This window comes from Thalassoroseus pseudoceratinae, from assembly GCF_011634775.1.
GTDB classification, from domain to species: domain Bacteria; phylum Planctomycetota; class Planctomycetia; order Planctomycetales; family Planctomycetaceae; genus Thalassoroseus; species Thalassoroseus pseudoceratinae.
Genome location: NZ_JAALXT010000004.1, coordinates 57,672 through 173,014 on the forward strand (window position 1 = coordinate 57,672; position 115,343 = coordinate 173,014).

Below are 115,343 nucleotides of genomic sequence, written 5' to 3' on the forward strand. Positions count from 1 at the left end.
TTCTACATGGGCAAATGGATCAGCGGTTTGATCTACCTTTGCACCGGGGGCTTGTTCTTCGTCGGTTGGCTGTATGACCTGTGGACGATCAACGAACAAATCGACCGCATCAACCGATTCGAATAACGCTGAACAAAATCCGGCCCCGAACAAAACCCCTCAGGTTTTTGACCTGAGGGGTTTTTACATGCCGATCGTTCGTCCGAACGTCACGACTTCGATTTCTTTTTCTTCTTGGTCGCTGTCTTCTTAGCCTTTGCGGGCGTTTTCTTCGTCGATTTCTGATCGGTGGACTTTTTGAAAATCCGATCCCAACCTTCGGCGAACTCATCCGAAGAACCGGTGTGTACAGTGTAGCCAGTCATTGCGTTCACTCCTCAGCCAAAACAACATTCACACTAATTCGATGTCAGCCCAAGTCGACGCCGAATACTCTGCCAGGGCTGAATGTACGTGAGAAATGGCAGACCATCGACGGTGGGATCGGGGCGTGCAGTGACACCGTCGACTGCGGGACCACGACGAACGAGCGATTCTAACGCCGCTTGTTCGTGGATGCGGTCAAATGGTTGCAGTCGGCTCACTTCGTTCAAAATGACAGCCACCGCAGACGCGATCGCGTATCCGCCCCAATTGCTGACACCCGTTACGATAGTCCAATCGGTAGAAATTCGACAAGGGATGCACGGCGGTGAAGCGGGTGGCAACCGTCGAATGAGATCCGTCCACGCTACCGCACCGAAACCGATTTCATTTCCGCCGTCCCCGACACCGATTGTGGTCGGTCGTTGATCGCCTTGGGTGACGTGCTCGAATAGCTGATGCAACGGCGGCGTCCATTCGTCGATGACATCGCCCAACATATTGTGACACCGATTCCAAGCGGTTTTCGGTACAAGTTCCGCGAATCGCTGACGATCCTCATCGTCCCGACTCACTGACTCAAACGTGTGAGCGGGTCCACTGCGTTCGATGGAAATCAGATGCGTCCATTCTGGTGTCGTGGCGGTGTCATCGAATTGCAAATTCCCATGGGAATTCGTGTCGAACATGCGAACGATGTCCCGCGGAAGACCATACGCTTCCGCCGCCACACGAACCGCGTCGGCACAGAACGGATCGGTAATCAAATCCACCTTCCGACCGAGATCCCGAAAAAACCGAGCAAGAATCGCTGCCCCCAGCGGGCCATCCGTTTCTGCAGCAGGCGGGTTCGCACGCGGGACGAAATACCCAGTGACGATCCCGATGGACGTGCCATTCGCCGCCAACTCCTCGGCAGCGGATGCCAAATGTCCTAAACACAGCGGGGGAAACTCTTCCTCGGACGCAATCAAACCGCGACGGGCGGGATCAGTCCGCACGAAGCGTTCGATGTCAGAGATGATCTCGGAGCCGGTCATACGGTGGATCGCCCAAGGTTTGAGAGTTCGAAATTCCCACCCGAAAGAATAATTCCGACCTTCTTGCCAGCAATGCCTTGCGGGTTTTCCATGAGACAAGCCAACGGCACGGCGGCGGAAGGTTCCACGACAATCTTCATCCGCTCCATGATCAACTGCTGAGCGTCGCGAATGGTCGATTCTTCGGCCAAGCGAATCTCTTCGACGGATTCACGAATAATCGGAAAAGTCAGTGCTCCAATTCCCGTGAGCAAACCATCCGCGATACTCCGTTGACCGGTTGTCGGCTGTCTGACGCCGGATTTCAGGCTTTCGAGAGCATCGTTGACGACTCGCGGTTCACCGGCCCAAACTCGTATTCGCTGCTCTTGCGATCGAGCCACGATCGCCGTTCCTGCCAGCAATCCGCCACCACCAACCGGGGTCATCAGAAGATCGAGGTCCGGGCAATCCTGCACGAATTCCAACGCTGCGGTTCCTTGACCGGCGATAATCCGAGGGTCGTCGTATGGATGGATCAGTGTCGCACCGGTTTCATTCTGAATGCGTTGACAGGTCGACTCGCGTGCGGACTGCGTTGGTTCACAGAACGTGATCTGACCACCGTAGTGCTCGACCGCGGCGATTTTAACTCGCGGTGCGTTGGACGGCATAACAATGTACGCCGGCACATCACACAGACCTGCCGCCCAAGCCAATGCGGCAGCGTGATTGCCCGACGAATGCGTCACCACGCCGCGTTTCGCATCACTCTCGTTCAGTGAGCGGACGGCATTAGTTGCCCCTCGGGCTTTGAACGCACCGGTTTTCTGGAAGTTCTCACACTTGAACACGATGTCCGCATCCAAACGCTGACTGATCTGCGTACACGTCAAAATCGGCGTGCGATGGACCCAGCGTTCGATTCGGGTGTGAGCTTCAATGATGTCTGCGACGTGTTGCAACCGATTTTCCAAGACCGAAAATTGCACAAAATTGAGACGCTATTGTTTTTCAAATCATCAATATCCTATGATATTACTATCCACGCCACCGAACCACCATTCTAGGCGTGCCCCACACGCGTTTTGTTCGACCGTGAACGGCGTTTCCAGTGAGCAGTTGATTTCTTCTTATCTCGGCACATAGCTCGCTGGGTCGCACGGGTCGGATGTCATTTCTCATTTTTCCGAGGAGAGTCCCATGATACGTTCACACGGGTCCCGGCAACGATTGCGTGGTTTCACGCTGATCGAGTTGCTTGTCGTCATCGCAATCATTGCGATTTTGATTGCACTCTTGCTTCCCGCCGTGCAGCAAGCTCGCGAAGCTGCTCGTCGCACAGAATGCAAGAACAAGCTAAAACAACTCGGCATCGCGATGCATAATCACCACGATGTTTACCGCGAATTCCCCCGGAACTACACGCAAGTTGGCGGGAATGCCTGGGAAGCACTGAGCTTGAACTACTACCTGCTGCCGTTCCTGGAACAGAACAACCTGTACGAGCAAGGTGAAGCGAACAAGACATGGGGCTTCATCCATGGCACGGTCATGAAGACGGATCTTGCCGCATTCCATTGTCCCTCCGCACCAGAACCCGGCGACCAGACCAGCACGTGGGGCGGACCGGGAACGAACTACGCCTGGTGTACAGGAAGCTCGTCACAAACCGTGTGGGCTGGAAACGCTTTCAACGGTGCAGTCGCGTACCAACACGACCGCAAACTGTCTGATATCACCGATGGAACGTCAAACACGTTGCTCGCATCAGAGATTCTCTCGGGATCGTCCTCCAGCGGTTCCAGTGGTATCTACCCATACGACGTTTTCTACACGAACAACGGTCTCTTCAATTCTATCGCCGATAAGAACTTCCCAACGCAAGCGGAACTCACGGCGATCGGGCAAGCCGCTCAGGACAGCCCATCCGGTGTTCGTCACAACAACGGCACAATGTGGGGCTGGTATGCGGCGGCTCAATCGACATTCACAGCGGCTGCACCTCCGAACTGGCAATACCCGACGGCTGGTGGCGACTGCTGTCCAGGTGGTGCACACGACTGGGGCACGGGAATCATTCCGCCGCGAAGTCTTCACCCGGGTGGTGTCAACGCGGTTTTGGCCGACGGTTCCGTCCGGTTCATCACCGACAACATCACACTGCTGACTTGGCAGCTTCTCGGCAACCGCCAAGACGGCGAAGTTCTCGGAGAATACTAAGCTCCAGGACGGCTAACTCCGCTGAAGACCCCTCAAGCCGCTAGTTCCGACTGGCGGCTCTTTCCATACCATTGCTCGGCTCACCCGAGCCAAGTCCCCACCCACATTGTTGTCAATTAAGAGAGTCTTGCCATGCGTTTGTTTTGTTTCGCGATGACCGTATTTTCGCTGTCGTTTCTCCCCGGATGTGGTGGAGGCGTGCAGGAAAAGGAAATTGAAGTCAAAGCCTCCAACGATCCACTGAACGAACCGCGTGCCATCCTAAAGCGTTACGCGGAAGGGCAGCCGTTCGGTAGCGAAATCACCAGTTTCCCGGATCACGTCGCCAACGTGCGTGAAATCGACCCGGAACGAGCGGACATCCTGGAGAAAGGAATCGCCGATCTCCAAGCCGCCCCCGCCGGAAAACGCAAAGCGATTGCCAAGGAACTGCTGGGAAAACTGGCCCCGAGCATGGGCATCCCCTCGGATGATTCCGATGGAAAAGGAACCGAAGAGGCTTCGGAAACCGAGTAAAGTAAAACCCGAGTCAATTGACACACCGACGCCAACTCAATGGCGTCGGTGTTTTCTTTCGCTTATGGTTTTTGGATCAATTCTGCGAGTTGATCGATGAACTTCGGAATCTCTTCCCGCGGATTCTGTTCTTCAAATTCCAGCACGACGTAGCCTCGATAACCCGCATCCTTCAAAATGCTGATGATGCGAGGCAGGTCGGCCGGCTGCTTGCCACCACCGTTCGGGGCGACCATGACCTTGATCTGAGCGTTGACAGCCAACGGAGCAATCTTGGCGAGATCGCGGTAGGGGTCGTCGGTGCGGAAGTTGCCGCTATCGAAGTTGACGCCAAACCACGGCGACTCGTCGACTTGCTCGATGATGCTTAACATTTGCTTGGGTGTGGCGGTGATACCCCCGTGGTTTTCCAACGCAAGCAGCACCCCCTTTTCAGCGGCGTATTCCAGGGACTCATTGATCCCTGCTGCACACCGCTTGATCGCTTCCGCTTCGTTGTCGCCCTTCGGCGTTTTCCCAGCGAAAATACGAATCACGGGCGCCCCCATCGCAGCGGCGTAGTCGATCCATTGCCGAGTCATGGCAAGTTGCTTCTGACGGGCTTCACCATCGGGAAGGGCAAAGTCATTGCCGATCGCCGTGCCGGAGATATCCAATCCCTGCCGAAACGTCCGATTTTTGAGCATCATCAGATACTCATTTGTGACTTTCGATGGGAAGTAGTAGCTGGTCAATTCCGTGCCATCGAGCCCGAGTTCCGCACAGAAATCGATGAAATCACTCAGCGTCATTTGTGGATCGCTGCCACCTTTGCGGAGTTGGCGATTGAACGAATACGCCGCGAGCGACAACTTCATATGCGAACCGCTGGCCGATTTCGGTTCCTTTGCGGACGCGGTTTGGGGGGCCAATGCCGCCACCGCACCGGCTCCAGCGAGAGCGGACAGGAAATGACGACGATCGACGGAAATTCGAGAATCAGCAGAATTCATATGGGGTTCCGAACACAAAGTGGCAGGGTGGTGTCTGTAGAAACAATTCGCTTACCATTTTCCGATCGTACGTCAGAATTGCAAACCCGTCGCACGCCACTACACTGAGCGTTGTGATCTTGCGCCAAACGTGGATTGCCCGGAATGAAACTCAAGGGCCGCTCACGACGCCTTCAAACCTAACCCACATCGACACTCATGCCTCGCTACGATGCCAACCGGATCGAACCCAAATGGCAAGCCTTTTGGGATCAAAACGCCACCTTCCAATTGCCGGACGAGATCCCCGAAGGCGAAAAGAAATATGTCCTCGATATGTTTCCGTACCCGTCGGGTGACGGTTTGCACGTGGGGCACCCCGAAGGCTACACCGCGACGGATATCGTGTGCCGTCACGCCCGGATGAAGGGTCAGAACGTATTGCACACGATGGGTTGGGACTCGTTCGGTTTACCGGCCGAACAGCACGCCATCAAGACGGGCACACACCCCCGAGTCACGACAAACAAAAACATCGACAACTTCCGCCGCCAACTCAAAAGTTTGGGATTCAGTTACGATTGGTCGCGGGAATTCGCCACCACCGATCCCGACTATTACCGTTGGACCCAGTGGATTTTCCTGCAACTCTTCGACACTTGGTACGATCCCGAGCACGAATGGACCGGGCCCGACAGCAAACAACGCATCGGCAAAGGTCGACCAATTGCCGAGTTGCCGATTCCGAATGACGTGCAATCGGAAGGCGAGTCTGCGGTCCGGAAGTACCAGGATGCGCACCGATTGGCGTATCAACACGAAGCCCCGGTGAATTGGTGTCCGGCTCTTGGGACGGTGCTCGCGAATGAGGAAGTCACGGCGGAAGGGCGAAGCGAACGCGGCGATCATCCGGTGGAACGCCGTCAACTTCGACAATGGATGCTCCGCATCACCGCATACGCCGAGCGATTGTCCGAAGAACTCGAAGACTTGGATTGGCCCGATTCGGTCAAGGCTTTGCAACGGAACTGGATTGGCAAAAGTTTGGGGGCGGAGGTCGATTTCTACATCGGCTCGCAGACGGAAGACGGCTTCACAGCCTGGAAGCAACAACGCGAGCAAACCGGCTTTCCGAAATCGCCCGACACCGACGTGCTTCGGGTCTACACCACCCGACCGGATACGCTCTACGGTGCCACATACATGGTGCTCGCACCGGAGCACCCCGCGGTCGATCGGTTGACCTCGAAAGACCAGCAAACCGCCGTCGAGGAATATCGGCGGATGGCCGGTTTGAAAAGCGACCTCGACCGGACCGATTTAGCCAAGGAAAAAACCGGCGTCTTCACCGGCAGCTACGCGACGAATCCGGTCAACGGCCAACAAATTCCAATTTGGATCGCGGATTACGTTCTTGTCAGTTACGGCACCGGAGCCATCATGGCGGTGCCGGCTCACGATGAACGCGACTTCGAATTCGCCAAGGCGTTCGACTTGCCGATTCTTCAGGTGGTCGCCTCGACCAGCGATACGGATTCCACAATCGCTGACGACAAACAGCTGTTGGATACGTTGACGATGAACGAAGCCGCCGAGGGTTCCGTGCATGTCCCCGGTTTGGAATTGGACGAAGCATTCACGGAAACCGGGTACGCGATCAACTCCGGTACCTACGACGGCATGGCGACGGAAGATTTCAAACCGAAGATTGCCGCCGACTTGCAAGAAAAAGGACTCGGCAAAGAAGCCGTGAATTATCGGTTGCGGGATTGGTTGTTCAGCCGTCAACGGTATTGGGGCGAACCGTTTCCGATCTGGCATGAACTCGACGCTGACGGCACCCCGACCGGAATGGTGCGGGCCGTCGAAGATGCGGAGTTGCCAGTCGTGTTGCCAGAGATGGAGGACTTCCAACCCACCGGCACGCCCGATCCGCTTTTGTCCAAAGCTCCTGAAGAATGGCTCTACCAAACCGCTGATGACGGCGTGAAGCTCAAACGCGAAACCAACAGCATGCCGCAATGGGCCGGTTCATGTTGGTACTACTTGCGGTTCGCTGACCCGAAAAACTCCGAGCGGTTCATCGATCCCGCGAAAGAGAACTACTGGTTGCCGGTCGATCTCTACATCGGTGGTGCCGAACACGCGGTGTTGCACTTGTTGTACTCGCGGTTCTGGCACAAAGTCTTGTTTGATCGTGGCGAAGTCACCACGCCAGAGCCGTTTCAGAAGCTCGTCAATCAAGGCATGATTCTCGGCGCTCCTGAGTTGAGCGGTTTTCAAGACACCGACGGCAACTGGGTTTCGAGCAAGAAAGTTCGCGAGAACACCAACGAGGAACTCGACGCCACACACGTGATAGCCGACACCGGCGAACCTGCCACTGCGGTCAAACTCGAAGCCGAACAAGTTGAGAAAAAGGGCGAGAACTTCGTATTGGCGGACGATCCGAAAATCGTCGTCGATAGTCGAGCCTACAAGATGTCGAAATCGCGTGGGAACGTGATCAATCCTGATGACATTGTTTCGCAGTACGGTGCGGACTCGTTGCGGCTTTACGAGATGTTCATGGGGCCGCTCGAACAGAACAAACCCTGGAGCATGTCCGGCGTGGACGGCGTGTACCGCTTTCTCGGTCGAGCGTGGCGGATGATCGTCGACGAACGAGCCGACGAGGTGAAACTCAACGCCTCCGTGCAGGACATCCCGCCGAACGAAGATCAGGAACGAATCCTTCACAAGACCATCCAAGCCGTCGGCGAGGATATCGAGCGGTTGTCGTTCAACACAGCGATCAGTCGGATGATGGAATTCACCAACGCCGTCACCGCAATGGACCAGCGACCGCGAGCCATCTTGGAACCGTTCGTGTTGTTGCTCGCCCCGTTCGCGCCACACTTGGCCGAAGAACTTTGGGAGTTGTTCGGGCACGAGACTTCATTGGCGTACGAACCCTGGCCAGAGTTCGACGAATCGAAAATCCGCGAAGACACCGTCGAAGTCCCCGTGCAGATCAACGGCAAAGTCAAAGCCAAAATCCAAGTCCCCAACGGTGCCGACAAAACCACTCTCGAAACCACCGCCACCCAAGACGAAACCGTTCAAAGTTTCCTCGACGGCAAACAAATCATCAAAATAATCGTCGTGCCGGGACGACTTGTGAACTTCGTCGTGAAGGGGTAATACCGTATCTGGGGCAGTGCCTGGTGGAGCCCAATATAGTCTGCATAAGAACCTTATACTTTGCGCAAATCACGGGTCGCGGTAGGAAAAACACCATGTCAGATTACTGGATTCGAACTGAATTGGGTGTTCATGCTGGATTTACAGTAGAGTGGCACGGCCCATACGACAATCAACAACGAGCTGTTTCTGTAGCTAAAGAATTATCCGACCCTTGGGATGCGACGGAAATTGTCGCGGAAGTAGTTCTCGGTGCCCCGGGCTCCGAAGGTACTCGATTGGCTGAATTCTATCGTGGCACGAAGTATCTTCCAGGCGAAAGTCCATGGTACGACTGCCGACCACCGGCTACCGTCGATATTCCTTTGAGCCCGAAGGGGAAATAACATTGATGTGCAGTAGTCGTAGGTCAAGAAGCGCCCAACGCAATTCATTTCGATTCCGCCAACAGTGTCAGGTACGGCCTGACCTACTCGCTGACCTTCCATAGATTGAGACCCACGTGGCTATCGAACTTCGTAACCCTCATAGTGTGCAGGCAGCTTTGGAGAGGCGGCCGAATGCTGTGATGGAGATTCGTCTACACTCTCGGCAGCCGGGAACCGCTTGGGAATCGGTCGCCGAGACGGCGAAAGCGGCCCGTGTGCCCGTGCGACGCGGGCAACGTCCGGAGCAATCCGGACGACGGCAGCCGAAAGGGGATCAGTCCGAACGCATTGGAGCCGGCAGCGCGACGGTGAAGGAACTTGATCCGGTTGAGTTGGACGAAATCTTTGCGAACGGAGCCGAACGAGCGAACGGTCGGGGCGTATGGTTGGCGTTGGATCAGGTTCAAGACCCACGAAACCTCGGAGCGATTTTCCGATCGGCGGCGTTCTTTGGATTGGAAGGGTTGATCTTTACTCGTCACAAATCGGCCCCGCTGACCGGTGTGGCCTACGATGCTGCATCGGGAGGAATCGAACACGTCCCGTACGCCAATCCGCCGAGTCTCACCCGCACGATGCAACTTGCCAAAGACAACGGCTTGTGGATTCTCGGTGCATCGGAACATGCGGAGCAGGACATTTCCGAAGTCGATCGCGAACGCCCCTGGCTACTGATCGTCGGTAATGAGCAGCAGGGCTTACGACGGCTCACGCAGAAAAACTGCGACACCATGTGTCGTCTCTCGCCGCGTGGCCCGGTGCAATCCCTGAACGTTTCCGTCGCGACGGCCGTCTTGCTCGCCGGGCTGACCCGTTGATTGACGCGCGATAGCCCCTATGCCACACTGTCAAAAACCGTACAAGTGAATTTATCAACTTCCGTCAAGGTGTTGCCGATGGTTTCCCACCGCCGAATCGACATTCCCGCGTTGGCCGGGATGGTTCTTGCTCTTGCGACTCTTTCGAACGCCTCCGCCGAGAATTGGCCGTCATGGCGGGGACCGAGTCACAATGGAATCTCCGGTGAGACGAATCTTCCGATCGAATTCGGCCCGGACAAGAACGTCGCGTGGAAACTCCCACTCCCCGGACAAGCTGGAGCGACCCCGTGCATCTGGGGTAAGGACATTTTCGTCACATCAGTCGACGATGACGATTTTCTCCTGATGTGCATCAGCACGGATGGCACAGAGAAGTGGCGTCGCGTGATCGGTAATGGAAACCAACGGGTCCGCGGTGACGAAGGAAACTACGCCTCGCCGTCTCCGTCCACTGACGGAAAACACGTGTGGGTGATGTTCGGCCAGGGCGATTTGGCCTGCTTCGACTTCGCTGGAAATGAAGTGTGGGCGTTCAACCTCCAAGACCGTTACGGCAAGTTCCAAATTCAGTTCGGAATGGCCTCGACACCAGTGCTCCACAAGGGACGGTTGTACCTGCAATTGATCCACGGTGAAGGTCGGCCGAATACGCAAGAAGCTCGCGTCGTTGCCCTCGACGCTTCGACCGGCAAAGAAATTTGGCAGACCGGTCGTGTCACTGGTGCTTCTCAAGAGAACGAACACTCCTATGCATCACCGACGTTGTACGACGACGGAAAAGAAACCTATTTGGTGACTCACGGCGGTGATTACGCCATCGCGTTCAATCTCGAAGACGGCAAAGAAATCTGGCGGCTTGCCGGTTTGAACCCTCGTGATGATCCCAATCGCCGCTACCATCCGACCTTGCGATTCGTGGCGTCTCCCGTCGCGAACGAAGGAATGGTTGTGGTGCCAACAGCGAAAAATGGCCCAGTGGTTGCAGTCAAAGGCTCGGCTCGCGGATTGGTCGATGCCGACTCCTCCGATCACCTGTGGACGCGACCGCAAAACACGCCTGACGTGCCATCCCCGCTGATCAAAGACGGACTCGTTTATCTTTGCCGAGAGAACGGAAACCTGCTTGTTCTCGACGCCAAGACCGGCAAGGAAATGGACGAAAACCGAACGACACGTGATCGACACCGTGCGTCACCAGTTTGGGCTGACGGCAAAATTTACCTCACGGCACGCGGCGGAATCATTACCGTGGTCAAAGAGGGTGCGGAATTTGAAGTTCTCTCGCAGAACGATCTTGGAGAGGAGATTTCGGCATCACCGGCTATCTCCGACGGCACCATTTATCTCCGCACGTTCAAATCCCTGTGGGCGATTCGGCAGAAGTAACTTTCTGGGAAAGTCTTGAGTTCAGCATGACCGATTCGATGACGTTACGCGATTTGCAGAATCTCATCGAGACGATGTATTCCGCGAAGGATGTTCAGCGGGGGACCGCGGGAACATTCATGTGGTTGATGGAAGAAATTGGTGAACTCGCCGCAGCATTGCGAGAGGGCACGCCCGAGGAACTCGCCGCCGAGTTCGCGGACGTGCTCGCGTGGCTGGCCACCATCGCCAACGTAGCCGACATCGACCTAACCCAAGCCGTTCATGACAAATACGGTGGCGGTTGTCCGGGTTGCCAGGCGATGGTCTGCGTGTGCAACGTCAAACCTTAGGGGAATCATGGAAACCTTGTTGCAGACCCTGGTGGATTCCGTGCGAGGTGGTTCGCCGTGTGCGTATACCGCCCTCGTGGAAACACGGGGATCGACCCCGCAAAAAGCGGGAGCCACCATGCTCGTGTTTCCTGATGGTTCGCAAACCGGCACGCTCGGCGGCGGTTGCGTCGAAGCCGAGGTCAAACAGCGAGCGTTGCGGTTGCTGGACCATGGCGATCGCGAAATCCTCACGTTCAATCTCGACAGCGATTATGGATGGGATGACGGTTTGATCTGCGGCGGCCGAATGCGGATGCTGGTCGATCCGATCCGCCCCGGTGATGACCTCAGTTACTTCGATCGTCAATTGGAAGTCATCCGGGAAGGTCGCGGTTCGACGGAAGTCATCATCTTCAAGACTGAAAACGAAGACTCCACCGGTGATCGGTTTTTGCTTGATGCTGAAGGCGAGATCATTGCCTCACGAAGCACTCAAGAAATGCCAGCGGAAGCCAAAACCAACCTGCGATCGTTGGCCGACCGTCCAAGACCATACGTCGCGAAGGGCGTGTGCTATTTGCCCCGGTTGGATCGGTGTCGGTTGTTGATTGTCGGAGCAGGGCACGTTGGGCAAGAAGTTGCCAAACTCGCGGCGGCGGCAGACTTTGATGTGTGGGTTGTCGATGACCGTGAACAGTACTGCAATTTGGAACGATTCCCGCAAGCGAAGCGGTTGATTGTCGCTGACATTGACACAGCGCTCTCAGGGTTGGAAATCGATCCCGACACCTATGCAATCATCGTGACTCGCGGCCACAATCACGACGAAGAAGCCCTTTACCATCTCGCTGAGACTTCAGCCCGGTACGTGGGTCTGATCGGTTCGCACCGCAAGATCAAACTGATCTTCGAAGACCTCCTTGCCGAGAATATCTCTGCGAATGCACTCGAACGTGTGCACGCTCCGTTGGGTTTGGATATCGGTTCGCAAACCGTGCCGGAAATCGCGGTCAGCATCGTGGCCGAACTCATCGCCCACCGTAATCTCGGCGGCATTCCCGACAAGTACACCCGCAACAGTTTGCTGCATGAACTCCACGGACGAGGCCGAAAAGACCAAGGGAGCGTACCGGAATCATCCTAATTTCGGTGCACAATTCAAGCTATTGTCGTGAGTGGTCGTGTCACTGAATAACTTGGCATCCGGGCACTTTGTTTTGAAGTTCCTCGATGGCCTTCTTCGTCACAGTTGTATTGTGAAGCGTGAGTTTTTCCAAGCTGGTCAGGCCCGCCAACTTTACAACTCCCGCATCGGTGATGTTCGTCGCTGAGAGTTCCAGTTCCTTCAGATTCTCGATTTCCAACAAGGCATCAACCCCGGCGTCCGTGATAGGCGCTCCGTGCAGACCGAGAAATTGCAGATCGCTGAGAACCGTAAGGTTCTTCAAATCCTCGTCGGTGATATCTTGACCATTGAGATCAATGCGTTGGATTTCCGTGGCGCCATCGTCGATGTCGGAGAGCGATTTGACTGCCAACGATTTCCCAGCGACGGTCACGCTGCCGCCACGGGCCACGACCCACCCCATCACCGCGGCCGATCGGGTGGATGACGAACCGCAGCCCACACACGATCCAATCGCGACCAGGACCACCAAGACTCGAATGAATTTCATCGAGCGAGCTTTCTATACTTCAAGAAATGAATCAACGGATCACACCGGCAATACAAACGGCCGGGATATGATCTAAGTTATCGTCCGCATGAACGGGCGGCAAATCGGAACCAATTTCATGTTTCGACATCCTACAGAAATTCCCCCCGACCAGTTGCAGTCTGAATGCGATGTCAAACGTCTCAAACGCGGCGGTCCCGGTGGACAACATCGGAACAAGGTGGAAACGGCGGTCGTGTTACATCATCGTCCAACTGGTGTCTCTGCGGAAGCCAATGAACGCCGGTCCCAATCGCAGAACTTACAGGCCGCGTTGTTTCGACTCCGTATCGCTCTCGCACTTCAAGTGCGTCGGGAGTGGAACACTCCCAGCGAGTTATGGACGACTCGTGTTCGCTCAAAGAAAATTCAAGTCCGCAACACTCACGACGATTTTCCGGCGTTGCTCGCGGAGGCTCTCGATGCGTTTGAGGCAGGGGAGTGGAATGCGGCCGAGGTTGCCGATTCGCTCGAAACGACCACGTCGCAACTTGTGAAATTTTTGAAACTCGAACCTGACGCATTCGGATTGCTGAATCAAAAACGAGTGGCAAGTGGTCTCAAGCCGTTGAAGTGATGGTCGGAAAACGGATCGACGAGCTTATTTCTTGTTCGCGTCCGGCAAGCGTTTCCAGGTCTTCTTGGTTTTCTTGCGTTTGTCATCGAAGAAGATCGCTCGTTTGCTCGTCACCTCGATAATTTTTTGATCACGAACTTTACCTTTGAGTTTCGTGACCAATTCGAAGGCGGCTTGCGGTTTGCCACGAATCGATTGAAACACACACCGGCCATCTTTGACTTCCCATTTGATATCCACGAGAAGTTCGTCATCGACCAGGAGCGAGTAGACCGTGGAAAATTCCACGTACATCGTGCCTCTGCCTTCGGGTTTGAGCGTGAGTGTGATGTCGCCGTAGGATTCGGGTCGCTTCCATCGCCCGATGAGTGCTCGGACATAATCCGCATCGCTGGGCGTTTTCGTTCGGATCGTCGAACCGGTTTGCAGTCGTGCGGCTGCCTCTGTTTCCGTGAATGGTTCTGAGACCGGATTTGTGCCTGCGCCGGAAAGAAACATTGCCGCTGTCACGAGCAGAGTCAATGCGACAAGCCCAACGAACCAGCGAAGCCCTCGCGACGTTCCCGGTGGAGCGGCAATTTCGGCATCTGTCGTATTCGTATCCATCATAGTCCGTCTCCTACGAAAACCCGAATCTCCAATTCACACCAGTTTCATTACCGACCGACACCTCGACTGGACCCCGCCTTGCGAATTGGTTGTGCGTGGAATTTAAAGTGGGTTTCGCCAATCGCCTCCACCAATTCGGCTTTCAACTCCGAAGTGCAACCGACACGGAACGAATCCGGCGTTTGCAGAACGTAACGCAATCGCTGGCCGGGATTGGCATCGTCGGGCATCTCCGCAAGCAGCACCACTTCCGAAGTCCCCGGATGCCGACTGATCACGTCCCGCACGCGGATCATGTCCTGTTCGTCGTGCAATCCGTGCTGGAATTTCACGGCCAATTTGTCGGTGAATGTTTTCTCGACTTCCTCCATCGTCAGCATTTGATCGACGATGACATTCGGTTCTCGGCTGCGTTGATCGACGCGACCTTTGACGAAGCGGATCGCATCGGTCTCGACGAGATGCCCCATGCGAGCAAATTCTTCCGGCCACATAATGCACCGCACGACTCCGCCGGCATCCTCGAAATCGAAGTTCACATACCGTTGGTTCCCATTTCGGCTGGGCTTCTTCGTTTGTGCTTTTTTGATGGCTGACACCATCCCCGCCAACAACACTTCCGCTTTCTCTGGCAGTTCTTTGAGTTCGGCCGCCGTGTGCGTCGAAAACCGACTCAGCCTGTCGGCGTGTTCGGTCAACGGATGTGATGTCAGATAGAACCCGAGAACCTCTCGTTCGTACGCAAGTTTCTGACTGTTTGTCCAATCGGCAGCGTCGGGAAGGCTAATCTCGGTTTCCTCGGCTTCATCGTCATCCCCACCAAACAAGCTTTTCTGGCCACGCGCTTGGTCTCGTTGCTTCGCCGAGGCCGCTTGCACAGCCCGATCGACCGCTTGCAAGTGTTGCTCACGATTCGGTCCGAAACTGTCCAGGGCACCGGCTTTGATCAAAATTTCCAAAGCCGATTTGGTAAGAACTTTCGGATCGACCCGTTCCGTCAAATCGTAAATGTTCAGAAACGGACCGTTCGCCTCGCGTTCGGCCACCAACTGCTGCACCGCCGCGTCACCGACCCCTTTGATCGCTCCGAGACCAAAGCCAATTTTGTCATCGACGACAGCAAATTCCACGTCCGACGTATTCACATCCGGCGGGAGTACTTCGATCTTCATCCGCCGGCAATCATCGGTTTGCTCGGAGATGCGGTTGGAATCTTCCATGCCACACGAAAGAAGTGCCGCCATGAATTCCGCCGGATAGTGAGCCTTCAAATACGCGGTTTGATAGGCCACGGCACCGTAAGCCGTACTGTGCGATTTGTTGAACCCGTAACCGGCGAACTTTTCGATGAGTTCAAACAACTCGATCGCGGTGGCTTCGGGAATTCCATTTTCGCGAGCACCTTGGACGTATTGCTCGCGGAAGTCGGCGATGATTTTCAGTTTCTTCTTACTGATCGCCTTAATACACCGATAGGAAGCCGGAAGTTCGATGTTCCCCACACGGTTGAGAATCCGCATGACTTGCTCTTGATAGACCATCACTCCGTTGGTCTCGGCAAGCACTTCATCCACGACCGGGTGGATCTTTCGGGGCTCCTGTCGACCATGCTTCACGTTGACATATTCCATGACCATCCCGCCCTCGAGCGGGCCAGGTCGGTACAACGCACTGGTGGCGATGATGTCTTCGAAGCGGTCGGGCTTCATCTTCGTGAGCAAATCCCGCATCCCGCCGGATTCCAACTGGAAGATGCCTTTCGTTTCACCCCGTTGGAGTAGGGCAAACGTCTTCGGATCGTCCAATGGAAGTTCAAGCGGATCGATCTTCTTGCCGCGATACCGTTCGACGTTTTTGACGGCTTTGTCGAGGATCGTCAGGTTCCGCAGACCGAGAAAGTCCATCTTGAGCAGACCGACCATCTCGACGGTCGGCCCGTCCCACTGCGTGATGATGTCTTCTTTGCCGGTAATGCGTTGCAGCGGAATAAAGTTGGAAATGGGGTCATCCGCGACCACCACACCCGCCGCGTGTGTCCCGGCACTTCGGGCCAAGCCTTCCAATCGATACGCAATGTCGATGAGTTCCGTCACCTGCGGATCGCTGTTGTAAGCGTCTTGCAAGTCTTGCGACTCTTCGACGGCAGTTTTAAGCTTGATGTTCAGCGTGTCGGGCACCATCTTGGCAATTTCGTTGACCCGAGGCAGCGGCACACCAAGCGCACGCCCCACGTCCCGCACAACCATCTTCGCTTTCAGCGTACCGAACGTGCCGATCTGGGCGACGTTTTCGATACCGTATTTCTCTTTGGTGTAGTCGATCACAAGTTGTCGTCGATCCCGACAGAAGTCGATATCGATATCCGGCGGTTCGCTCCGGGATGGATCGAGAAACCGCTCGAACAGCAGGTCGTACTTCAGCGGACACACGTGCGAGAAACCGAGCACATAGGCCACGATCGCACCGCACGCCGAACCCCGCGCCTGACAAGGGATACCCTGTTCGACGGCAAAGCGGGCAAAGTCCCACACGATCAAGAAATAACTCGAGTACCCCATCTGATCGATGACGCCGAGTTCGTAGTCCAGCCGCTCCCGGTGGGCCTCCGTAATGCCGTCCTCACCGTAACGCCAGAGCATTCCTTCTTCGCAAAGTTCGCGGAGGTACTGCTTATCGGTTTTTTGCTCTGGCGGACGGAAAACAGGGTAGTGCTTCTCGGTGAGATCGAGTTGCAAATCGATCCGGTCGGCAATCTCCTGTGACCGAGCGACGGCGTCTTCCAGTCCCCCGAATGCCTCGTACATTTGTTCGGGAGAACGCACGAAGAATTGATCGTTGTCCATCCGCATCCGTTTGGCATCGCTGCGGACGGCACGCGTGTTGACGCAAAGCAAAATATCGTGAGCTTTGGCGTCGTCTTGGCAGAGATAGTGCGAATCATTCGTCGCGACCAACGGGATCCCGACCTGTTGCGCGAGATCGACCGTGCCGTCTTGGCAAAGCTTTTGAATCTCCAAGCCGGCATTCTGAATTTCGAGGTAAAACCGATCGCCGAAGACTTTGTCGAACCAATGGATCAGGTTCTTCGCCTTGTCCTTTTCCTCCGCCAAAATGTAACGAGACAGTTCGCTCGATGCGCACCCCGAGAGACAAATCACTCCCTCGTTGTGGGCTTCCAGCAATTCCTTGTCGATTCGAGGTTTGTAGTAGAACCCCTCCGTGTAGGCGATAGACGCCATCCGAATGAGGTTCCGAAAACCCGTCTTGTTCATCGCCAATAGCGTCAGGTGATGACTGGCTTCCTTCATTCGCGATGCGCTACGGTCCGTCCGATGCCCGGGAGCCACATACGCTTCATAACCGACAATCGGATTGACATCGTTCGCTCGACACGTCGTGTAGAATTCCATCGCCCCGTACAAATTCCCGTGATCGGTAATTGCACAGGCATTCATCCCCATGTCTTTGGTGGCTTGGACCAAGTCGGGAATTTTGTTCGCACCGTCGAGCAAGCTGTAGTGCGTATGACAGTGAAGATGGGCAAACGGGCGATTTTCAGACATCAATATCCCTGGGTCTGAGTGAAGCGAATCACCTGTATTCTACCAATCGGCAGACTCGGTCGGAATGTCGAATCCGTCCCCTTCTCAGGGATCGAAAACCGCCGATTGGAAAACATTCTGAAAATTTGTATTTTTCGAGAATTCTCGGGAATAATCTTTTCGCTTGGGACTCTTACCTGTGCACTGGCCCTTTGATTGGAGCCAGCATAGCCATGTCGGCTGTGCGGAAAATCTGTGGAATTCTCTTGAGGGAACTCGCAATGAAGAAGTTTGCTGCTTGGATGATGATGCTCGCACTGACCGTTTTCTCCGTCGGCTGCGGTGGCGGCGAAGAGCCAGCTGAAACTCCTGCCGAAACTCCAGCTGCTGAAGGTGAAGAAACCCCAGCTGCTGAAGGTGAAGAAACTCCAGCCGCTGAAGGCGAAGAAACCCCAGCCGCTGAAGAAACCCCAGCCGCTGAAGAAGCTCCAGAAGAGTAATGACCAATCAACCTTGATTGGCACCAAGAACATCGAAAACGCCGCCGGGAGTTCACCTCTCGTGCGGCGTTTTCTTATTGACGAATACAGAGTGAAGCCTCCTATTTACCGGCGATGAACTTCGCTTGCGCTTTGGAATCGGTTGCCGGTTGTAATTCCAAACGTACTGGCTTTTTGCGATGCTCGGTCAGTACGGCGACGGTGAGCCAATGACGACCGGTCTTCAACGGCACGGTCATCGATTCGGCGGGTTCCAAAGGTTTTGAATCGAGCCAAATTCGTAGACCGTTTGGTGAGTTCAATCGCAAGACGACTTCACCTTCAGTAGTGACGTCCAGCTCCGTCCGGGCGAATGCGACGACCGGTTCACCGGAACGTGGGCCGCGAAGCTGGTTCATCACCGGCAGATCCGCAATCGGCAAGTCGCCATTCACGCGGCTGTAGACCGGCTTCCACGCAAATGCGTCTGGGTTGTTGGCGGCGGCATCGTAGCTGGTGCGGCGGAGTTGATGTTTCGCCTCGGTCGTCGCTTGCATGACTTCCCATCGTCGAGCCACGGGAGTTTGTGAAACACTACTGCTCCCCGCTTTCCCAAGCCCTGAGAGAAACGCGATTAGATCGACAAACTCAGTCTGAGTCAGTTTCTCCGTCAAACCAGCCGGCATCAACGACTTGCCGACTTTCTGCTGGAGAATCGAAGCCAGCGGAATGGAAATGAGCTGGTCCTTCGCATCTCGCAACAGCAATTCCGTGTCCGTTTGTCGAACTTTAACCCCCGTCAGGATTTGACCTTCATCCGTCGCCACGACGAGCGAGTGATAGTTTTCTTTGATCTTCTTGTTTGGATCGAGCAGCGATTCCACGATGTAATCCGGTTGTGCGCTGCCACCGAGACTGATCAAATCCGGTCCGACTTTCCCGCCCGCACCGGCGATCGCGTGGCATGTCATGCACGCCAAACTCTCCCGACGGAACACCGTTTCCCCCCGGGTCGCATCACCGGCATCGGTTACACGTGTCAAAAGTGTCTGCATTTCATCCGCCGAAAGTTGCTTCGGACCGCTGGTAATGCCACCCGCTTTTGCCAACTGTTCGGTCAACTTCGCATGAGGCGTGGCTGTGGAATCAATGGTTCGCAGCCCGATGCGTGCGACATCGGCCGGTAACTTGTGTTGGTCGAGAGCCGCCGTCAACGCTGCGGGACCGTTCTTTCGTTCAAGGAAAGCCACAAACAATGCAGCGGTTGCTTCCGGTGTCGGAGCAGATTGCAACAACCCGACGGCTGCGGTCGCCGCTTTCTGCGGTGCGGTTTTTGTCAGAGCAATCACCCCTTGGCGACGCACCGGCCAAGACCGATCGGATTGCACGAGTTTCATCAGAACGTCGTTTGCATTCCCGAGAGCCGTCAGTGCGGACAAACTCGCGGTGCGCAACTCGGCGTCGGTATCATCCGCCAATGCTAACAGACGTAGCTCATCCCGAGCTGACGACAGCTTCCATGCAGCCACACAATTGACGATGGCCAATTTTGTCTTTGCATCCGAGTCGTTCAACCATTTCACGGCCGCCGAGAGATCACCCGACGGTTTGACCTTTCGCTCCCGTGCCGCCCGCGCCAACAACGTTAAAAGTTCCTGACGACGTGTTTCGGTCGTCGATTCCTCACGAACGGCATCCCAAACGACATTCAAATCGTTTGGTTGCCCAAGTTCTGCAAGCACGTTCAACACCGTCTCCCGTTGGGCGTCTGAAACATCGCCTTGGTTCAGCAATTTCGTCAGAGACGACACCGCCGCCGGGTTCCGAATCGCACGCAATGCGAAGGCCAAATCATCGGCCTTCCCGTCGAAGTTAAACTCGCCCGCTTGAAGTTTCGGGAGCCAACCGTCGGCAGTCTCACGGCACGTCAGCCAGAGGGCATAGTCGAGCCATTGGTCCATCGAATTGGAACGAGCCGCAAGTGCCGACTGCACCGCCTGCGTTTGGTCCGACCATTTCGCGAATGCCCGCGCGGCTTCCAGTCGAACGTGTGAATCGGTATCGCTCGCCAGCTTCGCGAGATGCTGCGGGATCTGTTGATCGAGTTCAATCCAATCGCCTGCAATCCGAGCCGCCGCCGCTCGCACGCCAGATGTTTTTGCTTGCATCAGAGAGACAAGTAGCGGCACATCAATCACACCGCACGTTTGCCCGGTCCAGATCGCTTCTAGCCGATGCCGATCATATTCCGGATTAGACGCATCGAGATTAGAAACGAAGGCTTTCAGGTTGGACGTGATATCGACCTGTCGTTCCCGCAACGCTAACTTCGCGTGTCGGCGATGCCACGGTTGATCGGACTTCAAAAAACTCAGCACATCATCGACCGAGAGTTTTGCAAAGTCCGGCCGTTCGGTGGTGGGGCGTCCCTTGTACGTGATTCGCCAAATTCGACCGTGGGTTTGATCGCGACGCGAATCACGGAAATCGACTTCGCCGTGCTGAATGATGGGGTTATACCAGTCGGCAATGTAAATCGCTCCATCCGGCCCAAGCCGTACGTCGACCGGTCGGAAGGCAGTATGCGAACTGCGAATGAGATCGGGCATCTGCTGCGACGCGAAACCCGAGCCATCGTTACTAACTTTAAATCGGCACACACGATGACCACGGAAGTCGTGCGTAATTAAGTCGCCCTGCCAATCGTCCGGTAGATGCGAACCGCCGACGACCTCCAAACCACAGTATTTCGGACTTCCCGGATTGAGCCCCGGAAGAATTCGTGGCACACCGACGGCCGTCGCATATGCCGCTCCCGGAACCACGTAATTGATGCCCTGACCACCGGCCCCATCAGTCACGAAAGAGTTCCCCAGCGAATCAAACTCATGCCCCCAGGCGTTGATCCAACCCCGAGCGAAGACGTCGAGTTCCATCGTCTCCGGACGAAACTTCCAAATACCGCCGCCGTTCAAGCGTTTCACACCGTATGGGGTTTCGATGTGGCTGTGAATGTAGATCGACTGATTGACATACAAGCAACCATCCGGCCCCCAGCGGAATGTGTGCAGAATATGGTGCGTGTCCTCAGTGCCAAAGCCGGACAAAACCACTCGCCGATCATCCGCCTTTCCATCGCCATCGGTGTCTCGAAGATGCAGAAGCTCGGTGCTGTTGGCCACAAATGCACCACCGTGACCGGGAGCCACGCCGGTCGGAATCAGCAAACCGTCGGCGAACACCGTGGTTTTGTCGCTCACGCCGTCGCCATCGGCATCTTCAAGAATCAGAATCTTGTCATTGGCTTCTTGGCCCGGTTTGATGTGCGGATAGACTTCCGATGTCGCAAGCCACAACCGTCCGCGATCGTCGAAATTCATCTGGATCGGTTTCGCGATGGCGGGATCGGCGGCGAAGAGGTTCACTTCGAACCCCTCCGGTAGCACGAACGATTTCCGTTCAATTTCCGGATCGGTCGGGGGAATGACTTTCAAATCCCGCTGACCCCAAACAGCTGCGGAGGGCAAACAGCACAGAAGCGCAAAAATCATGTAACGCATTGGGAGGGCAGTCCTGTCGATCAGGCAATGCCTGACATATGGCATGGGGAACAAATTGCAATATCGCTTCTCAGGCACGGCCTGAACTACGAATGATGACCTATCGTGCCTTCCGGAAGCAATTCCGTCAAACGTCGCAGGTGATCTGGTATCGGACTGGAAGCATTTCGATCAATCAGCTTCGCTTGGAATCCTGCTTCGCGTGCAGGCACCACGTCTGTTTCCCAGGTGTCGCCGACCATCAAGATGTCTGCAGGAGCCACGCCGCACGCGTTCGCCAACTCCCTGTAAAATTGGGAACTGGGTTTCTTCCACCCAATGATCGAAGACACCACCCGCACGGAAATCGGCTGTAATGCCGGAATTTGCTCGCACAGCGTGAGCAGTCGATGATCGAAGTTGGAAGCAACGGCCAGCTTCACACCCCGATCAGCCAAGGCTTCAAGAGTCGGGGCGACATCATCGTAAACCCGCCAACACTGCGGTTCCGCAAACGCATCGTACAAATCGCGGTAGCAGTCGATAGAGGAATGAATATCGTCGAGCACCTCCCGCATCACGCGTTGCCAATAGGCAAACTCGCGATCCTCGTCGGTCTGCAATTCATCATCGGTCGACGGCTGAGAAAACGCACGCGCGAAGCGTTTCTGAACATCCGCGAGAGAATATCTCGATCCGAAACGTCGCCCGATTTGCCAGTAAATCTCGGCAACCGAAGGCGTAGGCGTAATCAACGTGCCGACCGCATCGAAGGCGATCCAGGATGGAAGTTCTTGATTCATACCGAATTGTAGTCGCGACGAGCGACATCGGCACGGGGTGGAACGATTGTTTTCCAGATCGTCTCGGCAGAGGTCTCACCTCGATGAATCACGTCCGGCACTCCAACCCCGTGAAACGCATTGCCGGCCAGAGCCAGTCCACGATGGTTACGGACACGGTCTTCGATGTGGCGAACCCGCTCGAGATGCCCCAAATGATATTGCGGCATCGCTCGATTCCAACGGGCGACGTGCACGAAATCCGGTTCGCCACAGACACCGAAAATCTCGGCCAACTCCTGTTGAACAACGTCGGTGATTTCCTCATCGGTCGCGTCAAGTTCCTCGGGTTGCATCGCGCCGCCGACAAAAGTCCGCAACTGAATACACCCATCGGGAGCGCGACCGGGAAACTTACGGCTGGTCATGGACACCGCCAGTATCCGTCGCTTCTCGATAGCTGGTACAACCATCCCGAACGCATCCATCGGGTGCTGAATATCCGCCAGCCGATGTCCGCTGACGACAATCGCCGTGGAAGCGTATTCAATTTCGCTCAACAACCCCGCTAACTCCGAATCGGTGTCGTCCAGCAAGCCCGCCGCTCGCCACGCTGGCAATGCCATGACGACGGCATCAAATTCCACATCGTCCGCATCCGAAAACCCCAAGATCCATCGGGAATCTTCTCGCTGTCTCACACTCGTGACAGGTTTCCCCAACTGGCAATCGGCCAACTCCTGTACACGCTCGGCCAACGCATTGACCAGAACCGAAATCCCCTCATCCGGCGTCGCGAACAGACCGTAACGGGCCCCGCTGGAACGTTCCGTTGGTTGGTTTCGCTGTTGTTTCCGGCTTGCGAGAATCAAACTCCGATGGTCGCGTTCCATGTCCAGAAACCGCGACAGCGTTGCTCGCAGACTGAGTTTCTCCGGGTCGGATGTGTAAATCCCACCGACCAACGGTTGCACAAGTCGCTCCAACGCTTCGTTTCCGAATCGACGACGCACGAAATCGGCGAGGCTTTCATCATCATCGCCCCCTTCGCTTGACCGACGACGGGGCACGATGGTCTCCAAACCCATGCGAATTTTCCCAGTCCAGGAAAACAAAGGGCTCCGAAGCACCGGCCATACTTTGGCAGGCGTCATTAACATGAACCCGTCTGGCACTGGCACCGGGCGGCCGCGATGTAACACCAACGACCGCCGATAAGTTTCGTCCGTAGAGATCAGTCGGTCGGCAATCCCCAACCGCTTGCAGAGATCAACCGCCCATGGCTTGTTCGTGATGAACGAATCCGCGCCGGTTTCAACACGGTACCCGCCGATGTTCACGGTTCCCAAGACTCCGCCGAACCGATCGTTGGCGTCGAAGAGCGTGATTTCACAGGGCGTGTCATGTTCTTGACGCAGTTCACCAAGTCGGTTCGCCGCCGCCAAACCACTGAAACCGCCTCCAATCACGGCAATTCGTCGCGGTCGCTCGTTGCCACTCACCGCCTACCGTGCTCCCATCTCATGAACCATCTTGACGAGAGCTTTGACATGGTCGGGATTCATATCCGGCATCACACCATGCCCGAGATTGAAGATATGCCCCGGTCGTCCATCAGTGGCGTCAAGCACGGCTTTCGTTCGCTGACGAATCGAATCCAGATCGGCAAACAGCACCACAGGATCAAGATTGCCTTGCACAGCAACATCGTGCCCGACCGTTTTCCAACCCTCACGCAGATCGACTCGCCAATCTAAGCCAATCACGTCACCACCGGACTCCCGCAGCAATGGCAGAAGCGCCGGATTGCCGGTCAGGAAGTTGATGACGTACGCATCGTCCGGTAACGCCTCGATAACCGATCGCGTGTGTGGCAACACATACTCACGGTAATCGTCGGGCGACAAGCAACCAGCCCAGCTATCGAATAACTGCACCAACTGACAACCCGTCTCGAGTTGCTTGCGAAGGTGCTTCACCACACTGCGAGACAACCGACCGAGAAACTCGTGCCACGCACCAGGGTCGCGGTACATCAGGGATTTCGTGTGAATATAGTTCTTCGAACCGGCTCCCTCGATGGCGTACGAAGCCAACGTGAACGGCGAACCACAGAACCCGATCAACGGAATATCCGCTGGCAAATCTTGCCGCACGAGTTTGACCGTCTCGAAGACGTAACTCATGGCGTCGATGTCTTCGACTTCCCGAATACGATCCAAATCCTTGCCGGTTCGCAGCGGGTTTCCGATCTGTGGGCCAGGTTGGTAATCGAGTTCAAAGCCCATTGGTTCCAGAATCGTGGGCAAATCCGCAAAGAGAATGGCCGCATCGACTCCCAGAATCCGTTGAGCATCCAGCGTGACTTGGGCCGCCAAATCCGGTCGTTTGCAGAACTCAAGGAATGTGTGGCCGCTACGAACCGCCTGATACTCAGGCAAATAGCGACCGGCTTGCCGCATAATCCAAATCGGCGTGGTATCGGTTGGTTCCCGCCGAACGGTTTTGAGAAAGCGACTATTCTGCAATTCGGGCGTCATCACCGGGTTAAATCTCCGCAAATAACCATTCATTTTTCCTCGAAGTTGTCTCATCATAGCAAGGCGTCCAGAGAACTCCTACGATGGCGAGAGATTGCATTCGCTTGCTGGATCGCAATTCCGCGATCGATTCGATATAAAGCGCCCGACAATTCCGAAGACCACCTTGCCGCGACTGGCCACTTTTCACATTGAATCTCGGTGAAAACAGCATTCGTGGTGTCACGGTCTGTGGTCCAAAGTGTTCTTACCCGAAGAGATTGAAATGAAGGCGGTTGCCGTTCGACCTGGACAGCCCGATAGTGTCCACCTTGCCGAATTGCCGAAACCGAAAGTCGAAGACATCCCCGACGGGCGTGGAGTCTTAGTCCGCGTGTTAAAGGTCGGCGTCGACGCCACGGACCGGGAAATCAACGAAGCATTATATGGCACCGCACCCCCGGGAAGTGATTTTCTCGTTCTCGGCCATGAGTGTTTCGGTGTCGTCGAGGAAGTCGGACCGGCCGTAAAACACGTCAAGCCAGGCGATTACGTCGCTTGCACCGTTCGTCGCCCCGGCGGTTCGATCTACGACAAAATCGGCCGCTCCGATATCACGAGCGAAGCCACCTACTACGAACGCGGCATCTGCCTGCTTCACGGGTTCCTAACGGAATACTTCGTAGACGACCTGGAATTCATTGTCCGCATGCCGGTCGGCTTGAAACATCTACACGTCTTGGCGGAGCCGATGAGTGTGGCCGCGAAAGCGGTCGAACAAGCGTACGAGGCCCAAAAACGCCTGCAAGTCTGGAGTCCCAAGCGTGCATTCGTTCTCGGTGCGGGTCAGATCGGCTTGCTGACCACCTTGATTCTTCGACTGCGAAACTTGGAAGTCTACACGCTCGCAAGAACAAAACCGCCAACGTTGAAAGCGGACATCGTCGAGGAGTTGGGAGCGGAGTACATCAGTCTCCGGGACAAATCTCTGAGTGAGTTGGCTGATGAAGTTGGCCAAGCCGATATCATCGTCGAAGCGACCGGCAACTCTCAAGTGGCGTTTGAATCGATGAACGTCCTGGGGCAGAACGGCGTTCTCGTTTGGACAAGCATCACCGGTGGGCGAAGCAGTCACGAAATCCATTCCGACAAGATCAATCTCGATTGGGTTCTTGGTAATAAACTTCTGCTCGGCACGGTCAACGGGAACTATCGCCACTTCGAACTTGGTATCGCCGATCTCGCATTGGGCGAAGTGACGTATCCCGGTGTGATCGAAAAAATCTTGACCAATCCCGTCGATGGTCTCGAAAACTACGCCGAAATGATGCGGTTGCTCGTGGAAGACAAATCCGCCCTGAAGGTCTACGTGAACGTTGCAGACGAGTAAGCCAACGCGTTTTAGCTCATGCTCGATGCAATGGCTTCGGCGGTCAGACGCCCCGAGGCCATTGCCCCATTGATCGAACCATTCTCACAGTGATCGCCACACACATACACGCCACACTCCAAACGTCGCGTTCGGCTTGCTGGCTCCAGCGACGCAGGGGATTGATCGGGTAACGCCGCGGGAATTTCATACGTCCGAAGATGCCGCCACTGATCAACCGAATCTCCAAACCAAGACTTGAGTTGCTGTCGCACTTCAGACTCTAGGGTTTCTCGATTCGCCTCCAAGACAGAGACCGAAATCAGATGTTGCCCTTCAGGTGCATACCCGCTGGAAACTTGGCTCATCACGGCGACATTGTTGACCGGCCCTTGTGACTCACCATTCAATATCAGAATCGGTTCGGCAACCGGACTTTGATCGCATGCAAAATACAGACCGGTGACGGAACGGGGTGGCTTCGGTTTCGGAATTTCCGAACATAGCAGACTCGCAGTGAGCCCATCAGTCGCGACCACCACCGCACGGCCATCGAGTATTTCACCACTCTCAAGCGTAACCCGAGTCTGAGTGACTGATTGAACTCGAGTATTCAACCGGAGAGATTCTGTCGGGAGTCCAACTGCGAGTTGATCCGGTATGGCTTGCATCCCGTGTGCGGGCACCGCTGTGTCGCCTTGACTAAACATACGAAACACAAAGTGCAGCATCCGACTTGTTGTTTCCAGATCGCGGTCTAAAAAGACACCGCCGAGAAACGGTCGAAAAAACTGATCAATCATTCCCGACGTGAAATGATAGTCTTCACGAAGTACATCGGCCGTTGTTTTATTCTTACCCGTTAGAACATCGACGAGCCGGCCCCGACTAGCAACCGAACGAACCCTTGCTACTCGCAACTTGTCGACCAGATTTCCAACACTAGAAAAGGCTGTCTGTAGCAGTTGCGTCGGTTCCCGCCAAGGGTCAACAAATCGGCAGAACCGACCACCATGATAGATTGTGGCCCCTGGCAGGAATGCTTTGAGATCAAGACGACTATAGTCAAGAAATCGTTGCGTTTCCGGATACGCGGTCAGCAGAACCTGAAAACCGCGATCCAGCAAAAACCCTTCGACCTCATCCGTACGAACTCGACCACCCACAGCATCAGCGGCTTCTAGCAATACGAATGACTGACTAAGACGAAACAATTCCGTTGCACAAGTCAGTCCTGCTAGTCCTGCACCGACGATGATCACCGGTTTTTGATTCGAGTCCATAAGTCAACCCGCCTCACTATTGACTGCTATTCTCGAGACTCAGTTTTCAATCGCCCCCAGCCGAGTTTCTTGTCTAACATTCGGGGCCAATCCCAGTGATCGCTTGCGTTATCAATGATCACAACTGCCGAATTTCCAGCTGCCATCCCGACGACTTGCGGCACGTCTAGATACTTGAGAACGTTTAACAGATCCGGACCATCCTGGTGGCTCGGTGGAAGCTCTTGAAGTGTTACTTGCACCACATCGGGAACATATAAACTCGCATAAAGTGCTGTGATTGCCGCATCTTCGCGGCCAGTCATATGAAGTTTCGCATCTGAAAGACCGGACAACGACCGGACTGCTGCGACTGCACGAATTGCGTCCCAGACCTGCATCCCTGCAAGAGTTTGTCCTAGCAATGCGAATCGGCGGCGAATGTGAGTTCGTTTCACCGGAGTGCTTCCCCATGCTGTCGGACCAACACCACGTGGCGGGAAGAACACGATCGCTCTCTCGGCAAGTGACCCCGATTGCATCAGTTTCTCAGCGGATGACTTCAACATCTCACCAAGACGTTCCCAGCTCGACTCCCCAAAAACCACGAATTCAAGTTGTGTGATATTTTCGAGCTTGGTCGAGTTTGAACGCACGAGATAAAACGGCAAACGGATGTTGTCTTGACTAGTGAATTGGTATTCGTCAATCACAAAAGGATTGGTTGCCTCAACTTGAATACGAGGGGTCTTCTGTTTCTCGACGTCGAGACTAGCATCGTCCTGATACTCGTCGTTCGGCCAACCACGAAAAACCTTCTCATTCAACTGAGTGAACCAACCGTCTTTGAGTTGCTGCCATTCATTTTCATCCATAGGAATCGAAGGCTTTGGGGCGGCTGGAACAAAACTTTCGTGAATTGTTGTCACACGTTCGTCGTCTGGCAAACCGGTTTTTGGAAAAACTTTCAGTTCTTCTGGTTCGAAGAACTTGGTTGCAGTCGTCGAAATGAGGGGGTCTTCGCCTTTTAGGTACTTATTGAACCAGTGAAACGCATGCACACGGAGTTCTTGGGTATCAAGATGCGGCCCTTCTGTAATCTGCAGACCAATTTTCTTTTCCGCTCCTAGTAGGCGATAGATTCGACGAGTTTTATTGTAGACATCAACAACGCCATCCAGCGGAAAGATCGGATCTTTGTCGGTATTGGATATTAGTAATGCTCGCGGCGCGACGAGTGCGGCGACAAGAGGAAAATCCCAGCGATAAGTATTCACCATATACATGCAATCGCAGTGTCCTTCGATACAACCATCAGGACGCCCGGCACCACCCATGATATGGTTATGAAGGCTGGTAATGCCGGCGACTGGAACAGCCGCTTTGACGCGTTCATCAAGCGCCGCGACCCACCACGAATACGCACCACCACCAGAACGGCCGGTAACGCCAATACGATCTGCATCGACTTCCGGACGACTCACCAAATAGTCGATTGCTCGCATTCCATTCCAAGCTTCAACTCCCGCCGGTGTATACCCTCGGGAATGCCACCACCACATGCCTTCGCGGTACGTGCCGTGATGCAGTCCTTCGATTTCCCCGAGTTGAATCGTGTCGATCGTCAGACATACGTAACCATTGCGAGCAAACCACGCACCATGATGTTGGTAGTGGGCTTTGTTGCCGTAACTGACACCGTTCTTCTTGATGCGTCCGTGACCACAGACATACAGAATCGCCGGCAACTTGGAATCCGCTGATGCATCATTTGGGAGATAAAGATTACCAGTGACGTACAAACCCGGCATGGATTGAAAATGTACGTTTTCAACGCGGAACTCATCTTCTTCGCTGCCACCGGTAATTTTCGCTTCGAGCGGTGTTCGCTGCGGCCAGGGATCAAGCCCTAACATCTCACGAAGTTGTCGATGATACTCGGGACGTTTTTCGATCCAATCCGACTTGGACTGCACATCGGCTAAAGCCCGCTCTGTGAGCTTTGCCGTCTCGCTTCGGAAGTACTCCCGCACCATGCGGTCGCCGTCGGTTTTCTCCGGTTCAGCGGATTGCAAGGCAGACAGCCCGCCCAAGAAGATGGAAACGAAAACAAACATTCGAGAACGATACATGTCGGCTGCGGTCCTGCTTTGATAAGAAACATCGACGCTCACACGGTGTCTGCCATTGTGCGTCGTTGCCCGAAAATTTGCAAAGGCTCACAGCGATCCTTCAGAACTCGTCTCGTGTCTACAGAGACAATACACCAACGATTTGCTAAATTGATCCGACACCTCATTCCACTTCGACTCACGAACGTGCTATGGAATTCGACCACGATCTCTTAGACGCCCTTACCGAATTCGGCACGGTTCTATCAGTGCGGTTTGCCGACCGACCAACGCCGTTGGCGTTCAAACGTGACGATGTGATCGAAACGCTGCAACAGCACCTGGGTCAAGCGTCGCACAACTCATTCGTGCTCGTTGGACCGTCAGGATGTGGCAAAACTGCGATCCTTCACGAGTTGTTTCGGCGAATCGCCCGACGCGACGAGCAACCTTGGATCGTGTTGGAAACCTCCACATCGCAATTGATGGCCGGAACGTCCTACATCGGTGAATGGCAAACGCGAGTTGATGGCCTCATCCGAGCCGCGGAACGTTCACGGAATGTCTTGGTCTATCTCACCGACCTCCACTTACTCCCGCAGGCGGGACGACACTCGAAATCCGATGAGAACATGGGCGGCTTCTTCGCGCAAGCGATGGAGCAGGGCACACTCACGGTGATCGGGGAAGCCACACCGGAGAACTACCGGCGCGGCGTGGAACAACTCCCATCGTTCCACAAGTTGTTTGGTGTTTTCCGGCTGGAGGAAACTGAGAGCCAGGAAACCGCCGAAATTCTCACAGCATATGCAAACGCTCGACGCGACGAGTTCGCGTTGGACTCCGGCGTTCAATTGGTCTTTCCAGATCAAACGTTGTTGAACGTCCAAGAATTTGGCCGATTGTACTTCCCGGGATTCGCCAGCCCGGGGGGAGCGATCAAACTTCTCGACCAACTGATTAGCCGAAAGACCCGAGACAACTCGGCGACCAACGATGCCAATGCCGATTATGCGTCAGCGGCCTCGGTTTCCGATCGCATCGAATTCCAACCCGAGGATGTCGTGCGGACGTTGGAAACGAGCACGGGCATTCCTAGCCGACTTCTCGACGACACCCAACCGCTGCGGGTTTCCGAAACGCGAAAGTTTTTCGAGTCCCGCGTGATCGGGCAATCCGCTGCGGTCGATGCCGTCCTCGATCTCATCACATTGATCAAAGCGGGGCTGACAAACCCGTCCAAACCGCAGGGCGTCTTGTTTTTTGTCGGTCCGACGGGCGTGGGGAAGACCGAACTGGCGAAAGCACTTGCCGAGTTTATTTTCGGGTCCGCCGATCGGTTGTTGCGGTTCGACATGAGCGAATTCAAAGATTATCACTCCTTCGAAAAGCTCATCGGCAACGCAAATGCCCGCAACGATTCGCTGCTGCAACAGGGAAATTTGTTGTCACGGGTCCGGCAGCAACCGTTCTCCGTCATTCTGCTCGACGAAATCGAGAAGGCCCACGCGAACATTTTCGATGTGCTACTCCAAGTCTTCGATGCCGGCCGTCTCACCGATTCACTGGGACAAACGACGAACTTCACGCAGACCATTATTATTATGACCAGCAATCTCGGCAGTGATTTGCACGAGACCACGTTTGGATTTCAAGCCGATGCGGAATCCGCCCCGCCATCGGGACCACCGGCGGCGATGGAAGAATTCTTCCGGCCGGAGTTCATCAATCGCATTGACCGCATCATTTCGTTTAAGCCGCTCGAACGGGAGCACGCCCGCATCCTGGCACAACGGGAGCTTGGCCAGGTCTTGCTCCGAAGTGGCATCACGCGACGAGAATTGCGAGTGGATGTCGACCCGGGGGTGATCGACATTCTAGTCCGTGACGGTTTCAGTCCCGTTTTCGGGGCACGTCCGCTCAAGCGTGCCGTCGAAACTCTCGCGTTGCTGCCAATTGCTCGACAGATCGTGCAGATGACCGGTGATCATCGGCAAGCGCTACTCCGGTTGATTCCCAATGGACGCAACATTTCGGCACGGGTTGTCGAGGATCGGCAAACGCGTCGACAAGAAACGCTCGTCCGGGGCGTGCCAGTCGTTGACCCGATTGTCGGTACGAAGTCCAAGCTCAAACCAAAACAAATTGCGGAGCGAATCACTCAACTGACAGACGCCATCACCAGCCTCGAACAACAATGCCGAGACAAGAAGCTTGAAGAACAGAAAACCGAGTTGCTGCACCTCACGACTCAGAAAGATTTCTGGGACGTCCCGTCATTTGCCCGCGAAACTCTGGGAGAGATTTACCGGATCGAGCGGCTGCTCGAAGCCGTCGGACGTGTCCGGACACGACTCGATTCGCTGGAATCCCGTTATGAGGCCGCCCGCAATCGTCAGGATGCCGACGAATTCTCAGCCGTCGCCGAACGCGCTGCGGAAGTTCAACTTCATGCAGACTTGGTGAAATACAGCTTGGAGTGCCGAGGAAAATTTGACCGCGGTGATGCGTTTGTGCAAGTCTCTGCCGTAGCCGAAGACGCCCCTCAGGATCTTGCTCATCGACTCTGCGAGATGTACGCCAATTGGGCAACACTGAAAGGGTTTGGCGTAAAAACAGTTCACGAGGAGCTATCAAAGACTGGTGCCACGGCGGATGTCGTGTTGCTCATCGAGGGTGTCGCTGCGTTTGGCATCCTGCGTGGCGAAGATGGGATGCATGAGTTCGTCTTCGGTCGCACTTCGGACGAAGCGAAGCAATCGTTTTTTGTGCGAGTGCGGGTACTTCCGCTGGTCGATTCGGACGACGACCGCGTGCCCGCCGGCGAGATCAGCGTGAACTCGCAACGTAGTCGCGGGACGGGTCTACGTTGCAACCGTTACCGCTCCCGAACGCAAGCCAAGCACCAAGCCTCCGCATTGACCGTTTCCGCCCAGAATGATCTGCAACCGGACGAAGCCCGACCGTTGGTCGAAGACTGGTTGCAATCGGAACTCTATCGACAAAGGTCGCTTGCGTCGGTGTCGTCGGTTCACAGGTCTGAAACGGCGATCCGAAAATATACGATTCGGCCGCAACCCCACGCACGAGACAATCGGACGGGCGTCACGTCACAAAATTTGTCGTCGGTCTGGAAAGGTGAGATCGACGAGTTTTTGTACGCCGCGCTCATCTCAAGCACAGAAACAACAGACGTCCTGGGAAGCTAATTCGCGTTGGAGTCGATAGGTTCGATCTTCGCCGTCTCACGTTCCTTCTCGACCATTTCCTGCCACAGTTCTTGCGAGAGAGCGTTCAAGACGAGCGGCCGCGCGTCCTCCAAACTAATCTCACCGGGCTTCCGATCAGTGACTTGAACCAGATGCCAACCGAACGGACTACGAATCGGCTCGCTGATGGCATCGCCCTCCAAAGCGAACGCCGCCTTCGATACGTTCGCTGGCAATCCACCTCGCCAACCGAACCAGCCAACATCGCCGCCATTCTCTTTCGAAGCCGCATCCGAAAACTGCTCGACCGCAGTTTTGAACCCTAACACGCCGGCGACGATGCGAAATCGGATCTCACTGAGTTCCTCCTTCGCCGCTGCAGCCTCCTCGTCAGTTGCCGAGCGGGGCATTTTGCGAAAGATCTGACGTGCACGGAGTCTCGTTCCATCGAATTGCGATTGATGATCACGATAGTATTTGCGAATCCGCTCCGGTTGCACGATCGTCCCGAGATACGTCTGCCACATCAACGGCAACGCTAGTTCGTTTCGTAGTCGGTCATCGTCCATGCCGATGCGTTTCAAGACCGCTTGGGGGTCCTCTCCGTTCTCTTTGAGCGACTGTTTCAGTCGCGCAATTCGTCGATCAATTTCTTTGGCATCCACCTCGACTCCGCGAGACTTCAACAACGAACGCATCAGTTGCCGTTCCACTAAGATGTCCAGCAATCGCTCACGCACCAATTCCCGTCGTTCCTTCGGAACACGACGAGACAACGCCAGGAAATCCAGATCCGTTTGTGTGATCGGTTCCCCATTCACACGAACGAGAACGTCCTCGGCCCGCAGAAACGGTGTCAGTAAGAGCAACGCTAAAAGTATCGGCAACGTCAATTGAACTCGCATGGTGTTCGGCACCATCAATCCTTTTCTCTTTGGTTCCGTTGATTCTTCCGTGTCCGTCAGTCTGCAGGTCGCAAGTAGATGTCCCCCGTGATTTCCCCTGCGACGGAATCATAATGTTCAAAATAATTTGGGGAAGGAAAATACTCCTGGATTCGACGAAACGCTTCCAAGGGATCGTCTTCTTCGGCGATCTTGAGAACGACATCCGGTATCGGTTGCTCTTCATCGGCTTCGTCATCCCAAAACGCTTCCTCCGCCAATTCGAGTAGCGTGGAGGAGGGCGTTAACTCGTGCACAATGACCATTCGCTCTTCGATTCGCTCATATTCCAATGCGGAGAGTTGTGATTGCTTGAGATACTGCTTCCGCAAGAAATCCTCGAACTGAGCCGCTCGCATCTCTCGTCGCGACTCCATCGTGGCTTGGACGAGATCGTTGTTCCCTTGCGCTTCCGTCAAAGGGGAATTCATCACCCGACGAACTTCTTGAGGTGTGTCCCCACGCTTCGCCCGCCAGAGCATGTCCTTGCGATACGCCGCTTCAAAGCGTTCGCGGAAGTTAATGGGATCGTAAGGCTGAACCGGTTGGCTTCCGACCTCGTCCAGCAATCGCGAATACGCAACCGAGGGATCGGTTCCAGCATCCAAACGCACCACCTGCGACCAGGGCGGGAAGTCGACCAGAGCATACTGATTGTCTGTAACCGTGACAGAATCGTCGTTTTCGAACTTCGCCACGAGATCGTAAAACACACCAACGGGTTCCATGACATAGACGACCGCCGCTGCTCCCGACTCCGGATGTGTCAACGCACGCATCCAGACCGCCGTGGGCTGCATGTGAAAGTCGCCAACCCGCTCGAATCCGAGTGATTCCACATCACTCGTCCAACCTTCAATCACCGATTGATATTGTGGCGACGGCGAAGACTGGGTGCGTTCCAATTCGACTTCCAGCGGTTCCATACCGCCGCCCATCATTGCAAATTGGTCGCCAAACTTTTTGATTTCGTCACCGAGTTCCCCCACCCAACGCTTAATCCGCCATCGCAGGTACGCCACGGTGAGAATCACGACCAACATGAGGCCGAACACGACCGCCGCGACCAATTTCAGAAAATCCAAGAACAATTGATGCCCCTTTGGCTAGACCAAGTCGAGTTTTGATGTCGCGACTGGCTCTGTGTTCTCGCGGGATGTGAACACTCTCGCATGTGACACATCATCGAACCTCGCAACTGGAACACAGTGGAAATGCAGCATACCCGAGTCCGATTCACATTTCACTCGTGGCAGTTGTTTCGCCCGCCACCGACTAAAAGGAAACCAAATCCGCGTATCCAGTGTTGACCCTCGGTAGCACACCCTGTCGATTGTCGCCACCACTTTTCCAAGCCGCAGCGTCAAGATAACATACAGACGTTTGTCGCTTTCCACGCACCACCTCCCTGAGCGAACTGATGCCGCGAATTTCCTTGGAAGATACCGAACTCAACGTCCTCGACCAGGGGCATGGCCCGACTGTGCTGCTCGTTCATGGATTCCCAGTAGACCACCGGATGTGGCGGAAACAGACGGCCACGCTCTCGCAAACACATCGCGTGATTGCCCCCGACCTACGCGGTTTTGGTGAATCGCCCGCAACAACTGGCGTCATTTCCATGACACAATTCGCGGACGACCTTGCCGACTTACTTGAACAAATGGAAGTCGCCGAGCCGATCGTCTTCTGCGGACTATCGATGGGCGGTTACATCGCATGGCAATTCGCCCATCATTACCCGGAAAAGTTGCGAGGTTTGATCCTTTGTGACACTAAAGCCACCGCGGACTCCGAAGCCGCCGTCGCCACCCGTCACGATGTTGCTGAAAAAGTCATCGCCGATGGCCCTGAGTTTCTATCAAAATCGATGCCATCAAAGATCTTTTCCAACCACTCGCGTGCGGAACACCCCGAACTGGTGGAGTTCGTCCAGCAGATGATTCGGGATGCCTCACCCAATGGGATCGCGGCGGCTTCGTGGGGGATGTCACTTCGTCCTGACATGACCGAACTCCTACCGACTATTAGCGTCGCGACTTTGGTCGTCGTTGGTGAAGACGATGAACTGACGTCGCCATCCGAAATGCAAACGATTGCAGAATCGATCCCCAACGGCAAAGCGGTCGTGGTGCCTCAAGCTGGCCATATGGCACCACTTGAGCAACCCGCGATCGTTAACGATGCCATTATCAATTTCTTGCAATCTCTATAGTCTCCTAAACTCTAGAATCACCAGGGCAAATTCCATGGGAAAGAAGCATTCCCCACTGTTTCTCGAGATTGTCAACGATGCCAAAACACGCGTCCAAGAATGCAACGTCGATGACGTCAAACAAAGACTCGACGCAGGTGTAACATTTCACCTGATTGATGTCCGTGAGGAAAGCGAATATGCCAACGGCCATCTGCCGGGTGCGATTCATCTAGGCAAGGGTGTTATCGAGCGTGATATCGAAAAGAACATTCCTGACACCGACGCCCCACTAGTCCTCTATTGTGGAGGTGGCTTCCGTTCTGCACTCGCTGCCGACGCACTTCAAAAAATGGGCTATAGCAGCGTTATCAGTATGGACGGCGGTTGGAGCGGTTGGAAGAACGCGGGTTACCCTACCGAAGGTTAAAAACGAGCATTCACAGTTTAGCCGAATACATCTGCCACTAAATTTCTAATACACCCGACAACCAGCAAAACAGAAAGAATAGTCCATGCACGAACCCTATCAATTCGCTCTCGCGATCTTAGTCACTTTTGGCTGCAACAGCTTGTGGCAATCGAATCTCCAAGCAGAAAGTGGTCAGGGGACAACACTCATTCAAGATGACTTCAACCGTGACGAGAAAGACCCTACCAAAGAACAAGTGGGAAATGGCTGGGGAACGAATAGCCGGACCCGCGCGAAGGGTCACAAGCAAGTTGATCTCGTTGACGGCGCGATGCACATCAAACGTGCCGAAGTGGCTGACCATGGAGTTTCCGTTACACATGAAGCCGCCTTCAAAGATGCTATTATCAAGCTCCGATTTAAACTAGGCCCCAAAGACAACTTGGGCATCAATATTGCCGACATGAAAGAAAAGTCCGTTCATGCCGGCCACATCTGTATGGCGAAAATTCATCCGGGGCGTTTAGAACTTGTTGACCTCAAAACCGGCCGAATGAACGAAGCAGTAAGAACACGACGGCTCGCTGCCGAATCGACTCCACAAGACAAAGAGCTACTCAAGAAGACGGTCAAGTTCTCGAAGCTCAAGTTCTCCAAAGATGAATGGCATCAACTTCAAGTCCAAATCATTGGCGATGAAATCACTGTTATGATTGATGACAAGAAAGTTGGGGCATTCCAATCGCCAGGAATCGGGCACGCCACCAAGAGTCGATTACGCCTAGCTGTCGGACGGGAAGCGTGGGTCGATGATGTGGAAGTCATCAAGTTGAAGTAAGACCGCCCGGTGTGGATGCCACGAATGAAGGTCTGACAGACAACCTTTTCAGCCCCTAGTTCTTTGTACCGTCATGCTCACTTCTTCCCCTTTGGGAGAACAGTCGTCACAGCGATTTGTTGACCATCCGGTGAGTAAGCCATATCGGTGAACTGACCACCTTTCACTTGCCCGGATAGGCGTTTCGGCTCACCAGGATTGACCGCGTCAATAGCATGCAGTTGCCAACGCTTGCCTTCATCAGGATTGCGTATCGTCACTAGAATTGTCTTCGAGTCGGGACTCCATGCTAACGCGGGAAGCGTTTCACCATCGTAGACAGTCTTCAATCCGTGCTTCGCCCCACGAGCATCGACAACTGCGACTTCCGTTCCACCGTTCTTTCGAGTTCCCCGAAACACGATCTGTTGACTGTCTCCAGACCACGCAAAGTTCCAGTAGAAATGACGATAAGGATTCTCGTCATCGGAAAACAAACGCTGATAAGTCCCTTCGACCAAACTATAGACTACAATATTTCCACCATCTTCGTAGGTGGTATAAGCGATTCGTGTGCCGTCCGGTGACCAATCGGCTCCCCAGCCTTTGTCGTCGATCAAAGACAACAGTTCCTCAGGACCTTCGCTGCTCATCACCCAGACACCACGTTCCTTATACCGAGAAAAGGCGATTCGATGTCCGGCCGGTGAGAAGCTCGGCATTGCCCCGTCTCCTAGTATGCGGGCATTGCTGCCATCGGCATCAACAACGGCAATCACAGCTTGATTCCCCGACTGCCCCCCTTTCGAATCCCATGTGTCAAAGGCAATGCGAGTTCCGTCGTCGCACCAATCTGGAGAACCTTGGGTAGAGAACCCATCTTGGCTGACTAAGGGTTTCAATTCCGAACCATCATGGTTACCAATATAGAGTCGAGCCGCGTATTGGTCCTCGGTTTTTTCCTGATCGTCTGCATCAGCTGAAAACAATGAAGGACTTAAACAAAACGATGCGAACGCAAGCACACATGCAAATATTGAAAGTACGATGGAATTGCCTCGACGACGACGAAACGAGAATGTCTTCATAGCGATACCTGTTGGCTAGAATGACGACCGGAGAACGGCGTTTCAGTTCGAGGCAACTATTGAGAGGCACCTCACTAGACATAAACTACCGAACACGCTGCTTGTTTGCCACTTAGAATCGAGAACACCGAACTGCTTCAACGAGATACCGTTCATTCATGTGCACTCCGACCTTATCAATGCCGTACCATATTGGTTGTCCCGTTTGGGCCAACTCGCGTTGGAATGGCACATTGTATAGCCGGTCTGCGACGCGGGACGACTATTTGCCACAGTATTCGAGTGTTTTTAACACCGTTGAAGTCAATAGCACTTTCTATGGACTACCGGCACAAGCCACCGCGTTGCGATGGGCTGAATCCGTCGCACTGGGTTTTCGATTTGCGACGAAGTTCCCCAAAGACATCACTCACGAACGCCGACTCAGCACCACCAAGGCTGAAACGTCGATGTTTATCGAGCTGCTCGAAACATTTCGTCAATACGATTGTCTCGGCCCGTCATTCTTGCAACTTCCACCGACTTTTTCCGGCAGCGAGTTTCCTAAGTTGCAACGGTTCATCGAGGAATGGCCAGCGGAGTTTCCGTTGGCCGTCGAAGTCCGACACCGAGATTACTTTGATGACGGCCCGATCGAAAATGGATTCGAGAAACTTCTCCGTGAGCGACAGTTTGACCGAGTCTTGCTCGATAGCCGACCTCTGTACTCCGCACCGGCAACGGATGAAAGTGAAGCCAGGTCACAAACCCGAAAACCCAATGTCCCATTCCGAACAAGTGTGACGGGTTCAATTCCATTTGTACGTTTCATCGGCCGTAATCAGCTAGAGCGTGTCCAACCTTGGGTCGCGGAATGGGCTCCCGTTGTCGCGGATTGGATTGAAAGCGGACTGACGCCCTACATCTTTCTGCACACTCCCGATGACTTTTTCGCGCCGGAGTTGGCTCGCCGATTCCATCAGGAATTGAGCAAATATCTGCCAACATTGCCGGACCTCGCAAGTTGGCCCGGTGAGCGTGATGACGAAGCCGGATTCAAGCAAAAGCGATTGTTTTGAACGACGGAGAAGGTTGGGTCCGTTGGGTCAGCTGCGTATAATGTTTTGCTTCTCGCCCCGTGCCTTTTCCCTCGTGTTGACCTATGGCCCGTCCCAAGTTGCGTTTGCCTGTAATCCAGAATTGGAGTTGTCACAACTGTAGCGGTTGTTGTCGGCAACACCTCATCGAGATCACGGAGGAAGAAAAAACGCGGATCGAGAAGCAGAATTGGACTGCGGAAGACGGCATCCCGGCGGATCGTCCGGTTGTCGTACGACACGGTCGCGGATGGCGACTCAATCATGCGGCTGATGGTGGCTGCATTTTTTTGAATGACGAGGGTCTATGCCGGATTCATGCCAAGTTTGGCGAACCAGCAAAACCATTGGCGTGCCGAGTTTATCCGTATGCGTTGCACCCTTCGGGTCAGGAAGTCACGGTGAGCTTGCGATTCAGTTGCCCATCCGTTGTGGAAAACAAGGGCACACCGCTGGCAGACAATGCCAAAGAGATCGGCCGAATCGCGAAGGCTGTCACGGAAGGCAAGAAGCTCAAGACAGATTCGCCGGAGATTTCCCCCGGGCAAACTGTGGATTGGGCAGATCTACTGCAACTGACCGAAACGCTCGATCGAATCTTCGCGGATCCCGCCGTCCCCTTCGATGTTCAGCTCCATCGGGCGTTGTTTTGGGCGAACTTGATTGGTGAAATGACGTTCGAATCCGTCCGTGGTGTTCGGCTCGCGGAATTATTGGGCATTATTGCCGAAGAAGCGGCGATCCAGATTTCTTCTTCACCGGAGCCGGAACAACCCAGTCGCAGTGGGCGGATGTTGTTTCGCATGTTGGTCGCACAGTACGCGCGGCGAGATACCGCTAGCGATTTGGACGCGGGATGGAAAGGACGGTTCCGTCTGCTGCGGGCAGCGGTGAAGTATGCTCGTGGCCGAGGCACTGTTCCGGTCCTACATGAAAAGTTCTCCGGCGTGCCATTTGATGCGATGGAGCAGGAATTCGGTCCTCCTCCCAGTGACACGGACGAACTATTTACACGGTATTTTCGCGTAAAAATTCAAGGACTCCACTTTTGCGGGTCTGCATATTACCACGTTCCGTTTGTGGAGGGCTTTCATAGTTTGGCGTTGATGGTGCCGGTCGTTTTGTGGCTCGCACGAGCGTTAGCTGTTGGAGCAGGGCGGTCGGAACTGATTCGCGAAGACATTGTGACCGCATTGACGGTTGCGGACCATCACCACGGATACTCACCGGCACTCGGGAGTCGAGCGGCTCGAAGTCGCACGCGGACGCTGGCCAAAGCTGGCGACATTCCACGGCTCATCAGTTGGTACCGGCGGTAAATGAAGAAAGCCCGCCAATGTTGTGGCGGGCTTCTTCGCATGTTCTGCAATCACTCATCGAGTGCTTCGATTGGTGATTAGTGTGGTCGCACGGTGTAGCCAGCTTGTTGAACTCGCTGGGCTTGAACCTGCATGGCACGTTGGCGTTGTTGAGCTTGCATTTGCATCGCTTGCTGCCGTTGCCGAGCCTGCATTTGAACCATTTGATTATAGTTCTTTTGGTAGGCGTTCGTTTGCCGAGGCGGAACCGAAGTCCACGGTTGGCCGTTCGTCGCGGCGGGCGGTGCCAGGTTCTGCGGATCAGGAACCAAGTTCGGTCCTTGGGGGTAGTATCCGCCGCTGGTCAACGGTGCAATTTCTTGCGGAACATAAGTCGGCGGAGCCACTGGAGTGGCGGTCATCGGAGCCGGAATGGCCCCTTCCGTGATACCGGGAACCGCACAATTCGGGGCGACGGGAGTCGCACAGGTCGGTTGTGGAGGACACTGCGGAGCCGGACACATTTCCGGTCCGGTGGATGTGCACGTGGTGACATCCATCGTGGTTTTCGTCGTCTTCGTGACCGGAATGTAACAAACGTACTGTTCCGGCACGACTTGCTCACAAACGCGAGGCACGGTCTCGGTGTATTTGTAGGGAACCGTCCGTTGTTTCATTTCTTGGCGATACGTGGTTTTCGCGTACTGCCGAGTGACGGGTTTCGGCACCCAAACCATTTGGTAATGGCCCTCGTCCCGAGTGACGTTGTAGACTTTGGTTTCGGGGATGGTTTCGCACCATTGTTCGACACGCGAGCCGACTTTGGTGACTTGATGATGGCTGACGACCTGTTCCTTGCGGTACCGGGTTTTCACCACGGGATGCAATGTCGTTTGTGTGCAGGTTCCGCCATCGACTTTTTGAGTCTGGCACTGTGTTCCGCACGCGGCTGGCACTTGGGCATGAGTGGTGGCACCACTGAGAGCGGAGAGACTCCAAGCAAACGCGACACTCAACGCTCCACGACGCAATCCGTACGACATCGAGCAACTCCTTCCTGGGATGGTCGGCGGGGCAGCCAACACATCGGGGCTTCCGGGGGATATTGAGATCATGACTTGAAGCTTCGCCTTGGATTGGACGAACCAACAACGATCTCGCACTATCGGTATCGGAAGAGTTGCTCCAACCTCTTGAATCGATTCGACCGAAAAACTCAACTTTTTCGGAAATGTGGCAACAAACCACCCAGACCACCTAATCGGCGTCTTTAAACGAAAGACGCTGGCGAGCTGCACGAAGCAATTCGTCGTAATTGCTTAACCAGGGTTCGAGCAACTGCTTTTCCAGCAAACACTGGAGATTCCACAACGATTGCTCCTCCCCAGGATGCTAAATCGTCAGTGTCTCGTCAGTTTGGATCCGCGTCAGGAACTCAAATAAAACGAGTGCTTCGTCGGATAAAAGTTCAATTCGGATCGCATTTTTCATCAGATTGAACTCAAGAATCTCAAAGCAAACTGCGGGTCAGCACTTCTTGAGCTTTCTCGAAGTACGGTTGCCAAGTGATTTCGGGTTGGCCGTACTTCAGACAGTCACGGACTTTCGCCAGAGTGTTTCGGGCCATGTGCGGGCATCGGTTACAAGCACAGGTTTCGCCGGTGGATGTCATGATCCCAGGTACCGGAACGAATTCATGGTGTGGAGCCGCTAACTGCAATGGGTGAATCATGTTAGCTTCGGTCGCGACGAGGAATTTCGTCGGTTTTTCGATCGAAGCGACGTATTTCCGCATCTTTTCGGTGCCACCAATGAAATCGCTGACTTCCAAAATCGAATGCGGACACTCTGGGTGAGAGATCACGATGGACTCGGGATTGTTTCGTTTGGCCCGCAGCAGGTCTTGCACGCTGAAAATTTCGTGCACCATGCACGCACCGGGCCACAGAATCATCTTCCGCCCGCTGACTTCCTCCAAATAACGTCCCAGGTGTTGATCCGGAACAAACAGGATTTCTTTGTCCTCGGGGAGTTTCTCGATGATTTCCCGTGCGTTGCCGCTGGTGACGATCCAGTCGGTCAGCGATTTCACCGCCGCCGAGGTATTAATGTACGCAACCGTGAGGAAATCGCGCCCTTCATCACGCAGTTTCTGTTGATAAGCGGCTAGTTTGTCCGCAGGGCAACTTTCCGCAAGTGAACACCCTGCCAAGAGATCCGGCACGAGAACTCGCTTTTCCGGGTTCAAAATCTTCGCGGACTCCCCCATGAAGTGTACGCCTGCGAACACAATCGTCGAAGTCGTCACTTTTGTGGCGTCGCGAGCGAGTTGCAAACTGTCGCCGTTGAAATCGGCGATGTCCTGGATCTCCCCATCAACATAGTAGTGAGCCAGAATCGACGCGTCTTTTTCCGCCTTCAGACGATCGATTTCGTCCATCAAGTCGAGCGGATCTTCATAGGGAGCGTCGGCAGATGAAATTGTGGGTAAGACAGAGGACATGATTTGAGTCTTGGGATCCTTAAACAAACATTCAATAAGTTGTTGCACCATTGTACGTGCGCAGACGCCAATGGAAAACGTTGGAATGAGTAGTAACTGATAGAGAAGCAGAAACTGTTGGTCGACACGCTGCTTTTCAACTTAATCAACGAATGCTGCTGCGTTTTGGTTCACGGGAATCTTTACAGTTGGTCATAAGAGCCGCTTTCCGAGCGACATGCTGGGGATGACAAACAAAAAAATCCCCCGACCGTGCGGGCGGTCGGGGGATTCGGATTACTGGGCCGAAGTGGCGTTTGGGTTACCGTCGTTGTTGGTAGTTGACGGGTAGGGTTTGTTGTTGACGGTCTTTTGCGGAGGCCAACTCCTGCACATCTCGGCCAGAAGCCACTTGCATGGCAGCTTCCAACTCGCGGTCGTAGTTGCTGGCCATGTTGCCGTCACGGTAGGAGGATTTCTGCACTGTGATGTCCGGCGTGACACCGGCTCCAGCCATCTCACGACCACTGGGAGCGTAAAACTTGGCGGTGGTCAGTTTCAGATTGCCAGCGACACTTTGGAGAGGGAAGTGCGTTTGCACGGTGCCTTTTCCGTAGCTTTGCTGTCCGACGACCAAACCTCGTTTATTGTCCTGAATGGCGGCTGCGAAGATTTCACTTGCCGAAGCCGAGTCACCATCAACCAGCACAACCAGCGGGACTTTCCAAGTTTGAGCGTAGGTAGCGGATTCTTGCATTTCGTCTTGTTGAGTTCGGCCGTGGGTCGAGACAATCACTCCGCTGGGCAGGAACTTGTTGCTAATTTCGATCGCCGTTGTCAGCAAACCACCGGGGTTGCCACGCAGGTCGAAGATCAGGCTTTGCATTCCTTGACGGTGCAGTTGCCACAAGGCTTCATCAACTTCTTGACTGGAACTTTGAGCAAACTTGTCGAGTTTGATGTACCCGGTTTTGTTCTCCTTCATTTCCACTTCACTGACGCTGTAGACTCGCACGTTTTGGCGGGTCACGGTGATCGGCGAGAGTTGTTGACCGTTGCGAACAATCGTCATGCTGAGTGAACTTCCGAGCGGTCCCCCGATCATGTCGACAGCGTAGTTCATGTTCTGACCAGCCAACCGACGACCGTTGATCGCCACAACGATGTCACCTTTTTGCACTCCGGCCTGTTGAGCCGGTCCACCTCGCAGAGGTCGGACGATTTCAATGCCGTCGGCGTGCGGTTTCACTTCGATGCCGATACCGACGATGTTGTCTTCCAGGCCAGTGGCTGCGGTTTTGCGATTTTGGAACTCATCCGGCAAGCTCGCAGAGCGGGGGTCTTCCGGAAGGAAAGTTGAGTACTTGTCCAAAGATTCGGTCGAGCCATACACAAACTCCAAGATCGTTGTGGTTGTCGGGATGCCAACTTGTTGTTGAGCCATGCTTGCGATTTGCCAAACCACTTGGCTAGCGGAGTTGCGGTCGTTGACAGCACGTCCGTTGATGTACTGGTTCATGCTGGCTTGGAAACTCTGGATTTGATTCGAAGATGGTTGCAATCGGTTTGCCGAAGTGAACGTTTGGTTTCGCAATCCTTCCATCAGGTTGCTGGCACCGCGTTGCAAGCGAACTTGGTAAGAAACTGGCTCACGGTGGCGGCTGTCGATCAGGTTGGACGCTTCTTGGAACAAGTTCATCGCTTGTTGCGGGCTGACCGCTTGCACGAATCGTTGCACCACTGGGTCGCCGTAGCGAGCCGTCAACTTCAGTTGAATCTTTTCACTTTCGGACAGTTGGTCTTCCGGTCGAACAACAGGAGCGGTCGGTTGATACGTCGGTCCTTCATTCCGCGGGGGAATCGGTGACCAGTCTTGTGGCAATCGGTCTTCGAATCGGCCTGGTTCCGTTCGGCTGAGGTAATCGTCGTAGCGACCGTTGTCACGATCTCGTTGCGGAGGTCGGCGTTCTTCTCCTCGATCGCGTCGTACCGGAGCCCGGTCATCGTATCGTGGAGTTTGTTCCCGACGGTTAGGCGTCCGACGGTCCAGTCGCGGACCTTGTTCCGAACGATCTCGGCTATAGGTGTCTTCATATCGACGGTCGTTGTCATAGCGACGGTCATCTTCGTATCGTCGATCGTCCAGTCGAAGGTGGCGATCGAAGTTGTCACTGATTGAGGAACCAAAGTCCCGACGATTCATTTCGTCATGCGTGAGGTCAAACCGATCGGTCGGAACCCGACGCGTTTGGTAATCTCGGTAATCCGAGCGGTAATCGTCGTACCGTGGCGAATCATCCGAGCCCAGCAACTCCCGCAGCCGTTGATTCAACGAATCGTAGTTTGGCGTTGCAGATGAATTGCTGATGAACGTGGTACCCGCTTGCGGCGGGTAAATCGTGCGATACGGTGACGAGGATTCGTAGCTCGTCGGGCGGTATCGGTCATCGGTTTCGTAGGTGGTGTTGTACTGCGTGTTGCGATATGTCGGTGTCTTGCAGAACCCGTTCGTATTGTTGGCGAAGTCGTCGCCGAACAGGTTGGTTGTCGATAGTGTCGCCACGATCATTGCCAAGCCCAGTCCCAACCGAGCCATTCCAGATCGCACGCCATTTGCCCCGCAAGATTGTTTTGTGAATTCAGCCATCGAACAAAGTCCTTTCGCGAAGACGGCGAGAAACCCAAGCCGGCTGCCTCTCCCTGCAGCGTGTTGGCCCGTTTCCTCGGGTCCGCGAATCAAGCCATCCCTTTCAGCCTCGCGATCCTGCGAGCTTTGCCTGTTTGTTCTGAGTCAGGCGGATGGCGGAAATGGAAAAATCAGAAGGTTAGAGTTCAAAAATTCCAAGCATCTCATCACGGTCACGTGAGCGTCTTATGCCACGTGCGGGTATTGATCTGAGCAAACCGACAGCGAAGCGGCGTTGGTATCGCGAGTCGTAACCGCGTTGGCGTTTGGCGTCGCGACTGGTTCGGCTTCATCGCAGAGTTCCGCTCGCAGGACGCGAACGTTCGACGGAGCTTCAATACCAATTTTGACGGTGCTTTTGCCGGTGCGAATCACTTTGATAACAATATCGTCGCCAACTTGAATCATTTCGGACGTCTTGCGAGTAAGAACGAGCATTGGGATTCCCTTCACTTGCTGTGTTAGTTGTTGAAAAGTGTTATCCAGAAGATTCGAAGGGGCCAACTTTGTGAGTTTGTTAAGTTTCTGTTGGCCGTTCGACTCAGGATGATTGGCACTAATGCAGGCGGTGTGCCAAAGCGATTCTTGCGGGTCAATAGGAATCCGATATTTCACGTAAGTCATTGATATGCCTCGACTAGAAAATTTCATTCGCATTTGGGCTTGACGGGAAAGATTGCAAACGATCGCAGAACCTACAAGAAATTCTCTGCAATCCTGCAATGCTTCGCGCCGCAATTGATGCGGTTCCGACACCCCTATATGGCGGCGTGTCGTCTTGATCTGACAGACACCGACAGCGAACGCCAGAAATTCCACTTTTTTTCAAGCGACTGTCGGAAAAGTCCTCCAGCCTGGACATATTCCTGCCGAAGGGAATGCAACTTCTGCATTACTTCGCATCCCAAGTCGATTTCGTTCGACCTTCCCCTGGAAATGAAGCTAAGAGGAGCTCAGCAATGAACGTGACAATGAAACTCGCCGCGATCGCCACGACCGTGATTCTGGGAACCAACGCGACCGGCTCCGCTGCCGACCGTTACACCAACCAAAAGACGGCGTTTGGCTGTCTTACACCGGTCTACCGAGCCGCACGATACTGCCCACCGACATCGATCAACTACCACGTGAACTATCAGCAACCCGCACCGGTTGTGTATCCACCGCGACAGTGTGCTCCGGTTCGGCCGTGTCCTCCGCCACCGTGCAATCAATGCAACACTTACCCTGGCGGCGTCAATCGGTACCCGACGTACAACTATGGTCCGGTGAATTACGGTACTCCCGCGCCTTACCAACCGAATCCGTACCCGTATGCACCGTACGGGCAAAACAACAACGCACCTCAGAACAAGTCGAACGTGCGAGGAATCGCGGACCGAACCGATCCTTACAATCGCCAGTCAGTCACCACGGCACGACCAAGTGAGAACGCCAATCCACGTCTTCGTTAGCACGTAGTACGGGCTCGCTTGTCCGCAGTGGAGGGGAAGAAGCTGTTGTTTCCGGACCTCCACGCGACAGACCCCATTCCGGCCACGAGTTAACGGCTCAAGATCGCATCGAAGCGACCCACAAGATGGGTCGCTTCTTTTTTGGGTATGAACGAGAGGAACAGTGTCGCCAACAGTGAAGGTGAGTGGCGGTGAAGTGTCGCGTTCAGGAACTGAGATCGTCCAGCAAAATCAGAACGCCCACGCGACATCGAAACGAATCGTGTTTTAGTGCATCAAGCCAATGAGGATGAAACTTCCGAGAGAGAGAATCGCAATCAAGGCGGCATCGTATTCCAGTAGCCAGAGTCGTCGTTCGGCCTGGAACAGTAAGCCAAGCAACGCCACGGATGTGATAATGATAATCGCGGCGCAGGTAATGGCATGATAGCTGCCGATCGACGAGAACAACGGACCATGATAGAAACCGTCAACGAAAATCAGAATCACGATATTGAACGAGTTGCTTCCGAAGATATTGCCGACCGCCAAGTCGAATGCTCCGATTCGTAGTGCGGCGCGAGTTGTGGTGATCTCGGGAAGCGATGTCACACCCGCAAGCAGAATCGTTCCTACAATACTTGAGCCCAGTCCGGTTTGTTTTACGATCTCGTCAGCGGTGTGCGTCAGATACCACGCGGCAACAAACACGACTCCTGTCAGGGCCAAATAACCGAGCAAAGCTGGCACGAGTTTCATTTGCGGCGGTTGATTCGCCAGCGGATCATCAGACTCCGCAGGCTGAGCATTCGCAAGCTGGTACCGTTGATCGTAGAAGATCATGCGAGCACATCCCATGTACGCCAGGCCTAGCATGACCGAGCCAAGACCGATCGGCCCCAATTCGATCGACTCTGGCAACTGAATGAAAAGCAGGACAATGCCCGTCAGCAGAATGACACTCGCGGCGGATAACCCGTGAGCGGCGGCCTCGTGGGAAAACAACTTCCCGCCAGAGCGGTAAACCAGGTCGAGAACAGCCAACAGAAACAGGTTGAAAACGCAACTCCCGAGCAAATCGCCGACGGCAAGATCCGGAGCGTCAATCATCGCGGCACTGCAACCCACCACGAGTTCCGGCAGACTCGTGGCAATGCCCATGAGTAACATGCCGGCCAATGTACGTCCGAGACCGAGTCGATCACCGAGCGCATCGGCAAACTTCGCTAGGAATGTTCCCGCGACGATAATCGTCAACGATTGCAACAAAAATTCCGCAACCAGTGTCGTCATGGCATCCGTTCTTTACCCTGAGTCTGCATCAATCGACCGACGTCTTCGTATTGGATTCACTTAGCCGTTTTGTTGCAATCCACTAGAGTTTCGGATCCGCAATTTGCTGACCGGCTTTGCCGAATCCCCAGCGGATCAACGATTTCACGCGTCCGCCGAAACCGCGTCTACGGAAATCGACGAAGGCGGTTCGTCGCACGCTGACTTCAGTGAACCACGCGGCAAGCTCGTCCGTCATCTTCTCCTGCGTGAAAGATTCGTGATGTCCGAACTGATGAAACTGAAAACCGCATTGGGGACACACGCATTCGCGAAGTCGCAGGTCTTCGCGGTAGGGTACCGTTCCGAGGAACCGACCGCCGGGCCGTAGAATTCGGGCAATCTCGGCGACGCCGCGTTGTCGTTGATCGGCGGTGAGATGTTCGAGCACTTCGCTCGCCACGATGAAATCGAAACATTCGTCGGCAAAGGGCATCTGCTCGATGCGACCGGCGACGGCTCGAATGCCTTCATTCGCGACCCGTTGCAGGGCTTCGGCATCGGGATCAAGTGAAACAATTTCCCAGCCGAGACGTTTTGCTTCCCTCTCGAAATAGCCGTTGCCGAGACCGATATTCAACACCGTTGGATGATTCGACTTCGCCAGTCGATCGACTTGGCGGAGCAAATATCGCAATCGAGGCACCGCCGGTTCGAAACTCTCCGGACGCACATTTTGAGCGTGCGACCAAATGCGGCTTTGGTCAAACGCTGAGGTCTCGGGGCTTTCAGCCATACGGTGCGTTCATTCCTATTCATCGACTCGTGATCAACGTAAAACAAGCGATCGGCAGCGGATGTTTTGTCTCCGTTGCCGACCGCTGTGCTATGGATCACGTTTCTTCGTAGCAACTTCGTGTAGCATCGCAGCACTCTTCGAGGTCGCACACGCCGCGATCCGGGCCGAACATGGTTTGCGTATGGGCACACCAGAAGTATCCATCGCCGGCGGCTTCTTCACCCGGCGGCAAACCGTGGTTGATATACATGCCCTTTGAGAGCAAATGCCGACAGCGGGTGCCGGTTTGGATCACGGGCAGTTTGGGGTCGTTTGGTTTCGCCATCGGTTAGACCTCCCTTCGGTTTTCAGGCCGTGCGGATTCGGCAGCCGCCAAAATCGCACGTTTGACCGCCGTGCGAGCAACTCGGACTTTGTAGCGGTTTTCACTCAGTGGAGTCGCCGCAGCAATTGCAGCTTCGCCAGCGGATTCCGCGGTGGCTTCGGTCACGGGTCGTCCGATGATCGCCGCAGCCGCTTCGCGAGATTCCCACGGGGTCGGCGCGACATGCCCCATCACCACGCGAGCATTTCGCACAACTCCATCAACGACATTAAGCATCGCCGATGCCGCTGCTAACGGCCAGTCGAGACCTTCGAGTTCGAGGACTTCATAGCTCGCACTCAATAATCGACTCGCACTGGGCAACCGGATGTGCGTCAACAATTGGCCCGGTTTCAACAACGTGACGCCTTGCCGATCCGTCTTTGGAGTTCGGTAAAACGAATCCAAATCAATCCACTGTTCATGATGTGGCTTCGGTCCGATGACTCGCACCTTCGCGCCCCACGCCATCATCGCTGGTGCGAATCGAGACGCGGAAACAAACTTGGCCGGGCCACGGTTGCCGAGAATCGCATGATAGCGATTGTCACCACCAGCCACGACGGACTTACCGTCTTCAAGCCCAAGCAAGCCGTTTCCGTTGCGGAAGTACCAGCAGTTCGGCATGTGACACAGATCGCCGCCGATCGTGCCCATCTGCCGAATCTGAATCGACCGCACGCCACGGATGACGTCTTGCAACGACTGATATCCCGCGAGAAGCGGTTCGGATTGCATTTCATCGAGCGTGACGAGCGAACCGATTTGCACGCCATCGTCATCGGCCGTGACGGAATGCAAACTGTCGACGTGCTTGATGTCGACGACTCGCTGCGGAGCGACCAGTTCGGCTTTCATCAAGTTCAGCAGATCGGTTCCACCAGCGAGGACGGCGGTGTTGCCATCGTGTTCGCCGAGCAATTCGACGGCTTCCGCTTCGGTTTCGGGCCGAGCATATTCGAAGTTTCTCATGCGGCACCTCCCTTCGGTGATGAGGTGATAAAATCTGAGGTGATCATATGGAGTCTCATCATGCGTTCGCTCCTTCCAACGCATCGAGGACGCGTTTCGGAGTCATTGGTAGCACTGGCACCCGCACACCGATGGCATTCGCGACGGCATTCGAGATGGCGGCTCCCGGCGAAATCACCGGTGGTTCGCCCAAGCCGATCACGCCACGTTCGTAGATGTCGTCGGGCTGATGGATTTCGACGACAAGTTCGCCGATATCACCCAACCGAGGCAGCTTGTAGTTTTCAAAGTCGGCATTGATGAACCGACCGGATTTCGGATCCATGATCCGTTCTTCGGTCAGAGCGTAGGCAATGCCCATGATCATGCCGCCTTCGATCTGGCTGCGGGCGGCCTTCTCATTGATGATCATGCCGCAATCTTGGACGGCGACGAACTTCTCGACTTTGACTTTGCCGGTCTCGGTGTCGACGGAAACTTCCGCCATCTGCACGCCGCCGACTCCGTCGTCCGTCAATTCTTTCACCGGACCTTTGCCAGTAACTTCCAGGCCCATTGGACCGGTCAGCCGAGCGGCATCTTTCCAAGAACAAACGACTTTGTCGCCCGAGACGATCTTGCCATCGACAGCTTCGAGGGTTTCCGGATCGGCATCGTATTTCTTCGCAACCTTGTCGAAGATTTGCCAGAGTGCTTCGAGAGCCGCTTGCCGATTCGGACCGGAGACGCCCCCAATCGTGGTGCTCCCACCGGACGGCCCGGAACGCGGATACTTACTCGAACCGATGTTGACCTTCACCATGTCCAACGGAATGCCGAAGGTTTCCGCAAGAACAATGCCGATTGCCGTCCGAGTTCCCGTGCCGATGTCCTGCGACCCGGCGGTCGATTCGACGGTGCCATCGGGATTGACCTTCACCAAACAACTCGCTGCATGTGGTCTTCCGCCCCATTGGTGAATCGCGACACCCAAACCACGTTTGACGCCGTTCTTCGATTCGCCTTTGCCATGCGGATGCCACTTGTCCTTCCAGTCGATCAACTCCGCTGCTTTGTCCAGTTCAGCCTTGTAGACTTCCGGTCGCGGCGTTTTGTCGAGGTTTTTCAGGATGACATCAAGCGTGTCCATACCGAGCTTGGCGGCGAGGTCGTCGATGGCAGTGCAGGTCATCGCACAGAGTTGCGGATGGTTCGGTGCTCGCCAAGCCCGCGTGGGACCGCTGTTCGTCTTCAGTCCCACCGCCTTGCGGTTCCGGTTGTCGAAATCAAACACATAGGGCATCTGGTTAACATCGACGGTACCGCCACGCATCCCATTGGTGCCCCAATGCTCGCTGTCCCAAGCGACGATTTTCCCGTCGGCATCGGCGGCAATTTTCACTTTGCCGAAGCAGCTTGGACGAGTCCCGGCGATCTTGAGTTCCGTGGCACGATCGAGCATCAACCGCACGGGGCGGTCGGCCTCTTTCGCCATCTTCGCACAAGCGACACCCCACTCGTCGGCTTGGAACTTGGAACCGAAACCACCACCGATGTAATCGCAGATGATTTCCACACTCGATGCATCAATCCCCAACGGACCGGCGAATTGGCCCGCTGTTCCGGAGACGTTCTGCGTCGAAAGATGCACTTTCAAGCCGTTGCCGTTTTGGTCCCACTCACAGTGCGAACCATGCGGTTCCATGCAACTGTGCGTGATGGTGCTCACGCCGTAGTAACCCTCGTGAACGGCTTTCGCATCCTTGAAGGCGACTTCGACATCTCCTTTGGTCGACTCTCGCGGTTTGTTGGTGCGTTCGAGTTCCTCGGCTTGTTCGAGGTTGTCTTCGTCCACAAAATGATCGAGAACTTCATATTCGACTTTGATCGCTCGAAGGGCGTCGTCGGCCAATTCCGGACGTTCCGCAGCAACCGCTGCCACGAGTGATCCGTCCCAGAGAAGTTCGTCGCCTTCACTAACGAATTCATGAACGGCATGCACGCCGGGACTTTTCTTCGCCGGGGCGGTGTCGAGTTTCACGATCTTCGCATGACCGTGCTTGCAGGTCAGCACCTTGGCGAACAGCGTGCCCTTGGTGTTGATGTCGGCGGAGTATTTTGCCGTCCCGCTGGCTTTCGGTTGGCCATCGATGCGGGCGACTTCAGTGCCAATGATCTGGTTTTTATCGCGTTGTTTCCAACTGACTTTGCGGTTCTTGTCCGGTGCGTCAGGCATTAGGCACCTCCTGTCAGTTCGAGAGCACACTTCATGATACCGTCATAGGTTCCGCAACGGCAGATGTTCCCACCAAGACCTTCGCGAATTTCCTCGTCGCTGGCTTTCGGGTTCTTGTCGACAAAGGCACGCATCGCCATCACAAACCCCGGCGTGCAGAAACCGCATTGTTGGGCATCGTGCTTGACGAAACTCGCGACGACCGGATCAATGTTGCCATCCGCGACAAGTGATTCGACCGTGCGAATCTTTTGGCCTTCGCATTCAATCGCCAATCGACTACCAGCGAGGACGGCTTTGCCATCGATGATGACCGTATCCGCACCGGCGGCATCGCGTTCGTCGACGTCTTTACAACCGGTGAGACTCAGATCGTTCCGCAGGGCATCGAGCAGCGTCACCCGTGGTTCGATTTCGAGCGTGTGATCTTCACCGTTGACGTTTAACGTCACTTTCTGCGGCTCGGCAGAACGGACGTTCGATTTCACGTCCTGAGCAGTGACGGTTTCGGTCGCCGTAACCAAGGCGGTCGCAGCAGCGGCCGCACCGGACCCTTTCAGAAAGTCACGGCGATTGAAACCGCTAGTGGTTGGGGAACCTTCCGGTGGTCCGGAGCGTGTACGTTCTTCACGATCTCGCATCGACTCTGTCCTCCCTCAAAGGTAGCGAACGAGAGTCCCACAGCGCTTCCGAAGCGACGCAGGCCTCTCGGAAACCGTATCCACGCCGGATCCTACCCGCGACTACAGACGACAGCAATCAACTAGGCCATATTTGCCCACCGAATCCGTCTTCCCTCACTTGCCGAAGTCGATTAGGCTCCGCGTCTGTGCGGACTCTCCTCACCGAAATGTCTTCGGAGTTGATGACATGAATGTCGCCAGCAACCCAGTTGTCACACCAATCGAGGGACCGAGTCTCGCGGACGCAGCCCAACCGTCGCGACTGCTTCAGATTTGGTATCGCACACCGGATTGGTTGTTTCGTGTGCTGGGTGGTCTATTCTGCTTGGGATGCGTGGCGTACCGATTGCCCGCGTACTTTCGAGACTTCTGGGGAATGGGGCCGTACTACGTCTTCGCTGACGGCAGCCGTTTGCAGTTACCTTGGACTCGCGTGTTGATCGATAGCACGATGTTGCTGCTCGGTTTCTCGTACTGCTTTCGATTGCCGGCCAAGTCGCAAGTCAGTCGATTTCGCGATGTGGCGATCGCATTGCTCGGTGGTTTCTGGCCGATGCTACCATTCGCGTTCGGAGCGGCGTTGATGGCTCTGAATCCCTCCTGGGCATACCAGTTCCAAGCGGCACTCTGGCCAAGCGTGGTTACGTTGGAATCGGTCGTGCTTGGTGCGAGTCTCATCATCATTGGCAACGCGATTGATGTTAGCAGTTATTGGTATCTGTTCCGGTCGTTCAGCATTGTTCCGGAAGCCCGCGAACTGATCACCAAAGGACCATACCGGTTGGTCCGACACCCGGTCTATCTGGGTCAGTTGATTGCTCAAGCCGGTGTGTGGTTAGTCTTTGCCCGACTCAGCCCGTTGACACTCAGCTTTTTCTTGGTCTTCATTGGTATTCAACTTTATCGAGCAAAGCTCGAAGACCAAGTTCTGCACAATGCCTTTGGCGACGACTATCAGAGCTGGAAGACTCGCACGTTCTGGTTCACAAAATAAAAAAGCCCACTGGTTCCTTCCAGCGGGCTCACCGTTCTCCGGCGATTGAAAATTGCATCCATGCAAAGTGCATCATGGTCGCGTTTGAACCATGTTGGATTCAATTTCCACAGTTCGATTTTTTTAGTGGCTAGAGAACCTGCATGAGAAACCTATAGTTCCCGCGTGAGAATTGCGAAGTCAAAGAGTCGGGCGAGTTGTGCTCTAGGTCGGCGATGCGGAAGAAGTCGAACCAGATCGGCCGACCGCAAGATAGATGATCGCCCCGATGATTTGCGTCGCCACAATGACGATGACCCAGACAATTCGTGAGGTATCGTCCAAACGCGGGTTCTTGATTGCATCCACGAGTGCCCAAATCCAAATGGCAATCGATGCAATAATCAGAGCCACCCATACTAGAAACAACCCGCCAGCAACGACGACGCCTTCACCCTCTGCCAAAAGTAGTAGATGGTCCATTTCTCAAGCCTCATCAAGAGTTTAGTTGATTGGCTCGACAGTAATGCAACCCTCATGCCAATTTTCTGACGAACGGCTGCGTTGATCGTTTTTGGACCACAGAGCACCCGAAGTTCTAGCTTGGCAGTTCCTGCAATAATGCGTTGAACTTGTCGAAGTATTGCTGAATCTTGTCGGACGATGCCCCGGATTGATAGGCGGCTTCCAACTCTTTCGCGGTGTCAGCGATGGCTTGGTAAGTCTCGGCAGTTTCCCCAGAGGCGTTTTCCGCATAGGCATCGAGCGATTCTCTCATCACAGCGAGTTCCTGAGCCGCCGTTCGCGGTGAACGCTGTGCGGACTCCATAAAAGCGTTAATCTGTTGCCGAACTTGTTTGGCCTGTTCATCGGCGGCAGGCGGCGGAGCAGATTCACCGCAACCAACCGCAAGCAAACACAACATGCCTAGCAAGCAACTCCAGTTGAGAGTCAATCGATAGTTCTTCATCTGTGAAAATTCCTCATGTATGAACGCGAAAACGAAAAGACCTCAAGACAAACCGAAGTCCGTCTTGAGGCAAGCAACTTTAAAAGCATTGACGGGCAGGGGACTAGATTCTAGTCGAGGCTAACCACGGTCCCGTCTTGGATGCCAAGAATGCCGAGGTAGGTGTTCTCATCGATAGATTCAGAGAAGAACCGAACGCCACCGTCAGCCATACAGGCTTGAACGCCACCACTGTGATAGCTTCGCGCAGCGACACCACTATTAGCCGCGGCATCGGGGTTACTACGACGATTGAAATTTCCGTCGCTAGTGTTGTTCCAAGAGTAGTGAGAGGCATCTACCGCTTTCCGTGTATTTGGTGTCAACACGGGATCGGATGTCCCACCGGGATACGCACGACCACTGAACGTTGCACCCGTCGACCATCCCCATGCACCGCGATCATCACCCGTACTGTTGACAGCGACAATCTCACTCAACAACACAGTGTTCGATGTTCCATCACCGATGTCGGCAAATCGGGCACCATACTGACCGACGACACTAAAACAGCCCCGTTGATTGTCGTTGAAGTCATCCCGTTCCAGCATGCTACCGGCTCCCACGCATGCGGCGTAGTTACCTTTGGCAAAGCCGTTGTCGTCCTGCGTCAACAACGATGTGACCTCGGGGTGGCTCGGGCATTTCATCGCTTCGAGATCGGCCCGTAATGGAGCGTTGGCGTTGTCATTGTTGTTTCGGGCGGTCGTGGAAAAGTCGTACGTATCGTGCAAGTTGCCTTGTTCGATGAACGGAAGAATCATCACAACCCATGTCGCTCCCCAGTTGGCGTCACGACCACTTTCCGGAGCCGCTCCGGTTCCCATATAGATCGCACCAGGAGCGAAAGAGCGGTGCGTGTCCGCATAGTTGTGAAGCGCGATTCCGAGCTGCTTCAGATTGTTTTTGCATTGCGTGCGTCGCGCGGCTTCGCGAGCCTGCTGAACAGCCGGCAGCAGCAATGCGATTAAAATGGCAATAATCGCGATTACCACCAAGAGCTCAATTAGGGTGAAACCCTTTCGTGGTTGCATCAAACGTTTCGGCATCGAACAGCTTTCATAAAAAATGGCATTGGATAAGGACGCAACCGGATTTCAAGTCGTCGTGGTCCTGGTGTGGGCTCCCCAATTGACACTTGAACTTGGCCATCACACTTTCAGCGTGAAACAGCTCGGTTTTGCGTCGCATATGGGAGGAACGAAATTTGAGTCAAAACTTCAACAAGAAAAATAGAAAATCGTGTCAAAACGGTATCAATACCGTGGTTCACTAATCGCAAACTCACTGTCTTCACCGCATTCGAACACCCGCTATCGCCGTCCGGAATCTCTCCTTCACGAAGGAAAACGGATCGGCAGTGTCGAAACTGGTATCAAAGGTTAGTTCGCAAGTGACGAATGTCCCTTACGAATGTTGATGTCGAGGAGTTTATTCCGAGGAAAAGGCATCCACATCCCTGTTCGCAACCAGAATCCTCTTCGCTCCGTCTTCCGAAAGGAAAGTCTTGCAAGGTGGGATCTCAAAATTGGTTGGGTTTTGTATCGTAACGGTACTCACCGATATTCTTCAAGCAACCGACCTCATTTTTCCAGACTGGCGACACCGCGTTTGAACTGGTTTAATTCGATGCAGAGCTTACTCTCGACACCCCCTGGATAAAGATGGGCAGCAGCGATGACCGATTTCTTTGAACGCAGCTTGATCGTTCACGAACAGCTCCGGGGCAAACTTCGTGTGATGGGCACGATGCCGGTCGAGAGTCGTGACGACTTGTCGTTGGCGTACACGCCGGGTGTCGCTCGTCCTTGCGAGGCCATTGCCGAAAATCCGAATCGTGCCCGAGACCTGACGATCAAGCACAACTCCGTCGCCGTGGTCAGCGATGGGTCCGCTGTGCTGGGTTTGGGGAACATCGGGCCACACGCCGCCATCCCGGTGATGGAAGGCAAAGCGTTGTTATTCCGAGAATTCGCCGGAGTCGACGCGTGGCCGATCTGTCTCGATACTCAAGATGCAGATGAAATCATCACCACGGTCCGGCGAATCGCACCGGTTTTCGGCGGTATCAATCTGGAAGACATCTCGGCCCCTCGCTGTTTCTACATCGAAGATGCGCTTCAAGACCTGGGAATCCCCGTGTTTCACGACGATCAGCATGGAACGGCGATCGTGCTATTGGCGGCCTTGATCAACGCCGCTCGGGTACTGGATCGGGATTTCACGAAACTGCGGGTCGTCGTCAACGGAGCCGGTGCCGCCGGAACCGCGATTGCTCGACTGCTGCGATGTGCCGGGCAAGCGGAAGACGTTTGCGTGGGCGTGGAAGATGTGGTCGTTTGCGATTCCAAAGGTGCGATTCACCGAGACCGGACCGACTTGGCCGAATACAAACGTGGATTGCTGCCGTATACGAATCGATCCAATCGACAAGGCAGTTTGCATGACGTACTCGAAAACGCGGACGTGTTCATCGGTGTGAGCAAAGGCGGACTGCTGCAAAGTGAAGACATCACCCGCATGGCGAAAAACCCGATCGTGCTGGCGATGGCCAATCCGATTCCCGAAATCATGCCAGACGAAGCCCACCGTGGCGGCGCGGCCGTCGTCGGCACGGGACGTAGCGATTTCCCCAACCAAATCAATAACGTATTGGTTTTTCCGGGAATCTTTCGGGGAGCATTGGACGCCGGTGCCGCGGTGATCTCCGATGAAATGAAAACCGCCGCCGCAAATGCCCTGGCCGCAGCAACGCTGAATCCAACTCCCGAACGTGTGCTGCCCGATCCACTCGATAAAAGCGTCGCGCCGCAAATCGCCGCTGCGGTCGCGCGGGCCGCTCGTGCAGAATTCGGGTGAGCACCAGACAACTTACCCCTTCACGCGATAGCCGATCTTCTGTAACTCCGCCCGCACTCTATCGAGGTGCCGCCCCTGGATTTCCAAGACGGCGTCTTTCAAGGTTCCCCCAGCTCCACAAACGGATTTCAATCGAGTGAGCAGGGCGGGGAGATCGTTGCCTTCCTCAGGCATGCCGGTCACAACCGTGACAACTTTCCCCTTTTTGCGTTTCTCGATCGCCAGCCGAGCGGTTTGCTTCTCGGGCGGAATGACCAACGGTGGCGGCGGCGGACACGTGCACTCCTCTTCCAATTCACCACATTCCTCGCAACGCGGTGGTCGATCCAACGGAGTGCCTTCGAACAGTCGCATGATTTTCCAATCGGTAAACGAACAACCTATTTCCGGAAGGAGATAGTGTTTGGTAGAATGATGCACCATCAATCGACGTTACACACACCGACATCCGGACTTGCCACGAAAATAGATTTCCATGAGCACAGCCGCAAGCGAGACCGCCACGAAACCGGAACTCAAAATCGTCGAGGATGCTACCTGCACGTTTTGCGGATGCGTTTGCGATGACATGGTGTTGACTGTCGAAGACGACAAGATCACCAAGGCCAAGAACGCCTGCGTTCTGGGAAAAGCGTGGTTCTTCAATCATCACATCGAAGACCGCCCTGAAGCAACCATCGACGGACGCCCCGCCAGCTACGAAGAAGCTTTCGATCGGGCCGCCGAAGTTCTGCTCAACGCGAATTACCCTGTCACCTATGGTCTTTCCGACACCACTTGCGAAGCTCAACGCGTCGCCGTCGCAATTTCCGACTGGATTGGGAGCTGTGTGGACACGACGACTTCCGTTTGTCATGGACCATCCGGAATGGCGTTCCAGGGGGTCGGCGAAGTGACGTGTTCGCTCGGCGAGATCAAACACCGGGCTGACTTTTTGATCTTCTGGGGCGGGAATCCGGCAGAAAGTCATCCCCGGCACTTCACCCGCTACAGTTTGATGCCCAAAGGGGAATTCGTCCCGAACGGCCGTAAAGATCGAACGGCTGTGCTAATCGACGTTCGCAAGACGAAAAGCGCGAAAGCCGCCGACATCTTCTTGCAGATCAAACCGCGTTCCGACTTTGAACTTGCATGGGCGATGCGTGGAATTGCCAAAGGTGTGCCGATCGACCCGTCCGTCGAAAAGAAGACCGGTGTATCGCTTGAGCAACTCACGGACGTGGTCGAGCAGATGAAGGAAGCCAACTTCGGCGCGATTTTGTTCGGTATGGGCGTGACCATGACGCGGGGCAAACACATCAACAGCGAAGCGGTACTGGCACTCGCTCGGGACATGAATCAATACGGTCACCGCTGGGTCGCCAAACCGATGCGTGGACACGGCAACGTCACCGGCGCCGACAATGTCGTGTCGTGGTCGACCGGATATCCCTTTGGTGTCAATCTTGGTCGTGGTTTCCCGCGGTTTAATCCTGGCGAGTTCACCACTAGTGATCTTCTCGCAAGAGGCGAAGCCGACGCGGCTCTCATCATCGCATCCGACCCCATGTCAAACTTTAGCCAGCCAGCCCGCAATCACTTGGCCAGCATTCCGAGCGTTGTGCTTGACCCGAAACTCAGTGAGACCGCGAAAGTCGCCACCGTTGCGTTTACAACCGCCACCTACGGCATCAACACGCCTGGCACCGTTTATCGCATGGACGACATTCCCATCCCGCTACGTCCAGCGTTTAAGTCGCCTTACAAAAGCGATTACGAAGTCTTGAAGGCCATCGAAACTCGAATCCGGGCGAAACAGTTAGAACATCGATCAACCTAGTTATTCGAAACTGCATTGGGCATGCCTAGTGTGGCATCAAAGACCGCCTGAACGAGCGTCTTGCGACTCACTGGTTTTGTCAGGTACTGGTCACACCCTGCGTCTAGACAGAGTTCTTTATCGCCGACCATTGCATGAGCCGTCAGTGCGATAATCCAGCCAGGATATCCTTCTTCACGAACGGCACGTGTTGCATCATATCCGCTTAGGATCGGCATCTGCATGTCCATCAAGACACAGCCATACGAGTTCGACTGATTCCAAGCCTTGAGGATGGCCTCTTTAGCTGCCAAACCATTCTCAACAACCTCGACAATTGCACCGGCTTTCTTAAGAATAAATGTCAGTAGCCTTTGGTTGTCTAGGCCATCCTCAGCCAATAGAACTCTCACGCCATCAATTCGAATATCTGCCCCCGCAGGCTTGGTTGAATCAGCATGCTGTTCTTGAATTGGATTGGGTTTGGTATCGTCAACAATCTGTGGTTTAATGGTTAGTCGAAATTGAGTTCCTTCGCCGAGTTCCGTGCGAACAACTTGCAGTCCGCCTCCCAACAGTTCTGCAAAGTGTTTGCTGAGTGTCAGCCCAAGTCCCGTTCCACCGTAACGTCGCGTAGTCGAAGTGTCGGCCTGCGAAAACGGCTGAAACAAGCGTTTCACCTGATCGGCACTCATTCCGATTCCAGTATCAATAACATCAAAACTCAATGTTGGTTCATTGTTGTCATCCTGATAAGTCGTGATGAGTTCGACCTGACCGGACTCTGTAAACTTAATGGCATTGCCGACTAGGTTGATCAAGATCTGCCGCAACCGAGTCGGATCTGTGCGAATCATCGCGGGGATTTGACCATTAAACCTTGAGTGAACTTCAACTCGATCTTCCTTGTCCCTCACATCAACCAGTGACAAAGTCTCCGCAACAATACTCGACGGGTTACAATCAACAAGTTCAACACTCATTTTCCCTGATTCGATCTTTGATAGATCAAGGATATCATTGATGACTGACAGTAAATGCTGACCATTGCGTCGGATTGTTTCAATCTCGGAGGAATCGTCATCATCGGCGATGCGTTCGGAAATCGTCTCCGTAAAACCGAGAATTGCAGTCATCGGTGTTCTGATTTCGTGACTCATATTCGCCAAGAAATCGCTCTTGGCTGTAGTGGCCGCCGTCGCCTCCGATGCCATTAGCTCCGCGCGGGCTTTTTCCTCTGACAACCTTGCATTAAGCATGTCCAACTCGATTTTTGAAGCCTCAGCGGCTTTCAATAACTGACGCGTTTCAGACGCCTGGTTTTTGAAGGCTTCGGCGGCGTTTGCGAGACGACCGAGCTCATCGTTTCGACCGGTTCCTGGCACACTTTGAACCGATTCACCAGTCGTCAGCTTGTCGAACGTTGTGGCAATCGCATTGAGTGGCGGCGCGATGCTTCGACCAATCACCCAAGCCGCAATAATTCCGAGAATGATCGTGAGCGCGGAGAAGAAGTTGCTCCACAATTGATAGCTTTCGGTGTTTCGGATCAGCTCTTGGTGAATGACATTCAGACGACTCGCCTGACGCTCGCGAATCTCCGATGCGAGTCGTCGAAACTCAGAGAGTTCACCGGCCAGCACCACGTTCACGAGGTGAAGATAACCACGTGTCGACTGAACCATTTGAATCGTTGTCGAATCATAGCTTGTGACAATTTGCTTCAACTGCGTTAGTTGCTGATTCGCGGCATCAGGATTCTTCGATTGAAATTCGTCGATCAACTTGATGGCATCGTCAAGTTGCCTCTGTGCATTCCGAAAATGGCTAGAGTCAGGGGCAATAATAAATCGTAAGTTTTCAATCTCTGCAGTCCGAAACGCCGCCTCGATTTTTGCAAGCTGTTCAGAAGCCGGATACGACGAATCGAAACGAGTTGTAGAGATCTTTTTGATTGTCTCAGCGAAGCGAGCCTCGTACGAGCGGAGTTCCTCATTTACGATTTTTCGACGCTTGGCCCGATCTGAAATCACAGCATCGAAAATTTCCTGATGGGATGCTAGATGGGCATGCATCCGATCCAGTGATTCCGCATCACTCTCGCCATCAAGCAAGCTGGCTTGTTTCAGGAGGTGGCCGAGCTCATCTTGAATTTGCCGAACGCGAACTTCCGGGCCACCGTAGCCCGTAAAAGCGAATAAAAGAACATTCCGCTGCAATGCACTCACATGGCGATCGATCTGATCGAACTGATCGACATCATGACGAAGTAGATAAGATGTCTCTAACGCGAGTTTTGCGGAGGTCAAACCTTGATGACAAAGGACTGCAATCGATATATGCAATAACAGAACGACCGAAAACCCAATTGAGATTTTGGCCTTCACGCTGAAATAGCAATGATTGAATGGAGCCCATCGAGCCATTAGGACCGCCTTTTATCGACTGCACGCAGTCGGACCACCCCCATGACAAACGGAATATTGTCGGGAGAAATCCTTATCACCATCCGGTTATTGTCATCCAGTTAGCAATTCGTACCAACGAACAAGACTGTATTCGTAAGAATCCATGACAGTATTCCAGACGGCGACATTACCAAAACGCTCTTGGTACGAACCGCCACTGCGAACACTTCCTGTTTTGACGGCCACATTGCCGTCCGCTCCCGGCAGATTCGTTCTTGCGGGTTTGCCTTCGTACCAGAACTCCCATTCCGACGGTGACATGTAACCGCGTGAGCGTTCCGGGACGGAGATGTAATAACCCTGTCGAGCCATGTACGCGCCCGCCCATCCGTCGAGCCACCAATTCATATAGGCATAAGCAGAATCCAGTGCCGGCCCCTCAGTTTCTGATGACAAGCACAGAACGCCATGCCAACCCCGATATCCTTCTTTCGGAGCCGCATAATTCACAGGAATCCCGAGCCCGTTCAATGTGGAAACCGCGGGCGAGAACATACTCTCAATGGTCACTCGGCCACTTTTCATGAACGCAACCGATTGTGGAACACTGCTCCAGAGACCGTTGAAATGCCCTCGATATTTGAATTCCAAGAGAATCTGGAATAGGTCGTCAATTTCCTGACGTGAAAGATTGCCGATATCGTTGAATTTCACGAGTCCTTTGGCTTGGGCAGCGAGGGCGGCATCGAAAATCCCGATTGCCGGTTCGTTGACAAGACCGACTTTCCCTTGATGCTTCTCATCGAGTAGCCACCCCCAAGACTCCGATTCGTAGGGCACCCCCGGTGGGATTACGCGGGTGTTGTAACCGAACGAATCGACGTTGTGGACATACGGAACAAAACTTATTTGTTTCGTCGGATTTGCACCGAGTGTTCCATCTTTCTGCACGTAGAGAATTTTGTGCGGAGCGTCGCCGGCACCGATCTTCATTCCCGAAAAGAGTTGCCCGGTTTTTGCCAGCGAGTTGATCTCATCCCATCGGTGGATTCGGTCGACATCAATGGGCTGAATGGCATCGGCTTGCCATAGAACATTGATACTATTCGACCACTGCTCATAGACATCGAAACTCTCCGGCCGCGTCGATGCTTTCTGAAGAACTCTCGCGCTCCCTCGCGGCTCAAACTGGATTGAGATCCCGAGTTCTTTCTCCGCGCGTCGGCGAATGTCATCCTGAAGTGTGACCCCGGTCCCTAGCACACGAAGAGGTCTCTTGGATGCCTCTTGGGAGATCGCCTGCGGTGCGACATAGAGAGCGGAAGAGATGGCGGACAGGTTTGCAAGAAACTGACGTCTGGAAACGTTCATGAAGCCGCGCCGCCGTTATCTGTGGCACAATGCAAACACAGTTCATTCACCGACTAGCAGTGAGCGTACAATTTGTATCGGTGATCGTTCGGCCAACCGTTGAGAAAGAGCCGCAATTACGAGTGAAACTGCAAAGCAGACTCTGGGTCGCATGACGTTATTAAGATGGGTTATCTCTAGTGATTAGATCGATTTTCCACCCTGTGACTAGAATGACACATCGAATAGCAAGATTGGTCAATGAGTTACACATCCGTGGAAATTGCGTGAAGACAATTTTCCCTCAGTATCCCATCAATCACTCGACACCGTTTCGGTTTCCCGTGCAGAATGCGGCTGCGGTGGCTGAAAGGTTGTGTCCAGCGTGACCAGTTCAGGAGAGTTGCTTTCCCCTGCGACGACTGGTTGGGGCGGCGGTGGGTTCTTCTCGGGCTTGGCACCAAATACGGTCAACTTAGCTGTTGTGAAGAAGCCCTTGAGCGAATTGAACGTCTCCGTGACGGCGGTCGGTTCATACCCGCAGTGAACCATGCAGTCGGTACAACTTGGGTTACCGCTAGACTTGCCGTAACTGTCCCAATCGGTCGTATCCAAGAGTTCTTGGTAGCTGCTGGCATAGCCTTCTTGAAGCAGATAACACGGTTTTTGCCAACCGAAGAGGTTGTACGCCGGCATGCCCCAAGGCGTGCATTCCAAGTCGTATCGGCCTTTGAGAAATTCCAAGAACAACGGCGAGAGATTGAACTTCCACCGGCGATCGATCTTTGTGAACACTCGTCGGAACAGGCCGACCGTTTCGGCTTGGTGCAGGAAGTGTTCTTGATCGGGAGCTTTGTCGTACGGATAACCAGGGGAGAGCATCATGCCTTCGACACCCAGTTCGGTGAGGATATCGAAGGTCTCTCGCACTTTCTCTGGTTCAGCCGTGTTGAAGAGCGTGGTGTTGGTCGTGACTCGGAAGCCCTGATCCAAGGCCGTTTTGATCGCGGCAATTGCGACATCATAGACGCCGTCTCGACAGACGGCGGCATCATGTTCTTCCTTCGGTCCGTCGAGATGCACCGAGAAGGAAAGGTACTTGGTTGGTTTGAACCGATGCAAATGCTTTTCCAACAGGATCGCATTGGTACATAGGTAGATATACTTTTTGCGGGCGACCAGACCTTCCACGATCTTGTCGATATCTGGATGCAACAACGGTTCGCCACCGGGAATGGAGACGATCGGTGCGCCACATTCGTCGACCGCGTTCAAGCATTCTTCAACGCTGAGATGTTTGCGAAGAATGTCCACCGGATGTTGGATCTTCCCGCATCCCGCGCAGGCCAAATTGCATCGGAACAATGGTTCTAACATCAAAACGATCGGGTACCGTTTGACGCGTCGAAACTTCTTGCCGAGCACGTATTTCGCCACGGTCCACATCTGCGAGACGGGAACGCCCATGGGTTTCTCCAGGTCAGTCAATCATTGAGTGATCTGCGGATTATGCAACCTTCACTTCGCACTCTATAACACACACCGCTCAGTGTGTCACCCCCAGCGGTGCGAACAGCGTCGGTTGCCAGGGCGATCAAGGCTTGAGTGTGGAAGCGGCTTGGAAGCGTTCTTCACCGGTCTTACTCGGTTCGCTCCAGCACGTATAACGCACTTTCCGCTCGCAAGTTGGCGGCCCAGGCATGACGGACGGCCCGGCGACGGATGATCGGAATCTCCTTATCGATCCGAAACTTGACAACGTTGGCCAAATCACGGAAGTCCGTCATCGACATGACATGCAAGTTCGGCGTGTTGTACCACTCATAGGGCAGTTCTGATGTCACCGGGGCTCGTCCTCGTGAGAGGGCTTGCCAACGCACCCGCCAATGAGCGAAGTTCGGCACCACAACCAATGTCCAACGAGCAATGCGGTACATTTCCTCAAGCACGGCCTTCGGTTGCCGCACTTGCTGCAAAGTTTGGCTCAGAACGGCCACATCGAAACTCTGGCTGGGAATATCGTCGAGGCCTCGGTCCAAGTCGGCACGAATCACAGCCACGCCACGCGAAATTGCCGCTTCGATCGACTCTTGGTCCAATTCGACGCCTTGCACACTGCAACCGTGTTCATCTCGCAGCATTGCCAACAAACGCCCGTCTCCGCATCCCAGGTCGACAACACGACTACCAGGGCGAATCTGATCCCGAATCAGTTTATCGTTCAACCCAAGCATCGGGTCTGGCATGCAATAGCGTTGTGAGGACATCTGGTTAACGATCGGAGTTCAAAAACGACTGGTAAGTCTGGTCGAGAAATGGTTGAACCAAGCGTTCGAGTGGTTCATTTTCGATGAGGAAAGCATCGTGCCCATAGGGGCTGCTCAACTCGATGAAGCTCACATGCCGACGAGCCTTGAGCAATGCCGATACCAACTCGCGGCTTTGGTCGGTTGGAAACAACCAATCGGTTGTGTAGCTGACGACGAGAAACCGGGCATCAGTATTTCCCAGGGCCGCTTCAAGCGAACCGTGTCGGTCCGCGAGATTGAAATAGTCCATCGCCTTAGTCAGATACAAATAGCTATTGGCGTCGAACCGCTCTACGAACCGTTCACCCTGGTAGTGCAGATAGCTTTCGATTTGGAATTCGGTTTCTTTGCCAAGATCGTAAGCCAGTTTGTCGCTGTGTTGCAGCCGCCGGCCAAATTTCATTTCGATGGATGCTTCGGACAGATACGTAATGTGGGCTAGCATTCTCGCGACAGCCAACCCGTATCTTGGACCTTCTTCCGGCGTGTATCGTCCGCTATGGAACTCCGGATCGGAGACAATCGCCCGTCGCCCAACCGTGTTGAATGCAATCCCCTGAGCCGACAAATGGGCCGCTGACGCCAACACAACCGCTGCATTCAAGCGATCCGGATACCGAGCCGCCCATTCAAGAACTTGCATGCCTCCGAGACTGCCACCAACCACGGCGAGCAATCGATCGATCCCCAAATGTGTGACCAACGCCGCGTGGACATCGACGATATCCTCAATCGTGATCACCGGGAAATCGCTGCTGTACCGTTCGCCCGTTTCGGGATTGAGACAGCCGGGCCCGGTCGTCCCCATGCATCCGCCAAGAACATTCGCACAGATCACGAAATACCGGTCGGTGTCCAACATCTTGCCGGGACCGATGAACGCGTCCCACCAGCCGGGTTTGCGATCTTCTCCCGAATGCCACCCCGCTGCGTGGGCGTCTCCAGTGAGAGCATGGCAAACAAAAACGGCATTGTTGCGGTCGGAATTCAAACTTCCGTAAGTCTCATAGGCCACAGTAATTGGGCCTAGTTCTCGACCGCTAGCCAGCCGAAGTTTTTCGGAGGACTCGAACAGCGTTACGGTTTGCGTCTCGACCATACCGACGGAATCCGGTGGTAATTCGAACACCGGTTGCTCATCCGTTGGTTTGGGAATCGATTCTGTTGACATAATTTCCCAAGTATAAGCTGGCCCGCGGCATTTTTCGAGTGAACGCCTCTAGTGAGAAATGCCGGATTGGGCTAAAACGCCTCCCAAACTCAACATTACGGAGTCGCGATTCGTCGTTTGCGTTTGAATGACGGGTCAAAACGAGATCGGTTGAGTCACGATTGCTGAATTGAAACGTGTCCGATGTTGTTCGGCCGGATTATGGTTCTTGGTCGGCGTGATCGTTGCGAGCCTTTGCAATGCTCGCTCGACTTCATCCCGACGGAAAAGTGAATTGCTTGAGGACGATGGCATGAACTTTCATCAATGGGCGAGTCGAATGACGGCCGGCATGGTTGTTGGTGGGTTGGCAACTCTTTGCGGTTGTGGAAACCCTCCGATCTTCGACTTCGGAAAAGCCAATGCCGAAGCTGCGGCGGCGGAATTGGACAAACATCGCACTCAGTTCCGTAGCGAAGGCGATTCAGATTCCCTTCGTTGGTTGTTCGCAAACCAACTTGCGACCGGAATGTCGCTGGACCAAGTCAGCGAAATTCTCGGCAAACCCGGAGAGCAGGTTCACGGCGATACATACATCAAAGCCAAAGTCTCCGGGGTCCGCCGCACTGATGAAACTTACCGCTGGGGTCCGGATAACAAGGGCCAAGTCTACTACCTCTTCTTCCGTGACGAGAAATTGACCGCATTCAATCCCGACGACTATCGGAAAATGGATTTCGATTAAGGCCAGTCGCAATTCGCCAGAGACGTTCCAACGCTGCGACGTACTAGCTCACCACACGGAATTCCCTCACCCGCGAAACCTGCGTTAAATTGTCGGTTGAGTCTGCTCATGGGCTAGACGAAGTTGTCCACAGGCGGCGTCGATGTCGGCTCCTTTGCGTTTGCGGACGGTCACGTTGACGCCACCTTGTTGGAGCGTTTGAACGAACTCATCGGTGCGGGGCGTGGATGGGTCGCTGAACGGTAATCCGTCGACGAGATTCATGGGAATCAAGTTGACGTGTGCGTTCCGCATCTTCAAAAGACTCGCCAACTCGCGAGCGTGGGCAGGGTGGTCGTTCACGTTGCCGAGCAGAACGTATTCATAAGTGACACGCCGCCCGGTCCGCTCAAAGTACTCGTCGGCCGCTTCGAGAATCGCGTCGACACCGATGTTCGCGTTGACCGGGACAATCTCGGTGCGAAGTTTGTCATTCGGCGCATGCAAGGAAACGGCGAGGTTATACGGTTTGCCATGCTGGGCCAATTCGCGGATTTTCTCCGGCAATCCCACGGTGGAAATCGTGATCCGCCTTGCCCCGAGTCCCAATCCCCCTTTGTCACTGAGGGTATCCACCGCGGGCAGCAGGTTTCCCAAATTGTGCAAGGGTTCGCCGATCCCCATCACGACGACATTCGTAATTCGATCGTTCTCTGGCAACAACCGGTCGATTCGCAAAATCTGTTCGAGAATCTCGCCGACGGAAAGGTTGCGTTTGAGTCCTTCTAATCCACTGGCGCAGAACACGCAGCCCATCGCACAACCGACTTGCGTGCTAATGCACACCGTTCGTCGACGGGTTTCACGCATGAGAACGCACTCGACGGTTTGCCCATCACGCAGTTCGAGCAGCAGTTTCTCCGTGCGATCGGTCGCCACTTGGTGGTCAACAATTCGCGAAGCAAAGAAATCGAATTCTTCATTCAACGCCAAACGCAGACGGGCAGGCACGTCGTGCATGGCATCGAAATTGTCGACCCGTTTTCCAAAGAACCAACGACGGATTTGGTCGGCTCGGTATGCAGGCTGCCCAAACGCTTCGCACCAGTTCGCTAATGCGGAGCGGGACAAGTCAGTCACGAGGGGGCGAACATTATCAGTCATAGCAGGAGAGACCAACGAGAAAGGCAAAACAATCGGAATGGGTAGATCGGCCGGCGTGTTATTCCGGCAGACTCACCGGACGACCATCGAAGCGGTTGGCCAACTTTTGGTAAATCCCCATCCGACCGCCTTGACCGGGCAGGGACTCAATTCGATCCGAGAGAAACTTCACAGAACCGTCAGCGAACAAGAAATTCGCACCGCCATCGTGCAGACTCGAGAAGGAACGCGGTCCGTTATTCAAACGAGAAATGTGATGGCAATCGGTCACTTGGTCATTCTCAAATTCATTGGCACCAACTCCCGGCCAAATGCCGGCTCCGCTGGTCACACACCGTTCGCCGACCAGGAACGTATTTGCGGTGCCGTCGGTGATCGATTCCAGGCCGATTGCGCTGTTCCAACAAAAAATCCCATTGGATTCCTTCGGAGTCGGCAATTGACCTGGCCACGATGCCGTCCGGCGACCAGTGATCCATCGCGGCAAAGCGGTGTCACCAAAGTTGCCGGAGTAGTTGGACGTCGCGTAACCTCCGCGAGCCGGATTGAGATCCATCATCAAATCGGCGGGGCATCGGTAGGCGGAAACAGAAGTTTGCAAGAGTTTCGCTGCATCCGCTTTTGGGAACGGTTGTTCGAAACTAAGTTCGGCATCGATTTCGTTAATCAAGGATATCTCGTCCAGAAATCCCAACAGACTACACTGCCATCCGTAACCACCGCCGCGACCGGCTTCGTTCGTCGTCTGATACCACCCGGAAGGAAAGACGTCGGCCGTCTCTTGGTAGGCTTGCAACGCCAGACCAATGTTCTTCAGACGCTCCCCACATTGGGTGCGACGGGCCACACTTCGGCTTTGCTCAACGGCTGGTAACGTCAGCACGCCCAACAAACCCACGACGGCCACACAAATCGTGAATTCGGTGATTGTCCACCCGCGTCGACCGGCATTCTCACGTCGGCTCTGATGATGATGTGCGGAATTGATCACAATGATTCATCTCGCGGGGACAACAGCTTGGAAAGTTCCGTGGGCCATCCGTAGGCCCGCCAGTCGTCACCGATCCGCTCGAATCGGAGTGTCACACGGACATCGGCCGGTTGTTGCTGGGATTGTTGGAACAACACAGACCGAACCGGTAGCGAATCATCGAAGAATCGCCAACTCCCGTCAACCAACTCAAAGCGAATCATTCGCCCGTTGTGCTCAAAAGTGGCCACCGTTCCGTCTTCCTTGAGGACAGGAGTCTGCTGGGCAAGCGTCCGCAACTCGGTTTCCATCGCGGTGACCATAGCCGGGCTATGCCCAAGAAACTGAACGAGTTCCAAACCGTTCGGTCCGGCGGCGTAGTCTCGGAAGTCCGATGGCGGCAGCATCTTACTGATAAACGTTGGCAACGCACCGCCTGCTAACGCATCTGCCGCTTGCATCAGGCATTCAGACAGGTCATCCGAAAACCCCGGCGGCAACGTCACGGAATCAGCATGCGGATCGGTCAAGCTCGGAATTTGACTCTTTGGCGGGTGGGATTCCGGCAGAATGAGCGTTAACTCCACCAAACCCGTGTCCGCACTCGACGGGAGCTCAGCTTGGGCTGCTAACTCGTAGATTTGTCGCAGACGCGATTGCCCATCCGAGTCCGATTGCAGGGCACTTGCGACGGTATCCAGCGTTTGACTCTCTCGGAGTCGCCGAAGTTCTTCGACCGGAACATGCCTCAGCAGGAATTCGCGGAATTCCCCGTTCCGCAACAGAGCGACGGCATCATCGAGTGACGCTCGCAACAATTCCGCCGGTTCCGCAGGAGACGGGGAGGGTGGTTTCGACTTCGTTTGGTGGCTCTTGAGGTCTGAAGAAGTCGTTGAGTCGGCTTTTCCGCGTTGTTCTGGTTCAACTTCTGGCTTGGACTTTTTCTGGGGTTCCTCGCCACCACATCCCGCGAGCAGGAACACTCCCAACCCAAATAGAACCAACGAATTCCGATGGGATGAATTCAATAGGAATCGCATAGAGATTGGGAGAAGGCTTGGGAACAGAGAGCCGGACAACCTCCGATTGTACGTCATTGGAAATCGGAACGCGAACCATGACCCCCTGAATTCTTCCGCACCTTCACAAACTTGACCTAAAAGCAAATGCGTTTTGGGCAGAGTTGATGAAAAAGGGTGTTGAGAGTTACACCGATTTGCGTGACAATCACACTCGTTTGAGCCAACCCCGCTTCCGATCTCGCAACAAAGCGACACCGCATGACTTCTCAACGAGAGAAACTTTCGACCACATGGTCGCTCTCCGGTCTGTTAGTGCGACTGTACGCTGCGCTGTGCGAAGCCACGCCAACCCCACCGGATTTGCCCGCGTTTCTCGAAGAACACGCCTCGGTTCCAGATCCGCAAAAAGTGGATGTCTTATTTTTCGACCAGTACTATCATTGGCGATTCGGTGGCGGCCGCAAGTGCGAATGGTATTTGGAACATTTCCCCCAAATCGTAGCGACGAAGCAAGTTGCCACTGAATTAATCGTCGAAGAGTTCGAATACCGGCAGGAAACGAATTCTCCCCCAACGCTCGATGAATACGCCGAACGATTTCCAGAACTCAGCCAGGCGATTCGTGAATTGCTAGCTCAGCGTCATCCCAATGATCGATTTGCAATCGCAGCGGGTTGGATTCGCCAGTTATTTCACGGAGGCGGTCTGACACAAACACGCTTCGACAATTCCCTCGGTTCGATCAATCGGACACTTCCGCACGAACTCACGCAACTTGCGCCGACGAAAACGACATCGGAATCGGACCCCGATAGCTTTCTCACTGAATATGGAGCGGACGCCGACGCCAGCAGTCCCTTTGCCAGTTTGTCGCCGGATGTGCTTCGTTTGATCGAAAGCGACATGCACGAGGCGGTCTTCGATCCCGGCGAGTACCTCATGCGTGAAGGCGATGCGGGCGACTCACTCATGGTGCTTATGGATGGCAAAGTCGAGGTCCGGATTCCGACCGTGCAGAAAACTCCCCACGTGATCGCGGAAGTCGAAGGGCGACAAATCTTCGGGGAGATGTCCCTCTTGACCCAAGAACCACGAAAAGCCGATGTCCTGGCTTGCACGCCGTCTCGGGTGATGGTGCTGCCCGCGATTGCGTTCCATAATCTTGCGAAAGATCATCCGGCGATTAGCAACGTGATGACGGCTCTCATCGCACAACGACTGGGACGCGATGGACAGGCTGATGTCCTTTGGGGACGAACGCTCGGCGAACACTACCGGATCACCGGCCGACTAGGACGGGGCGGGATGGCGGTGGTCTACGATGCGATCGACCAACGTGACACCACACGGGTGGCGTTGAAGATGATGAGTCATCGGTTGGTCTACGATGAAGCGGCCCGCGATCAATTTCAGAAAGAAGCAGACATCATCGAGAGTTTCGATCACCCGCATATCTCACGCATGTTGGGACGCTTCCAAGAATTCCACACGTTTTTCACGGTGATGGAGTTTTGCGATGGCTGGACACTCGCGGAAATTTTGGGACGCTGCGGGAGTCTCCCCGAAGACATGTCACGAAGCATCGTGGGACAAGTCGCCGAGGCACTCAAGTACGCTCATGAACGCGGTATCATTCATCGTGATGTCAAACCTGGCAACATTATGGTCCGTCGCGATGGCACCGTGTTACTGATGGATTTCGGGTTAGCCAAGGATGTTGCCGACACTCACCCCTCGCTTGCTGAAACACTCGTCGGCACGCCCCGCTACATGGCTCCCGAGCAATTGATCGGCAACCCCGTCACAGAGACTGCCGACATTTTTTCGTTGGGGCTTGTCATGTGGGAATTGTTGATCGGAAGACCAATGCTGCCGGCCTTGGATTGGATAGGGCTGCTCCGAATTCACACGAAATGGGATCTCAGTCGGCTCGACAATCTCCGTCGCCAAACCGATTTAACGACCTACCGATTTCTGCGATCGGCGTTATCTGCGGAAGCAGACCAACGTGATGTGGATCTCGACGAACTCATCGGTTGGTCCACTCCGCTCGACATTTCCAAGATCAAAGATCAGCTTCCGAAATAGCGTTCGTTACTTGTATTCCAAGTCGACTTTCACGCCAAACCCCTTGAGCGTTTCGATCTGCTTGGACGCGGCGTCCCCGAGTGGGTTGCCGCCCAGATACAGTCGCCAATACGGTGCGAACTCTTTCTCGCCTTCGGCGTCTTTCTTCGCCATTCGCACGAGTGGCGTTAAATCCTTGATCTGATTGTTGTGCAGCAGAGTCAGCGATAGTTCTTTCAGCGATGTCAGTGGGGAAAGGTCTTCGATTTTGTTGTTCCCAAGATCCAAGGTCCGCACCCAACCAAGTTTGGCGACTGGCCCGATATCAACCAAGCCATTGCCCGCCGCATCGAGAGAGGCCAATTTTTCTAACCCGGTCAACGGGGACAGATCTTGGATGTTGTTGTCGGCAATGTACAACGACGCCATCGCTTTCAATTCTTTCAGGGCTTCAATCTTCTCGACCTGATTGCCTTGAAGTTCCAAGTGCTGCAACTTCGTCAGTCCAGAAAGCGGGCCGATATCCTTCAGTTGGTTGTTTGCCAAGTACAAGGATTGCAGATTCTTGAGGCTGGCCAACGGCTTCACATCCGTGATTTTGTTGTCCGAGAATTTTGCCTCCGCCAGATTAACACACTTCTCCAAACCGCTGAGGTTGGCAATCTCGCGACCGTTTGCATGCAGGATATAGACATCCTTCAAGTCGTCCGCCTTGAGTTCGTCTTTTTCCCCCTTCTTCAACGTGTCCCGAATAACGGCCGTCAAATTGGCATCAGGAAAGAGGTCTTCGGCACACACGTAATCCGTGACGAAAAACACGACAGCAATGAGACACGCGAGACGATGAAAAACGGTTCGACACATAGTTGACTCTCCACCGGTACATCAGAGTGAGATAATTTGCATGAGGCTACGATTCACGAGTTTGACAAAATGTTACGGTACATCAAACCGAATCGGAGGAACAACCACTCGCCTCCAGGCTCATCACTTCTTGAATGGTTTCTTCGAGCCCATCGAGACTGACTGGCTTCGTCAGATGCCGTTCGAAACCCGCTTTGCGACTGTTGCGGATGTCGTCTTCCATGCCGAAGCCGCTCAACGCGATTCCGCGAATGCCTCGGTTGGCGGACTGAGCCCGTAGATGTCGAATGACATCCAAGCCGCTTCCATCCGGCAAACCGATATCGCTGATCACCAGGTCAAATCGTGCGGTATCCGAAATGACGCGTACCTCTTCGACACTCGACGCCGCTTTGACGTCGTAGCCAAACATTTTGAGCAACTTGGACATCATCCGCAGGGTGTCCTCGTGATCCTCCACCAACAGCACTTGAAGTTTGGACCGTTCTTTTCTTCGGGGCGAACGGGGTTTTTGCGATTCGCGGACACGGTCAGCACCAATCACTGGGAAGCTAACGATAAACGTTGCTCCTTTATCCACGCCCTCGCTGACAGCCGTCAACGAAGCGTTCTTGTGCATCTTCACGAGTGCCCGGGAAATTGCCAGCCCCAGACCGAGTCCACCAAACTGCCGCGTGACCGTCCGCTCGCCCTGTTCAAATGCACTGAAGATTCGTGGCAGCACATCCGGGGCAATACCCACGCCGCTGTCCGCGATTTCCACGACGAGACGATCGGTGTTTTCTTCGTCATCGCTGCTTTCCATTCGTGTTCGCAGCGAAATACGCCCACCGTGCGGCGTGAATTTGACGGCATTGTTGATCAGATTCCAGAAGACTTGCTGAACTCGCGCGGGGTCCGCCCAGATAAAGCAATTCCCCGCCCGCATGGCCTGCGTGACTTCCAATTGCCGCGTGTCGATGTCGGCCTGACAGATTTCCAACGCTCGACGTAACGTTGCGTGTGCGTCGACGGCTTCAAAGTGAAGTTCGATTTTTCCACGATTGATCCGCGTCAGATCGAGCAAATCGTCAATCAGCCGCGCTTCCATCTCGACGTTGCGACGAATCATCGTCATCTCTTCGCGGAACTCGGCGGGGAGGTTGTCCCGAGTGGCCATGTAATTGACTGTGGCCAAGACCGGCGTGAGAGGGGTGCGAAGTTCGTGGCTGAGAATGGCCAGGAACCGATCTTTCGCTTTGTTGGCAGCCTCGGCTAACTCTTTCGCCTCGCGGAGTTCACTTTCGGCCTTTTTCGGAGCCGTGATGTCACGGGCGATCCCCATGACACCGCTGATCTTTCCACTCTCATCGCGATGGGGAAGTTTCGTGATGTGAAAAAGTTGCTTCTTGCCATCAATAATTCGTTCTTGTTCCCAACTATGCGGTTCTCCCGTCGCGATGACCGCCTGGTCGATTTCCCGAATCGTACGAACCACTTCCGGCGTGAAGAACTTGTCATCGGTTTGCCCGAGGATCTTGTCCTTCTGGCGGTTCATGTTGCGAGCGCCGGCGGAATTGATCATCAAATACCGCCCTTTAGTGTCCTTGACGAACACCGCATCGCCGATGCCTTCCGTCACCGCGTGAAGCAGAGAGTACGCTTTTCGCAACGACGCCTGACTGCGTCGATGTTCCGTGATCAGCCGACGAACTTTCGCCCGCAGTTCCTCCGCCGAGAACGGTTTGTTGAGATAGCTCATCACGCCTTCATTGAGCAGTTTGACGTGCAGATTGTTGTCCGCGCGTGCGGTAAGCAACACGATCGGCACGCCTTCCATTTCTGGTCGACAGCGGACCTCTCGGACAAACTCCTCGCCACTCATGCGGGGCATCATCATGTCAGTCAGGATTAAATCCGGCCGAAGCTGCAACGCCTTTTGCAATCCCTCGTGACCATCAAATGCCGTCGCAACCCGGTACTCCTCGGAAATTGTCTCCGCGAGGAAGCTGTTCATATCCGGGTTATCTTCGATCACCAGAATCAACGGGGCATCTGCCTGACAGACCGGCAACCGTCGCGAACGGGGTCGCCGATACGTCCGTAGTTCCTCAATCGTTGTTTTCCCGAGGTCCGTCGCTGTCACCGAATGACGGTTGGCCGGTGTCACTTTGACATCACGTGGGGCCCGCAATGGGACTTCGACGAAGAAAACCGCTCCGCCGCCAGGTGCCTCATCAACCCGCACTTTTCCGCGATGCAGGGTGATAAATTCTTTCACGATCGACAGCCCCAATCCGGTGCCGCCGACGTTCCGGTTCACGCCACAATCGACCTGTCGAAATCGCTCGAAAATCCGTGTCCGCTGCTGGGGTGAAATTCCGATTCCGGAATCTTGAACGGAAAACACCGCGCCTTCCGGTGTCTGATGCAGCGAAAACACGATGGTTCCGCCGTCGGGAGTAAACTTGAACGCGTTGGAAAGCAGGTTCAGCAACACGCGTTGAATTTTCTCAGGATCGACTTGGCCCGGCAGTTGATCCGGTGTCTCGATCACAAAATCGATGTCGCGTTCCTCGGCCAATCCCTCGAAATGAGACGCCACAAATCGAGCCACACAGGCGAAATCACACTCCTGGTAACTCAGGACCATTGCTTCGGCTTCAAGCTTCGACAGGTCCAACAAATTATTGACCCGTTTCAGCAGCAATCCAGCATTGCGTTCGACGATTTGCAATTCGCGGCGTTGCTTCTGAGAGAGCGATTTGTTCGACAACCAATTGCGAACCGGCCCAAGGATTAACGTCAATGGGGTTCGTAGCTCGTGGCTAACATTGGCGAAGAACTGCGTCTTGAGTTGGTCGAATTCTTTCAGCTGTTCGTAGAGGACGCGGCGTTCTTCTGTCTTCCGCTCGACTTCGCGTTCCGCTTGTTTCCGCTCGGTGATGTCGCGTGCTTCCAACAACAAGCGAACGATTTGGCCATCGCTGTCACGGAGCGGTCGGATGGACAGATCCAACGTGAGTTGACTCTTCTCCTTCGCAGGATTGCAGACATCCGCCTCATATCGGACTTGTCGGCCGCCCGAGGCTTCACGAATCGCACGACGAAGTTTTTTGTGGGTATCGCGGCAGACTTGCCACCAGCGAAGTTCCCAAAACAGTCGGCCTTGGATTTTGCTGCGGTCCAACCGGCAATTCCGCAGGAGCGATTGATTAGCCTCCAAGATGGCACCGTCGGGACTGAGCAACGCCACGTACTCAGAGAGTTCATCAACCAGTGTTCCAGCCCAAGGAGCGTCCCATGGTTGGGTGACCATGGTGTCACCGCTGTGAGTGTCTGAGTTCCAGTCGGTTGAAGTGCGGATCGATTTCCGATTCTCGGAATGAGAATTTCCTGACTCCATCAGCGTTCTTCCTTGCAAAATCCGCCATCCTCAAGGTGAACATTCACCCGCGAATGGTCTGTTCCATCAGAACCCGGTTGTGGATTAGTTTAACGCATTGGAAACTCATCTCAAGTGCGCCAACGCTTTTCACCGTTGTCGCTCGACTTTCAAAGCAGCAGGGTCAGCGGCGATTTTGGGCACGAATTGGCCAGAGAATCTGTTCGAACCTAACTGCCGAGAGTCGTAGTTGGATAGCCATCGACACGGTGTTTTCCCTGGGAAACACGGCATCGAAATCGTACAGACCGTCTCAACACGCGTTATGTTTTCGAGCGAGCCAGCCAGCGATCTTCCGCAGAACTGCGTCGGAGATAGAGCGGTTCAAGTGACCAGGGATCGTCAAATTCTCCCGCTGCCGTTCGTTTGGCACCGAGAGCAGCGACCACGCGAGCTTGCGGATCGAAATGCGACTCCGGCAGCACTTGGCAGATGGGATCCAACTGTTCGGACCACTTCCGGACGCCCGGTCCACTCAGGACATCCGATTGATTTCGATCAGCACACCACTCGGCTGCGGGCTGTATTTCGATGTCCCCTTGCGACACAAATGAGCCCTCAGTTCGGCGAAAATGTCCGACGAATACATCTTGGCGTTGTGCATCTGCGATGACGAACAACTCGGCCACATCCTCAGGGCTGTTCTCGGCCACTGCTTGGAAGGTGTTCACAGCGGATAAGTGGCATCCGGTTGCGAACGCGAATGTTTTGGCACAGACGATTCCCACCCGCAACCCGGTGAAACTACCAGGGCCGGCACTCACGGCGATGGTGTGAATATCGGTCGCGGCTAATTCATTGTCGCGGAGAAGCCCGTCGATTTCCGCCAGGAGAGTCTGTGCATGACGCCGCCCGGTCCGATCCAAGATCCGCTCGCCGACCAACTCACTCTCACGCAGCAGAGCCACACTGCCTGCACGCCCAGAGGTTTCAATTCCCAATGTCCACATGAATGCAAATTATTCCACGTTATTCGCATCGGAGAAGAAATACGGACTCAGCACCCATTCGAGCCGTCCCCGTTCTGCGGCAATTTTGCCCGAAAACTGGATACACGCAACCGTACCGGGTTCGAACAGGATGGAACCACCATTCACCAACCGTCCGGCCACCACGCTAATCTGTGGCTGATGTCCGACGACGAGCAAAGATGATTCAGCAACGGACGCGGTACTCGCTTGCTCCCGAGCAGTTTGCAGCAACGCATCTTCGGAGAGACCTGGCCCTAACCACTCTCTTTCAGCATCCGCTGTGAGAGATGTCGCCAAGCCTTCGACAAGTTGCTCGGCCGTCTGCCGTGCACGGAGTAGGGGGCTATGAAGGACCAAACCGGGACCAATCCCTGTTTGTGCCATCCATTGGCCGGTCCGCAAGGAACGTAACGCTCCCGCCATCGTGAGGGGACGTTGGGCATCGGTTGGTGCCGAATACGCTGCTTCCCCGTGCCGCATCAGCATCAACCGCATCACAGTGCGTCCCTTCGCCATTCGCATTCACTCCGCGTTTTCAGGCGGATCCTCAGCACGTGCTGGACCGTCCGCGGGTGTCGACTCTGGAGATGACTCCAGGGCAATCATCTCACGGAGAAACTGCCCCAATTTCAAACGGTGGAGTGTACCATTCACATCCAGGTCCAACCACCCCTCACCGATTTCCTTCACGGTGACGGTCAATTCAGACGCGGTGAATTCCTCGTTGACTTCGACGATAAACTCTTTGTTGTTCCACTGATCGTAGAACCAAGCTTCCGCACCTTTGCTGTCACCAACCGCACCGATAAACCGTGTGTTCCCGGCGGAATCACCTTCCACGCTCACGGGAACAACCACGTCGGTGGATAGCGATGGATCACCGCCATCACTCACTCGCAAGCCGATGTTGTACTCGGTCGCGGGAATCGAAGCGTCCGGTGTCCAAACCACTGTGCCGGTCATCGGATCGACTTCAACACCAGCGGGTGCTCCTTCTTGTAATGACCATGTGAGTTGATCGCGACCACCGTCATCCTTGGCTTGTGGAGAGACAAGAAGTGTCCGCCCGTGAAAAACAGTTTGCTTCGCGACCGGCTGAACTTCCGGTGCGGAATTCTTTTCCTTCAAGATGATTTCGACCGGCAGTTCAACGATGGGGTTCTCGGTCGCGGAGTACTTCGCCACAAACTGAATGGGATACGTTTTCGCTGGCGTTTCTTCGTTGGTTTCCCAAATGACTTCCCCGGTTTTGTCGTTGAACTCAAGCCCCGCCGGAGTTTCACCATCAATCGTGACCCGAAGCGGTCCCGGTGTCGGATCGAAATCCCGAGTTTCGACGGTAAACTTCACCGGTTCTCCACGAGTCACCATCAGCGAACTTGGGCCGATCAAACGTGGTCGATATTCGCGGTCGGGCAGGGGTTTCGAGAACAGATTTGCCATCTCTCTCGGTTCAAACACCGGGTCCGCTTTGTATCGCTCGCTGAGCGGATTTCGTAACCCCAAATCCACGACTGTGTTGGCAGGATGTGCGGCCGCTTGGCTGCCGAAGGCCCCCCGTCGCACGGTCCAACGCGGACCGGATGTCTTTTGGACCGTCATCAATTCGTCACCAACGCGGATACGGAATCCGCTGCTCTCGGGAAAGCCGACAGCCTCATCCACCACGATCGTTTCCGACTCAGCGGTTAACGGTTCGCTCAGTTGGGCTTCAGGAAACAATTGGCTGCGAGTCAGGGCATCCTGAATGACCACACCTTCGGCGACCAAACGAATCTTGAGGAGTGGGTTGCCCATTTCGGCTTGACCATCCACACGAAGTTCTTGCACATGATGTAACAACTCCGTGCCTTCGAACTTGGCCATGAAGCTCGTGAACTCCGGGAAACGTGCGTTGGCTTCCAAGATCACTTGAACCGAAAGGTAAACGTCTCGCGATGGACGAATCGGCCCCGGTGTGACTCGCACATCTTCTAAGCCGCTTTGCGTGGCAAGATCGGTCAACCAGTCGTGATACAATCGTTGGGCCGTCAATGCGGTCGGACGGTCATCGTTGCCCACATCCGGTGGCAAACTTTGCCGTCGCCATCCGGAGAGTTGCTCCATCGCGGCGAAAATCTGGTCACGTTTGCTGTCGAGTTTGTCGAACTCCGACTCCAAACTCACCAAACGATTGCGACGCTCGTCCAACGGCCCCATGATCCAACTGCCAACGAAACTCCACACGACCCACAAGCCCAGCACTCCGCCGAGGATCAGAGCTAATCGTTTTTCACGAGTTTGCATGATGACAAATCCGGTTTGATGTCAATTTCAAAAGTTGGTGCGGGGAACGAGATGGCTGAGTGCGATTCGTTTATTTTGTGGGTGGTCCATCCAATGGCCGTTCCATATCGAGCGGCACTCGAAAGCGGTACCCGCCCTCTTCGGAATCTTCGACACGAGTCGCATGAACATCGTAACCTTGTGCCGCAAGTTCCCGCAGCAAATCCCGACGATCAGAGTCCTCTTTCGCCAGTGCAACGCCGGAAATCTGAGCCCGTGCCCCGCGTGGTTCCGCTGTCGCTTGCCAGGTTTGCACAACGACACGGTCGCGACCCGGTGAAGCGGTTTCAAACTCCGCAAATCGTTCGAGCGGCCGGACACTTTTCACCAACCATGCATCCACATCCGCGGCGGATGTCAACGACTCTTCCCGGTCGTCGATGAAATCGTCAGCTTCGTCAATTTGAGCCGCGACCGTCTGGATTTGCTCATCCAAACGCGACACCGCATTCGATCGCAGAAAATAACCGATCCCGAACACCACGACCACACCTGCGGCGATTGCCAGCATTCGAGTGCGTTTCGGATCGCGGCGTGCCCTTGGCTGACGCGGGTGCAAGAAATCCAGCGTGTCCGCCAGACAACGGTTCTTCTGCAACAACAACCCAAGCGGGCTGAGCATGTGGGACGAGAAACTGTCTTGGACACTCGCGTCCAGTGAGACCGACGGCACCCGAGACGGCTCCAACCGCAATACATCGGTGCGAACTGCGTTCGCCAAAGCCGCTTGTAATTCCTCGTACGAAGTGTCGGTATTCAACCAAGTGCGTTCCACTTGCAGGGTTGGCCAGTGACTTCGCAACGTCACCAATGCCCGACGAATTTCCGGGACCACCACGGAAACGCTGTTTTCCCCCTCGGACAAACGAAACGCGTGAGTGAGCAATAAGTGCCCGCGATACAAAACCGCCGCCTCACCACCATGTTGATGCACGGAGACCGCAAGCACCACCGTTTCCGGGGATTGCGTTTCCACCTGTGCATGAGCCACCATCTCCGATAAGCCCACGACCGCGGGGGCAATTCCCGAAACCGTCAGTTCACTCGCCGCAAACAATCGTGAGAGGGCATCTAGTCGTCCGCGTGGAATCGTGAACAGCAACACATCGCGGCTGGCTTGCTCACCGATCTTCGCGATGGGCAGGAAATCGAGTCGAAGTTGATCCAGCGAAGTGGCGGTTTTCGCGGCCGCCTGGAATCGGACCAGGTTCGGAAGTTCCTCGTCGGGGGCATCGGGAACCTCCAGCCGTCGCGTGACGTAATCGCTTCGAGGCAAACCGAGGACGACCGTTCGACCGGCCAACCCCAGCTTCTCAAATGATTCTTTCAGCCAACGCCCGGCTTCATTCGGTTGCTCTGAGGGTGCGATGTCTTCCGGCCATTCCAACTCGAACGACCGACGAACGGCAACGCCTTGCTTGGTTGAATCGGCGTCGAGAACGATCAGCCGTCGCTCGTCCCACCCAATCGCTAAAATATCTGCCATCGATCGGCTTTCCTGTTCGCAGCTGCGTTGCGATTCAAAAGTTTCCTGAAGACTAAGGAGCCATTCCTGGCAATAGTTCCGCCTGTGTGTATGCTCGCCCGAGATCCGTCAAATCGACAATTCGGCGAATTTGAGGAGGCATCGTGGAGGCATCAATGAGAGCTTCCATCCGAACGTGTGGGCCGCCCTCGTCGAAATGCCCAACCGCTTGGGCTCGAAAGACGTCTCCGCGAGTCGTCACGTATTGATCCAATGCCCGCATTTCGCTCAGACTGACCAGGCCATCCATGACCAACCAACCGGTCGTCGCTTTGCGAGCCACCAAATCCGCCGACGGGGCCCCGGTGGAATCGAACGGTTGCGACGACACAATCGTGTTTGCCAAGTTCGTCGTCATCCCCGGCAAACCAATGAGCGTTTCATAGCAGGCCTCGTTGATGTTCACTCGACCTGGAATCGTCGTTTCGTCGGACAATGCGAACACGTCCATCAACTCCGGCAGGTATTGTTGCATATCGGCCGGTGCGTCCGTCCATGGGCTATCGAGTGTCGTGGGGCTGCCGTCGATTTCGACATCCACTTGTGTCCCAATCAGGTCATACAGTGAGACGATTTTCTGACTGGCCCCCTTTGACAGATCCATCCCACCACGTGTGACCGCTCCCTCGACACCGCCGCCCATCGACGAAGACTTCGCAATCCCGCTCGCCAATCGAGTCAGGAAATTTCCGGAATCCTCCGCATTCGGATTGCTATTTCCCGAAAGATCGTCGCCAACATCTTCAACCGGTCCGTTCATCCGATACGCCACCACAAACTTCGCCACATCCTCCTCGAACTCTGTGGCGATTTCATCGTAAAGTTCGGTCAACAAACTCTGGTTAAGATTGATTCGCGGCGAACCATCGAAACGCAAGTTCGATTCTCGGCTATCGACAGTCAGATACGCATCCCACCCCAACCGCAATACCCCGTCGCCGTCGAGGTCTTCTCCCACATCGAGCCGACCGTTGCGATTGAGATCTTCGCCATACAGATCAAACCGAGTCACTTCCGGCAGACTGAGAAGTTCATCGAGCGACGTCAATGCGGCATTCTTGTTGAGGTCATCTTCGCGACCGTACATCCGGGGCAGGGCAGGCTCCTCGGCGTCGATGAAGTCGAGAATGATGTCCGCCTGCGTTGCCGTCATGATGAGTTCTTCCGGCCCACCGGTGAGCATCATCCGCACTTCCGCTTCCGGATCCGGCGGTTCATCGGAGGATTCGTCCAAATACGAAACCATCGACTCGTTGGATGCTTCACCCGGTTCGATCGTAGCGAGGAAGTTCAGATTCAATTTTGCCGACTCGTTCCGCAAGCCAAACCGAAGCCCCATCGAACTTGTTTGCGTTTCCACCGGCGCGACAATACTGAATCGCCCCTGACCACGAGCCAATTCGGACGGCAACAGAATTTGCTGAAACCGCGTGGGGTCGTGGTACAGGTTCTCGACGCCCACAGCCTCACGAACTGTGAGCATACTAGCGGCGTATTCGATTCCCGAGAGTGCAAACGATCGCGACTGCACGTCCCGCGCATAGAGCACGGTGGCTTCTTTCTCCGCAAGCATTTGCTCGTTGAACGTGTATGCCCCCAGGGAGACCACCACGATCACCACCAACACCATCGGCAGCACAATCCCTCGGCGAGATGGGCGATTTCGTGTTGATGAGATACGAATCGAATTCATTACAACGCCTCCGGTAAGGACGCTGCTGGCAAATCGATGGTGAAGTGCACGAATTCGGTCGTCGGGCTCGTGCGGGATGTCGCCAAGATTTCCGAATCGGCGGCCGACGCGGGTGCGAACTGCATCGAGACACGAATCGCCCGCGGCAAACCGCCATACTCAATGCTATGCCAATCATCCATCCACGTGTTGGTATTTCCATCGAGATATTGGAACTGCATGCTGATGACTTCCGGTGCCAACAAATCGACAGGCACATCCGTCATCGCCACGCCCTGCAATTCCGCCCACTCGGCTTCGCGTTGATCGACGTTCGAAAAGTAAACCCCCGACGAGTCGGTCGCCGATCCACCGCCAAACGAATATGTGATCCGCCGCAGATCGCTTTGGCTGTCCTGAGTGGCCAGTTCTTCGGCTGAGGCCATCATCACGCGATTACGAGTTGGCCGTACTGCCACCAACGTCAAAGAATCGGCTGTCCCCACAAGACGCGCTGTCACCGTGAGAGTGGAAGCGGCATCGTCCATAGTGACGGTCACGGTGTCCTCGTCAGATTCTTCCTCGTCGGTGGCGACATTTTCTTCCTCTTCCGGTTGATCGACGATTGAGCGGATATCAATCGTCATTCGTCGAACCAAACTGCGAGCCAATTGCATCCGTTCGGTATCGATCTTCCCGACGGTCGAAAGCCGCCAGTAATGCGACAACGACGCATACACCGCCACCATCAAAATGCCGCTAAGCCCCAAGGCCAAGAGCAATTCGAGGAGCGTGTATCCGCGAGGATGAGATTGTGAACGAACTTTTCGCACGGCTTCGGTTCTTACAATTCGGAGAGTGCAGCTTCCTGCTCGGCTTGGAGGTCCGCGATGGCTTGCGGGTCACGGACCAATCGGCGGAGCGTAAATACAGCGGCGGGTGTGCCGTCGGCCGTTTCGTATTGTGTCGTGAGTTCCAGGTTGACCATTGTTGCGTCCACCTCCCAAGGTGAGACGGTCAAACTCCACGTCCATGTTCCCGAAATCGAAGTGGATGCGTCTTCCTCGAACGGGCTGGCGGCGGTCGTCTGCATGAGATCGGCGTTTGCAATGACTTCCGATATCTTCGATTCCGCACGCACAATCGCCTGCGTTTGCAAGCGGGAATCGATCGTGTTCCGGTAACCGATGGCAATCAACTGGTAAATCGCCGCCATCGACATCGTAAAGATCGAAACCGCCAACATGACTTCCAACAATGATAGCCCGAAACGGTTGCTCGTCGTGCGAGACGGAGGATGCGTCGTTCTCATAACGCATCCTCCGCTCGTTTTGAGACGATGGAAACCGCCCCGGTTAAATCCCGAATCGAAACCCGCATGATTTCACCATCTTCGTGATGGATTTCAAATTGCGAGGACATCGCCGACCCATTGGGGTAGAACAAAATCGGTTGTGACCAACCAACAGAACTCCATTCCATGGCTAACGGCAAACCGGCAAGTTGCCATTCCGCGGGTGACGGAAATTGCTGATCGACTGTGAATGCCACATCCGACTGCTTCTCAAAACGGAATGCCTCGTCCATCTCCCCTGCAATGCGTTTGAGTCCATCGTCTCCAGACACCGGAGCTTCCGGATCCGTGCCCAGCGGTTGTTCGTGGGGAATAACGAGATACTTCTGACCGCTAGGTTCGTAACGAAACTCGTAGATCAATTCGTCATCAATCGCTTCGAGTCGGCAACGAATGAGGTCCGATCGTAGAGTTTCGGTCGCACTTTGCATCGCGTTGCGAGCGAACATGCGATCCAGCGATGGCCACGCCAGCCCCAGCAAAACCGTCAACACAACCAACACCAACAAGACTTCCACAAGCGTGAAACCCTGTTGGCGTTGCGTAGTTTGAACCGGATTGAAAATGGAACGCGAAGCCATCACAAGCTCTACAAATTCTGATCTTGTTCGTCGGTGTTGGAGATGTCATCGCCGCCACCGTCTTGTTTGTTCGGCCCCCAAGACCACACACGCGGTTTGAGTTCACCCGATTGATATTCGTACTGAATCGGGCTGCCCCAGGCATCGACCGGTGTTTTTTCTAAGTACGGCTCGCGTTGTTTGCCGTTCACAACTTCGGGCTCGACGAGCACGCTGATGCTCTCTGGCCAAGCGGCATCGTGATCAGCACGATACGTCTTCGCGGCTTGTTCGACACCATTGATGCTCTGCCGAGTCACTTTGATGTAGGACTCTTCTTGCCGACCAAGAATGTTCGGCACGACCATCGCCGCGATCACACCGAGAATTGCCAGCACCAACAGCACTTCGATCAAGGTGAATGCGAGCCGGCGTCGGCGTTGTTGTCTCCGTTGAACTTTCATGATGTCTCCTCGAATTTCCATCTCATAGGGTGCTTCGCGACGCACCATTCCAAACGTGTTCAAAGTTGTGATGCGTCGCGACGCATCTGACTAATTGATTGATTCACTTCCAAACAATAATGACTCTGCAACAAGTCGGTCTCGTGTGGCGGAAGTGCGTCATCATCAGGTTTTCATATCCACTGCGGACCCTAAAAGATGCCAGAGCTTTGCAAAATGGGAAGCATCAGCCCGGCAACTACAAATAACACAAGTCCCGCCATAAACAGCAGCATCAGCGGTTCGAGCAACCGCACGAACATTTCCAATTTTCGATTCGTATGCCGTTCCATCGTCTCGGCGATGTCGATCAAGACTTGTTCCAAATTGTTGGCTTCCTCACCGACGGCGATCATTTCGACGGTTTCGGTCGAGAACTCTCCACTGGCCCGAAGCGGAACCGCAAGCGACTTCCCGGCGGAAATATTCTCGGCGGCGTCACCAATGGCATGACTCAGAACTTTGTTGCCGGCGGCGTCTTTGGCAATTCGCAAGGATTGCAGAATCGGCACGCCGTTGTGAAGCAGTGTTCCCAAGATGCGGCAGAATCGGGCGACCGCTAAGCTTCGCACGATCGGCCCCATGCCGGGTGCATTCAGACGAAAGCGATCGACTTTCATTCGGCCATCCGGTGTTTCGGCCCATTTCTTCAGACCGTAGATAAGTCCCGCAATCAACAGCAGAATTAGCAAGCCATATGACTGCACGGCGTCACTTGTATTGAGCAAGGCCGTTGTTGCCCATGGAAGCCCACCACGATCCGACATGCGTTCGAAGATCGGCGCGAACTTCGGTACGAAGAACGTCAGCATGGCCGCCACGATTCCTCCGCCGAGTACGACAAGAAACAGCGGATAGACCATTGCACCGACCACGCGGCTCTTGAGTTCTTCCTGATGCTCCGTGAAGGACGCAATCCGCTTGAGCACGTCCTCCATGAACCCACCTTCTTCACCTGCCGTCACCATACTGACAGCCAAATCGCCGAAGGTTTTCGGGTGTTTCTTCATCGCATCCGCGAGCCGCGTCCCCTCGGCCACTTGTTCACGGATATCGACCAACACACGCTTGAACGCTGGTTTCGTCGTTTGCCGTTCCAAGAGTTCCAACGATCGCAACAACGGCACGCCGGAGTGCAGCAAGTCGGCCAATTGCGTGAAGAAAGTTGCGAGCTGCCGCGCGCCCACGCGACCGCCGATGCCCACGATTTGCTGTTTCGCTTGCACATTGACCGGAAACAGGCTCATGGACGCCAACATTCCGAGTGCTTCTTGCTCGTTGCCCGCGCTCAACACGCCGGACACTTGTTTGCCGGAAAGCTCGCGAGCGGTGTATTGAAAATCAGGCATGATGAGCAGCGTAGGAAAAGACAAAAAATCCGTGGCAAACGGTTCAACGCAGGCGAATCAGGGGAGGGATACAACTTCGGGGAATACAATTAGGAGGACAAATAATCGCCCTTGGTAATTCGGAGGACTTCTTCAATACTGGTCACGCCGGCCAGAACTTGTTCCCAGCCGCTTTGCCGAAGTGTCGTCAGACCATTTCGCAATCCGTAGTCGCGAATCTGTCCGGCACTGGCGTGTTCAATACATAGTTTTTGGATTGCAGGGTCGGTTTTCAAGAGTTCGAAGATCCCGGTTCGTCCGGAATACCCAGTTTCACGGCAGTCTCGGCATCCTTTGGGGCGATACACTTGCGTGTCGGGTTCGGTGGGCCAATCGGGGGGAAGTTCTGTCTTATGAGGAGTGTAAAGTTCTTTGCACTTCGGGCACAACCGCCGCAACAAACGCTGGGCGAGCACACCTTCGACCGTACTCGCCACCAGATACGGTTCCACCCCCATGTCGATCAGCCGCGTAAATGCCCCCGGTGCATCGTTCGTGTGCAGCGTGCTGAACACCAAGTGCCCAGTTAGAGCAGCTTGAATCGCACTCTGAGCCGTTTCGCCGTCACGGATTTCCCCGATCAACACCACATCCGGGTCATGTCGAAGAATACTTCGCAGTCCCGCCGCGAATGTCAGCCCGATTTTCGAGTGCACCTGAATCTGGCTGATTCCGTTGGTGTGGTACTCGACCGGGTCTTCGACGGTGATGATCTTCGTGGTCGGGTTCTTGATCGAACTCAGAGCGCTATACAACGTCGAAGTTTTCCCGCTCCCGGTTGGCCCCGTCACCAAAACGATCCCGTGCGGGGCTTCGATCAACTCCTTAAACGTGGCCAGAGTTTTTTCCGGCATGCCGACGTTATCGAGGTTGAAGTTCATTCGCTCTTTGTCGAGCAAACGCATCACGACACCTTCGCCGTAGAGCATCGGAATAATCGAAACACGCACGTCGACTTCCCGACCGCGAGCCCGCATGTTGATCCGCCCGTCCTGCGGCAACCGTTTCTCCGCGATGTTCAGACGACTCATGATCTTCAGTCGCGTGACGATCGCCGAGTAAAAGTGGTTGATCTCCGGCGGCACCGGCTGAACACGCAACAAACCATCGACCCGATACCGAACCGTGAGCCCTTTCTCGTTTGGTTCGATGTGAATGTCGCTCGCCTTCTGGTCGAGTGCTTCAACGAGCACTTCGTTCACCAATCGAATAACCGACGCTTCCTGTGCAGCTTCGGCAAGTTCGCCCGCGTTCTCCGGTAATTCTTCGAGGAACTCAACTTCATCGCCACGTCGGGCGACCAACTCGTTGATGGTGTCGCCGCCGACACCGAGATTCGACTTGATCAACTCTTGAACGTCGTCATGCCGAGCCAACACCGGGTCGAGCCGGAATCCGCTGGCCGCGCTGAGTTCATCGAGGGCTTCCAAATCGAACGGATCACTCGTGGCAACCGTGACGGTTCCATTCTCGCGAGAAAGCGGTAGCAAACCGTGCCGAAACACGACGGATGTCGGAAACTGCGACAGCAATTCCGGATCGATCTCGACATCTTTGAGTTCGACATATTGCATGCCGAACTCTTCAGCCAAGGTCTGCAACATTCGATCTTCCGGCACGAGTTGCATCGCGACGGCAGCCTGATCGACACGGCGACCGTTCGCTTCCGACCGAGCCAAGTCCAATTGCTGCCGATCCAGCAAACCGCGGGAAAGGAGAAGATCACCAATGTCCATGTCAGTCTAACTCAATCGTTTATCAGAAACCCATTCATGCCGAGTCCACTTAGAGAACCCGGCATTGCGAATGATTTGTGTTGTTGAAGCTTGATATATCCAGTTTGACTCCGATTTTGTTGGGATTCAATTATCGTCCGCGTCGTGACGAACCGCCACCGCCAAAGCCGCGACGACTACTCCCGCCGCGATCTCCGCCGCCAAACGGGAAACCCGATCGGCCACCGCTGGGTGCTCCACCACGGGTCGAACCTCCCCGACTTTGCTCGGCGGCTCGTTCCCGCATTCGTTGCTCGAAGAACTGCCGCACGTTGTCGTCCCGGTTGCTATCGTTGGAACTGTTGCTTGAGGGCGACGACGGTTTGGCACCGGAATTCGTTGTACTCACCTTCACACTCGGAATGAGTGACGTCAAGGCAGCCTGCACGATGGCCGCATCTGCCTCGCCCACTGGGACCACACGAATCGTCTCGTGGGCTTCGAATGCGGAGTTGTCGAGTTCTTCGACCAACGCTTCCACCTGTCGGAACAACGTATCGTTCGCAGAGACGACCAGAGTACTGGTCCGGGCATCGACACCAATTGTCATACGAATGCCAGGACTCGAACTTCCGCCGCTACTACGACCACCACCGCCCATCATCATCGCCAATGGGTTGTTTCGGCCGTTGTTCCGTGCGTTGGGGTCTTCGAGGTAGTCCTTGTAGACCTCTTTCAAAATCTCGGCCACTTCGGTCACACTGGCATGATCGACAGGAATCATCCGCGGCAACCGTTCACGCAGGCTTTCCGGGACTTCATCGGAGTCGAGGATTTTGAGCATTTGTTCGACATCGCGAACTTGCCCCGTCGGACCGGTGACAAACAACGAATTCGAACGCAGATCGGGAATGATTCGCAGCGTCTGTGGCCCACCCAGACCGGAAAGACCAGCCATGTCCATCAAACCACCGCCGAGCGACGACAATCCGCCGGTGAGTGACCCCATCAACGATTGCTCACCGGCAATGGCCGCGGTGCCGATGCTGCTGCTTGGAAAGAGTTGTTCGAGCATTGCGGCAGTCGTGGTCGCATCAGCCACACGGAGATAAAACACCGTCCAAGTCGTTTCCGGCGGCACAGCTTGGGCCAAATCTCCGATCATTTCTTCCATTTGATCCAAGGCGTCTTCATTGTCGGAGAGAAGCACCAACTGATCGTCCCGGACGATCACCGTGACATCGTCTTTCGCGTCATCGGTTGCTTCGGTTTCACGAGCCGATTCCGTAGGTGGCTCGGTGGGTTGTTCCGAGGACACCGTCACGGTTTCTTTCGGACTCACAGCGGGTTCGGGCGGCGTCGTTTTCTCCGAGCGAAGATCGATTTCGCTACCAGCCTCCTGAGCCGTCGCGAACACAGCCGACAACGCCGGAGCAGGGGCTTTCGGATCGACAACCACTCGAACTTTGGCATCGCCCGAGCGGGACTGCCAGTTTTGTAGCGACGTTTTGAGTTCATCAATCGCAGTGACTGTTTCCCCGTTGAAACTCAACATGCCATCCGCATAAACCACGATCTCCGCCGGCCCCTTCGCCGGCTCTGCTGTGGACTCGGCTTTCGCAGGGGTGTCCTGAAAATTCACGGGCAGCAACTCATCTTGAGTAGGACGTTTGCGAGGCGAGACAGTATCCGATTTGCGACGTCGGGACTGAATATCGTCCAATGATTCGTCATCCGAACGCATCGTGGAACGGCCCGGCACCAAACGATCGCCAATAGGACCTGATCGCGAAGGCACCACGATCCGAACAGAACTGCTTTTCGAGCGAGACCATTCCCGCTCCAACAAATCGACAAATCGTTGAGCATTCCGACCGCCCAGCGGGATGTTGCGAACCGTGCCACCACGACTGGTTCCAGCCGATTGCCCGGTTCCATCCTCACCCAGTTGAGCCAACAGCGTTTTCACTTGCGTCACTTGGTCGAACGTCCCGCGAACCATCAAACGCATGCCATAGGTGTCGGCCTCGATAATCGGAGCCGCATCGCCATCGGAAACGAACAGCGAACGCAATGTCGCAGCCGCCCCCAGCGGATCCAAGTCCGCGAGCGGAATAACCGCGACTTGTTGGGTTCCCCCACCAGCTCCGTCGAGCTGCCGAATGATCTCCTCGATTTCCTTGTGCTCCGACTCCGTCGCTTTGATGTGAATGCGACGGGCCCGACCATCTTCGTTGATCACCACTCCCGGTCGAACCGCATCCAACGTTTTTGCAACTTCGCGTGCGTCCGCACTTTCGAGTGAATAAACCTTCAAATACGGTTTGCCACGTCCGGCGGAAAACGCTTGGCCATCGGCGTTTTCCCCAACATCGATGCTCGCAATCATTTCCTCGACCAAACCTAGCGTCTCGGTGGTCGCCGTCACAAGCAGCGAGTTCGTGCGAAGATCCGGCGTCACTTGCGTGCCGGCTTTCGCTGTTTGAGACGAAGACGATCGTGAACTGCTCGACGGACCGCGATATCGGGAATCTCGCGAACGGTCGTATTCCTGAGCGGCACTCACGTTCGTCACGCCGGTGCCAACTCCCAATTGACTCTGAACCAAATACGCGGCGTCTTCGGCATTGATATGCTTGAGACCAAACGATTTGAACTTCAAATCCTCTTCGCCGGCGGCAATATTTTCGACAAGCCGACGGACGCGAACCAATGTTGCGGCGGTATCGGTGACGACAATCGCATTCGAGGTCGGTAGCGGCACCACCTTGCCTTGCGGCCCCAACAGGGCTTCGACTTCCTCACCCACATCTTCCGCTTCCGCATTTTGGAGCGGCAATACAACGTTCACCAACTCGTTGCGACCGCGTTTTTCCAAGTCTTCCGCTGCGACATTGGGAATTAAATTCGGTGGAATCGGGCGTTTATCGATATTCAACACCACCAAAAACCGGTCCCGCTTGACCATCACGAAACCTTCCTGCAATAAATATCCGTGCAGGATATCGAGGGCTTCTTCCGGTGCGTAAGTCTTTTTGTCTGAGTAGGTTAGTGTCCCGGGGGGAATATCGAGCATCTGCAAGGTGTATCCGGCCTTGCGACCGAATTCTCGCAGCACAAACTCCCAGGGGGCGTTCTGGAGTTGGAAGGAAATCGCCGGTTCATTTCCAGCCGACTTCGCTTCACCGGTTGCCTCGAAGGAAATGACCTGTGAATCCGAACTCGCCTGTTGCGCGAACCCCATCGACGAGAATCCGCCGAGCATCATCCCCAGGCAAACGAACCCTCGCAGACAACGTTCGCAACTGAAATTGGCGTTTAACATAACAACCTGTCGAATTACGATAGACAAACGAATATCAACTTCTCGGTCAATCAGGATTCGTAACCAAAGACGGTTCGATTCCCATTCTGACGCATGAATTCTTTCGATCTCACAACGAAACTCTCGGAACGATGGGATTGGTTCGAGTTTTCGATCCAATTCCCCCACATAGTGGGAACGTGTTGGCAGCACCTATTTGTTTCCGTTTGGCCACACACCAGAGGCAACACCACGTGAAATCCGGGCAGTTACCCCTGTTTCCTCGGACAACGCAATTTCGTTTCCGAAAAATGCTCATCGGACGGTAAAAAGATCGATTTCACCGACCGTTTTTGTAACCTAAGGTGTTTAACCCCAAAGAAAGTTGATCCGACCGCAGAAAATAGGGATCGAAAGCAATGTTGAGAAATTTCTCGGCCTGGGCCCCCTTGTTCCTTTTGGCTTTGGTCATCGATAATACGTCGCTGGTCTTCGCGCAACGTCCATCGGGCGGTTGGATTGCAGACCGTATGGACTCGAATAACGACGGTGAAATTGATGAGAATGAAGCCAGCCGACTCCCTGGGCCATTTCAAGAAGCCTTGAGAAACGAACGACTACGTTTCCCGATCAGCAAAGACCGTTTCGCGGAAATCGTCCCCCGGTTGATGGAAGAGATGCGACGGAACGGGAGTTTCGGCCGCCCTCCAGGAGGTGGACCCCCCGGTGGTGGACGGGGCGGAGATGACCGTCGCGGTTACGGTCGTGGCGACGATGACGGGGATCGCGGTCGCGGCTACGGCCGAGGTGGACCACCAGACCGTGGAGGATACGATCGTGGCGGATCGGACCGCGGGGGATATGATCGGGGTCGTGGAGACGATCGAAACCGCGGTGGATATGGCCGAGGCGGTTGGGGTGACCGAGGCGGTTCGGATCGCGGTCGATCATCAGACCGTCGCGGGGAATCCTCCAAGGAAAAAGAAGAACGGCCGCGTGTCACCGTCGATCTTGCGGAAGCCTACTCGGAAGCCGACAGCGACGGCGACGGGCAAATCGCTCTGTATGAATGGCGTCAGTGGAAACCGGCGGAACTGAACCAGTTCTTCCTCGCCGACGCTAACCGCGATTCGTTCCTCACCCCACGCGAGTTGGAAATTTTCGAGAAATTTCCCGTCACGGAAACCGATGCCACAACGATGGCGTCCAATTTTCTCGCGAGTTCCAACGCGGGTCCATCATCGCCGAACGGTCCGGCATCTCGATCGACAGACGCCCCAAAGGACAAACCGAGCGCAAAGGAAGCTCAGTATGTTTTTAAAGTTTTGGACCGCAACCGCGACGGCGAAATCACGGAGGATGAATGGCAACGTAGCAAAGGTGCGCGAGCCGGGTTTGAAGAAGCTGGCATCAAAGTGCCATTGCCCGCAAGAATTGACACCTTCCTAGCTGTTTACCCATACGAACGGTTGTTCCCCCAAATGACCATCCGCTAGACCGCGATTGAGGCTTCCGTGGATATCTCAAAGCTTTTGTTTTCCGATCACCACGAGACAGCCCCCGCTGCGACCAAAATCCACTCGTCATGGAACACGCTCACTGCGATGGAGCGACTTCGGCAGGTTCAGACTCCCAATAGACTGGTCCGATGACGCAGCGATCAAAGTCGGCTCCGTTGGGGGATCGCGGAATCTGACGTATTTCCCAAGAGTTTTCACCGGACTGAACCATACCGTGGGGAATCGGAACTCGAATTTCGGTCTCGGAATGGTGCCGCGAAAGAAATTCGTTTAACACGGCAACTCGCTGATCGTTGACCCACAACTGCGTGGTCATCGAACCATTCCGCAACTCACGAAGATATCGGCTGCCAAGAAACGTGTTCGGTCCTGATGGCTCCAAGCCGCTTGTGGTCAATCGCACAAACTGTTTCGCCGCCGGTTCAACCCTGGCAATACGAAACTTCTCCGCCCAACGCGTTCGTGGTCCCACAAACGGAATCCGGTGATTCAGTAACACCTGCCGTGTCCCATCGAAGAGAGGCTCCACAGTTGCCACCTGTTGGGTCGGGCAGGAAAACTGGCCCAGGATCGGATGAGCCACGGAATAGACGCCTTTCTTATTGGCTCGGATCGCAACTTCCAACTCGTCCACCGGTGCGGTTGCCGGAGCGAGTTGCCACGGCCGAAACCGCACACGCCCCCACTTTCCTGTGACTTTAGCTTCTGCGTAAGACTTATGTTCTTGCTCGACAGACCGCCCGTTCCAACCGACCGCTCGCACATCGGTCCATGGCGTCACCACATGTTGCTCACCGAATTTCCATCGAATGGACCGTTTGCCCACGTGCAGAATTTCGCCGTAGAGTCGGCTGCCATCGAACTGGGTGATCGAAGCTTGAGCGTTGTCGGACACAGGGGAATCGGATTGGTCGGTATCGGTCGGCCAGCGTGACTGGAGCAGTAAATCGTCGAACCCGACGGATGCATTGGCGTCGAGTTCCATCTCAATCGCAGCCAATGAGCCACCTGATGTCTTACCATTAGCGACGACAACATCATTCGCCAACAGTCGCACACCATGTTCGCCGAAAATCACGGTCCACCGAGTGGGTTTCACGGATCGGGAGACGGAATACGTCGCCACACGGAGATTCTCGGTTGTCACTGTGGATTGACCGGCTTGATCGAAACGGAGGTTCAAACGCCGCACAACATTGCCGTCCTGAAAAGACAGCGACACCTCTCCGGAATTTGAGCCAGTCGAGACGGGTCGGGTGGTCCAGCAGAACCGCCCGGCGGTCAACGCTTTTGTCGAGCGGAAATCCCATCGGGTAGTTTGATCGTTCGCAACCCACGCGGTTGATGAGGAGCCTGAATCGATCGATTTCAGCGGAAGTGGTTGGTCGTCGACAGTTCGCAGCTTGCTTGCGTTCTCGAAATCTTCGAAGAACACGTCCCGCCAGCCGGGTTGTTGAGAAATTGTCGAAACGAACTCCCTCGGCACTTGAACAACAGAACCGCCCCGCAATCGTAGCGAAAGTGTCCGTTCGTCACTTCCCAAAACTTCCGCTGAGATCTGCTCACCGGATGCCAACTCGACGACTCGTAATGGACTGGCCGACACGTTCGGCAATGCTGTCGGTCCGGCAGTCAGCAGGGAACCGATGAAACTGACAGTCGGTATCAGCGAGCCAAACAACATTTCTTGTACTTTCGCCCGGAACCACACGGACAGGGAGCGTTTCGGCCGACGGACTCGCTCGGCGTGTTCCGAAGGGTTTGCAGAGCCGAGGATTGTTTCGGCGAGGATTTCGACCGGCGTTGGTGCATGACATTCGCCGGCGAACGACCGTTCCGAAGTTCCTCAGCCATCAGCTCCATCACCGGTCGAATGTGATTGAAGAACTTGCGATAACCGGCACACAGGTAATTCAATCCCGCTTCGCCGGTGGGAGTTTCGATAAACCGATTCTTCGGACATTCGCCATTACACATAAAGCGAACTTCGCACTCCCGACAATACTGCGGAAGTGTCGTTTCTTTCGCCTCGCCGAATTTGCGTTGGGGGTCGGAAGCTGCGAGATCGAGAATCGGCAATTCATGAATGTTGCCTAGTCGAAACTCAGGTTCGACAAAGTGGTCGCAACTAAACAAATCGCCGTTGTGCTCCATCGCGAGCGCTCCGCCGCATTGCCGGCGAAACACGCACAAACTCGGCTCATGCCCCGACCATGCAGCCAAAGCTTGATCAAAAATCTGCACAAACACCCGACCGACATCACGGCGAACCCATTCGTCGAAAACCGCAATCAAAAAATCACCGAACTGCTCCGGAGCCACACTCCGACTGCTAACACGGTCTTGCCAGGGATTACTGGGGCCTTCGCTTGTGATCGGTAATTCCAGTTCCGCATGCACTCCCACACCGCGGCGTTCCACAATTGGAATGAATTGCAGAAATTGAACCCCATTGTCTCGCAGATACGTATAGACCTTTCGGCCGTAATCGCCATTCACACGGTTCACGACGACCAAGACATTGTATTCCACGTTGTGCCGTTGCAGCAGTTTCAACGCGTTCAGGACCGCGTGGAATGTGCCTTGGCCTTGCTTGTCGTAGCGGTAGCGATCGTGCAATTCCGCTGGGCCATCGATCGAAAGACCGATCAAGAAATGGTGTTTGCGGAAGAACTGACACCAATCGTCATTCAAAAGCACGCCGTTGGTTTGCAACGTGTTGACGATCCGCGTGCGAGCCGGGGCGAACTCCTGTTGATACGCGACTGCTCGTTGAAAAAACTCGAGCCCCAGAAGAGTCGGTTCACCGCCTTGCCAAGCGAACGTGATCTCGGAGGCAGTTTCCGGCTGAGCGGCGATGTACTGACGGACGTATTCGCGGAGCGTTTCGTCGGTCATCCGCCAGCGTTCGCCGGACGGGTACAACTCTTCTTTATGCAGGTAGTAGCAGTATTCGCAATCCAGATTGCAAATCGGCCCGATCGGTTTGGTCATGACGTGGACACCATTCGGCAACCGAGCCGTTTCAGCGTCGCGAGTTGTCATGCCTTCGGTGTGCTCCTGTGTTGAACCCACAGTCTCGAACGTGGTTTGTTACAAATCCTGATCGAGTTTCTCAATCCGTCGTTGATGTCGACCGCCATCGAATGGTGTTTCTAGCCAGGTCTGAATGATTTGCTCGGTGAGTTCCCAAGTCAGCATTCGTTGACCGATCGACAAACAATTCGCGTTGTTGTGCTGTCGACCAAGTTTGGCGGTTTCGACGTTCCAACATAACACGCATCGAACACCCGGCACACGGTTGGCTGCAATGGCTTCCCCGTTGCCGGAACCACCCAGAACGATGCCACGATCGAACTCCCCGGATGCGACGGCTTTTGCGGCGGGAATAATGAAGTCGGGATAGTCCACCGAATCGTTGGAATCGGTTCCAAAGTCCCGCACTTCGTGCCCGGCTTCGGTAAGCATTTGGTAAATTCGCTGTTTGTACTCGAATCCCGCGTGGTCCGAGGCCAAGGCAATTTTCATCGAAGGTCGTTCGTAAGAGAAGTTTCAATTCAGACAAGAAAAGCGATCCGGCCGGCCCGTTCGCCAACCGGATCCGTCAACAGATTAGAGTTCTTCCAAGGCAGCTTTCGCGGCTTCACGAACTTCTTCATCTTCATCCTGCAACAATTCTTTGAGGGCATCTTTGACAACAATATTGTCTTTGGCGACTCGCCCCAATGTCGTTGCCGCTTCCAACCGGGCTTTCGGGTTGGCTCCCTTCAATGCCTTGAGCAACAATGGAATGGCCTTCTCGACGACTTTCGGTTCTGGCTTGATTTGCAAGAGAGCCCATGCCGAAACCGTCTTCTGCAACTCATCGCCTTCGAGCAACATCTTCTGCAACGCGGGAACGGCTTCTTGGCCATCTTCGCCAAGTTTCCCGAGCAAGTATGCAGCGGTTGCGGAAACGCGGGCATCGTCACCTTCGAGCAACTTGACGGCTGTCGGCAGAGCCGGCTTCGCAGCCGCACCCATTTGTGCCAATGCCGCCAAGACTTCAGTTTGCACGGTTGGATCAGCGTCGTCTGCTGCAATGATCAACTCGGGAACAGCAACTTTGGCCGGTTCGCCGATGCGTCCCAAAGCCATCGCAGCTTCACGACGAACCAGTGCGTCCTCACGAGACAATCCGCCGATCAAGCGTGGTACGGCGAGCTCGATGAACTCGGGATTCTCGGCGTCCAGCAAGACCAAAGCGAAGGCACTTGCAGATCGCACTTTCTCATTCTCATCTTCGACCGTCTCTTTGAGAGCCGGAATCGCCTTCTCAGCACCGATTTTGCCGAGGGCGTAAGCGGCACCGGCTCGACCGGGGTTGTCGTCGGACTTCAACAGTTCAACCAACGCTTCGGTCGCATCCGACGCTTTTGTTCCCATCGCCGCCAACGCGACGAGTGTTTCACGTTGGACAGCAGCGTTCTTCGAACCGAGCAACTTCACCAAAGCGGGCACGGAATCCGCTGCGTCTTCGCCTAAGCTGGCAATGATTGTGACCGCAAGCAACTGATAGTTTGGATCGTCAAGTTTTTTGACCAACACATCCAAACCAGGGCCCCCAATTCGGCCCAAAGCATCAGCGGAACTCAGCGTGACTACACCGGAATCATCGCCCAAGGCTTTTTCCAATTGAGGAACAGCCGACTTTGCTGCCGGACCGATCGCTGAAAGCGAACGAGCTGCCAACAGCCGAACGGTCGCTTCGTCATCAGTCAGCCGCTCTGCAATCGCATCCACAGCGGAACCCGCGTCTGCTCCGAAAGCGCCCAGAGCCTGCAACGTGTTCGATCGAACCGCAACCGATTCGGAATCTAATAGTTTTGCGAGTGCTGGCACGACCGCATCGGCATTGGCGCCGATCATGCCCAACGCTCGGGCTGCATGCCATTGGACTCGTGGATCGTCGTTCTCCAGAGCGGCCATCAGAGGCTCGGCGGCTGCTTGCGCGGGTTCACCGATTGCTGCCAATGCATCACAGGCGTTGAAGACGACTTCGGGATCATCGCTTTCCAGCAATTTGGCCACTCGTTTTACAGCCGGCTTTCCGACCAGGGCCAACCCTCGCATGGCGTCACTGCGGACGGTTTCGTTTCCGGCTTTCAAACCACTGATCAGAACGCGAATCGCCTTTTGCGGGGTGTCGGCATCATCTTGACTGATTGCAACGACGGCGCGGGCTGCGGAGACCCGGATGAGGGGCAACTTTGTATCTACCAACTTTTGCAAGGCAGGCAATGCCTTCGTGGCTTCAGGACCGATATGCCGAAGCGTTTCGATGGCGGCATATTTTAGGATCAACGAATCGGAGTCCAATTGTTTGATCAATTCCGGCGTAGCGGCGGAAGCCTGTGGACCAATTCGCCCCAGAACGAGAATAATCTCGTGTCGTAAAATAAGGTCATCGCTGGCGGCCAGTTTGTCGACCAGTGTTGGCACGGCTTCAGCCGCCAACGGACCAAATTTCGAGAGACTTGCAACCGCTTTTCGCTGTGCTTGCAGATCACCTTCGGTCAGGGTTTTCTCGATCGCTGCGATCGAATCGTCCGCCGCTTGAACTTGGAGCGGTGGTGCCAGACACACCACGCTGGCAAACACGGTCGTCCAAACAAGTCGCGTCATGGATTATCTCCGAAGTAGAATCGTCGAATGTGCGTGAAATTCGCTGAAGCCCAATTTTGCAAGCCCGGCATACGAGCTAACAACCGATGTGGTTATTCTGTCGGCTTTGACCGGGGATGCGCTTGATCCTGACAAGAATCACTTCCATAATCATAATAGAGCGATTTTGACTGCTGCTTGGATTTCAGTTCGTCTGAGGACTGATTATAAACGGAATTGGGATGCCGATTCTACCATCTTTCCCGTCAGTCTGCTTAAACAATCATTCCTTTGGCTCATCACGACGGATGGTGGAAGCCAGTATCGAGGACAGAACCATGAAGTTTCGATTCGCAACACTGATGGGGTTGGCCCTGCTTGGGCTTGCCACAACCCCATTGCAAGCCCAAATATTCCGTCCCGGTTTTTACGGTGGCTACGGTCTCCCTTACGGCTATGGTGGCGCCGCAGGTTACACGCCGGGCATGTACCAAAAATTCGGGCAAGCCGAAATGATTCGTGCCTCAGGCGAAGCGTATAAAGATGCCACCGCCGGAGCAATCAACTACGAAGACGCACGCACGAAGTATATCGACAACCAACTGCACTACACGAATATGTACATCCAACAGCAAAAAGCGTTGGAACAATTTCGCGAAGAAAAAAATGAAAAGCGAAAAGCCGAACGCCTGCAATGGCAGCGGAATCGGAAACCTCGCGAACCCGAAACACTCTCGCCAAGCCAACTCGATCCGTCGCAAGGCTCGATCAAATGGCCAGAACCGTTGATGGACCCAGCCTACGCGATGTTGCGTGCCGAAATTGAGGATGCATTCAAGGCACGGGCTTTGACATCGGCCGCGAACACGTCAGACATCCTCGATTTGACCGACCAAATGCTGGAACGTCTGCAAACACACGTGAAAGATCTGCGTCCGTCCGCATACATTGCCGCACGAAAATTCATCGAAGGACTTGCGAACGAAGTGCGTGGCGATTATTGATGGGACGAGAAAGCCGACTGGCGGCTGATTTCTCGTTCTCTTGCAACTAAATCAACCATGCCGCTTGTCATTGAACTCAAAGAGTCCAGTTCGATACCTCTCGAAGTGGACTCAATTTCTTTAAAGAGCGTCTGTCGCCAAGCCAACGACGAAATTCTGAAAACGCCGATACAACGCGGCAACAAGCAAGTCGAGCTTGGCGAATTCTTCCACGTTCATGGCTCAGCCGCCGACGACAATGAAATGCGTTGGCAAGGCGATTTGTCCAAGGTCAAACTGATCGCCAATAAGCTGGAGAGTGGCCGAGTCGTTGTTGAAGGCAACGCGGGGATGCACCTCGGCGCGGAGATGACCGGTGGTGAGATCACCGTTCACGGCGACTGTGCCGATTGGTTGGGTGCGGAAATGCATGGCGGACGCATTCGCGTGCATGGCAACGCCGGACACCTTGTTGGAGCCGCTTACCGAGGTGGTCGTCGGGGCATGACCGGCGGGGAAATTCTCATCGACGGCAATGCCGGCAACGAAGTCGGCCATACGATGCGGCGTGGACTAATTGCCATCGGTGGTCGAGCAGGTGACGCGATCGCGTTCAATATGATCGCAGGAACCGTTTTTGTCTTCGGCGAATCTGGCATCCGTCCCGGTGCGGGAATGCGTCGAGGCACCATTGGATTGCTCGGCCCCGAATCCGCAACCGATCTGCTCCCCACATTCCAACATGCCTGCAATTACCATCCGCAATTCTTAACCGTCTACCTGCGACACTTACGATCTTTGAATTTTCCGCTGCCGGACGATTGTTTCGATATCGATTATCGGCGATATTCGGGCGACTTCCTGGAACTTGGTAAGGGAGAAATTCTCCTCAGAGCATAACGCTCTGGAACTTCTTCCCTAAAGCGATGCGTGCCCCGGTTCCTGTCGCTGCACACACCGGGTCTACCGCTCATAAAGTCTGGGCTTCGAAGTGGCTCTGGCAGATACAGTATTTCAAACTCATGCCATTAAATATCGCTGATCGCTTGCGTCAATCGGCCAAGTCCTGGCCGGACCAACGAGCCGTCGTGTTTCCTCAGGGAAAAGATCGACTCGGGCGAACGTCGTGGACACACCTCACCTTCCGCCAACTCGATGACGAAAGTGAGCAACTCGCGAAAGGTCTGGTTCAACTCGGACTTCAAAAAGGCGATCGCATCGTATTGATGGTCCGACCGAGTCTGGAATTCATCGCACTCACATTCGCCTTATTCAAAGCCGGTGCGGTGATCGTGCTGATCGATCCCGGCATGGGTCCTCGGAATGTGTTTCGCTGTCTGACCGATGTCACGCCGAAAGGATTTGTCGCAATTCGCGCGGTGCAAGTCATCCGTGCGTTGCGTCGGAAACTGTTCCCGGAAGCGAAACTTAATGTCACCGTTGGTGGAAAACTCCCGTGGGGTGGCCCGACCTACGAGAGTTTACTCGCAGCAGATACCGCAAACATCACACTTCCCACAACCGAGCCGAACGACCCCGCGGCGATCATCTTCACCAGCGGCAGCACCGGACCTGCGAAGGGCGTGTTGTATGCCCATCGAATGTTTGATGCCCAAGTCGATCTGCTCCGTGAGTTTTATGACATCCAGCCCGGTGAAATCGACTTGCCTGGCTTTCCGCTGTTCGCGTTGTTCAACTCCGCAATGGGTGTGACCACAGTCGTTCCTGACATGGACCCAACACGCCCGGCGAACGTGAACCCCAAGAAAATTATCGCCGCGATCCAATCACAAGGCGTAACGCAAGCATTCGGTTCACCCGCGATGTGGAATCGGATTGGTCGATACCTCGAACGACACGACATCAAACTGCCTTCCATCCGACGGATCCTCTCCGCTGGAGCACCGGTGCCGCCACACGTTCTCAAACGGATGAAAGCCGCTCTCAATTCAAACGCTGATATCCACACGCCCTACGGAGCCACGGAATCACTCCCGATTGCGTCTATTTCTGGCTCGGAAGTCTTGGGAGAAACCGTCGAGAAAACCCGCCACGGAGCCGGCACATGCGTGGGGCAACTCTTCCCAAATGTGACGGTGAAGATTATCGAAATCGTCCCGGAAGCCATCGCGACTCTCGATGATGCCAAGGAGTTGCCAGTCGGCGAGATCGGCGAAATCATCGTGCAAGCACCGTCAACAACTCGCGAATACGTGGACCGCCCCGAACCCACCGCGAAAGCCAAGATTCTCGATGCCGATGGGCAGGGCTTTTGGCATCGCATGGGTGATGTCGGGTACATCGACGAGTCCGGGCGACTTTGGTTTTGCGGCCGTAAGGCTCACATCGTCGAGACCGAAGCCGGACGATTGTTCTCAGTGCGATGCGAAGCCATCTTCAATGAGCATCCCAAAGTCTATCGCAGTGCATTGGTCGGTATCGGCAAACCCGGTTCCCAGGTGCCGGCCATCATCATCGAACCCGAAGACGGCCACTTCCCGCAGCCAAACGCAGAAGATTCGTTCCGGCACGACCTTCGTGAACTCGGCCAAGCGAACGAATTGACGAAAGACATTCACCTCATCCTCTTTCACAGATCGTTCCCCGTCGACGTGCGACACAACATCAAAATCAACCGCGAAATCCTGGCGGTGTGGGCGGAGAACAACGTTTTCGGTAACCAACACGCGATGTGGAAACAAATGGACCCCAAATTGCCGGAAGCGAAGCCGTCATGAAAGCGTTAGTGACCGGTGGTGGTGGATTCCTGGGGATGTACATCGTCGAGCAACTCCGCGAACGAGGCGACGAGGTGCGTGTGTTCTCTCGGGGTGAATATCCCCGACTCACGGAACTCGGCGTCGATTGCGTGCGTGGTGACATTCGGGATGCCGACGCCATCTCGAATGCAGTGCAGGGGACCGATGTTGTCTTCCACGTTGCCGCCGTCCCCGGCATTTGGGGACCGTGGAAACGGTATCATGAAATCAACACTCTCGGCACCGAACACGTCATCAATGCGTGTCAAAAGCATGGGGTACCGAAACTCGTCCACACGAGTTCGCCTAGCGTGATCTACGATGGCAAAGACCACGAGAACGCCGACGAATCGTTGCCGTATCCTAAACCGGAACAGTTTCTAGCTCATTACCCCCACTCGAAAATGCTCGCCGAGCAAAAGGTGTTGGCGGCGAACGATGGAAATTCGTTCGCAACGTGCGCACTGCGACCGCATCTGATTTGGGGGCCACGCGATAACCACCTGATTCCCCGCCTGATCCGACGGGCGAAATCAGGTCGACTGCGACGCATTGGTGACGGCAACAACCTGATTTCCATGTCCTACGTGGAAAACGTTGCCACCGCACATTTGCAAGCCGCAGATGCCCTCGACTTCGACTCTCCGGTGGCGGGGCAGGCGTATTTCATCAACGAGCCCGAACCCGTCAACCTGTGGGAATGGATTGATGAACTCCTGACGCGAGCCGGTCTTTCGCCGCTCAAGAAACGAATTTCCGCGAAAAAAGCGTACCGCATCGGGCATGCCTGCGAACATGTCTACCGATTTTTGCGTCTTCCGGGTGAACCACCGATGACGAGGTTCCTGGCTTCGCAATTGAGCGGTTCCCACTACTATAACGTCACGAAAGCCCATCGGGATTTCGGCTACCAACCCGAAATCAGCGTTGAGCAGGGAATGCAGAACTTGGAACCGGAGTTACGGGCACTCGCGGAGGAATCCTAACGAGATTTCCCCACAGTTTTCGGATTTGGTTCCCATGACAACACGGATCAGCTAACATCGGCCACCGTCAAGGCATTACAGCCTTCTTTTTTTCGGTTCAACCATCAGCCCTGTCTACTCTCATGACGACCTACCGAGTTCTAGTTTCCGACAGTCTTTCTCCCGCCGGGCTGGAGATTCTTCAGCAATCCGAGGGCATTGAGGTCATCAACAAGCCGGACCTGCACAAATCGCCGGATGACTTGCGAGAGGAGTTGAAGTCGGTTGACGCCGTCCTCATCCGTAGTGGCAGTAAGCTAACGCCCGAGGTTCTCGAAGGCCAAGAACGATTGAAACTGGTCGTGCGAGCCGGTGTGGGCGTGGATAACGTCAACCTTCCCGCGGCGACCAAAGCCGGTGTGATCGTGATGAACACACCCGCAGGCAACACCACCAGCACCGCCGAACACGCGGTCGCCTTGATGATGGCACTTGCCCGGAACATTGCCCCCGCAGCGGCCACGATGAAAGCCGGCGGTTGGGACCGGAAGAAGTTCACCGGCCATCAACTGGCCGGGAAGACCCTGGGGATCGTCGGTCTGGGGCGAATCGGTCAATGCGTCGCCCGCCGTGCCCGAGCCATGGAAATGAAGCTCATCGCCTTCGACCCCGTGCTTTCCGCCGAACGTGCGGCCGATATGGGCGTCGAGTTGGTTCGCGACCTGGATGAATTGCTCCCGCAGGTCGATTTCCTGACGGTCCACGTTCCTGGTGGGCCCAGCACACTCGGTCTGATCGGCAGCGACGAGTTGGCGAAGATGAAACAGGGGGCGTGTCTGATCAACTGTGCTCGTGGCGGCATCATTGACGAAGACGCACTCGCAACGGCGATCGAATCCGGCCACATCGGCGGCGCGGCAGTCGACGTCTTCGTGAAGGAACCGCCCGGTGAAACCGCGTTGACGAAACTTCCCCAAGTCTTGTGCACGCCTCACCTTGGTGCGTCGACGGCGGAAGCTCAAGAAGCGGTGGCTCTGGAAGCCGCCGAGCTGGTCAAAGCGTATTTGCTCTCCGGTGAGATTCGTAATCCCGTCAACACCGCTCCACTGTTGGCCTCGGAATTGGCCCAACTGAAGACTGGTTTTGGTTTGGCGTACCGACTCGGTAGCCTTGCAGCGGGAATCATGAAACAACGCTGCTTGACCGGTGTGAAGTCGGTCAAATTGACGTTCCGTGGCGAGGAACTGGAACACAAGATCGAACCGCTCACCAATTACTTCCTCGCAGCTCTCCTTGATGGTTTGCTGGACGAACAGTTGAACTACGTCAACGCCCGCAACGTTGCAGAGCAACGGGGGCTGGAGGTCGAAGGCACTCGCGATCGTAGCGGCGGCGGAGACTTCACCACGCTGCTGTCCGCCGAAATTGTAACGGACCAATGTCGCCTGACGATTGCCGGTAGTGTGCTGGGAACCAAGTTCCTGCGACTCGTCCGACTGGACGACCTGCCACTCGACGCATATCTGGACGGCGTCCTATTGATCTATCGACACCAAGACAAACCCGGCTTGATTGGCGTCATCGGCACGACACTCGGGAAGCACAGCGTCAACATTGCTGACATGTCACTTGGTCGCGGACAACGAGGCGGGGAATCGGTTGCGGTTCTCAATTTGGATGACGAACCACCGGCCGCTGCCGTCGATGAAATCCGTGCTCACGACGGTGTCACCGCAGTGGAAACCGTGCGACTCCCAGCCGCCGACGAACCACTCCCATGGCTACCAAGTGTGTAACGGTTTTCCAGTAGACCAACAAAAAAGCGAAACTGCCTTCGATTGCAGTTTCGCTTTTGTTTTTGGACGACAGAAGATTACTCGAGCGGAAAATCAATCGTGTTCTCGCCATCAGTGACGGTCGCGGTCAACCCGGACGTCGTGTCGCGACCATATTTGTCGGGAATGAGAGCACGTGGCTCGCTCGCCGCTTCTTCTGGCAATCCGCTTCCCATGTCGAGAGCAACAATCGTGACCTTGTGTTCGCCAAGAACGGCCCCGTCACCTTCCTCATAAGTCTTGAGGTTGTAAGTTCCGTCCTGTTGGATTTGTCCCGTCGCCGGTGGGCCTCCACCAACGGGTGTGAACATCACGGTTCCCGTCGTGACCGGCTTGCCATCGTAAGTGATGGTCCCGGAGACAGTTGACGTCTCCATCTGATCGCCGGCCCCTCCACATCCAGAGAGCCCGGAAACCAACACGCATCCCACCAAGAGGCTCCGTAGAGGAGAGAAAATCGAATTACCGAACAGCATGACATACCTGATAAAAAGGATCCCAGCGTCCGAAAATCACCGGGATCAGTTGAGGAATTCTTAATCAATCACAATCGTTGAATCGCTCGAGACCGAGTCGTTTTTGCGTATAGCGGCTGACGAAAAACATTCGCCAAGACACAGCGATCCCAAAACGCTACCCACGAGCCACACGCGAGCTAGTTGTTGTCGATCACTTCGCCACCCATTCGAGTAGCCATGGCTTTCAGGACATTGAGATCCATGTTTTCGCTCAGGAATGTGGAACTTCCGTCGCAGTTCAAGAACTGAGCTCCACCAGGATGGTAACTTGTGAACGGTGTGTTGTTCGTTGCAAACGATCCTTGGTAGTTGATCGGGAACTGAACGTATTTGTTGTCGAGTTGCAGAAAACCATTGCCGGAACCGTAGTAGTAGTAACCCCAGGTCCACGGCTGAATCCCGCCCCAACCACGTTTTTGCGAATCGGTCCACCCTTGGGAACTGGATGACTCACCAATCAACAATGTGTTGCTGGTCCCATCGACAACGTCACCAATCCGAACCCGACTGGTTGGATACAAGACGCCCGATGTGCTGTAGTTTCGGGTGGACGAAGAACCGGAAACAATATCCAGGTCTGACGAACCACCATTGCCTCGATAGTGCAGTGCACCTTGATCGACGATCCAAGGCAGTGTGGAATTCGTAATGTCCGGACTTTTCTCCCCCAACGCAGATGATGGGCAAGCCAACACGCCAATGGAATCTGTAAATACGGGGCTGTCACCGTTGTGAGGAGCCGTGTCGAAACGCCAAGGCATAATGTTCATCAAAGCGTCGGCGGCCATAGCATCCATTGCGTCAACCCGGTTTCCCTGTTCCAAGAAGGGGAAAACTCGTCCCGCCCAACCAATGCGGTAGCCGGAATGTTCCAACCCACCTGGAGGGAATGTCAGATTGGTGTCGTGATAGTTATGGAACGCCAAGCCAAGCTGCTTCAGATTGTTCTTGCACTGAGTCCGCCGGGCTGCCTCGCGAGCTTGTTGGACCGCTGGCAACAGCAGGGCGATCAGGATCGCGATGATGGCGATGACCACCAACAATTCGATCAAAGTAAATCCGGGGCGTCGAGTTCGTAGCACGCGTGTCATCAGAAAACACCTTCAAACATTGAATAGAAAAAACGACTTGCCTTGAAATCCAGCGAAAGAGTTCGCACATCAGCCCAAGAATTGGGCATGCATGATTACCAATTAAACAGAACGACAGTGAAAACACAACAGTGAATTCACTTCCACTTCATCATTTCGTCGCTCAGGCCCTGAAAATCATGCGGAATAATTTCATTCGTGCCAAAATACACTTCCGTAGTAATCACTCACCCCCACAAGGCACGCATATCCCATGCCAAACTCGCAACTAGAGATGAACTCACTAATTGCAAGGATCGTACCGTTTGAAGTGCCTGTCAGAGTGCCCCATACCGCACATTTTGCAACTGAGAGCGAACGGGGAGCGGCAAGAATTGACAGTTAGCGGGAATTGAGAGGCACCGAAATTAGTCGGCAACGACGAGCCCAATAGCATCCAAAACGGCTCCACGACGACCGTGAATGCCGACCACCCGCCGACCATCACTGGTGATCGTTTCTGCGGTGGCGTCGGTCCCATTTCCGATCCACTCACTTTTATACGTATCGGCCGGTTCCAACGCATCTTCCGAAGTCCGACGCATAAAAATTACGCGGACTGCGGTGACGTACTTCGACGACACAACTTCCAAACCACCAACGGCATACCCCTCGCGCGCGAACACCGTTTTCTTGGGGTCGACCTCGGACTGATCGAACACCGGGGTTAAGTGAGCAACCGCCGGCGTGCCCGCCCATTGCCCCAATTGATACCGAAAGCCGAGTGCCATCTGATTCGTGGGGCTCGCTTTTCGGAACACAAGTCCGCTTTCTCCACCGACCATCGCGAGATCACGACTCTTGACCGCTTCCCTCTTCGGCGGAACGGGAATGGAATTCGCTCGGCGGGGTGCATCGGTCTTTCGAGCCGGCGGTGATGGAATCATCGGCGGCGGAATCCTTGGATTCGCTGGCCGATTGGCTTGCGTGTTCTTCGCTCGTTCTGCCTCGTGACGGGCTTGGATTTCCGCACTGCGTTTCGCTTCGATCTGACGCAAAACCACCTGATGCGTAAGTCCGGCTGCAAACACCAATAGAATCAATCCGACCGGCACCAATTTCCAAAGGCTCATTTTCTTCGTATACGCAGCCGGAATCTCGCGACCGCTCGCAACCTTCACTCCCTGATCACGCAGAAATTCCGCCAGTGGTTTGAGTTCCACATCTTGCGGAATCCCAATGATGTCTGCGGAATCCTCTTCGCCCCAAATCACCAACAACGAAAACGATTCGCCGATGACACGCCCGGGAACGATGTCACAATCCATCAACTCTTCGTAACGCCATTCCACATTTTCGGTCCAAAACCAGAAAAGGTGAATGTACCACCGATGTCGACAGATCATCCCTTCTCGCACAATGATCTTCCCCGCTCGTCGGTCACGGGCAAAGAATGTGAGCACCACCGTCACACCGAAAGCGAAAACCACACCACCACCAACAGATTCCCAAAGTCCCGGAGCTTGCGGATCGCTCAGGTAACTTCCGATCAACGCACACGCGATCGCCCCGCACACGGCAAACCCAAAGAACAATCGGCGTTTTATATCGCCACGAAGTTTGAGCCGATACGTAAATGGCTCATGCCAAGTGAAACGGACTTTCCGTTCCCCGGTTGCCTCGAACATTCCCATCATGACTCGATGCCAATCCTGCTAGAGCGATTCACAGTCTTGTGCGGCGTGTTTTCATCTGCAGATCAGTATACCGACAGGCGAACACAGGTCCATCGTGGAATCGCCCCCACCAACTGGGTGAAAGGATGCCGACTTAGTTGGAAGAACACACCGATCACACGGGCGGTTCGTTGAGTTCGAGTTCCGGCAGTTCACTGGCCAGCATGGCTAGCGTTTCCGACTCACTGTCGGCGAGCGTTGCCACCGCGGAGAGGGCTTCTCGCATCTCTGGTCGGCGAACCGAACGCAACGCGACCGCCAACACAGGGAGAAGCGTTTCCAGCCGTGACGGATGTTTTTGGATCGCCGCCGTCAGTTGACGAATCGCTTTCAGTTTCTGACGTCCGCCACGATGCACGCCCAGCAAAACGCTGGTCCAAAGCGGCGCGAGAGCATCTCCCGATGGTCGAGCCGCCCCTGAGGAATTGCGGTGTTCCAACGCATCGATCACTCGCAGCCGCACATCTTCGAAAGGTGTTTCGAGCAGACGAACCCACAACACCGGATCGCTCGCGGCGTCACGTTGCGTCGGATTCACGTCATCCAGCAGCCAGGTCCAAGCCGCATCACGAACGGCTTGATTCAGCGAGTCGAAGAATCGCAGGACAAGGTCACGATTGTAGTTCCCATCGCTTCCCAGAATCGGCAATGCCCACGCGGTGAGATCGGCCGCGATCGCTTGGCATCGCAAATCGGCGGCTTGGGCCAACCTTTCGCGATCTTCGGTCGTCTTAAATGTTCGCTGACGAAGATATCCCAACCCAAGTCGTGCCACAGGTGTCGGTTCCACCATCGTCAATCGGAGACAGTCCGAGAGCGCCAGGCGTTCCGGCCGCACGTGCTCGATCATCGTCTCACAAACAGCCGACAAGGCCAACGGATTTTTGAGTTCCAACAGTGACAGCCACGTTTCCAGCGGCAACGCTTCCAAACCGCGGGCTTTCCGAAACAACTCGGCGGCAAATTGCTGAACTTCTTCCTCTTCGTGCTTGAACAATTCGAGAAGTTCATCGATCGGAACATCGGAAAAGCGGTCCGAGTGGTGTTCCCGCAGCAGTTCCATCGCCCAAACGCGGATCGGTCGAGAACGTGCATTCTGCAGAAGAAACCACAGCACGTCGAATGCATCCGAACTTTTCCACAGGTCAGGGAAGTACGGAGCGGGTTTGAGTTCCGCCAGCGAGCGACCGGGAGCCACATTCACGAGAGATGATGTTCGTTCCAACACTTCGCTGCCATGAAAGCATGCGTGAATCAGCCCCCAACAATCCAACAGATTCTCGCCGCTGGCCAAGTCGTCGTTGGTGTAAAGAACCAAAGCGTGGGAAATCGCGACGAGATATTCTCCCGGCCGACGGTACCCCATCCAACGAAAATACCGCCACACCCGCCGACGCAGATAATACCGCGTGTGATAGGAAAACAGCACGCCGTCTCGCGGTTGCGACCGTGGAATACTTCGCATCCGACCTGTGATCGGATTTCGGAATTCTCGTTTCGGAGGCGGTTTGAGCAATGTGTTCCGTGGATTGACGAGAGTCCACTCCTCCCATCCGGACTGCGCGACCCAATCGTACCGCCATCGCAAAGTCGGTTCACGCCGGACAAGCCGATCCACCGCCACCAGACAAACGGCCATCAGTTCGTCAGCTTGTTTTGTCTCCGCCGCTTTCAGCAAATGCTTGATGAGCGGTTCGTGTCCTGGAACATTCCAGGGCAAACTGAGATACCGCATCTGTTGCTCGCGAGCCCATTCCCGTGGGTCGGCGGCCCACTCGTCCGCAAATGCCGCCAGTTCCGGCATGGGATGTGTCTGCCGCAATTCTTCCAAGAAGTGCGGATCTTCATCGCGGAACAAGTTTTGATAGGTTGGTTTGCCAGCAGCCATCACGCGTCAGCCCCTAAGAAGTGTGGGGCTCGATTATCAGTCCATACGCGAGCAACGTCAACGCGACGACGATTCGCTACAATCGGCCATCATGACCGAGAACCTCGAAGGCATCATTGAACGCGTGACATTCCACAATCCGGATAACGGGTTCGCGGTGCTACGCGTGCGTGTGGAGGGCGCGAGTGAACCGGTCACAGTGGTCGGCAATGTGACGCTGGCATCGGCCGGCGAGCAAATCGAAGCCGTCGGAAATTGGGTGAACAACCGCGATCACGGGCGGCAATTCCAATCCCAAGAATTGCGAACCATCACCCCGACAACGAAGGAAGGCATCGAGAAGTTTCTTGGTTCGGGAGCCGTTCGTGGCGTCGGACCGAAACTGGCCGCTCGAATTGTCTCGCTGTACGAAGACCGCACGCTGGACATTCTCGACAACTACCCGGAGATGCTGGCTCACCTGCGCGGAATCGGAGCGGAACGAGCCCGCCGCATCCGTGAGAGTTGGCAGGAATCGCGGCAAGTCCGCAAAATTCTATTATTCCTCCACGCACACGGCATTGGAGCCGCCCGTGCCACCCGCATCTATCGCACGTACGGTGAAGACGCGATTGATTTGATCCGCGAAAATCCCTACCGATTAGCGGACGACATCCACGGGATCGGCTTCAAGACCGCTGACGATCTCGCAGCCAAGTTGGGTTTGGAGCGGAATTCTCCACACCGAGCGAGAGCTGCCGTGCGATACGTGCTCGCGCAATTCTCCACTCAAGGACACGTCGGATGTCCCGAAAGCGAGGTCATCGAAGGAACCGACCAACTGATTTCCATCGGCTATCAGATCGTGCAGGATGCGATCCAATTCGAGATTGGCGAAGATCGCCTCGTTCGAGAGACACACGCCGGTGATCCATGGTTGTTTCTCACGCCGTTGTACCGTGCGGAAGTTGGGTTGGCGGAATCCGTTCACCGATTGCTCGAGAACCCACTGCCGTTGCCAATCTCGACGCAGCAAATCGAAACCCAACTCGAAGATGTCGAGGAAACACTCGGGATTGAATTGGCCGACGCCCAACGCGACGCGATTCATTTGGCACTCAGCAACCGATTGACCGTCATCACCGGCGGCCCTGGGGTTGGGAAGACAACTCTGGTGCGGAGCCTGCTTGAAATCGCAGAACAGAACGAACTCGAATGCGTGTTGGCGGCTCCCACCGGACGAGCCGCTCGACGTTTGACAGAAACCAGCGGACGCCCCGCAAGCACGGTTCACCGGTTGCTCGGATACGATCCCGCACGCGGTGGAGCCACACACAACCGGGACAATCCGCTCGAAGGCGATTTATTCGTGTTGGACGAAGTCTCGATGGTCGATGTCCTGCTTGGCAACCGATTCCTCGCCGCAATCCCGGAAGACGCCTCGGTGGTGCTGGTTGGAGATGTCGATCAACTTCCGTCTGTGGGTCCCGGAACGGTGTTGGGTGACTTGATTCAGTCGGGCGTGGTGCCGTCGGTTCGTCTGACGAAAATCTTTCGGCAGGCGGAGTCCAGCCAAATCGTCACAGCGGCCTACGCGGTTCACCAAGGGCAACTCCCCCCACTGAAACCGCCGAAGTCCGACTTGAGTGACTTCTATTTCACTCCGTGCGAAGACCCCGAGTCCGTGCGGCAGATGATTGTCCGTCTCATCACCGAACGCATTCCCGAACGATTTGGACTCGATCCCCGCCAAGACGTGCAAGTGCTCACCCCCATGAACCGCACGCCGCTCGGAGCGCGAGCACTCAATGAACTGTTGCAGACGACGCTCAATCCGGCATCCAAGACCAAAGCCGAAGCCGAGCGGTTCGGGCAGACGTTCCGTGTGGGGGACCGTGTGCTGCAAACGGTCAACAATTACAACCGCGGCGTGTTCAACGGAGACTTGGGAACGATCACCACAATTGACACGGTTGAACAAGAAGTGATTGTGCGGTTCGACGATGGCGACATCCCGTATGACTTCGCCGCCCTTGATGAACTTCAACTCGCCTACGCTTTGACGATCCACAAAAGCCAAGGCAGTGAGTATCCAGCCGTGATCATCCCGGTGCACACGCAGCATTTCGTCATGCTTCAGCGGAACTTGCTGTACACGGGGATTACTCGGGGTAAGCAGTTGGTAGTTTTGGTGGGTTCTCAGAAGGCGTTGGAAATCGCCGTCAGTCGCCAAAACACCAACGAACGCCACTCGGCCTTGTGTGCCCGAATTCGGACCAGATGATGCAACGCAAAAACCCTCGCCGCAGATCAAGCGACGAGGGCCGTTCATTCAATCAGATTTCAAAGCCAAATCGGCTTAAGAGTCGCAGCAAGCTAAGTTGAGATCACAACATTCGCCGCCGGTCTGACAGCAATCCTGGTCGCCATCGCAGCAGGGCAGGTCCAGCACACAGCATTCCGCGGAACGGTCCGGTGTGCAGCAGGCATTCGCGGTTGCTGCGACGGTCTCGGTTTTCAATGCCGAGTCACTGCAACACGCTAACTGTTCAACGCAGCAACTCTCGCCGGTCTCACAGCAATCTTGGCCGTCATCACAGCAGGGCAGGTCTAACACGCAGCATTCAGCCGACCGATCGGGTTCGCAGCAGTCCCGTTGGGAAGACTGTTCTACCGTTTGGTTGCCGGTCATGAACCCCGTGAAAGCTAGACCGGTAGCCGCAATTGAAGTCGCAACGATTTTGAACAACATAGAATTCTCCAATGGATGTTTCGATGTCCTGTCATCGCCACGCGATAACAGAAATGGTTTTCGAAGATCAAAAACAGGAATCAAAAACTGTTTTTGACCGGCTCAACAGAGCCACACACACTGAAGCACATGAGACCTCGGCCCGGATTGAAGGACGGGACCGATGGCATTGACGGGATGATCGTCACCACGCCCCGGCGTATCCAAACTGACCGACACAAACGCGACATCGGTGACGGAATCGACCAGAACCGTCGAATCCTGTGGGACGGTCGCATCGTGAATGCAACAACAATCCGAATCAGGCAGCACCGGCTGATCATCGGACGTTGGTTGCGATGAATCGTGGCGACAGCAAGACGCCTGACCAACCAATTCCGAAGAGGTTTCGCTCACCGTCGGCACGCAACACCACCCCGCAGGCATTCCCATCAGGAACGCCAACACGAAGATCGTCACTCGGCCGACAATGGTTCTCATACTCAGTACTACGTAGATTGAGCAGTGATCGTTGGAAGTTTTTGAGAGTTGCAAACAATTTTCGCTTGTACCAGCGTCGCAACAATCCCCGATTTGGTCAAGAGAAAGTTTTCGACGGCCAGACAATTGAGAGTG

General features: G+C 54.8%; 93 protein-coding genes (1 of these 93 only partly in view). 31 read left to right on the forward strand and 62 right to left on the reverse strand.

The genetic code is table 11. The annotated features are described in order from the left end of the window. Nucleotides 1-126, forward strand: partial view of an NINE protein gene (locus G6R38_RS14540; protein WP_166826871.1) — the 3' portion only. It extends 333 nt beyond the left edge of the window; only the last 126 of its 459 coding nucleotides appear in the window; its start codon lies beyond the left edge, outside the window; its stop codon occupies nt 124-126. Between the two features lie 83 nt (nt 127-209). Here G6R38_RS14540 and G6R38_RS14545 read toward each other — a convergent pair whose 3' ends face one another. The 3 genes from G6R38_RS14545 to G6R38_RS14555 are packed head-to-tail and all read right to left on the reverse strand — an operon-like array spanning nt 210 to nt 2,347. After that, a complete protein-coding gene (locus G6R38_RS14545; RefSeq protein ID WP_166826874.1) occupies nt 210-365 on the reverse strand; it encodes a hypothetical protein in 156 nt (51 codons plus the stop codon). 33 nt (nt 366-398) lie between these two features. Continuing rightward, nucleotides 399-1,403 carry a glutamate cyclase domain-containing protein gene (locus G6R38_RS14550; RefSeq protein WP_166826877.1) on the reverse strand — a complete coding sequence of 335 codons (1,005 nt, stop codon included), beginning with the start codon at nt 1,401-1,403 and terminating at the stop codon, nt 399-401. Further along, nucleotides 1,400-2,347, reverse strand: coding sequence for a pyridoxal-phosphate dependent enzyme (locus tag G6R38_RS14555; RefSeq protein ID WP_206028593.1), 948 nt, complete (start codon nt 2,345-2,347; stop codon nt 1,400-1,402). The genes G6R38_RS14550 and G6R38_RS14555 overlap by 4 nt, the downstream gene beginning before the upstream one ends. Before the next feature lie 238 nt (nt 2,348-2,585). Here G6R38_RS14555 and G6R38_RS14560 point away from each other — a divergent pair, with 238 nt between their 5' ends. Next, nucleotides 2,586-3,605 carry a DUF1559 domain-containing protein gene (locus tag G6R38_RS14560; RefSeq protein ID WP_166826880.1) on the forward strand — a complete coding sequence of 340 codons (1,020 nt, stop codon included), beginning with the start codon at nt 2,586-2,588 and terminating at the stop codon, nt 3,603-3,605. 132 nt (nt 3,606-3,737) lie between these two features. Beyond that, nucleotides 3,738-4,121 (forward strand): hypothetical protein, encoded by a 384-nt coding sequence (locus tag G6R38_RS14565; protein ID WP_166826883.1) that lies wholly within the window; start codon nt 3,738-3,740, stop codon nt 4,119-4,121. Between the two features lie 62 nt (nt 4,122-4,183). Here the strand turns inward: G6R38_RS14565 and G6R38_RS14570 are convergent, their stop codons facing one another. Then, nucleotides 4,184-5,113: a sugar phosphate isomerase/epimerase family protein gene (locus G6R38_RS14570; RefSeq protein WP_166826887.1), complete on the reverse strand. Its 930-nt coding sequence runs from the start codon at nt 5,111-5,113 to the stop codon at nt 4,184-4,186. Between the two features lie 198 nt (nt 5,114-5,311). On the opposite strand from G6R38_RS14570, the gene leuS reads away from it, so the two are divergent. The 6 genes from leuS (at nt 5,312) to G6R38_RS14600 (ending at nt 12,368) form a co-directional block, all read left to right on the forward strand. Beyond that, entirely contained in the window at nt 5,312-8,275 is a 2,964-nt protein-coding gene (leuS, locus tag G6R38_RS14575) for a leucine--tRNA ligase (RefSeq protein WP_166826890.1), read from the forward strand. Nucleotides 8,276-8,370: 95 nt separating this feature from the next. Further along, a complete protein-coding gene (locus tag G6R38_RS14580) occupies nt 8,371-8,661 on the forward strand; it encodes a hypothetical protein (RefSeq protein ID WP_166826894.1) in 291 nt (96 codons plus the stop codon). Between the two features lie 182 nt (nt 8,662-8,843). Then, on the forward strand, nt 8,844-9,521 hold the full coding sequence (locus tag G6R38_RS14585) for a 23S rRNA (guanosine(2251)-2'-O)-methyltransferase RlmB (RefSeq protein WP_240928215.1): 678 nt from the start codon (nt 8,844-8,846) through the stop codon (nt 9,519-9,521). Nucleotides 9,522-9,599: 78 nt separating this feature from the next. After that, nucleotides 9,600-10,910, forward strand: coding sequence for an outer membrane protein assembly factor BamB family protein (locus G6R38_RS14590; RefSeq protein WP_166826901.1), 1,311 nt, complete (start codon nt 9,600-9,602; stop codon nt 10,908-10,910). Nucleotides 10,911-10,936: 26 nt separating this feature from the next. Then, nucleotides 10,937-11,242 (forward strand): MazG nucleotide pyrophosphohydrolase domain-containing protein, encoded by a 306-nt coding sequence (locus G6R38_RS14595; protein ID WP_166826904.1) that lies wholly within the window; start codon nt 10,937-10,939, stop codon nt 11,240-11,242. A 7-nt stretch (nt 11,243-11,249) separates the two neighbouring features. Beyond that, nucleotides 11,250-12,368: an XdhC family protein gene (locus G6R38_RS14600; protein WP_166826907.1), complete on the forward strand. Its 1,119-nt coding sequence runs from the start codon at nt 11,250-11,252 to the stop codon at nt 12,366-12,368. 40 nt (nt 12,369-12,408) lie between these two features. On the opposite strand, the gene G6R38_RS14605 is transcribed toward G6R38_RS14600, so the two are convergent. Continuing rightward, nucleotides 12,409-12,900, reverse strand: coding sequence for a leucine-rich repeat domain-containing protein (locus G6R38_RS14605; protein ID WP_166826910.1), 492 nt, complete (start codon nt 12,898-12,900; stop codon nt 12,409-12,411). A gap of 118 nt (nt 12,901-13,018) precedes the next feature. On the opposite strand from G6R38_RS14605, the gene G6R38_RS14610 reads away from it, so the two are divergent. Further along, nucleotides 13,019-13,516 carry a peptide chain release factor family protein gene (locus G6R38_RS14610; RefSeq protein WP_166826913.1) on the forward strand — a complete coding sequence of 166 codons (498 nt, stop codon included), beginning with the start codon at nt 13,019-13,021 and terminating at the stop codon, nt 13,514-13,516. Nucleotides 13,517-13,540: 24 nt separating this feature from the next. On the opposite strand, the gene G6R38_RS14615 is transcribed toward G6R38_RS14610, so the two are convergent. Further along, complete coding sequence (locus tag G6R38_RS14615; RefSeq protein ID WP_166826916.1) at nt 13,541-14,125, reverse strand: hypothetical protein; 585 nt, start codon at nt 14,123-14,125, stop codon at nt 13,541-13,543. Nucleotides 14,126-14,172: 47 nt separating this feature from the next. After that, the gene (dnaE, locus tag G6R38_RS14620) at nt 14,173-17,688 is read right to left on the reverse strand and encodes a DNA polymerase III subunit alpha (protein ID WP_166826919.1); all 3,516 of its coding nucleotides are present in this window, start codon (nt 17,686-17,688) and stop codon (nt 14,173-14,175) included. Between the two features lie 260 nt (nt 17,689-17,948). Here dnaE and G6R38_RS14625 point away from each other — a divergent pair, with 260 nt between their 5' ends. Next, nucleotides 17,949-18,167 (forward strand): hypothetical protein, encoded by a 219-nt coding sequence (locus G6R38_RS14625; RefSeq protein ID WP_206028594.1) that lies wholly within the window; start codon nt 17,949-17,951, stop codon nt 18,165-18,167. A 101-nt stretch (nt 18,168-18,268) separates the two neighbouring features. On the opposite strand, the gene G6R38_RS14630 is transcribed toward G6R38_RS14625, so the two are convergent. From G6R38_RS14630 to hemE, 4 genes are all read right to left on the reverse strand, one after another. Further along, a complete protein-coding gene (locus tag G6R38_RS14630; RefSeq protein ID WP_166826922.1) occupies nt 18,269-21,706 on the reverse strand; it encodes a PVC-type heme-binding CxxCH protein in 3,438 nt (1,145 codons plus the stop codon). An 86-nt stretch (nt 21,707-21,792) separates the two neighbouring features. After that, on the reverse strand, nt 21,793-22,488 hold the full coding sequence (locus tag G6R38_RS14635) for an HAD-IA family hydrolase (protein WP_166826925.1): 696 nt from the start codon (nt 22,486-22,488) through the stop codon (nt 21,793-21,795). After that, on the reverse strand, nt 22,485-23,969 hold the full coding sequence (hemG, locus tag G6R38_RS14640) for a protoporphyrinogen oxidase (RefSeq protein ID WP_206028595.1): 1,485 nt from the start codon (nt 23,967-23,969) through the stop codon (nt 22,485-22,487). Before hemG ends, G6R38_RS14635 begins: the two co-directional genes overlap by 4 nt. 3 nt (nt 23,970-23,972) lie before the next feature. Further along, nucleotides 23,973-25,007 carry a uroporphyrinogen decarboxylase gene (hemE, locus tag G6R38_RS14645; RefSeq protein ID WP_166829051.1) on the reverse strand — a complete coding sequence of 345 codons (1,035 nt, stop codon included), beginning with the start codon at nt 25,005-25,007 and terminating at the stop codon, nt 23,973-23,975. A 265-nt stretch (nt 25,008-25,272) separates the two neighbouring features. Between hemE and G6R38_RS14650 the strand changes: the two genes are divergently transcribed. Continuing rightward, on the forward strand, nt 25,273-26,376 hold the full coding sequence (locus G6R38_RS14650) for a glucose 1-dehydrogenase (protein ID WP_166826928.1): 1,104 nt from the start codon (nt 25,273-25,275) through the stop codon (nt 26,374-26,376). Nucleotides 26,377-26,387: 11 nt separating this feature from the next. On the opposite strand, the gene G6R38_RS14655 is transcribed toward G6R38_RS14650, so the two are convergent. After that, complete coding sequence (locus G6R38_RS14655) at nt 26,388-27,638, reverse strand: NAD(P)/FAD-dependent oxidoreductase (RefSeq protein ID WP_166826931.1); 1,251 nt, start codon at nt 27,636-27,638, stop codon at nt 26,388-26,390. Nucleotides 27,639-27,664: 26 nt separating this feature from the next. After that, nucleotides 27,665-29,749, reverse strand: a complete 2,085-nt coding sequence (locus G6R38_RS14660; protein ID WP_206028597.1) for an alpha/beta hydrolase family protein — start codon at nt 29,747-29,749, stop codon at nt 27,665-27,667. A 191-nt stretch (nt 29,750-29,940) separates the two neighbouring features. Between G6R38_RS14660 and G6R38_RS14665 the strand changes: the two genes are divergently transcribed. After that, nucleotides 29,941-32,937 carry an AAA family ATPase gene (locus tag G6R38_RS14665; protein WP_166826934.1) on the forward strand — a complete coding sequence of 999 codons (2,997 nt, stop codon included), beginning with the start codon at nt 29,941-29,943 and terminating at the stop codon, nt 32,935-32,937. On the opposite strand, the gene G6R38_RS14670 is transcribed toward G6R38_RS14665, so the two are convergent. Together G6R38_RS14670 and G6R38_RS14675 are read right to left on the reverse strand one after the other, a co-directional pair. Beyond that, nucleotides 32,934-33,842: a peptidylprolyl isomerase gene (locus G6R38_RS14670; protein WP_166826937.1), complete on the reverse strand. Its 909-nt coding sequence runs from the start codon at nt 33,840-33,842 to the stop codon at nt 32,934-32,936. The genes G6R38_RS14665 and G6R38_RS14670 overlap by 4 nt on opposite strands. Before the next feature lie 56 nt (nt 33,843-33,898). Continuing rightward, nucleotides 33,899-34,972, reverse strand: a complete 1,074-nt coding sequence (locus G6R38_RS14675; RefSeq protein WP_206028598.1) for a hypothetical protein — start codon at nt 34,970-34,972, stop codon at nt 33,899-33,901. Between the two features lie 329 nt (nt 34,973-35,301). On the opposite strand from G6R38_RS14675, the gene G6R38_RS14680 reads away from it, so the two are divergent. The 3 genes from G6R38_RS14680 (at nt 35,302) to G6R38_RS14690 (ending at nt 37,325) form a co-directional block, all read left to right on the forward strand. Beyond that, complete coding sequence (locus G6R38_RS14680; protein WP_166826945.1) at nt 35,302-36,096, forward strand: alpha/beta fold hydrolase; 795 nt, start codon at nt 35,302-35,304, stop codon at nt 36,094-36,096. A 34-nt stretch (nt 36,097-36,130) separates the two neighbouring features. Then, complete coding sequence (locus G6R38_RS14685; protein ID WP_166826948.1) at nt 36,131-36,505, forward strand: rhodanese-like domain-containing protein; 375 nt, start codon at nt 36,131-36,133, stop codon at nt 36,503-36,505. An 85-nt stretch (nt 36,506-36,590) separates the two neighbouring features. Beyond that, a complete protein-coding gene (locus tag G6R38_RS14690; protein WP_166826951.1) occupies nt 36,591-37,325 on the forward strand; it encodes a family 16 glycoside hydrolase in 735 nt (244 codons plus the stop codon). Between the two features lie 77 nt (nt 37,326-37,402). Here G6R38_RS14690 and G6R38_RS14695 read toward each other — a convergent pair whose 3' ends face one another. Then, a complete protein-coding gene (locus G6R38_RS14695) occupies nt 37,403-38,083 on the reverse strand; it encodes a TolB family protein (RefSeq protein ID WP_166826954.1) in 681 nt (226 codons plus the stop codon). Between the two features lie 488 nt (nt 38,084-38,571). On the opposite strand from G6R38_RS14695, the gene G6R38_RS14700 reads away from it, so the two are divergent. Together G6R38_RS14700 and G6R38_RS14705 are read left to right on the forward strand one after the other, a co-directional pair. Further along, on the forward strand, nt 38,572-39,450 hold the full coding sequence (locus G6R38_RS14700; protein WP_166826957.1) for a DUF72 domain-containing protein: 879 nt from the start codon (nt 38,572-38,574) through the stop codon (nt 39,448-39,450). A gap of 83 nt (nt 39,451-39,533) precedes the next feature. After that, on the forward strand, nt 39,534-40,787 hold the full coding sequence (locus G6R38_RS14705; RefSeq protein WP_166826960.1) for a YkgJ family cysteine cluster protein: 1,254 nt from the start codon (nt 39,534-39,536) through the stop codon (nt 40,785-40,787). 77 nt (nt 40,788-40,864) lie between these two features. On the opposite strand, the gene G6R38_RS14710 is transcribed toward G6R38_RS14705, so the two are convergent. From G6R38_RS14710 to G6R38_RS28045, 4 genes are all read right to left on the reverse strand, one after another. Next, nucleotides 40,865-41,809 carry a hypothetical protein gene (locus G6R38_RS14710; protein WP_166826962.1) on the reverse strand — a complete coding sequence of 315 codons (945 nt, stop codon included), beginning with the start codon at nt 41,807-41,809 and terminating at the stop codon, nt 40,865-40,867. Between the two features lie 467 nt (nt 41,810-42,276). Beyond that, nucleotides 42,277-43,269, reverse strand: coding sequence for a quinolinate synthase NadA (gene nadA / locus G6R38_RS14715; RefSeq protein ID WP_166826965.1), 993 nt, complete (start codon nt 43,267-43,269; stop codon nt 42,277-42,279). Nucleotides 43,270-43,570: 301 nt separating this feature from the next. Next, nucleotides 43,571-45,895, reverse strand: a complete 2,325-nt coding sequence (locus G6R38_RS14720) for a S41 family peptidase (RefSeq protein ID WP_166826968.1) — start codon at nt 45,893-45,895, stop codon at nt 43,571-43,573. Between the two features lie 225 nt (nt 45,896-46,120). After that, nucleotides 46,121-46,558, reverse strand: coding sequence for a carbon storage regulator (locus G6R38_RS28045; RefSeq protein ID WP_240928217.1), 438 nt, complete (start codon nt 46,556-46,558; stop codon nt 46,121-46,123). A gap of 335 nt (nt 46,559-46,893) precedes the next feature. On the opposite strand from G6R38_RS28045, the gene G6R38_RS14730 reads away from it, so the two are divergent. Next, nucleotides 46,894-47,388, forward strand: a complete 495-nt coding sequence (locus tag G6R38_RS14730; protein WP_166826971.1) for a hypothetical protein — start codon at nt 46,894-46,896, stop codon at nt 47,386-47,388. A 267-nt stretch (nt 47,389-47,655) separates the two neighbouring features. On the opposite strand, the gene G6R38_RS14735 is transcribed toward G6R38_RS14730, so the two are convergent. From G6R38_RS14735 to G6R38_RS14760, 6 genes are all read right to left on the reverse strand, one after another. After that, entirely contained in the window at nt 47,656-48,660 is a 1,005-nt protein-coding gene (locus tag G6R38_RS14735; protein WP_166826974.1) for a sodium:calcium antiporter, read from the reverse strand. 82 nt (nt 48,661-48,742) lie between these two features. Further along, nucleotides 48,743-49,435: a class I SAM-dependent methyltransferase gene (locus G6R38_RS14740; protein WP_166826977.1), complete on the reverse strand. Its 693-nt coding sequence runs from the start codon at nt 49,433-49,435 to the stop codon at nt 48,743-48,745. A gap of 97 nt (nt 49,436-49,532) precedes the next feature. Further along, the gene (locus G6R38_RS14745; protein WP_166826980.1) at nt 49,533-49,763 is read right to left on the reverse strand and encodes a hypothetical protein; all 231 of its coding nucleotides are present in this window, start codon (nt 49,761-49,763) and stop codon (nt 49,533-49,535) included. A gap of 3 nt (nt 49,764-49,766) precedes the next feature. After that, nucleotides 49,767-50,774, reverse strand: coding sequence for an FAD binding domain-containing protein (locus tag G6R38_RS14750; protein WP_166826983.1), 1,008 nt, complete (start codon nt 50,772-50,774; stop codon nt 49,767-49,769). 58 nt (nt 50,775-50,832) lie between these two features. Further along, complete coding sequence (locus tag G6R38_RS14755) at nt 50,833-52,989, reverse strand: xanthine dehydrogenase family protein molybdopterin-binding subunit (protein WP_166826987.1); 2,157 nt, start codon at nt 52,987-52,989, stop codon at nt 50,833-50,835. Next, on the reverse strand, nt 52,989-53,630 hold the full coding sequence (locus G6R38_RS14760; RefSeq protein ID WP_166826992.1) for a (2Fe-2S)-binding protein: 642 nt from the start codon (nt 53,628-53,630) through the stop codon (nt 52,989-52,991). Before G6R38_RS14760 ends, G6R38_RS14755 begins: the two co-directional genes overlap by 1 nt. Before the next feature lie 229 nt (nt 53,631-53,859). On the opposite strand from G6R38_RS14760, the gene G6R38_RS14765 reads away from it, so the two are divergent. After that, nucleotides 53,860-54,666, forward strand: a complete 807-nt coding sequence (locus G6R38_RS14765) for a methyltransferase family protein (RefSeq protein ID WP_166826995.1) — start codon at nt 53,860-53,862, stop codon at nt 54,664-54,666. Nucleotides 54,667-54,870: 204 nt separating this feature from the next. On the opposite strand, the gene G6R38_RS14770 is transcribed toward G6R38_RS14765, so the two are convergent. From G6R38_RS14770 to G6R38_RS14780, 3 genes are all read right to left on the reverse strand, one after another. Then, nucleotides 54,871-55,128: a PLDc N-terminal domain-containing protein gene (locus tag G6R38_RS14770; RefSeq protein ID WP_166826998.1), complete on the reverse strand. Its 258-nt coding sequence runs from the start codon at nt 55,126-55,128 to the stop codon at nt 54,871-54,873. Between the two features lie 115 nt (nt 55,129-55,243). Beyond that, complete coding sequence (locus G6R38_RS14775) at nt 55,244-55,615, reverse strand: hypothetical protein (RefSeq protein ID WP_166827001.1); 372 nt, start codon at nt 55,613-55,615, stop codon at nt 55,244-55,246. Between the two features lie 110 nt (nt 55,616-55,725). After that, nucleotides 55,726-56,688, reverse strand: coding sequence for a DUF1559 domain-containing protein (locus tag G6R38_RS14780; protein ID WP_206028599.1), 963 nt, complete (start codon nt 56,686-56,688; stop codon nt 55,726-55,728). A gap of 643 nt (nt 56,689-57,331) precedes the next feature. On the opposite strand from G6R38_RS14780, the gene G6R38_RS14785 reads away from it, so the two are divergent. Then, nucleotides 57,332-58,513 (forward strand): NAD(P)-dependent malic enzyme, encoded by a 1,182-nt coding sequence (locus G6R38_RS14785; RefSeq protein ID WP_166827006.1) that lies wholly within the window; start codon nt 57,332-57,334, stop codon nt 58,511-58,513. 12 nt (nt 58,514-58,525) lie between these two features. Here the strand turns inward: G6R38_RS14785 and G6R38_RS14790 are convergent, their stop codons facing one another. Beyond that, a complete protein-coding gene (locus G6R38_RS14790) occupies nt 58,526-58,867 on the reverse strand; it encodes a translation initiation factor (protein WP_206028600.1) in 342 nt (113 codons plus the stop codon). Between the two features lie 121 nt (nt 58,868-58,988). Between G6R38_RS14790 and G6R38_RS14795 the strand changes: the two genes are divergently transcribed. After that, the gene (locus G6R38_RS14795) at nt 58,989-60,332 is read left to right on the forward strand and encodes a formylmethanofuran dehydrogenase subunit B (protein ID WP_166827009.1); all 1,344 of its coding nucleotides are present in this window, start codon (nt 58,989-58,991) and stop codon (nt 60,330-60,332) included. Here the strand turns inward: G6R38_RS14795 and G6R38_RS14800 are convergent. The 5 genes from G6R38_RS14800 to metX all read right to left on the reverse strand — a co-directional run bounded on the left by G6R38_RS14800 (nt 60,329) and on the right by metX (nt 67,549). Further along, nucleotides 60,329-62,737, reverse strand: coding sequence for an ATP-binding protein (locus G6R38_RS14800; RefSeq protein WP_166827012.1), 2,409 nt, complete (start codon nt 62,735-62,737; stop codon nt 60,329-60,331). The genes G6R38_RS14795 and G6R38_RS14800 overlap by 4 nt on opposite strands. A gap of 93 nt (nt 62,738-62,830) precedes the next feature. Beyond that, nucleotides 62,831-64,090 (reverse strand): ABC transporter substrate-binding protein, encoded by a 1,260-nt coding sequence (locus G6R38_RS14805; protein WP_166827015.1) that lies wholly within the window; start codon nt 64,088-64,090, stop codon nt 62,831-62,833. Between the two features lie 294 nt (nt 64,091-64,384). Continuing rightward, on the reverse strand, nt 64,385-65,536 hold the full coding sequence (gene hpnH / locus G6R38_RS14810; RefSeq protein ID WP_166827019.1) for an adenosyl-hopene transferase HpnH: 1,152 nt from the start codon (nt 65,534-65,536) through the stop codon (nt 64,385-64,387). A 173-nt stretch (nt 65,537-65,709) separates the two neighbouring features. Continuing rightward, on the reverse strand, nt 65,710-66,336 hold the full coding sequence (gene metW, locus G6R38_RS14815; protein ID WP_240928218.1) for a methionine biosynthesis protein MetW: 627 nt from the start codon (nt 66,334-66,336) through the stop codon (nt 65,710-65,712). 4 nt (nt 66,337-66,340) lie between these two features. Continuing rightward, nucleotides 66,341-67,549: a homoserine O-acetyltransferase MetX gene (gene metX, locus G6R38_RS14820; RefSeq protein WP_166827022.1), complete on the reverse strand. Its 1,209-nt coding sequence runs from the start codon at nt 67,547-67,549 to the stop codon at nt 66,341-66,343. A gap of 292 nt (nt 67,550-67,841) precedes the next feature. Here metX and G6R38_RS14825 point away from each other — a divergent pair, with 292 nt between their 5' ends. Further along, nucleotides 67,842-68,273, forward strand: coding sequence for a hypothetical protein (locus tag G6R38_RS14825; RefSeq protein ID WP_166827025.1), 432 nt, complete (start codon nt 67,842-67,844; stop codon nt 68,271-68,273). A gap of 84 nt (nt 68,274-68,357) precedes the next feature. Here the strand turns inward: G6R38_RS14825 and rlmN are convergent, their stop codons facing one another. The 3 genes from rlmN to G6R38_RS14840 are packed head-to-tail and all read right to left on the reverse strand — an operon-like array spanning nt 68,358 to nt 71,414. Beyond that, entirely contained in the window at nt 68,358-69,416 is a 1,059-nt protein-coding gene (gene rlmN / locus G6R38_RS14830; RefSeq protein WP_166827029.1) for a 23S rRNA (adenine(2503)-C(2))-methyltransferase RlmN, read from the reverse strand. Nucleotides 69,417-69,474: 58 nt separating this feature from the next. Beyond that, a complete protein-coding gene (locus tag G6R38_RS14835) occupies nt 69,475-70,407 on the reverse strand; it encodes a DUF1559 domain-containing protein (RefSeq protein ID WP_166827034.1) in 933 nt (310 codons plus the stop codon). Then, nucleotides 70,404-71,414: a hypothetical protein gene (locus tag G6R38_RS14840; protein WP_166827037.1), complete on the reverse strand. Its 1,011-nt coding sequence runs from the start codon at nt 71,412-71,414 to the stop codon at nt 70,404-70,406. Before G6R38_RS14840 ends, G6R38_RS14835 begins: the two co-directional genes overlap by 4 nt. Nucleotides 71,415-71,666: 252 nt before the next feature. Between G6R38_RS14840 and G6R38_RS14845 the strand changes: the two genes are divergently transcribed. Continuing rightward, nucleotides 71,667-73,496, forward strand: a complete 1,830-nt coding sequence (locus tag G6R38_RS14845; RefSeq protein WP_166827040.1) for a protein kinase domain-containing protein — start codon at nt 71,667-71,669, stop codon at nt 73,494-73,496. 6 nt (nt 73,497-73,502) lie between these two features. Here G6R38_RS14845 and G6R38_RS14850 read toward each other — a convergent pair whose 3' ends face one another. The 14 genes from G6R38_RS14850 to G6R38_RS14915 all read right to left on the reverse strand — a co-directional run bounded on the left by G6R38_RS14850 (nt 73,503) and on the right by G6R38_RS14915 (nt 93,101). Beyond that, on the reverse strand, nt 73,503-74,339 hold the full coding sequence (locus G6R38_RS14850; RefSeq protein ID WP_166827043.1) for a leucine-rich repeat domain-containing protein: 837 nt from the start codon (nt 74,337-74,339) through the stop codon (nt 73,503-73,505). An 82-nt stretch (nt 74,340-74,421) separates the two neighbouring features. Further along, a complete protein-coding gene (locus G6R38_RS14855) occupies nt 74,422-77,637 on the reverse strand; it encodes an ATP-binding protein (RefSeq protein ID WP_166827046.1) in 3,216 nt (1,071 codons plus the stop codon). Between the two features lie 389 nt (nt 77,638-78,026). Further along, entirely contained in the window at nt 78,027-78,713 is a 687-nt protein-coding gene (tsaB, locus tag G6R38_RS14860) for a tRNA (adenosine(37)-N6)-threonylcarbamoyltransferase complex dimerization subunit type 1 TsaB (RefSeq protein ID WP_166827049.1), read from the reverse strand. Nucleotides 78,714-78,722: 9 nt separating this feature from the next. Continuing rightward, a complete protein-coding gene (gene sixA / locus G6R38_RS14865) occupies nt 78,723-79,250 on the reverse strand; it encodes a phosphohistidine phosphatase SixA (protein ID WP_166827052.1) in 528 nt (175 codons plus the stop codon). A gap of 6 nt (nt 79,251-79,256) precedes the next feature. Further along, complete coding sequence (locus tag G6R38_RS14870) at nt 79,257-81,020, reverse strand: putative Ig domain-containing protein (protein WP_166827055.1); 1,764 nt, start codon at nt 81,018-81,020, stop codon at nt 79,257-79,259. 70 nt (nt 81,021-81,090) lie between these two features. Continuing rightward, a complete protein-coding gene (locus G6R38_RS14875) occupies nt 81,091-82,545 on the reverse strand; it encodes a hypothetical protein (protein WP_166827058.1) in 1,455 nt (484 codons plus the stop codon). A 52-nt stretch (nt 82,546-82,597) separates the two neighbouring features. Further along, nucleotides 82,598-84,277 carry a general secretion pathway protein GspK gene (locus G6R38_RS14880; protein ID WP_166827061.1) on the reverse strand — a complete coding sequence of 560 codons (1,680 nt, stop codon included), beginning with the start codon at nt 84,275-84,277 and terminating at the stop codon, nt 82,598-82,600. Then, on the reverse strand, nt 84,277-85,089 hold the full coding sequence (locus tag G6R38_RS14885) for a prepilin-type N-terminal cleavage/methylation domain-containing protein (protein WP_166827064.1): 813 nt from the start codon (nt 85,087-85,089) through the stop codon (nt 84,277-84,279). The genes G6R38_RS14880 and G6R38_RS14885 overlap by 1 nt, the downstream gene beginning before the upstream one ends. 11 nt (nt 85,090-85,100) lie before the next feature. Next, nucleotides 85,101-85,568 carry a type IV pilus modification PilV family protein gene (locus G6R38_RS14890; RefSeq protein WP_166827066.1) on the reverse strand — a complete coding sequence of 156 codons (468 nt, stop codon included), beginning with the start codon at nt 85,566-85,568 and terminating at the stop codon, nt 85,101-85,103. Continuing rightward, nucleotides 85,565-86,191, reverse strand: a complete 627-nt coding sequence (locus G6R38_RS14895; protein ID WP_166827070.1) for a prepilin-type N-terminal cleavage/methylation domain-containing protein — start codon at nt 86,189-86,191, stop codon at nt 85,565-85,567. Before G6R38_RS14895 ends, G6R38_RS14890 begins: the two co-directional genes overlap by 4 nt. A gap of 8 nt (nt 86,192-86,199) precedes the next feature. Beyond that, complete coding sequence (locus tag G6R38_RS14900) at nt 86,200-86,634, reverse strand: type II secretion system protein GspG (protein ID WP_166827073.1); 435 nt, start codon at nt 86,632-86,634, stop codon at nt 86,200-86,202. A 191-nt stretch (nt 86,635-86,825) separates the two neighbouring features. Then, nucleotides 86,826-88,022 carry a type II secretion system F family protein gene (locus G6R38_RS14905; protein ID WP_166827076.1) on the reverse strand — a complete coding sequence of 399 codons (1,197 nt, stop codon included), beginning with the start codon at nt 88,020-88,022 and terminating at the stop codon, nt 86,826-86,828. A gap of 89 nt (nt 88,023-88,111) precedes the next feature. Beyond that, nucleotides 88,112-89,797, reverse strand: coding sequence for a GspE/PulE family protein (locus G6R38_RS14910; RefSeq protein WP_166827080.1), 1,686 nt, complete (start codon nt 89,795-89,797; stop codon nt 88,112-88,114). 130 nt (nt 89,798-89,927) lie between these two features. Next, entirely contained in the window at nt 89,928-93,101 is a 3,174-nt protein-coding gene (locus G6R38_RS14915; protein WP_166827084.1) for a secretin N-terminal domain-containing protein, read from the reverse strand. Between the two features lie 398 nt (nt 93,102-93,499). Between G6R38_RS14915 and G6R38_RS14920 the strand changes: the two genes are divergently transcribed. Beyond that, entirely contained in the window at nt 93,500-94,576 is a 1,077-nt protein-coding gene (locus G6R38_RS14920; RefSeq protein ID WP_166827087.1) for an EF-hand domain-containing protein, read from the forward strand. A gap of 100 nt (nt 94,577-94,676) precedes the next feature. On the opposite strand, the gene G6R38_RS14925 is transcribed toward G6R38_RS14920, so the two are convergent. The 4 genes from G6R38_RS14925 to G6R38_RS14940 all read right to left on the reverse strand — a co-directional run bounded on the left by G6R38_RS14925 (nt 94,677) and on the right by G6R38_RS14940 (nt 100,264). Beyond that, entirely contained in the window at nt 94,677-96,284 is a 1,608-nt protein-coding gene (locus G6R38_RS14925; RefSeq protein WP_166827091.1) for a hypothetical protein, read from the reverse strand. Then, the gene (locus G6R38_RS14930; RefSeq protein WP_166827094.1) at nt 96,266-97,645 is read right to left on the reverse strand and encodes an anaerobic sulfatase maturase; all 1,380 of its coding nucleotides are present in this window, start codon (nt 97,643-97,645) and stop codon (nt 96,266-96,268) included. Before G6R38_RS14930 ends, G6R38_RS14925 begins: the two co-directional genes overlap by 19 nt. Before the next feature lie 48 nt (nt 97,646-97,693). Beyond that, nucleotides 97,694-98,128, reverse strand: coding sequence for a ribose-5-phosphate isomerase (locus tag G6R38_RS14935; protein ID WP_166827097.1), 435 nt, complete (start codon nt 98,126-98,128; stop codon nt 97,694-97,696). Between the two features lie 84 nt (nt 98,129-98,212). Further along, nucleotides 98,213-100,264, reverse strand: a complete 2,052-nt coding sequence (locus G6R38_RS14940; protein WP_166827100.1) for a HEAT repeat domain-containing protein — start codon at nt 100,262-100,264, stop codon at nt 98,213-98,215. 317 nt (nt 100,265-100,581) lie between these two features. Here G6R38_RS14940 and G6R38_RS14945 point away from each other — a divergent pair, with 317 nt between their 5' ends. From G6R38_RS14945 to serA, 5 genes are all read left to right on the forward strand, one after another. After that, nucleotides 100,582-101,247 carry a hypothetical protein gene (locus G6R38_RS14945; protein ID WP_166827103.1) on the forward strand — a complete coding sequence of 222 codons (666 nt, stop codon included), beginning with the start codon at nt 100,582-100,584 and terminating at the stop codon, nt 101,245-101,247. Nucleotides 101,248-101,304: 57 nt separating this feature from the next. After that, nucleotides 101,305-102,126, forward strand: coding sequence for a formylmethanofuran dehydrogenase subunit C (locus tag G6R38_RS14950; protein WP_166827106.1), 822 nt, complete (start codon nt 101,305-101,307; stop codon nt 102,124-102,126). Nucleotides 102,127-102,248: 122 nt separating this feature from the next. Continuing rightward, nucleotides 102,249-103,964 carry a fatty acid CoA ligase family protein gene (locus G6R38_RS14955; RefSeq protein ID WP_166827109.1) on the forward strand — a complete coding sequence of 572 codons (1,716 nt, stop codon included), beginning with the start codon at nt 102,249-102,251 and terminating at the stop codon, nt 103,962-103,964. Next, nucleotides 103,961-104,971, forward strand: a complete 1,011-nt coding sequence (locus tag G6R38_RS14960; RefSeq protein ID WP_166827112.1) for an NAD-dependent epimerase/dehydratase family protein — start codon at nt 103,961-103,963, stop codon at nt 104,969-104,971. Before G6R38_RS14955 ends, G6R38_RS14960 begins: the two co-directional genes overlap by 4 nt. Before the next feature lie 122 nt (nt 104,972-105,093). Continuing rightward, on the forward strand, nt 105,094-106,746 hold the full coding sequence (serA, locus tag G6R38_RS14965) for a phosphoglycerate dehydrogenase (RefSeq protein WP_166827115.1): 1,653 nt from the start codon (nt 105,094-105,096) through the stop codon (nt 106,744-106,746). 77 nt (nt 106,747-106,823) lie between these two features. Here the strand turns inward: serA and G6R38_RS14970 are convergent, their stop codons facing one another. The 4 genes from G6R38_RS14970 to G6R38_RS14985 all read right to left on the reverse strand — a co-directional run bounded on the left by G6R38_RS14970 (nt 106,824) and on the right by G6R38_RS14985 (nt 111,997). Then, nucleotides 106,824-107,162, reverse strand: a complete 339-nt coding sequence (locus tag G6R38_RS14970; protein ID WP_166827117.1) for a hypothetical protein — start codon at nt 107,160-107,162, stop codon at nt 106,824-106,826. 278 nt (nt 107,163-107,440) lie between these two features. Next, nucleotides 107,441-108,394, reverse strand: a complete 954-nt coding sequence (locus G6R38_RS14975) for a DUF1559 family PulG-like putative transporter (RefSeq protein WP_166827120.1) — start codon at nt 108,392-108,394, stop codon at nt 107,441-107,443. Between the two features lie 407 nt (nt 108,395-108,801). Next, entirely contained in the window at nt 108,802-110,061 is a 1,260-nt protein-coding gene (locus G6R38_RS14980; protein WP_166827123.1) for a hypothetical protein, read from the reverse strand. Nucleotides 110,062-110,224: 163 nt separating this feature from the next. Further along, nucleotides 110,225-111,997, reverse strand: coding sequence for a hypothetical protein (locus tag G6R38_RS14985; protein ID WP_166827127.1), 1,773 nt, complete (start codon nt 111,995-111,997; stop codon nt 110,225-110,227). 91 nt (nt 111,998-112,088) lie between these two features. Here G6R38_RS14985 and recD2 point away from each other — a divergent pair, with 91 nt between their 5' ends. After that, on the forward strand, nt 112,089-114,260 hold the full coding sequence (gene recD2, locus G6R38_RS14990; protein WP_166827131.1) for an SF1B family DNA helicase RecD2: 2,172 nt from the start codon (nt 112,089-112,091) through the stop codon (nt 114,258-114,260). 75 nt (nt 114,261-114,335) lie between these two features. Here the strand turns inward: recD2 and G6R38_RS14995 are convergent, their stop codons facing one another. Both G6R38_RS14995 and G6R38_RS15000 read right to left on the reverse strand, forming a co-directional pair. Continuing rightward, nucleotides 114,336-114,728 (reverse strand): hypothetical protein, encoded by a 393-nt coding sequence (locus tag G6R38_RS14995; protein ID WP_166827134.1) that lies wholly within the window; start codon nt 114,726-114,728, stop codon nt 114,336-114,338. 102 nt (nt 114,729-114,830) lie between these two features. After that, on the reverse strand, nt 114,831-115,208 hold the full coding sequence (locus G6R38_RS15000; RefSeq protein WP_166827140.1) for a hypothetical protein: 378 nt from the start codon (nt 115,206-115,208) through the stop codon (nt 114,831-114,833). Between the last annotated feature and the right edge of the window lie 135 nt (nt 115,209-115,343).

Excerpts from the sequence above, each read along its gene's own strand:
- G6R38_RS14545 (WP_166826874.1), bottom strand. The coding sequence starts at position 365 with ATGACTGGCTACACTGTACACACCGGTTCTTCGGATGAGTTCGCCGAA.
- G6R38_RS14550 (WP_166826877.1), bottom strand. The coding sequence starts at position 1,403 with ATGACCGGCTCCGAGATCATCTCTGACATCGAACGCTTCGTGCGGACT.
- G6R38_RS14560 (WP_166826880.1), top strand. The coding sequence starts at position 2,586 with ATGATACGTTCACACGGGTCCCGGCAACGATTGCGTGGTTTCACGCTG.
- G6R38_RS14565 (WP_166826883.1), top strand. The coding sequence starts at position 3,738 with ATGCGTTTGTTTTGTTTCGCGATGACCGTATTTTCGCTGTCGTTTCTC.
- G6R38_RS14570 (WP_166826887.1), bottom strand. The coding sequence starts at position 5,113 with ATGAATTCTGCTGATTCTCGAATTTCCGTCGATCGTCGTCATTTCCTG.
- leuS (WP_166826890.1), top strand. The coding sequence starts at position 5,312 with ATGCCTCGCTACGATGCCAACCGGATCGAACCCAAATGGCAAGCCTTT.
- G6R38_RS14580 (WP_166826894.1), top strand. The coding sequence starts at position 8,371 with ATGTCAGATTACTGGATTCGAACTGAATTGGGTGTTCATGCTGGATTT.
- G6R38_RS14585 (WP_240928215.1), top strand. The coding sequence starts at position 8,844 with ATGGAGATTCGTCTACACTCTCGGCAGCCGGGAACCGCTTGGGAATCG.
- G6R38_RS14590 (WP_166826901.1), top strand. The coding sequence starts at position 9,600 with ATGGTTTCCCACCGCCGAATCGACATTCCCGCGTTGGCCGGGATGGTT.
- G6R38_RS14595 (WP_166826904.1), top strand. The coding sequence starts at position 10,937 with ATGACCGATTCGATGACGTTACGCGATTTGCAGAATCTCATCGAGACG.
- G6R38_RS14600 (WP_166826907.1), top strand. The coding sequence starts at position 11,250 with ATGGAAACCTTGTTGCAGACCCTGGTGGATTCCGTGCGAGGTGGTTCG.
- G6R38_RS14605 (WP_166826910.1), bottom strand. The coding sequence starts at position 12,900 with ATGAAATTCATTCGAGTCTTGGTGGTCCTGGTCGCGATTGGATCGTGT.
- G6R38_RS14610 (WP_166826913.1), top strand. The coding sequence starts at position 13,019 with ATGTTTCGACATCCTACAGAAATTCCCCCCGACCAGTTGCAGTCTGAA.
- G6R38_RS14615 (WP_166826916.1), bottom strand. The coding sequence starts at position 14,125 with ATGATGGATACGAATACGACAGATGCCGAAATTGCCGCTCCACCGGGA.
- dnaE (WP_166826919.1), bottom strand. The coding sequence starts at position 17,688 with ATGTCTGAAAATCGCCCGTTTGCCCATCTTCACTGTCATACGCACTAC.
- G6R38_RS14625 (WP_206028594.1), top strand. The coding sequence starts at position 17,949 with ATGAAGAAGTTTGCTGCTTGGATGATGATGCTCGCACTGACCGTTTTC.
- G6R38_RS14630 (WP_166826922.1), bottom strand. The coding sequence starts at position 21,706 with ATGCGTTACATGATTTTTGCGCTTCTGTGCTGTTTGCCCTCCGCAGCT.
- G6R38_RS14635 (WP_166826925.1), bottom strand. The coding sequence starts at position 22,488 with ATGAATCAAGAACTTCCATCCTGGATCGCCTTCGATGCGGTCGGCACG.
- hemE (WP_166829051.1), bottom strand. The coding sequence starts at position 25,007 with ATGACGCCCGAATTGCAGAATAGTCGCTTTCTCAAAACCGTTCGGCGG.
- G6R38_RS14650 (WP_166826928.1), top strand. The coding sequence starts at position 25,273 with ATGAAGGCGGTTGCCGTTCGACCTGGACAGCCCGATAGTGTCCACCTT.
- G6R38_RS14655 (WP_166826931.1), bottom strand. The coding sequence starts at position 27,638 with ATGGACTCGAATCAAAAACCGGTGATCATCGTCGGTGCAGGACTAGCA.
- G6R38_RS14660 (WP_206028597.1), bottom strand. The coding sequence starts at position 29,749 with ATGTATCGTTCTCGAATGTTTGTTTTCGTTTCCATCTTCTTGGGCGGG.
- G6R38_RS14665 (WP_166826934.1), top strand. The coding sequence starts at position 29,941 with ATGGAATTCGACCACGATCTCTTAGACGCCCTTACCGAATTCGGCACG.
- G6R38_RS14670 (WP_166826937.1), bottom strand. The coding sequence starts at position 33,842 with ATGCGAGTTCAATTGACGTTGCCGATACTTTTAGCGTTGCTCTTACTG.
- G6R38_RS14680 (WP_166826945.1), top strand. The coding sequence starts at position 35,302 with ATGCCGCGAATTTCCTTGGAAGATACCGAACTCAACGTCCTCGACCAG.
- G6R38_RS14685 (WP_166826948.1), top strand. The coding sequence starts at position 36,131 with ATGGGAAAGAAGCATTCCCCACTGTTTCTCGAGATTGTCAACGATGCC.
- G6R38_RS14690 (WP_166826951.1), top strand. The coding sequence starts at position 36,591 with ATGCACGAACCCTATCAATTCGCTCTCGCGATCTTAGTCACTTTTGGC.
- G6R38_RS14700 (WP_166826957.1), top strand. The coding sequence starts at position 38,572 with ATGCCGTACCATATTGGTTGTCCCGTTTGGGCCAACTCGCGTTGGAAT.
- G6R38_RS14705 (WP_166826960.1), top strand. The coding sequence starts at position 39,534 with ATGGCCCGTCCCAAGTTGCGTTTGCCTGTAATCCAGAATTGGAGTTGT.
- G6R38_RS14710 (WP_166826962.1), bottom strand. The coding sequence starts at position 41,809 with ATGTCGTACGGATTGCGTCGTGGAGCGTTGAGTGTCGCGTTTGCTTGG.
- nadA (WP_166826965.1), bottom strand. The coding sequence starts at position 43,269 with ATGTCCTCTGTCTTACCCACAATTTCATCTGCCGACGCTCCCTATGAA.
- G6R38_RS14720 (WP_166826968.1), bottom strand. The coding sequence starts at position 45,895 with ATGGCTGAATTCACAAAACAATCTTGCGGGGCAAATGGCGTGCGATCT.
- G6R38_RS28045 (WP_240928217.1), bottom strand. The coding sequence starts at position 46,558 with ATGACTTACGTGAAATATCGGATTCCTATTGACCCGCAAGAATCGCTT.
- G6R38_RS14730 (WP_166826971.1), top strand. The coding sequence starts at position 46,894 with ATGAACGTGACAATGAAACTCGCCGCGATCGCCACGACCGTGATTCTG.
- G6R38_RS14735 (WP_166826974.1), bottom strand. The coding sequence starts at position 48,660 with ATGACGACACTGGTTGCGGAATTTTTGTTGCAATCGTTGACGATTATC.
- G6R38_RS14740 (WP_166826977.1), bottom strand. The coding sequence starts at position 49,435 with ATGGCTGAAAGCCCCGAGACCTCAGCGTTTGACCAAAGCCGCATTTGG.
- G6R38_RS14745 (WP_166826980.1), bottom strand. The coding sequence starts at position 49,763 with ATGGCGAAACCAAACGACCCCAAACTGCCCGTGATCCAAACCGGCACC.
- G6R38_RS14750 (WP_166826983.1), bottom strand. The coding sequence starts at position 50,774 with ATGAGAAACTTCGAATATGCTCGGCCCGAAACCGAAGCGGAAGCCGTC.
- G6R38_RS14755 (WP_166826987.1), bottom strand. The coding sequence starts at position 52,989 with ATGCCTGACGCACCGGACAAGAACCGCAAAGTCAGTTGGAAACAACGC.
- G6R38_RS14760 (WP_166826992.1), bottom strand. The coding sequence starts at position 53,630 with ATGCGAGATCGTGAAGAACGTACACGCTCCGGACCACCGGAAGGTTCC.
- G6R38_RS14765 (WP_166826995.1), top strand. The coding sequence starts at position 53,860 with ATGAATGTCGCCAGCAACCCAGTTGTCACACCAATCGAGGGACCGAGT.
- G6R38_RS14770 (WP_166826998.1), bottom strand. The coding sequence starts at position 55,128 with ATGGACCATCTACTACTTTTGGCAGAGGGTGAAGGCGTCGTCGTTGCT.
- G6R38_RS14775 (WP_166827001.1), bottom strand. The coding sequence starts at position 55,615 with ATGAAGAACTATCGATTGACTCTCAACTGGAGTTGCTTGCTAGGCATG.
- G6R38_RS14780 (WP_206028599.1), bottom strand. The coding sequence starts at position 56,688 with ATGCAACCACGAAAGGGTTTCACCCTAATTGAGCTCTTGGTGGTAATC.
- G6R38_RS14785 (WP_166827006.1), top strand. The coding sequence starts at position 57,332 with ATGACCGATTTCTTTGAACGCAGCTTGATCGTTCACGAACAGCTCCGG.
- G6R38_RS14790 (WP_206028600.1), bottom strand. The coding sequence starts at position 58,867 with ATGCGACTGTTCGAAGGCACTCCGTTGGATCGACCACCGCGTTGCGAG.
- G6R38_RS14795 (WP_166827009.1), top strand. The coding sequence starts at position 58,989 with ATGAGCACAGCCGCAAGCGAGACCGCCACGAAACCGGAACTCAAAATC.
- G6R38_RS14800 (WP_166827012.1), bottom strand. The coding sequence starts at position 62,737 with ATGGCTCGATGGGCTCCATTCAATCATTGCTATTTCAGCGTGAAGGCC.
- G6R38_RS14805 (WP_166827015.1), bottom strand. The coding sequence starts at position 64,090 with ATGAACGTTTCCAGACGTCAGTTTCTTGCAAACCTGTCCGCCATCTCT.
- hpnH (WP_166827019.1), bottom strand. The coding sequence starts at position 65,536 with ATGGGCGTTCCCGTCTCGCAGATGTGGACCGTGGCGAAATACGTGCTC.
- metW (WP_240928218.1), bottom strand. The coding sequence starts at position 66,336 with ATGTCCTCACAACGCTATTGCATGCCAGACCCGATGCTTGGGTTGAAC.
- metX (WP_166827022.1), bottom strand. The coding sequence starts at position 67,549 with ATGTCAACAGAATCGATTCCCAAACCAACGGATGAGCAACCGGTGTTC.
- G6R38_RS14825 (WP_166827025.1), top strand. The coding sequence starts at position 67,842 with ATGAACTTTCATCAATGGGCGAGTCGAATGACGGCCGGCATGGTTGTT.
- rlmN (WP_166827029.1), bottom strand. The coding sequence starts at position 69,416 with ATGACTGATAATGTTCGCCCCCTCGTGACTGACTTGTCCCGCTCCGCA.
- G6R38_RS14845 (WP_166827040.1), top strand. The coding sequence starts at position 71,667 with ATGACTTCTCAACGAGAGAAACTTTCGACCACATGGTCGCTCTCCGGT.
- G6R38_RS14850 (WP_166827043.1), bottom strand. The coding sequence starts at position 74,339 with ATGTGTCGAACCGTTTTTCATCGTCTCGCGTGTCTCATTGCTGTCGTG.
- G6R38_RS14855 (WP_166827046.1), bottom strand. The coding sequence starts at position 77,637 with ATGGTCACCCAACCATGGGACGCTCCTTGGGCTGGAACACTGGTTGAT.
- tsaB (WP_166827049.1), bottom strand. The coding sequence starts at position 78,713 with ATGTGGACATTGGGAATTGAAACCTCTGGGCGTGCAGGCAGTGTGGCT.
- sixA (WP_166827052.1), bottom strand. The coding sequence starts at position 79,250 with ATGGCGAAGGGACGCACTGTGATGCGGTTGATGCTGATGCGGCACGGG.
- G6R38_RS14870 (WP_166827055.1), bottom strand. The coding sequence starts at position 81,020 with ATGCAAACTCGTGAAAAACGATTAGCTCTGATCCTCGGCGGAGTGCTG.
- G6R38_RS14875 (WP_166827058.1), bottom strand. The coding sequence starts at position 82,545 with ATGGCAGATATTTTAGCGATTGGGTGGGACGAGCGACGGCTGATCGTT.
- G6R38_RS14880 (WP_166827061.1), bottom strand. The coding sequence starts at position 84,277 with ATGAATTCGATTCGTATCTCATCAACACGAAATCGCCCATCTCGCCGA.
- G6R38_RS14890 (WP_166827066.1), bottom strand. The coding sequence starts at position 85,568 with ATGAGAACGACGCATCCTCCGTCTCGCACGACGAGCAACCGTTTCGGG.
- G6R38_RS14895 (WP_166827070.1), bottom strand. The coding sequence starts at position 86,191 with ATGGCTTCGCGTTCCATTTTCAATCCGGTTCAAACTACGCAACGCCAA.
- G6R38_RS14900 (WP_166827073.1), bottom strand. The coding sequence starts at position 86,634 with ATGAAAGTTCAACGGAGACAACAACGCCGACGCCGGCTCGCATTCACC.
- G6R38_RS14905 (WP_166827076.1), bottom strand. The coding sequence starts at position 88,022 with ATGCCTGATTTTCAATACACCGCTCGCGAGCTTTCCGGCAAACAAGTG.
- G6R38_RS14910 (WP_166827080.1), bottom strand. The coding sequence starts at position 89,797 with ATGGACATTGGTGATCTTCTCCTTTCCCGCGGTTTGCTGGATCGGCAG.
- G6R38_RS14915 (WP_166827084.1), bottom strand. The coding sequence starts at position 93,101 with ATGTTAAACGCCAATTTCAGTTGCGAACGTTGTCTGCGAGGGTTCGTT.
- G6R38_RS14920 (WP_166827087.1), top strand. The coding sequence starts at position 93,500 with ATGTTGAGAAATTTCTCGGCCTGGGCCCCCTTGTTCCTTTTGGCTTTG.
- G6R38_RS14925 (WP_166827091.1), bottom strand. The coding sequence starts at position 96,284 with ATGTTGTTTGGCTCGCTGATACCGACTGTCAGTTTCATCGGTTCCCTG.
- G6R38_RS14930 (WP_166827094.1), bottom strand. The coding sequence starts at position 97,645 with ATGACAACTCGCGACGCTGAAACGGCTCGGTTGCCGAATGGTGTCCAC.
- G6R38_RS14935 (WP_166827097.1), bottom strand. The coding sequence starts at position 98,128 with ATGAAAATTGCCTTGGCCTCGGACCACGCGGGATTCGAGTACAAACAG.
- G6R38_RS14940 (WP_166827100.1), bottom strand. The coding sequence starts at position 100,264 with ATGACGCGACTTGTTTGGACGACCGTGTTTGCCAGCGTGGTGTGTCTG.
- G6R38_RS14945 (WP_166827103.1), top strand. The coding sequence starts at position 100,582 with ATGAAGTTTCGATTCGCAACACTGATGGGGTTGGCCCTGCTTGGGCTT.
- G6R38_RS14950 (WP_166827106.1), top strand. The coding sequence starts at position 101,305 with ATGCCGCTTGTCATTGAACTCAAAGAGTCCAGTTCGATACCTCTCGAA.
- G6R38_RS14955 (WP_166827109.1), top strand. The coding sequence starts at position 102,249 with ATGCCATTAAATATCGCTGATCGCTTGCGTCAATCGGCCAAGTCCTGG.
- G6R38_RS14960 (WP_166827112.1), top strand. The coding sequence starts at position 103,961 with ATGAAAGCGTTAGTGACCGGTGGTGGTGGATTCCTGGGGATGTACATC.
- serA (WP_166827115.1), top strand. The coding sequence starts at position 105,094 with ATGACGACCTACCGAGTTCTAGTTTCCGACAGTCTTTCTCCCGCCGGG.
- G6R38_RS14970 (WP_166827117.1), bottom strand. The coding sequence starts at position 107,162 with ATGGAGACGTCAACTGTCTCCGGGACCATCACTTACGATGGCAAGCCG.
- G6R38_RS14975 (WP_166827120.1), bottom strand. The coding sequence starts at position 108,394 with ATGACACGCGTGCTACGAACTCGACGCCCCGGATTTACTTTGATCGAA.
- G6R38_RS14980 (WP_166827123.1), bottom strand. The coding sequence starts at position 110,061 with ATGTTCGAGGCAACCGGGGAACGGAAAGTCCGTTTCACTTGGCATGAG.
- G6R38_RS14985 (WP_166827127.1), bottom strand. The coding sequence starts at position 111,997 with ATGGCTGCTGGCAAACCAACCTATCAAAACTTGTTCCGCGATGAAGAT.
- recD2 (WP_166827131.1), top strand. The coding sequence starts at position 112,089 with ATGACCGAGAACCTCGAAGGCATCATTGAACGCGTGACATTCCACAAT.
- G6R38_RS14995 (WP_166827134.1), bottom strand. The coding sequence starts at position 114,728 with ATGTTGTTCAAAATCGTTGCGACTTCAATTGCGGCTACCGGTCTAGCT.
- G6R38_RS15000 (WP_166827140.1), bottom strand. The coding sequence starts at position 115,208 with ATGAGAACCATTGTCGGCCGAGTGACGATCTTCGTGTTGGCGTTCCTG.